This window comes from Streptomyces sp. 71268, from assembly GCF_029392895.1.
Lineage (GTDB): Bacteria > Actinomycetota > Actinomycetes > Streptomycetales > Streptomycetaceae > Streptomyces.
In genome coordinates this window covers 1,103,434-1,218,776 of sequence record NZ_CP114200.1, presented here as the reverse complement: position 1 = coordinate 1,218,776, position 115,343 = coordinate 1,103,434, and the positions used below count along the sequence as shown (strand labels likewise).

Sequence of the window (115,343 nt, the reverse complement as noted above, 5' to 3'; positions counted from 1 at the left end):
TCCTGGTGCTGCTCAACTTCGGTGGCGTGGTCACCGGGCGCCGGATGCTCGGCTGGTGGCGCGGCATGATCATGGGCATCACCGTGTTCGGAGCGCTGGCGACGCCGAGCACTGACCCGGTGGGCATGTTCGCCCTCGCGGGGCCCGTCACACTGCTGTACTTCATCGCGGTGGGCGTCTCGCTCATCAACGACCGGCGCAAGGCCAAGCAGCGGGCCAACGATCCCGACTTCGGCGTCGATGACGACGAAGCGTCGCAGAGCCACGTCCCCGAGGCGGTCGACGACGCGGAGACGGTCTCGGCCGGCGGCCCGACGGGCGACGAGCGCGGCGGCACGGACTCGGGCCGGCGCAGCGGCTACGACGACTTCACCTGAGCCGGTAGATTCCGTGCGTGACCAGCGACATCACTCTCTTCGTCAATCCAACGGCGGGCCGCGGCCGTGGCGCGCGGGCCGCGCAGCCGGCCGCGCGGGTGCTCCGCGACGCGGGGTTCCGCGTGCGGACGGTGCTGGGCGCCGACGCCGCTGACGCGCTGAGCCGGGCCCGCGCGGCGGTCGCGGGCGGCACGGGGGCGCTGGTGGCGGTCGGCGGCGACGGCATGATCTCGCTGGCGCTCCGGGCGGTGGCCGGCACCGGCACCCCGCTGGGCGTGGTGGCGGTGGGGACCGGAAACGACTTCGCGCAGGCCACCGGGTTGCCGGTGCGCGATGCCGGCGCCGCGGCCCGCCTGATCGCGGCCTCGCTCAAGTCCGACGGTGGGCGGCCGGTGGACGTGGGGCTGGTCGGCGAGACGTACTTCGGCACCGTCCTCGCCTCCGGCTTCGACTCCCGGGTCAACGACCGTGGCAACCGGATGCGCTGGCCGAGCGGCCGCTTCCGGTACGACCTGGCGATGGTCGCGGAACTGGCCGGACTGCGGACCTTCCCGTACCGGCTGCGGCTTGACGACGGGCCCGAGCGGGAGATCGAGGCGACGCTGATCGCGGTCGGCAACGGGACCTCGTACGGCGGCGGGATGCGGATATGCGACGGCGCCCGGCTGGACGACGGGCTCTTCGACATCACGGTCGTCGGGCCGTGCACCCGTGGGACGCTGCTGCGGGTCTTCCCGCGGGTCTACCGGGGCACGCATCTCAGCCACCCGACGGTGACCACGTACCGCGCGGCGAAGGTCTCGCTGGCGGCGCCCGGGCTCACCGGCTACGCCGACGGGGAGCCGCTGGGGCCGCTGCCGCTGACGGCCGTGAGCGTGCCGGGCGCCGTGCGGCTGCTGGGCGGCTGACTCCGGCGCCCTCGGGCGGGAGCGGGCCGGAGGGGGCGGCGGCGCTGTGGCCTGGTCGGTCGCGTCCCAGGTGCTGGTAAAGATCGAGTGCGTTGTCAGAGGTGGCCGGTAGGCTCGTACGTACGATGACCGACGAGCTATCTCCCGCCGAGCGATACGCCCAGGCCCGCCTCCGGGCGGCCGACCAGGCCACGGCTCTCGCTCCGTTCCGCGAGATGTACGAATTCGGCCTCGATCCGTTCCAGATCGAGGCGTGCCAGGCACTCGAAGCAGGCAAGGGCGTGCTGGTCGCCGCCCCCACCGGCTCCGGTAAGACGATCGTGGGCGAGTTCGCCGTCCACCTGGCCCTCACCCGGGGCCGCAAGTGTTTCTACACCACGCCCATCAAAGCGCTGTCGAACCAGAAGTACAGCGACCTCGTGGAGCGCTACGGCGCCGAGAAGGTCGGCCTGCTGACCGGCGACAACAGCGTGAACTCCGAGGCGCCGGTGGTCGTGATGACCACCGAGGTGCTGCGCAACATGCTCTACGCGGGCTCCCGCTCCCTCGACGGCCTCGGATACGTCGTGATGGACGAGGTGCACTACCTCTCCGACCGGTTCCGGGGCGCCGTCTGGGAGGAGGTCATCATCCACCTGCCGGAGTCGGTGACGCTGGTCTCGCTCTCCGCGACGGTCTCCAACGCCGAGGAGTTCGGTGACTGGCTGGACACGGTGCGCGGCGACACCGAGGTGATCGTCTCCGAGCACCGGCCGGTCCCGCTGTGGCAGCACGTGCTCGCCGGCCGGCGGATATACGACCTCTTCGAGGAGAAGGACAGCCCCGAGGGCCAGCCCGGCACCGGCCGCCGCGAGGTCAACCCCGACCTGGTGCGGCTGGCCCGGATGGAGAACAGCCGCCCCAGCTTCGGCGGGGACAAGCGGCGCGGCCGCTCGATGCGGGAGGCCGACCGGGAGCGGGAGCGCCGCCAGCGCAGCCGGATCTGGACCCCGAGCAGACCCGAGGTGATCGACCGGCTGGACTCGGAGGGGCTGCTCCCGGCCATCACGTTCATCTTCAGCCGCGCGGGCTGCGAGGCGGCCGTCCAGCAGTGCCTGTTCGCGGGGCTGCGGCTGAACGACGACGCGGCGCGCACCCGGGTGCGGACCATCGTCGAGGAGCGCACCGCGTCGATCCCGGACGAGGACCTACATGTACTGGGCTACTACGAGTGGCTTGAGGGCCTGGAGCGGGGGATCGCCGCCCACCACGCGGGGATGCTGCCGACCTTCAAGGAGGTCGTCGAGGAACTCTTCGTCAAGGGCCTGGTCAAGGCGGTGTTCGCGACCGAGACGCTGGCGCTCGGCATCAACATGCCGGCGCGGTCGGTGGTCCTCGAGAAGCTGGTCAAGTGGAACGGCGAGCAGCACGCCGACATCACCCCGGGCGAGTACACGCAGCTCACCGGCCGCGCGGGGCGGCGCGGCATCGATGTCGAGGGCCACGCGGTGGTGCTGTGGCAGCGCGCGATGGACCCGGCGGCGCTCGCCGGCCTCGCGGGTACCCGCACCTACCCGCTGCGCTCCTCCTTCCGCCCCTCGTACAACATGGCCGTCAACCTGGTCTCTCAGTTCGGGCGGCACCGCTCGCGCGAACTCCTGGAGACCTCGTTCGCGCAGTTCCAGGCGGACAAGGCAGTCGTCGGCATCTCGCGGCAGGTGCAGCGCAACGAGGAGGGCCTGGAGGGCTACCGGGCGTCGATGACCTGCCACCTCGGCGACTTCGAGGAGTACTCGCGGCTGCGGCGCCAGCTGAGCGACCGGGAGACGGAGCTGGCCAAGCAGGGCGCGGCGCAGCGCCGGGCGGCTGCGGCCACGGCGCTGGAGAAGCTCAAGCCGGGCGACGTGATCCAGGTGCCGGCCGGGAAGTACGCCGGGCTCGCCCTGGTGCTCGACCCCGGGCTGCCCGCCGGGCGCGCGGGCGGGCACCGTGGCGGCTTCGAGTACCACGACGGGCCGCGCCCGCTGGTGCTCACCGCGGAGCGGCAGGTCAAGCGGCTGGCGGCGATGGACTTCCCGGTCCCGGTGGAGCCGCTTGAGCGGATGCGCATTCCCAAGTCGTTCAACGCGCGCAGCCCGCAGTCGCGTCGCGATCTGGCCTCCGCGCTGCGTACCAAGGCCGGTCACCACGAGCCGCACCGCCGTCGCAAGGAGCGTTCGGCCGCGGCCGACGACACCGAGATCAGCAGGCTGCGCGCGGAGATCCGGGCCCACCCCTGCCACGGTTGCGCGGAGCGCGAGGACCACGCCCGGTGGGCCGAGCGGTACCACCGGCTGCGGCGGGACACCCGGCAGCTTGAGCGGCGCATCGAGGGGCGTACGAACACCATCGCGCGCACCTTCGACCGGATCTGTGCCCTGCTGGCCGAGCTGGGCTACCTCCAGGGCGACGAGGTCACCGAGGACGGCAAGCGGCTGGCGCGGCTCTACGGCGAGCTGGACCTGCTGGCCAGCGAGTGCCTGCGGGACGGGGTCTGGGAGGGCCTGAAGCCGGCCGAGCTGGCGGCGTGCGCGTCGGCGCTGGTCTACGAGGCGCGGGCGGCGGACGACGCGGTGGCGCCCAAGCTGCCCACCGGGGCGTCGAAGCAGGCGCTCACCGAGATGGTGCGGATCTGGGGGCGGCTCGACGCGCTGGAGGAGGACCACCGGATCAACCAGGCGGAGGGCGTCGGCCAGCGCGAGCCGGACCTCGGCTTCGCCTGGGCGGCCTACCGCTGGGCCTCCGGGCACGGGCTCGACGACGTGCTGCGCGAGGTGGAGATGCCGGCCGGCGACTTCGTGCGCTGGTGCAAGCAGCTCATCGACGTGCTGGGGCAGATCGCCGTGGCCGCCCCGCCGGAGGGCACCGTGGCGCGCAACGCGCGCAGGGCCGTGGACGGCCTGCGGCGCGGGGTCGTGGCCTACTCGTCGGTGGGCTGAGCCGGCGGGCCCGGCGCCCGCCCGGCCCTCCGGCCGCCTGGCCCGGCCGGGCCGGTGTGCCGTCAGCCCCGCCACGTGCGCCCGGCGCGCCGCCCCCCGACGGGGCGCGGCGCGCCGGGCGCTTTCGCGGGCCGTGGCCGGCCGTCTCCCGTACCACCCTGGACGGAGACCGGGTCGTACCGGGCACCGAGGGCGTGGGCTCAGGCGTCGGCCTGCCCGCGCTCCTGCTCCGCCTCCACCTGCTGGTTCCACTCCTGCTTGGCCGCCTGCCAGCCGTCCTCGTTGTGGCCCAGGCGCCAGTAGCCGGAGGTGGACAGTCGCTCGCGCGGGATCTGGTGCTCGACGCGCAGTTGGCGGCGCAGCTCCTTCACGAAGCCCGCCTCGCCGTGCACGAAGGCGTGCGGGTCACCGGGCGGGAAGGCGAGGTCGCGGACCGCCTGGGTCAGCTTGGCGCCGACGCGGGCGCCGTCGCGGTGGAGCCAGTGCACGGTGGCGCCCGGCACCTCGGCCAGCGGCTGGCGCTCGGCCTCGTCCGCCACCTCGATGAACACGTGTGCCGGCGCCGGGTGCTCGCTGGCCGCCAGCCGCTCCAGGGAGGCGGCGATGGCGGGCAGCGCGCTCTCGTCGCCGGCGATCAGGTGCCAGTCGGCGTCGGGGGCCGGGGCGTACGCGCCGCCGGGGCCGAGGAAGGAGATCTCCTCGCCCGCCTTGACGCTGGTGGCCCACGGCCCGGCCACGCCCTCGTCGCCGTGCACCACGAAGTCGATCGCCAGCTCGCGGCTGACCGGGTCCCAGGTGCGCACCGTGTAGGTGCGGGTCACCGGCCACTGGTGGCGCGGCATGTCGGCGCGGATCTGCTGGATGTCGAAGGGCTTGGGGTAGTCCACGCCCTCGATCGGGAACAGCAGCTTGACGTAGTGATCGCTCCACTCGCCCGCGCTGAAGTTCGCCAGCCCCGCGCCGCCGAGCACCACGCGCACCATGTGGGGGGTGAGCCGCTCGGTGCGGATCACCTGTCCCCGGTGGAGCTGCGGCTGCTTGCGGGCCGGACGCTCTGTCACGATGCCTCCTGGGAAAGGGAAGTTAGGTTTACCTAACCTAACAGCTTACCTCGCGAGAATGGCGAGCACCCTGTTCAGCGAGGTGCCCAGGCCCCAGCGCTCGGCCAGCGCGTCCAGCGCGGCGGGGTGGCGCGGTGCGGTGGGCAGCGCCGGGTCGTGGGCCGGCAGCGGCACGTCGGTGGCGACCCGGACCACGCGCGGCGCGACGGCGAGGTAGTCGGCGGCCTCGGTCAGCCGCCTGCGCTGGGTGGGGGTGAGCCTGGACGTCGGGTCGGCCACGGCGGCCGTGATGCTGGCCAGGTCGCCGTAGGTGGCCAGCAGCTTGGCGGCCGTCTTCTCGCCGATGCCGGACACGCCCGGCAGGCCGTCGCTGGGGTCGCCGCGCAGCAGGGCCAGGTCCGCGTAGCCGGAGCCGTCCACGCCGTACTTCCCGCGCAGCCACGCCTCGTCCACGGCCTGGAGCGTGCCCACGCCCTTGAGCGGGTAGAGCACGCGGGCCCGCCGCTCGTCGCTGACGAGCTGGTACAGGTCGCGGTCGCCGGTGACGATGTCCACCGGGCCGCTCGCGCGCGTGGCGAGGGTGCCGATCACGTCGTCCGCCTCGTAGCCGGCCACGCCGACCCGGGCGATGCCGATGGCGTCCAGCACCTCCTCGATCACCGGCACCTGCGGCGCGAGGGTGTCGGGGACCTCTTCCTCGTAGTCGCCCGAGTGCGGCGCGTGCTCGCCCTGCGGGGCGGCCGGCTCGTCGGCGACCCGGTGCGCCTTGTACGAGGGGATGAGGTCGACCCGCCACTGGGGTCGCCAGTCGGCGTCCATGCAGGCGACCAGGTCGTCCGGGCGGTGGTCGTCCACCAGGCGGGCGATGAAGTCGAGGAGGCCGCGCACGGCGTTGACCGGGGTGCCGTCCGGGGCGCGGACCGAGTCAGGTACGCCGAAGTAGGCGCGGAAGTACAGGGAGGCGGTGTCGAGGAGCATCAGACGTCGGGTCACGGCCCGATCATGCCGTACGCGTCCGACGCGCGGCGCTTGTGAGGTGGGACACAAAGAGTTTGCTCGGGGACGTTCGGGGCAGGCGCCGACCCGGAGCGGACCCTGTAGCGCATTCAACTATTGCATTGGGCACGTGGTCAGGCGGGCCGAAACCGCCCGCTCCACGACCTGTCTCTCGCCCCCGGCGGGAAGCCCCCACCGGGGGCTGGGTCGTTTCTTGAGTTCGACCCGAGAGGTGTATGTGTCCAGGCTGCGAGCCGAGCACTTGTACAAGGTCTTCGGTAGGCGACCGAAGGCGGCCGTAACCGCCCTGGAAGGGGGCGCCAGCCGCGACGAGCTGCGCTCCCAGGGGACGACGGCGGCCGTTATCGACGCGTCGTTCGCCGTCGAGGCGGGCCAGATCTTCGTTGTCATGGGGCTGTCCGGATCGGGCAAGTCGACCCTGCTGCGCATGTTGAACGGACTCCTTGAGCCGACCGCGGGGCAGGTGCTCTACGACGGCACGGACCTGACCCGGTTGAGCGCGCGCGAACTGCGCGAGGTGCGCTCGCGGAAGATCAGCATGGTCTTCCAGCACTTCGCGCTCTTCCCGCACCGCAGCGTGCTGGAGAACGCGGCCTACGGGCTCGAGGTGCAGGGCATACCGCGTGCCGACCGCGAGGCCCGCGCCAAGGAGGCCCTGGAGCTGGCCGGCCTCGCCGGCTGGGAGGACTCCTGGCCCGACGAGCTGTCCGGCGGCATGCAGCAGCGCGTGGGCCTGGCCCGCGCGCTGGCCACCGACGCCGACCTGCTCCTGATGGACGAGTCGTTCAGCGCGCTCGACCCGCTGATCCGGCGCGACATGCAGGACCAGCTCCTGGAACTGCAGAAGCGGCTCAAGAAGACCATCGTCTTCATCACCCACGACCTCAACGAGGCCATGCGGCTCGGTGACCAGATCGCCGTGATGCGCGACGGCCGGATCGTCCAGATCGGCAACGCGCAGGACATCCTGGTCACCCCGGCCAACGACTACGTGGCCTCCTTCACCCAGGACGTGGACCGCTCCCGGGTGCTCACCGCGGGCGCCATCATGGCCGATCCCGCCAGCGCGCTCGCCACCACGGACGGCTCCGCGCCGCGCACCGCGCGCGAGGTGCTGGCCGCCGCGCCGGCCACCGTGCTGGCCGACACCCCGATCATCGAGCTGTTCGCGCCCTGCTCGGCCAGCTCCGAGCCGGTCGCCGTGGTGGACGAGGCGGGCGAGCTGATCGGGCTCGTGCCGGCCGCCCGGCTGCTGGCCGTGCTCGGCGAGCCCACCCAGACCGCCGAGCCCACCGCCGCGCCACCGGGCCCACGCCCGGGCGAGGACGCCGCGGGCCAGGACGCCGCGGACAAGAACGACAACGGCGCCAAGAGCGCCAGGAGCGACACGGGCAAGGGTGACGTGAACAAGGACGCCGCGAACGGCTCCACGGGCAACGGCACGGCCGAGGGCAAGGTGACCGCGGGTGCCTAGGCTCGACATCGGCAAGTGGATCGACTCGGGGATCACCTGGCTCAGGGAGAACCTCGACTGGCTCTTCGACTTCATCGCCAAGGTCGTCGACGGCATGTACGAGGGCGTGCACGACGTCCTCTCCGCGCCCGAGCCGCTGCTCTTCGCGGGCATCCTGGCGGTCATCGCCTGGTGGCTGCGCGGACTGGTCGCGGGCGTGGTGGCCTTCGCGGGCTTCGCCCTCATCGACTCGATCCAGCAGTGGGACGAGGCGATGGAGACCCTGTCGCTGGTGCTGGTCGCCGGCTTCATCACCATCGTGATGGCGGTCCCGCTCGGCATCTGGGCCGCGCGCAGCCGCACGGTCAGCACGGTGCTGCGGCCCGTCCTCGACTTCATGCAGACGATGCCCGCCTTCGTCTACCTGATCCCGGGCATCTTCTTCTTCGGCGTGGGCGTGGTTCCCGGAGCCATCGCCACCGTCGTCTTCGCGATGCCGCCCAGCGTGCGGATGACCGAGCTGGGCATCCGACAGGTGGACGAGGAACTGGTCGAGGCCGCCGAGGCGTTCGGCACCAGCCCGCGCCGCACCCTGGTGCGCGTACAGCTCCCGTTGGCGCTGCCCACCATCATGGCCGGCGTCAACCAGGCCATCATGCTGGCCCTGTCCATGGTCGTCATCTCCGGCATGGTCGGCGGCGGCGGGCTCGGCTCCTCGGTCTTCGAGGCGATCAGCTCCGTGGACGTGGCCCTCGGCTTCGAGGGCGGCCTCGCGGTGGTCATCCTCGCGATGTACCTGGACCGCATGACCGGTGCGCTCGGCGAGCGGGTCTCGCCGCTGGGGCGCCGCGCCATCGCCAAGCGCAACGCCGCGGCCACCAGCGGTCTCAAGGTCCTCCAGTGGCGGCCGGCGACCTCGCTCGCCACGGTCGGCGTCGTGGTGCTCGCGCTCGTCGCGGGCGGCATGAACGTCTTCGGCGAGGACGAGAAGGGCCCCGAGGTCACCGCCGACGTCGGCAAGGGCCGCTCGCTGAACATCGGCTACATCAACTGGGACGAGGGCGTCGCCTCCACCTACCTGTGGAAGGAAGTCCTCGAACAGCGCGGCTTCAAGCCCAAGGTGCAGTCGTACGAGGTCGGCGCGCTCTACACCGGCATGGCCGCGGGCGACATCGACGTGCAGACCAACTCCTGGCTGCCGGTCACCCACGAGTCGTACTGGAAGAACTACCGCGACAAGCTGGACGACCTCGGCTCGTGGTACGGGCCGACGTCGCTTGAGGTCGCCGTCCCCTCGTACGTCAAGGGCGTGGAGACCCTTGAGGACCTCAAGGGCAAGGGGAGCACCTTCAAGGGCAAGATCATCGGCATCGAGCCCGGCGCGGGCGAGATGAAGCTGATGAAGGACAAGGTGCTGCCCGGCTACGGGCTGGACAAGGAGTACAAGCTCGTCAGCGGCTCCACCGCCGGCATGCTCTCCCAACTGGAGCGCTCCTACGCCAAGCGGGAGCCGGTCGCGGTCACCCTCTGGTCGCCGCACTGGGCGTACAGCAAGTACGACCTGACCAAGCTGAAGGACACCAAGGGCGCGTTCGGTGCTGGTGACCGCCTGCACATGCTGGCGCGCAAGGGCTTCGCGCAGAAGGAGCCGCGGGTCGCCGAGTGGATGAAGGGCTTCAAGCTCGACGAGAAGCAGCTCACCACGTTGGAGCAGGCGATCCAGGACGCCGGCAAGGGCAACCAGCAGCAGGGCGTGCGCGCCTGGCTGGAGAAGAACCCGGGCATGATCGACAAGATCGCCCCGGTCGCCGGCGCCGAGGCCAAGGGCAAGCAGGCGGGCGCCGCGCCGCGCATCGGCTACTTCCCGTGGGACGAGGACATCGCCACCACCTACCTGTGGAAGAACGTCCTGGAACGCCGCGGCTACAAGCCGTCGATCAAGCAGTACGACGTCGGCTCGATGTTCACGGGAATGGCGGCCGGCCAGATCGACGTCGAATTCGACGGCTGGCTACCGGTGGCCCAGAAGCAGTACTGGGACAAGTACAAGCACAACCTCGTCGATATCGGCGCCTGGTACGACAAGACCTCGCTCGAACTGGCGGTGCCCTCCTACGTCAAGGACGTGAAGTCCCTCGCGGACCTCAAGGGCAAGGGCGACAGGTTCAAGGGCAAGATCGTCGGAATCGAGCCGGGCACCGGCCAGATGAAGCTGCTCAAGGACAAGGTGCTGCCGGCGTACGGCCTGGACGGCGAGTACGAGGTCACCAGCGCCGGATCGCCCGCGATGCTGGCCGAACTGGAGCGCTCGTACAAGAAGCGTGAGCCGATCATCGCCGTGCTGTGGACCCCGCACTGGGCCTACAGCAAGTACGAGCTGACCAAGCTCGCCGACCCGAAGAAGGCGTTCGGCGAGAACAACGAGATCCGTTCGCTCGGGCACAAGTCCTTCCCGAAGAAATATCCGGAGTTCTACGGGTGGTTGAAGGAATGGCACATGACCGAGAAGGAACTCGCCGGCCTTGAGGCGTCCATTCAGGACGCCGGCAAGGGCAAGGTCGAGGAGGGCGTACAGAAATGGATGGACGCCCACCCCGGAATCGTCGACAAGATGGCGCCGGTGAGGTAACCGCCCGCTGACCCGCCCCGCGGCACGGCCGCTCACGAGGCGGCACGAGGCGCCCGCGCATCGCGCGTGGTCGCCCCGTGCCGCAGCCGCGGGGCCTCCGCACGCCGCCGTGGTCCGGAATCCTCCGGGCCACGGCGGCGCCGTACGGTGGGGCACATGCCTGGACCCAGCCGACCCGAAGGCCCCGACCGCACCGACCGTCCCCACCGCCCCACCCGCCGCCCGGCCGTCCGGCGGGTGGTCTCCCTCGTGCCCTCGCTCACCGAGGCGGTGGCGACCACCGCCCCCGGGCTGCTCGTCGGCGCCACCGACTGGTGCAGCCACCCGACCGACCTCGTGGTCGAGCGCGTCGGCGGCACCAAGAACCCGGACACCGCGCGCATCGCGGCCCTCGCCCCCGACCTGGTCATCGCCAACGAGGAGGAGAACCGCGAACCGGACCTGGCCGCCCTGCGCGCCGCCGGGCTCGACGTCTGGGTCACCGAAGTGCGCGACCTGGAGCAGGCGTTCAGCGAACTGCACCGGGTGCTCGTGGACGGCTGCGGGCTGGCCAGGCCCGACTGGCTCGACGCGGCCGAGCGCGCCTGGCGCCAGGTGGCCGCGGACGCCGCTGGCCAGCGGCGCAGTGCCGTGGTGCCGGTGTGGCGCCGGCCCTGGATGGTGCTCGGCCGCGACACCTTCGCCGGTGACCTGCTAGCGCGCCTCGGCGTCCACCAGGTGTACGCCGACCACGCCGAGCGCTACCCCCGCGTCCCGCTGGAGGAGTTGCGGGCCAGCGGCGCCGACCTGGTGGTGCTGCCCGACGAGCCGTACCGCTTCACCGCGGACGACGGGCCCGAGGCGTTCCCCGACCTGCCCGCCGCGCTGGTCAGCGGGCGCCATCTCACCTGGTACGGGCCGTCGTTGGTGGCCGCCCCGACGGTACTGGCCGACGCGCTGCGGCGGGCCCGCTGAACCGCCGGCCGCCCAGCGGGGTCCCGCGCAGGGGCGCGGCGGGGCACGCGGGCGCGGCCGGGTCGCCGGCTCGGCTGATCCCGGCCCTTGAGGCTTGGTACAAGGCTTAGTACGAGACTCAGAGCCGGGCCCGAGCCGGGGACGGGGACAGAGCCGGCGCCACGGGCGGAGTGGCGACCGGGGCTGGGGCCGGGGCCGTGGTCGGCTCGGGCGGCAGCAGGGCGCCGCTGATCACGCCGCGCGCGGTGCGCACCAGCGCCACCGCCCAGGCCGCGACGAGCACCCCGTACAGCCCGACCGCCAGCCACCGCAGCGCCGCCAGCTCCGTGTGCCGGGCCAGCCCGGCGGCGCCGGTCACGCAGGTGCCGACGGGGAAGGTGAACGCCCACCAGGTCATCGCGAACGGCATGCCGCGCCGCGCGGCCCGCACCACCAGCGCCCCGGCCAGCGCCAGCCACCACAGCGCGAAGCCCATCACCGGCACCCCGTACAGCGGCGCGAAGCCGGCCAGCGCGCTCGCGTGATCGGCGCGCAGGGCGGCGGGCGCGGCGTCGGCCAGGTTGGTCACGGCGGTCGTGGACTGGCCCAGCGGCCCGAGCACCAGGAACAGCGTGGGCGTGAGCGCGGGGGTCGGCGGCCCGTACCGCAGCAGGCCGGCGACGATGGCCGGCAGCAGTACCAGCGTGGCCAGCAGGCTCAGCCCGAACTGCGCGGAGCAGACCAGCAGCAGCGCGGCCCGCCACTGGCCGGCGGGCAGGTGCGAGGCGAGCGGCGGGCCGGTGGCGGCGGACACCATCGGCGCGACCACCGGCAGCAGCCACACCGGCGAGGCGTCGCGCGGGCCGATGCGGTGCCGGGTGATCAACAGGTACGGAATGCCCGCCGCGGCCAGCAGGCCGACGGCCGTGCCCACCACCCACAGCGCTCCGGCCACCACGACGGCGGCCCCCGTGCCGACGAGGTCCCGGCCGACCGCGAGGGTGCCCGCGCCGACCGCGAGCAGCGCCATCGCCAGACACCCGTAGAAGGGGGCGACGGCCGGGTCGAGCAGGTGCGCCCGGGCCCGGTCGGCGTGGCGGGCCCAGTGCACGGCGCGCGCGACCAGCAACGCCACCAGGAGCAGCACCGACAGCGCCCACACCGCGCCGCACGCCGCGCGCGCCCCCGGCACGTGGGCCGGCAGGGCGACACCGGCCGTGGCCACGATGGCGGTGCCCATGACGGTGGCGTACCAGTTCGGCCCGAGCGGGCGCACGCTGATCCGGTCGGCGACGAGCGGGCGCGGGCCCGCGGGAGCGAGGGTGACCATGCCCCCACCGTGCCCCGCCCGCACCGCGCTGACCAGGACCCTTGTGGCTATGAGGACATAAGCTGAGATTATGAGCGAGGCGGACGAGAACAGCGTGAGCGGGGGAGCGGACGCCCCGCGGGCGCCGCTCGCCCACCGGGTGCCCGACCTCGGCGCCCTGGAACTACTGCTCGCCGTCGCCCGGCTCGGCAGCCTGGGGCGCGCCGCGCGGGAGACCGGCATCAGCCAGCCCGCGGCCAGCGGCCGGATCAGGGCCATGGAGCGGCAACTCGGGGTCACCCTGGTGGAGCGCTCGCCGCGCGGCTCGCGGCTGACCGACGCCGGGACGCTGGTGACCGAGTGGGCGCGGCGCGTCGTCGAGGCGGCCGAGGCGTTCGACGCGGGCGCGCACGCGCTGCGCGACCGCCGCGACTCGCGGCTGCGGGTCGCGGCGAGCATGACCATCGCCGAGTACCTGCTGCCCGGCTGGCTGATCGCGCTGCGCGCCAGCCGGCCCGGGACCGCGGTGTCGCTGTTCGCGGGCAACTCGGCCGTGGTCGCCCGCCGACTCCAGGACGGCGAGGCCGACCTGGGCTTCGTAGAGGGTACGGGGGCGCCGGCCGGACTGGACGGGGCGGTCATCGGCCGGGACCGGCTCGTGGTCGTCACCGCCCCCGCCCACCCCTGGGCGCGGCGCCGCGCCCCGGTCCCGGCGGCCGAACTCGCGGCCACCCCACTCATCCTGCGCGAACGCGGCTCCGGCACCCGACAGGTGCTGGACGCGGCTCTGCGCGCGCACGGCGGCCTCGCCGACCCGCTGCTCGAACTGGCCTCCACCACCGCGGTCAAGTCCGCCGCCGTCAGCGGCGCCGGCCCCGCCGTCCTGAGCGAACTCGCGGTGGGCGACGAACTGTCGGCGCACCGCCTGGTGGAGATCCCGGTCGACGGAGCACCCCTGCGCCGCGAACTGCGCGCCGTCTGGCCGACCGGCCAACGCCCCGCCGGCCCGGCGCGGGAGTTGCTGGGCCTGACGCGGCGGGGTGGGTAGCGGGGTGGGTGGTGCTGGGGCGGAGTGGTGGTCCGGTGGGCGGTGTGGTCAGCGGCGCGGGTCGGCGATGCTCGTCCAGGTACGCGCCTACGCCAGCCACTTCCTCGGATGGTCGGTGTTTCGCATGGCGGTCACGGTAGCCAGCGGGGTCGGTACACACATGGGGCAGTGTCCCTGCATCTGGCGGGCCGTCGCGGAGCAGCCTCCAGGTTGCCGGCCGACCGGCAGGCGACGGCTACCCCACCCGTGCCGACTCGCCCTCCACCTCCCCACCCGCCGCCCGCACCAACGCCCGCATGAGCCGGTCGTCGTCGCCCGCCTCCGGGTGCCACTGGACGGCCAGGGCGAAGGGGCGCGGTTCGGTGAACTCCAGGGCTTCCACGGTGCCGTCGGGGGCGTGGGCCGAGGGGGTGAGGGCGGGGGCGACGCGGTCCACCGCCTGGTGGTGGTAGGTCGGCACGCTCACGGGGGTGGGCAGCAGGCGGGCGGTGAGGGTGCCCGGGACGGGGGTGACCTCGTGGTGGGCGAAGACTCCGGGTGGGCCGGCGTGGTCCGGGTGGCCGACCACGTCCGGCAGGTGTTGGTGCAGGGTGCCGCCCTGGAGGACGTTGAGCAGTTGCATGCCCCGGCAGATGCCGAGCAGCGGTAGGCCGCGGTCGAGGGCCGCCGCGATCAGGGCCAGTTCCCAGGCGTCGCGGGCCAGCGCGGGCGGGCCCGTCATGGGGTGGGGCTCGGCCCCGTAGCGGGCGGGCCGCACGTCGGGGCCGCCGGCGATCACCAGGCCGTCGAGTCGGGCGACCGCCTCGTCGGCCGCGCCCGGCGTCCCGTCCGGCGGCAGCAGCGCGGCCAGGCCGCCCGCGCGCTGTACGAGTTGGTGGTACCCGACCGGCAGCAGCGCGGCGGGCAGGCGCCACACGCCCCAGCGCGCGTCGTCCTCCAGGTAGCTGCTGATGCCGATGAGCGGTTTGGGCACGTCGTCCTCCCGGGTCAGTCGCGGGCCAGCGCCGCCTCGGCCTCCGCGAGGGCCGCGAACTCCTCCTCGGGCGCCGATGCCACCAGCCGGTGCCTGCTGTAGCACGCGAAGTAGACCAGCGCCACGCCGTACACGCCAAGGGCGATCAGCGCCGCCTCCGGATCGACCAGGAATGTCGCCACCAGCGCCGAGCAGGCCAGGGCCAGCGCGACCGAGGAGGTCACCGCGCCGCCCGGGGTGCGGTACGGGCGGCGCAGCCGAGGCTCACGCCGGCGCAGCACGACGTGGGACAGGGCCATCAGGGCGTACGAGATGGTGGCGCCGAAGACCGCCACGTTCAGCATCCGCGCCCCGTCTCCGGTCGCCGCGGCCAGCGCGAAGCCCAGCGCCCCGGGGACCACGAGGCCGAGGTAGGGGACCTTGCGGCGGTTGGTGAGCGACAGGACGCGGGGCAGGTAGCCGGCCCGGGAGAGGGCGAAGAGCTGCCGCGAGCCGGCGTAGATCAGCGAGAAGAAGGAGGCGACCAGGCCGGCGAGGCCCGCGTAGTTGACGATCCGGCTGGCTGTGGTGGGCTCGCCGTGTGGTTGCAGCGCCCGCACCAGCGGGTCGCCGACGTCGGCGATGGCGGCCGCGCCGCGCGCACCGGTCGCGGTCACGAAGGTGACGAGCGCGAGCAGCAGCAGGATGCCGAGCGACCAGGCCATCGCCCGGGGCAGGGTGCGCGCCGGGTCGCGGGTCTCCTCCGCCGCCAGCGGCACCCCCTCCACGCCGAGGAAGAACCACATGCCGAACGGGAACGCCGCCCAGATGCCGAGGATGCCGAACGGCAGCCAGGAGCCCGCGCCGAAGGCGTCCTGGTCGACGGGGATGTCGTTGAGCGAGCCCGCGGAGAACTCCGTCGCGGCCGCGCACGCGAAGACGACCAGCGCGGCCACGGCGACGGCGGTCACCGCCAGGACGAACCGCAGCGCCTCGCCCACCCCCCACAGGTGGATGCCGACGAACAGGACGAAGCAGGCCAGGTAGACGGGCCAGCCCGACTCCACGCCGAAGAGGCCGAGCGACTCGACGTACTCGCCGATGAACAGCGCGATCGCGGCGGGGGCCAGCACGTACTCGATGAGGATCGCGGTGCCGGTCAGGAACCCGCCCCAGGTGCCGAGCGCGCGGCGGGCGAAGCCGTAGCCGCCGCCCGCCGTGGGGAGCACCGACGCCAACTCGGCCAGCGAGAACACCAGGCAGGTGTACATCAGCCCCATCAGGACGGCGGCGATGGCCAGGCCGCCGAAGCCCCCCTCGGCCAGGCCCGCGTTCCAGCCGGAGAAGTCGCCCGAGACGACGTACGCGACGCCGAGCCCGGTCAGCAGCAGCGGGCCCGCGCTGCCCCGGCGCAGGGAGCGCCGCTCCAGGTACGCCGCGGCGCGCGGGTCCGCGCCCTCGTTCGGGTCCGCCGCGCGGGCCGAGGGCACGGCGGGCGGGAGCGCCGGGCCGTGGCCCCGCTCCGGTCTCTCCGGCTCGTCGCCGCCCGCGGGTGAGGTGGTCAGCTCAGGTTCGTCGGCCATGGGCCGCTCCCGCCTGCCGGAGGAAAGGTGTGACTGCATACCATTGCGGCCCCGCCCGTGGCCGCGCAAGACCCGCGCACGGGTCACGGGCAGGCGCCGGTCGGCCGCGCGCCGAACCCGCGCGCCCCGGCGTACGCGCCGCCCGCCCGCGGCCCACCGAGCCGCCACCCGTGGCTCCGTCGCCACGGTTCCCCGCCAACGGCCCAGCCCCGTACGGCGGTTGCGCGCGGGCGGCCGACGCGGCGGTGACGCGCGCGAGGCTGACGCGGCGGTGACGCGCGAGGGAGCCCGGCGCGGCGGCTAGGACAGGAAGCCGCGCAGCAGCGCGGCCGTGCCCGCGCAGTGCTCGCGCATGATCTCGCGGGCGCCGTCCGCGTCGCCGTCGAGCACCGCCTCGGCGAGCGCGGCGTGTTGGGCCTGCGAGTGCTCCACGTTCCGCACCAGCAGCGGGATGCAGTCGAGCAGGTTGTTGAGGCGGGCCCGCACCGCCGCGTACTCGGCGGCGAGCGAGGGGGAGCCGGTCAGGCCCGCGAGGGCGAGGTGGAAGAGCGTGTCCGCCCTGCGGTAGTCCTGCGGCGCCGCGTCGCGCGTGCCGTCCAGCGCCTCCCGCACCCGCCGCCGCTGCTCCGGGCCCAACTCGTGGGTCGCGCACAGGCCCGCCGAGCCCACGTCCAGCACCTCGCGGAAACGCAGCGTGTCCTCCACGTCCACGTCCGCCCCCCGGCGCCGCAACTCCGCCCGGGGGCCGCCCGTCGCCGGCCTGGCCAGCACGAACGTGCCCCCGTACCGGCCGCGTCTGCTCTCCACCAATCCCTGGTCCTGGAGGACCTTCAACACCTCGCGCAGGGTCACCCGGCTGATCCGCAGCCGCTCGGCCAACTCCCGTTCGGAGGGCAGTCGTTCGCCCTCCGGTACCAGGCCGAGCCGGACGACCTGGAGTATCTGCTCCAGCGCCTCCTCGAAGCCGTTGCCGGCGCGCACCGGCCGCAACACCGGTACCAGGTGGGTCAGTCGCGCGGGCCCGTGCGGTGGCGCGCTCCGCTGTGCGTTCGTCCCGGTGTCCATCGACCCGCCCTCCCGGCCACGGCTACTTCCCAACCAATGGTCTACGGGCCTACCTTATGACCTTCGGACGCACCGACAGGAGGCACGCCCGTGGCAGTTCGCACGCCCCCGCTCCCGGTCGAAGAGTTGCGCCGGCTCGTGGCAGCCGGCGAGATCGACACCGTCGTCCTCGCCTTCACCGACATGCAGGGCCGGCTCCAGGGCAAGCGGTTCGCGGCCCGGTTCTTCCTCGACCAGGTGCTGGAGCACGGCACGGAGGGCTGCACGTACCTGCTCGCCGTCGACGTCGACATGAACACCGTGGACGGCTACGCCATGTCCTCCTGGGACCGTGGCTACGGCGACTTCGCCATGCGGGGCGACCCGGGCACGCTGCGCCGCATCCCCTGGCAGCCGGGCACCGCCATGCTCATCGCCGACCTCGGCTGGCACGACGGCACCCCGGTGCCCGCCTCGCCCCGCCAGGTACTGCGCCAGCAGCTCGACCGGCTCGCCGAGCGCGGCTGGAGCGCCTACGCGGGCACCGAGCTGGAGTTCATGATCTTCCAGGACAGCTACGAGGAGGCGTGGGACGCCGCGTACCGCGGCCTGACCCCGGCCAACCAGTACAACGCCGACTACTCCGTGCTCGGCACCGCCCGGGTGGAGCCGCTGCTGCGCCGCATCCGCCTGGAGATGGACGCGGCCGGCATGACCGTGGAGTCCGCGAAGGGCGAGTGCAACCTCGGCCAGCACGAGATCGCCTTCCGCTACGACGAGGCGCTCACCACCTGCGACCAGCACGCCATCTACAAGACCGGCGCCAAGGAGATCGCGGCCCAGGAGGGCAGCGCGCTCACGTTCATGGCCAAGTACGACGAGCGCGAGGGCAACTCCTGCCACATCCACCTCTCGCTGCGGGACGCGGACGGGTACCCCGTACTCGCCGACGACGGCGCCCCGTACGGCATGTCCGCCACCATGCGGCACTTCCTGGCCGGCCAGCTCGCGGCCATGCGCGAACTGACCCTCCTCTACGCCCCCAACATCAACTCCTACAAGCGGTTCCGGCCCGGGTCCTTCGCGCCCACCGCGGTCGCCTGGGGCCCCGACAACCGCTCCTGCGCGCTGCGCGTCATCGGCCGCGGCCCGGGCCACCGGCTGGAGAACCGGCTCCCCGGCGGCGACGTCAACCCCTACCTCGCCGTCGCCGGCATGATCGCCGCCGGGCTGCACGGCGTCGACCAGGCGCTGGAACTGCCCGAGCCGGTCACGGGCAACGCCTACGCGAGCGACGCCGAGCGCGTGCCGGCGACCCTGCGCGAGGCCGCCGACCTGTGGCGCGGCAGCACCCTCGCGCGCACCGCCTTCGGCGACGAGGTGGTCGAGCACTACCTGCGCATGGCGCACGTCGAGCAGGAGGCGTACGACACCGCCGTCACCGACTGGGAGCGCTTCCGCTCCTTCGAACGCATGTGAGGAGACCACCGTTGGCCAACGCGGAGTTCCCGACCGAGCACCAGGTCGTCAACCCGACGACCGAAGAGGTCATCGCCACCGTCGTCGCCACCACCCCACGGCAGGTCACGGCCGCCGTGGCGCGGGCCGTGGCGGCCCAGCGCACCTGGGCCGCGCTGGCCCCCGGCGAGCGGGCCCGAGCGCTGCGCGCCTTCGCCCAGACCGTCGACCAGCACGTCGAGGAACTCGCCGACATCGAGGTGCGCGAGGCGGGCCACCCCGTCGGCAACGCGCGCTGGGAGGCCGGCAACGCCCGCGACCTGCTCGACTACGCGGCCGGGGGAGTGGAGCGGCTGCTGGGCCAGCAGATTCCCGTCCCCGGCGGCATCAACGTCACCTTCGCCGAACCGCTCGGCGTGGTCGCCGTCATCGCGCCGTGGAACTTCCCGCTGCCGATCGCCGCCTGGGGCCTGGCCCCGGCGCTCGCCGCCGGCAACGCCGTCCTCCTCAAGCCCGCCGAGGCCACCCCGCTCAGCGCGCTGCGGCTGGCCGAACTCGGCCGGGAGGCCGGGCTGCCACCCGACCTGTTCCAGGTGCTGCCGGGCGCGGGGCCGGTGGTGGGCACCGCGCTCGTGGACCACCCCGACGTCGCCAAGGTCGTCTTCACCGGCTCGTCCGCCGTCGGCCGGCAGCTCATGGCCCGCTGCGCGCCCCAGGTCAAGCGGCTCACGCTGGAACTCGGCGGCAAGAGCCCCAACATCGTCTTCGCCGACGCCGACATCGAACGCGCCGCCCGCGCCGCCCCCGCCTCCTTCCTCGACAACAGCGGCCAGGACTGCTGCGCCCGCAGCCGCGTCCTGGTCCAGCGATCCGTCTACGACCGCTTCCTGGAACTCCTCGAACCGGCCGTGCGGGACTTCCGGGTGGGCGACCCGGCCGACCCCGCGACGGAGATGGGCCCGCTGATCTCCGCGGCCCACCGGGAGCGCGTGCGCTCCTTCGTCCCCGAGGACGCCCCCGCCGCCATCCGTGGCCGGGTCCCGGCCGGCAAGGGCTTCTGGTATCCGGCCACCGTCCTGGAGGCCGCGCCCGACAGCCGGGTGGCCACCGAGGAGGTCTTCGGGCCGGTCGCGGTGGTGCTCCCGTTCGAGGACGAGGCCGACGCGGTACGGCTGGCCAACGCCACCGACTACGGCCTGGCCGGCTCGGTGTGGACCCGCGACGTGGGCCGCGCCGTCCGGGTGGCCCGCTCCGTCGCGGCCGGCAACCTCTCCGTCAACTCGCACAGCAGCGTGCGCTACTGGACCCCCTTCGGCGGCTTCAAGCACTCGGGGCTCGGCCGCGAACTCGGCCCCGACGCGCTCGCGGCCTTCACCGAGACCAAGAACGTCTTCATCAGCACCGAGGAGAACTGACGTGAGTGACACCCCGGCCGCGCGGCCATCGGCCGCCGCGAGCGCTCCGCTCTGTCGCCGCCTGGTGGACCGTACGGCCGTGATCACCGGCGCCGGCAGCGGCATCGGCCTGGCCACCGCCCGCCGACTGGCCTCCGAGGGCGCGCGCGTGGTCTGCGCCGACATCGACGAACGGGCCGGCGAGGCCGCGGCCGACGAGGTCGGCGGCCTGTTCGTACGCGTGGACGTCACCGACCAGGACCAGGTGGAGGCCGCGTTCCGGGCCGCGCACGACGCCTTCGGTTCGGTGGACATCGCCTTCAACAACGCCGGCATCTCGCCGCCCGACGACGACTCGATCCTCACCACCGACCTGGCCGCCTGGCAGCGCGTCCAGCAGACCAACCTCACCTCCGTCTACCTGTGCTGCAAGGCGGCCCTGCCCTACATGCGGGCCCAGGGCAGGGGCTCGATCATCAACACCGCCTCCTTCGTGGCCGTCATGGGCGCGGCCACCTCGCAGATCAGCTACACCGCCTCCAAGGGCGGCGTCCTCGCGATGTCGCGCGAGCTGGGCGTGCAGTTCGCCCGCGAGGGCATCCGGGTCAACGCGCTGTGCCCGGGCCCGGTGAACACCCCGCTGCTCAAGGAGCTGTTCGCCAAGGACCCCGAGCGCGCGGCCCGCCGCCTGGTGCACGTGCCCGTCGGCCGGTTCGCCGAGCCGGAGGAGATCGCCGCCGCGGTGGCCTTCCTCGCCAGCGACGACGCGTCGTTCGTCAACGCCGCCGAGTTCCTGGTGGACGGCGGCATCGCCGGGGCGTACGTGACCCCGCTCTAGCCGGGCCGCCCCAGCCGGGCCACGGTGCGAGGCGCCAGCACCCCGCGCGCCGCGCGGAGTTGGCCGCCGCGCCGGTGTCCCGCGCCCCGGGCTGGCCATAGGGTGCGGGGGTGAGCATGACGACACCTCCCGGCTGGTACCCCGACCCCGACCACCAGGGCCACGGGCCCGCCCCCGAGCGCTGGTGGGACGGGGCCGGGTGGACTGAGGGGCGCCGCAGCGCGCCCTCGGTGCACGACGCGCAGACCATGCTGTCGGCACCCGGCGCCTACGCCCCCGCGCCGCCGCCCCCGGGCACGGCTCCGTACGGCACGCCGCAGGGGCATGCCCTCTATGGCCCACCGCCGGGGCAGCCACCGGGCTATCCGGGCGCCCCGCCGCCCGCGGGCCCGCCCACCGGCCGTGGCAGGCGCGGTGCGGTGCTCGCGGGCGTGGCCGTCGTCGTGGTCGCCGCCGTCGTGGCGGGCGCCATCGCTCTGTGGGGCGGCGACGACGGCGACAAGGGCGAGAAGGCCGGGCCGAACCCCTCGCTCGGCGTGCCCGGGCCGAGCGGGGGATCGGGCGACGACGGCGACGGGGCCTCTGGATCGCCGCGGGCGCCGGAGCCCGACGGCCGGATGGCCGTCGACCCGGCGAACGGCATCGCCGTGCCGGTCCTCGACCAGTGGACCGCGTCCCCGCCGGGCGCGGACGGCCTCGGCATCACCACCTCGCCCTATCCGTGCCCGGGCGACGGGGCCTCGCGCTGCGTGCGCGGCGGCGTGTTCACCTTCGGCGCCGCCGGCAAGGGCTACCGGTCCCAGACGCCCGAGGGCATCGCCCGGGAGGACATCGCGCGCAACGCCGAGGAGTCGTACGGCGCCGGCCAGAACAACGGCAAGCCGGCCGCGTACGGCGGGCTCGACGGGCACCAGGAGCTGAAGGCGGAGGAGGTCATGGTCGCCGGCCAACGCGGGTACCTGGTGCGGTGGAAGGCGGAGACCAAGAAGGGCGACGACGGCTACGTGCAGAGCGTCGTCTTCCCCGAGCCCGGCCAGCCGGCGGCCGAGGCGGACCTGGTCGTCGTGCGGCTCGGCTTCGACGTCAGCTCCGCGGCCCCGCCGCTGTCGAGCATGGACGAGATCATCCGCGGCATCGAGCCGGCGACGGGCGACGGCGAGGGCGTGTGAGCCGGGTGGCGGCCCGCACCGCGCGGGCCGCGCCCAGCCCCTACAGGAACGTTTTGCCTTCGCCTCGGTAGGTGGGCACCACGTCCACCACCCGCTCGCCGTCGATCAACTGCACCGCGTCGAAGCGCTCGCACAACTCCCCGGCCTTCGCGTGCCGGAACCACACCTTGTCCCCGATCAGCAGGTCGTCGGCGGCCGGACCGAGCAGCGGGGTCTGCACCTCGCCGGCGCCCTCCAGCGGGTGGTACCGCAGCCCGCGCGGCAGGTACGGCGACGGCAGCCGGTCCGCCCCCACCGCCCCGGAGGCCGGATAGCCGCCGCCGAGCACGGTCACCACGCCGACGCCTGGCCTGCGCACCACCGGCAGCGCGAACAGCGCGGCCGGGTGGCCGCTGAAGGACGTGTAGTGGTCGAAGAGTCGCGGCACGTACAGGCCCGAGCCCGCCGCCAGCTCCGTCACCGCCTCCTCCGCCGCGGTGTGCTGCACGCTGCCCGTGCCGCCCCCGTTCACGAACTCCAGATCGGCGACCTGCCGCACGGCCCGCACCGCCGCCGCCCGCCGCGCGGCCAACTCGCGCCGCGCCGCGCCCTGCAACAGCCGAATCGCCCGGGAACGCACCGGATGCCCGGGCACCGCGTCCCCGACGCCGGCGATGTGCCCCTCGTAGGCCATGAGTCCGACCAGTCGAAAACCCGGCCGGTCCGCGACCGTACGGGCGAGCGCGACCAGTTGGTCCGGCTCGTGCAGAGGCGAGCGCAGCGCCCCCACCCGCAGCGCGCGGCCGAGCCGTAGCGAGGTGTCCAACTCCAGGCAGACCCGCACCTGTTCGGTGCCGCCCCGCGCGGCGTCGATCGCGTCGAGCTGGGCCGGGTCGTCGATGGTCACGGTCACGGCGGCGGCCAGCTCCGGATCGCTGGTGAGCGTGGCGTAACCGGCCCGGTCCGCGGAGGGGTAGGCCAACAGCACGTCCGGGAAACCGGACCTGGCCAGCCACAGCGACTCGGCCAGCGTGAAGCTGAGCACGCCCGCGAACCCGTCCTGCCGCAGCGCGCGCTCCAACAGCGCGCGGCAGCGCACCGACTTGCTCGCGACACGGATCGGCTTGCCCCGCGCCCGCTGCGCCAGGCTGCGCGCGTTGGCGTCGAACGCCCTGAGGTCGACCACCGCGAGCGGGGCGTCAAGGTGGGCCGTCGCCCGGTCGAGACGGGCCCGGTCGGTGCTCGGATACGACATGGAGGCAGCTTGCCAGAGGTCATTACCGCTGGGTAGTCGGGCGCCCGATGCGAACGGTGCCCGACGCCCCGTAGAGTGTCGCGCACGCCGTGACCGGCAGGTCAGCGGCGTGCTGTCCACATACGAACCGGCCTGTCCCGAAAGGCGGTCGGGCGGTTCGACCACAACGGTGTCGAAGGGTGCGAGGGGGTGCAGGTGGGCGCCGACGCGGAGCACGCACGCGCCTCCCGCCCCGCACCACCCGCCCCGCCACGGCCCCAGGCCGCGCCGCACCCCCGGACCACTCCGGACAGGTGCCCGCGCCCCCGCCGCCGCGCTCGGGCGGCCGTACGAACCCCGGCCCGGCCCCCTCGGCGATCGTCGGCCCGCTGGTGGCGCCCCCGCGACCGCCGCTGCCCCCCGGCCGGCCGCCCGCACCGCGCCCGCCGCGGGCCCACCCCGCTGGCGGCCCACCCCCCGCGCCACCGTCCGCCACCCCGACGTCACCGCCCGGGCCGCCCGCACCCCGCGCGTACCCCCCGGCGACCGGCCCCGGCCCCACCCCGCCGGCCCTCCCGTCGCACGTGTCCCCGGGCCCCGCTGCCCCGACGGCCGCCCCGGCTCCGGCTCCCACGGCGGCGCCCCGGCCCGAGGACCCGCCGCCCGCGCCGGACACGCGCGCCCCGGCCCCCGCCGCGCCACCGGCCCCGCCATACCCGGACGACCGCCTCGCATCGCCGACGCTCCCCGCGCCCGTATCCACACCGACCGCGCCACCGAGCGCGCCGGCGCCGGCCCTCGCGCCGGGTCGGTCGCCCACACCCACCGCGAGCTCCGCGCCCGGGGCGCCGACGTCGCCCACCACACCCGAGGCCCCGGCCCCGCCCCGCCCCGCGACGGCGGCCCACGCGATGCCCGACCCCGGCGGGCCCGAGGCGCCCCGCGACCCGCAGCCGCCCGGCGAGCCCGACCACACCCCGGGCCCGCCCGCCACCACGCAGGCCCAGCCCGACCAGTCCCGGCCGGCAACGGCAGCCCCGGGCCCACCCGCGGCGGTCCCACCCGCCCCGCCCGCCCCGGCCACTCGCCCGCCGGGCCGGTCCGACGCCGCCGCGTACCCACCGACTCCGGGCCCGCCCACCGCGGGCCCGCCGTTCCCGCCCCAGCCGTCCGCGCCGCCCACCGCGCAGCGGCCGCCGCGCCCGGTGGGCCGGCCGGCCGATCCGGTCGCCGGCCTCGCGGCCGACCTGCTGGCCCACGGGGCCACCGCCACGTCCACGCCCCGCACCGCCCGGTCCGGGCGCGGGCTCGCCCGCCTGGTGACCGCCGCGCTCTGCGCGGTGCTCGGCGTCGGCCTGCTCGTCGGCGCGGTGTTAGGGAGCCTGCTGCGCGAGGGCGGCGGCCCGGCGCGCTCGACCGACGCCTTCCAGCACGCCCGTACGCTGTGGCGCGGCGTGCCCGTCGACACGCTGTTCCCGCGCACGCTGACCGGTCGGGGCGCGGGCCCCGGCGGCGCCGACCGCACCTGGACGCGGATCGCGGTCGCCCCCGACGACCGCTGCGCCGGCGCCTTCGACCCGCTGCTGGCCACCGCGCTGTCCCCGGTGGGCTGCGCGCGCCTGCTCCGCGCCACGTACGCCGACGCCACCAGCACCAGCGTCACCACGGTCGGCCTGGTCGTCACGCGCGCCGACGCGGCCGGGATGCGGGCCCTGCGGAACCGGTTCGCCACCGAGCGGCTCGACCAACGCGCCGACCTGCTGCCCAAGCCGTACCCGGCCGACGGCACCGCGGCCGAGGGATTCGGCGACGCCCAGCGGGCCAGTTGGCGCGTCAGCGTGCCGGCGGACCTCCCGTTGGTCGTGTACGCGGTGAGCGGCTTCGCCGACGGCCGTGACATCCAACGGCCCGAGCCCGCGGACCGGGCCACCGCGCGCGGGGCGACCACCGACCCGGCCGAGGCGGGCCTCGGGCACGACGCCAAGGGCCTCGCGACCGGCGTGGAGCGAGCCTTCCGCACGGCCCTGAACGCCGCGATGGAGGCCAGGTGACGCTTCGCCGACGCCGGGGCCGAGCCCTTTGGGGGCGCCCCCGCACCGCCACCGACCGCCAGCGCGGCCGGCCCGCCCAACGCCGGGCCCGCTCGCGCCCGCTCGCGGTGCTCGGCGCGCTGGCCTGCCTCACGCTGCTGTCGCCGGCACCCGTGGCCGAGGCCGACGGCATCCAGTCCCAGGAGTGGGCGCTGGACGCCATCCACGCCCGGGACGCCTGGCGGACGACCAAGGGTGAGGGCGTCACGGTGGCCGTGCTGGACACCGGCGTGGACGCCGACCACCCCGACCTGCGGGGACAGGTGCTCCAGGGCAAGGACATGATCGGGTTCGGGGCCCGGCGCGGCGACCCGTCCTGGGCCCGGCACGGCACCGCGATGGCCGGCATCGTCGCCGGCCGTGGCCACGGCACGGAGGGCGGCGACGGGGTCGTCGGCGTCGCGCCCGGCGTCCGCATCCTCCCGGTGCGGGTGATCCTCGAAGAGGGCGACCCGGCCCGCAAGCGCGCCCGCAGCGCGCGCGGCGCGGCCCTCGCCGACGGCATCCGCTGGGCCGCCGACCACGGCGCCGACATCATCAACCTCTCGCTCGGCGACGACAGCGAGTCCGCCCACCCGGAGCGCCGCGAGGACGCGGCGGTGCAGTACGCGCTGCGCAAGGGCGCCGTCGTGGTGGCCTCGGCCGGCAACGGCGGCGGCGAGGGCGACCGGGCCTCGTACCCGGCCGCCTACCCGGGCGTGATCGCCGTGACCGCCGTGGACCGCTACGGCAGCCGCGCGGCCTTCTCCACCCGCCGCTGGTACGCCACGCTCTGCGCGCCCGGCGTGGACGTGGTCATCGCCGACCCCAACCGCCGCTACTACCAGGGCTGGGGCACCAGCGCGGCATCCGCCTTCGTCTCCGGCGTCGCCGCGCTCGTCAGGGCCGCGTACCCGGACCTCAGCCCGGTGCAGGTCAAGCGGCTCCTCACGGAAACCGCCCAGGACCGGCCCGAGGGTGGCCGCAACGACGAGCTGGGCGCGGGCATGGTGGACGCCGCCGCCGCGATCAGGGCCGGTGGCCGGCTGGAGGCCAGGGCCCAGCTCCCGGCCCCCGCCGCCTACCCCGACCGGTACTTCGGCCGTGGGCCACTCCCGGAGCGGGCGGACGGCGCGGACGGCGGGCCCAGCCGGCTCGCGCTCACGGCCGGCTTCGCGGGGGCGGCGCTGGTGCTCACGGCGGTGGTCCTGTGGCGCGACCGCCGCCCGCGCGACCCCGGCCGACCCGGCCCCGGCTGACCGCCCCACGGCCCGGCCCCGTGCCCCCCGCCCGCGACCCGGTCCCGACGCCCGGCCCGTGACCAGGGGCGCACCAGCGCACGGCCGCGTGCCGGGCCCGGGTAGCCTCGACGCGTGGCGCTCAAGAACATCCCAGACCCCGGTTTCTCCGACGACGACGGCTCCGCCGACGAGCGGCTCGCCGCCGCTCTCGCAGCCTGGGCCGACGACCGGGCCGCCGAGCCGCGCGTGCTGGGCGCGCTGGCCGGGGCGCGGCTGCTGGTGCCGGTGGTCGCCGTGCTCGGCGAGGTCGAGGAGGCGCCGACCGCGAACGGCGGGACGCTGCGCCGCGAGAAGACCAGCGACATGGCCGTACCCACGCTCCAGGCGCCCGACGGCCGGCGCGCGCTGCCGGCCTTCACCTCCACCGAGGCGCTGGCCCGCTGGCGCCCCGACGCCAGGCCGGTGGCCGTCCCGCTGCACCAGGCGCTCCAGGCCGCCGCGCACGAGAAGGCCGACACCATCGTGCTCGACCTCGCGGGCCCGGTGACCTTCCCGCTGACCGGCCCCGCGCTGCTGGCCCTCGCCGAGGGCCGCACCAGCACCGACCCGCTGGCCGACCCGGCCGTCGCGCGGGCGCTGCGCACCGTGCTGGCCGCCGAGCCGGGCGTGCTGCGCGCGCACCTCGCCGCGTCGCCCGAGCCGGACGCGGACGGCACCCTGGCGCTGACGCTGGCCGCCGACGCGCCGGCCCGCGAGGTCGCCCAGCGCGTCGCCGAGTCGCTCGCCGGCGACGAGGTGCTCCGCGCCAGGCTGGTACGGGGCCTGCGGCTGGCCCTGCTGCCGGCGCACGCTACGGTCCCGGGCGAACCCCTCTACGTCGCCTAGCCGAACCGCCGCCCCGAACTCTCACGCCGAGCCCCCGCCCGACGCGAGCCCCACGGCCCGCGCCGATCGCGTGGCTCGGCCGTCCTCGCCGTGCCGCCAACGGGCGAAATGTCCCATAAAGCCCCACAATGCAACAGGAGCGATTCACGATCATCCACCCAAGGAGAGCGGCATGGACACGAGGCTGGAGACGCGGACCGTCATCTCGGAGTTCGCCGGGACGCTGCTGCTGGTGTTCTTCGCGGTGGGCTCCGCCGTCCTCGCCGCCGACTACATCGGCACCGTCGGCATCGCGCTCACCTTCGGCTTCACCCTGCTCGCCCTCGCCTACGCGCTCGGGCCGATCTCCGGCTGCCACGTCAACCCGGCCGTGACGCTGGGCATGCTGGTGGCCGGCCGCATCTCGCCGCGCACGGCGATCGAGTACTGGATCGCCCAGTTGCTGGGCGGCATCGCGGGGGCGGCCATCCTGTTCCTGCTGGCCAAGCAGGTGCCGGGGCTCAAGACCAGTGGCCAGTTCGGCAGCAACGGCTACGGCGACCGCTCGGCCGTGCACATCAACACCGGCGGCGCCTTCCTCGCCGAGGTGATGCTCACCTTCCTGCTGGTCTTCGTGGTGCTCGCGGTGACCCACAAGGTGGCCGTGGTCGGCTTCGACGGGCTGCCGATCGGTCTGGCGCTGGGCGTGGTCCACCTGGTGGGCATCCCGCTCACGGGGACCTCGGTGAACCCGGCCCGAAGCTTCGGCCCCGCCATCTTCGCGGGCGCCGACGCGCTGGAACAGTTCTGGCTCTTCCTGATCGCCCCGCTGGTGGGCGCCGCGCTGGCCGCCGTCTGCCACCAGTTCACCCACCCGCGCTCGGGCGACCTGCTGGACCGCGAGCGCGCCGAGCCCTGACCCGCCGCGCGCCGGCCCACCCGCCCCGGGTGGGCCGAGGTGGCCCCGTACCGCCGCGGCGGTACGGGGCCACCTCGCGACAAGGGTGGCTCAGCCCCCGAAGACCGGCCCCGTGAACTTCTCGCCCGGCCCCTGCCCCGGCTCGTCCGGGATGACCGACGCCTCGCGGAAGGCCAGCTGGAGCGACTTGAGACCGTCGCGCAGCGGTGCCGCGTGGTACGAGCCGACCTCGGTCGCGCTCGCGGTGACCAGGCCCGCCAACGCGGTGATCAGCTTGCGCGCCTCGTCCAGGTCCTTGTGCTCGGGCGCGTCCTCGGCGAGCCCGAGGTTGACCGCGGCGGCGCTCATCAGGTGCACCGCGACCGTCGTGATCACCTCGACGGCGGGCACGTCCGCGATGTCGCGGGTCATCGCGTCGAAGTTCGGGCTCGCGCCCTGGTCCTGGTTCGGCTGCTGGGCGTCGGCGTCGCTCATGGTTCTCTCGTCTGTCGGAATCGGTGGTACGTCCGACGCCGTAGGCGTCGACCGGGCGTCGGGCGGGTTCGTACGGCAGGGCGCCGGCGCGCACGCGGGGGATCGCGTACGCGGTCCGTCCCGCGGCGCGCGCCACGGCGGCCGTACGCGCCATGGCCCGGCCAAGTGGTCCGTACGCATCGTACGAGAGGAGCCGGGGCGCCCTTCGCGCCCGCTACGCGGGGCGGCGCCGCCGTGGCGCGGCGGGGGAGCGGGGCGGGTGCCCGCCGGGTCGCGCGCGTGGGGGCGCTGGCCGAAGGCGCTCTTGACGGCGTCCGGAGGCGCCCTGGCGAGACTGGTGTAGCATTGCACGTGACCGGCTGGGCATCAGTGTGCCCGGCCCACAAGTGGAGGCTCCGACTCTCCCACCTTGCTGGCCCTTGAGGCCGGCGGGTCCCGGTCCGGTAGGGCCCGTCGTTCCGTACGGACGACGTGGAGCTGCCTGATGCGCCCCGCGGTGATCCGCAGCGGTGCTCCCGGAATGTGAGGAGCCCCCCTGTGTCCCGTTCGGGGCGTTTTATGCGTCTCGGCACGGTTGTCACACCGAAAACTGACGTTACGCGGCTGTCCGCCAGGCGGCCGTGTGGTGCAACTGAGGAGGCCCCATCAGCGCCGAGCCCCGCATCAACGACCGGATTCGCGTCCCCGAGGTGCGACTCGTCGGTCCCAGCGGCGAGCAAGTTGGCATCGTTCCGCTTGCCAAGGCCCTGGAGCTTGCGCAGGAGTACGACCTGGACCTGGTCGAGGTCGCGGCGAACGCCCGTCCGCCGGTCTGCAAGCTCATGGACTACGGAAAGTTCAAGTACGAGTCGGCCATGAAGGCCCGTGAGGCGCGCAAGAACCAGGCGCACACGGTCATCAAGGAGATGAAGCTCCGGCCGAAGATCGACCCGCACGACTACGACACCAAAAAGGGTCACGTCGTCCGGTTCCTCAAGCAGGGCGACAAGGTCAAGATCACGATCATGTTCCGTGGTCGTGAGCAGTCCCGGCCGGAACTCGGCTACCGACTGCTCCAGCGGCTCGCGGAGGACGTCCAGGACCTCGGCTTCGTCGAGTCGAACCCGAAGCAGGACGGCCGGAACATGATCATGGTTCTCGGTCCGCACAAGAAGAAGACCGAGGCCATGGCCGAAGCCCGCGAGGCGCAGGCGGCCCGCAAGGCGGAGCGCCAGGGCGCCGCCGCGGACGCGCCCGAGCAGTCCGCCGAGGAGCCGGCCGAGGCCTGATCGTGGCGGCCTGAGCCCGAGGCCGCCGCCCCGGGGCACCGCCCCGGAACCCACACCGAACGAGCTGACGCGCCCGTATGCCCGCAACGGCTGCGGGGGCGCCCCGACGAGGAGAGAACGGCGACATGCCGAAGAACAAGACCCACAGTGGTGCCAGCAAGCGCTTCAAGATCACCGGTTCCGGCAAGGTGGTCCGCCAGCGCGCCGGTCGCCGCCACCTTCTCGAGCACAAGTCGTCCACGCTGACGCGCCGCCTCGCGGGAACCGTGGAGCTGGCCCCGGCCGACGCCAAGAAGGTCAAGAAGCTTCTCGGCAAGTGATGTCGGGCCCCGTCGTGACGGGGCTGGCACACAGTTCGGGACCCATTCGTTTCCGGGCCGCGTGAGGTACCCGCGGCCCCGTACAAGGAGTTAATCAAGTGGCACGCGTCAAGCGGGCAGTCAACGCCCACAAGAAGCGCCGGGCGATCCTGGAGCAGGCCAGCGGCTACCGGGGCCAGCGCTCGCGCCTGTACCGCAAGGCGAAGGAGCAGGTCACCCACTCCCTCGTTTACAACTACAACGACCGCAAGAAGCGCAAGGGCGACTTCCGGCAGCTCTGGATCCAGCGCATCAACGCCGCCGCCCGTGCCAACGGCATGACGTACAACCGCTTCATCCAGGGTCTGAAGGCCGCCAACGTCGAGGTGGACCGCAAGATCCTGGCCGAGCTCGCGGTCAACGACGCCAACGCGTTCGCGGCGCTCGTCGAGGTGGCCCAGAAGGCGCTGCCCAGCGACGTCAACGCCCCGAAGGCCGCCTGAGCGGTTTTCGAGGCCCGGGCCTAAGCGCCCGCCCCACATCGGACCCGCAGGCGGCGACCGCCTGCGGGTCCGATGTCTTCGCCCCTCCCGCGCCGGCCCGGCGCCAGCGCGGGACCTCCGCTGGAACCCCCGCACCGGAAGCGAGTACCACCACATGGCGGCCCCCGAGCTGACCTCTCCGCGATCGCCCCGCGTCCTGGCCGCCCGCCGACTGGCCCGCCGCAACGCCCGGGCCAAGGAACGCAGGTTCCTCGCCGAGGGGCCGCAGGCGGTGCGCGAGGCGGTCGTGCGGCACCGCGCCGACGCGGAGGTGGGCCGGGAGGGAACGCTGGTCGAGGTGTTCGCCACCGTCGAGGCCGCCGAGCGGCACGCCGACATCGTCGAGGCCGCCCGCGCCGCGTCCGTGTCGGTGCACACCGCCAGCGACGCCATCGTCGCGGAGATCTCGCAGACGGTCACCCCGCAGGGCCTGGTCGGGGTCTGCCGGTTCCTCGACTCGCCGCTGTCCGACGTGCTGGCCGCGCGGCCCCGGCTGGTCGCCGTGCTCGCCCACGTACGCGACCCGGGCAACGCCGGCACGGTGCTGCGCTGCGCGGACGCCGCGGGCGCCGACGCCGTCGTCCTCACCGACGCTTCCGTCGACCTGTACAACCCGAAGTCGGTCCGCGCGTCGGTCGGTTCGCTCTTCCACCTGCCCGTCACCGTCGGCGTGCCGATCGAGCGCGTGGTCAGCGGCCTGCACGAGGCGGGCGTACGGGTGCTCGCCGCGGACGGGGCGGGCCAGCGGGACCTGGACGCGGAGCTGGACGCCGGGCGCATGAGCGGCCCCACGGCCTGGGTCTTCGGCAACGAGGCGTGGGGACTGCCGGAGGAGACCCGCGCGCTGGCCGACGAGGTCGTACGGGTGCCGATCCACGGCAAGGCCGAGAGTCTGAACCTGGCGACCGCCGCCGCCGTGTGCCTGTACGCCTCCGCGCGCGCCCAGCGCGCCCGCTCGTAGCGACGGAGGGGCTCCGCTGCGTCACCTCGACCTAGTAGGGTTGCGGCCCTGGGGCCCGAGAGGGGGTGCGGGGATGAACGTCAGGGTTTCCGGCGCGACAGCGGCCACCTCGCATGCGCCAGGCCAGTGCCTGCCCGGCGAGCTCGACGCGTGGACGGGTGAGGCGTCCGCCATCGGACTGCACCCCGACGACCTGCCGGACGGCCTCGTGGTCGCCGACGAGCGGGGCCGGGTGACCTGCTTCAACGCCGCGGCGGCCCGCATCACGGCCACGCCCGCCGCCGAGGCCATCGGCCACCAGCTCGAACAGGTGCTGCCCCTGGAGGACCTGGAGGGGCGCCGCTGGTGGGCGCTGACCGATCCGTACGGAGGGCTGACCACCCGCGTCGGCCAGCCGGAGCGCAACCTGCTGCTGCCCGGCGGGCGCGAGGTGCTGGTCGCCGCGCGGTACGTGCGGGTGCGCCCCACCGGTCCGCTGCGCCGCCTCGTGGTCACCCTGCGCGGCACCGAGGCCAGGCGCCGTACCGAGCGCAGCCACGCGGAGCTGATCGCCACCGTCGCCCACGAGCTGCGCTCGCCGCTGACCTCGGTGAAGGGGTTCACGGCCACGCTGCTCGCCAAGTGGGAGAGGTTCACCGACGACCAGAAGCGGCTGATGCTGGAGACGGTGGACGCCGACGCCAACCGGGTCACCCGGCTGATAGCCGAACTGCTGGACATCTCCCGCATCGACTCCGGGCGCCTCGAGGTGCGCCGCCAGTGCGTGGACATGGCCGCCGCCGTGCGCCGTCACGTCCAGGCGCACACCACGGCCGGCCAGCGCCCCGACCTGTTCCTGATCAAGGTCGTGGAGCCGCTGCCGGATCTGTGGGCAGACCCGGACAAGGTCGACCAGGTGCTGGGCAACCTGCTGGAAAACGCCGTGCGGCACGGCGAGGGAACCGTCACCATCGAGGTGACCCCCACCGTCGTCACCGCCCAGCCAGAAGGGTCAGCCGTGGACTCCGCCGCCCAGCCGAGCACCGCCGTCACCATCAGCGACGAGGGCTCCGGCATCCCCGAGGAGTCCATGGGGCGCGTCTTCACCCGCTTCTGGCGCGGCAGCAAGCGCGGCGGCACCGGACTCGGGCTCTACATCGTCAAGGGCATCGTCGAGGCGCACGGCGGGACCATCACGGTCGGCCGCTCCAGCGCCGGCGGCGCGGAGTTCCGATTTACCCTGCCCGTGGGGGCCCCGGCCCATCTGGCCTGACCACCGTCGGGCGGTGGCCCGGCGACCCCTACGGGCTCGGACGAGTACACACGCCCCGTAGACTCGACCTTTGGCACCTTTGGCACCACCATCGTCGGCTGAGCCACACGTGCTCGGCATCCGGACGAGAACAAGGCGCCGAGGCGGGGCGAAGCCAGCAGCCAATCGGAAGCACGGGAAGAGATGTCGGCACCCAACAAGTCCTTTGACCCGGTAGAGGTCGAGGCACTGAAACCGGAAGAGATCGCCCGGATGCGGGACGAGGCACTGGCCGCGTTCGCCGCGGCCGGGGACCTCGCGGCCCTGCATGAGGCGAAGGTCGCGCACACCGGCGACCGCTCGCCGCTGGCCCTGGCCAACCGCGAGATCGGCGCGCTGCCGCCGCAGGCCAAGGCGGACGCGGGCAAGCGCGTCGGCGGGGCCCGTGGCGAGGTGTCGCGGGCGCTCAAGGCGCGGCAGGAGGAGTTGGAGGCGGAGCGCGACGCGCGCGTGCTGGTCGAGGAGGCGGTGGACGTCACGCTGCCCACCGACCGGTTCACGCCCGGCGCCCGGCACCCGCTGACCACCCTCTCCGAGCGCATCGAGGACGTCTTCGTCGCGATGGGCTACGAGGTGGCCGAGGGGCCCGAGGTCGAGGCGGAGTGGTTCAACTTCGACGCGCTCAACTTCACGCCCGACCACCCGGCGCGCGCCATGCAGGACACCTTCTTCGTGCGCGCCACCGACGGTGCGGGAGCCGGCGGGCAGGACGCCGAGCAGGACGCGGAGTCCGGCATCGTGCTGCGTACCCACACCTCGCCGGTCCAGGTGCGCTCGATGCTCGACCGCGAGCCCCCCATCTACGTGGTGTGCCCGGGCCGGGTCTACCGTACGGACGAACTCGACGCCACCCACACCCCCGTCTTCCACCAGGTGGAGCTGCTGGCCATCGACGAGGGTCTGACGATGGCCGACCTCAAGGGCACCCTGGACCACATGGTCGGCGCCCTCTTCGGCGCCGGCGTGCGCACCCGGTTGCGGCCGAACTACTTCCCGTTCACCGAGCCGTCCGCCGAGATGGACATGCAGTGCTACGTGTGCCACGGCGAGTCGGTCGGCAACCCGGACCGGCCCTGCCGCACCTGCTCGTCGGAGGGCTGGATCGAGCTGGGCGGCTGCGGCATGGTCAACCCGCGCGTGCTGGTCGCCTGCGGCATCGACCCGGAGAAGTACAGCGGCTTCGCCTTCGGGTTCGGCATCGAGCGGATGCTGATGTTCCGCCACAACGTCGAGGACATGCGAGACATGGTCGAGGGTGACGTGCGCTTCACCCGGCCGTTCGGGATGGAGATCTGATGCGAATCCCGCTTTCCTGGCTGCGGGAGTACGTGGACCTGCCAGCCGGTGAGACCGGCCGTGACGTGCAGGCCAAGCTCGTCGCCGCCGGTCTTGAGGTGGAGACCGTCGAGCAGCTCGGCGCCGGGCTCACCGGCCCACTCGTCGTCGGCAAGGTGCTCGCCATCGAGGTGCTCGAAGGCTTCAAGAAGCCCATCCGCTACTGCCAGGTCGACGTCGGCCAGGCCAACGGGACGGGCGAGCCGCAGAACATCATCTGCGGTGCCACCAACTTCGCGGTCGGCGACAAGGTCGTCGTCGTGCTGCCCGGGGCCGAACTGCCCGGCGGCTTCAAGATCTCCGCGCGCAAGACGTACGGCCACGTCTCCGAGGGCATGATCTGCTCCGCCAGCGAGCTGGGCATGTCCGACGACCACGACGGCATCATCGTGCTGCCGCCCGAGCACGAGGTGGGCACCGACGCCATCGAACTGCTGGAGCTGCGGGACGAGGTGCTCGACATCGCGGTCACGCCCGACCGTGGCTACTGCCTGTCGCTGCGCGGCGTCGCCCGCGAGACCGCCACCGCCTACGGGCTGCCGCTGCGCGACCCGGCCCTGCTGGACGTGCCGGCGCCCAACGGCTACGGCTACCCGGTGAGCGTCGCGGACCCGGCGGGCTGTGACCGGTTCACCGCGCGTACCGTCGTCGGCCTCTCGCCCGAGGCGCGCTCGCCGATCTGGCTCCAGCGCCGCCTGCAGAAGGCCGGCATGCGGCCCATCTCGCTGACCGTGGACGTCGCCAACTACGTGATGCTCGAACTCGGCCAGCCGCTCCACACCTACGACCGGTCCCGGGTCAGCGGCACCATCGGCGTCCGGCGGGCCACCCCGGGCGAGAAGCTCACCACGCTGGAGGGCGTCAAGCGGGTCCTGGACGCCGAGGACCTGGTGATCACCGACGACAACGGGCCCATCGGCCTCGCCGGGGTCATGGGTGGCGCCAACACCGAGATCGCCGACGTCGCCCAGGACCCGACCTCCGGCGAGAGCGTCGGCACCACCGACGTAGTGATCGAGGCCGCGCACTTCGACGCCGTCTCCATCGCCCGCACCGCCCGCCGTCACAAGATCTCGTCGGAGGCGTCCCGGCGCTTCGAGCGGGGCGTCGACCCGGAGGCGACCTCCGCCGCCGCGCAGCGCGCCGTCGACCTGCTCGTACTGCTCGCCGGCGGCACGGCCGAGGCCGGCGTCACCGAGGTCACCGCGCCCAGCGGTCCGCGCACCATCACGATGTCCGCCGACCACCCCGACCGGGTCGCCGGCGTCGCCTACGGGCGCGAGACCGTCGTCCGGCGCCTCCAGGAGGTCGGCTGCGACGTCTACGGGCAGGACGAGCTGGTGGTCACCGTCCCGAGCTGGCGGCCGGACCTGAGCGCCCCCAACGACCTCGCCGAGGAGGTCATCCGCCTGGAGGGGTACGCCAACCTGCCCGCCACGCTGCCCCAGCCGCCGGCCGGGCGCGGCCTGACCGAGCGTCAGCGGCTGCACCGCCGGGTCGGCCGGGCGCTGGCCGGTGCCGGCTACACCGAGGCACCGAACTACCCGTTCACCAGCGAGGAGATCCTCGACCAGCTCGGGTTGGACTCCGACGACCCGCGGCGCGCGACCGTACGCCTGGCCAACCCGCTCTCGGACACCGAGCCGCTGCTGCGCACCACGCTGCTGCCGGGGCTGCTGGGCGCGCTGCGCCGCAACGACGGCCGAGGCGAGCACGACCTCGCGCTGTTCGAGACCGGCCTGGTCTTCCGCGCGGCGGCGACCCCCGACGAGGTGGCCGTGGCCGCCGTGCGGCTGCCGGTGGACCGTCGGCCCAGCGACGCGGAGATCGCCGCGCTGAACACGGCCCTGCCGCGGCAGCCGCGCCGCGCCGCGGTCGTGCTGGCCGGCACCCGCGAGCGCGCGGGCTGGTGGGGCAAGGGCCGCCCGGCGGACTGGAGCGACGCCATCGAGGCCGGGCGCGCGGTCGCCCGACAGGCGGGCGTCGAGCTGATCGTCCGCCAGGACCAGCAGGCCCCCTGGCACCCCGGCCGCTGCGCCGCGCTGCTGGCCGTCGTGGACGGCCAGGAGGTGCTGGTCGGCAACGCTGGCGAGCTGCACCCGCGGGTGATCAAGACGCTCGGCCTGCCGGAGCGCACCAGCGCCATGGAGATCGAGCTCGACCGCCTGGAGCGGGCGACCCCGGGACCCGTACAGGCGCCGCACGTGTCCACCTTCCCGGTGGCCACCCGCGACGTCGCGCTGATCGTCGACGCCTCGGTGCCGGCCGCCGACGTGGAGGCGGCGCTGCGGGAGGGCGCTGGCGAACTGCTCGAATCGGTGCGGCTGTTCGACCAGTTCACCGGCGAGCAGCTCGGCGCGGGCAAGAAGTCGCTGGCCTACGCGCTGCGGCTGCGGGCGAGCGACCGCACGCTCACCGCTGACGAGGCGTCGGCGGCCCGGGACGCGGCGGTCGCGACCGCCGTCGAGCGCACCGGGGCCGCGCTGCGCGGAGCCTGATCCGCGCCCGGGCGCCGGTGGCGCCCGGAGCCACACACCAGGGGCGTGCCCCGCGCATCACGCGCGGGGCACGCCCTTCGTGCGCCACGGGGGCGCCCGGTCGACGGCTCCGGGGCGCACGGGGGTGGCGAGTGCGCCGTGGCCGCGACCGCGTCGCACCCCTCCGGCGCCCGCGCGGGAGGTGGAGACGTTCGACTCTCGGGCACGCGTGCACACCCGCGATGCGGTGTTCGGGGTGTGCTCACCCGAAGGGGTGAGAAGGGCACCTTAAGTAGTCAACGCCGTGTGGATGGTCGCCACAATCGTCCCGGTCGCGCAGTCCCCGCCACTCGAAGGCCAGGGGCCGCCCGGCCGCCTCAACGGGCTGCTAAGGGGGCCGGTGGATGATCGGAACCAAGGCGGTGGGCGCGACGCGAACGGCGCCGGCGCGAGGCTCTCGGCTGCTCGCGACCGTCCTGCCGGGCCTGTGGGTGCTCGCGGTGCTGGCCCTGGAGCTGACCGTTCCGCCCGGGCTGCGCCTCGAACCGCTGCTGGCCGCCGCCCCCGCGCTGGCCCTCGCCCTGGGCGGCGAGTGCAAGCGGGTGCTGCTTGGCGGCGCGTGCGCACTTCTGGCCCTGGTGCCGATGGCGAAGTTCGGGCCGCGTGACCCGTCGAGCGCGCCCCTGGGCACCTGCTGCTCGATCCTCATCGTGCTCGTTGCCTGCGGACTGGCCAACCGGCGCAGGCAGCGTCTGGTGCACGAGTTGGACCGCACCCGGAGCGTGGCCGTCGCCGCCCAGCGGACCCTGCTGCGTCCGCTGCCTCACCGCATCGACCAACTCGCCCTGGCCGGCGGCCAGTTGTCCGCCAGTCGGGACGCGGTGGTCGGCGGTGACCTGTACGAGGCGGTGGCCACTCCGTACGGGGTGCGGATCGTCATCGGCGACGTACGCGGGCACGGCCTGGCCGCGCTCGACACCGTCGCCGCCGTACTCGGCAGCTTCCGGGAGGCCGCGCACGACGAGGCCGAACTCGCCGGCGTCCTGCGGCGCCTGGAGCGCACCCTGCGGCGGCACCTGCGCGAGCGCGTGGCGGCGTCGGCGTCCGCCGTGGGGCCCGGGCACCCGGTCGCCGAGGAGTTCGTCACCGTGCTGCTGCTTGAGGTGCGGCCATCGGGCGAGGTGATGGCGCTCAACTGCGGCCACCCGTGGCCGTTCCTGCTGGTGGGCCAGGGCCTTGGCGGCCCGGCCGGCCCCCGGCGGCCGGGCCCGTACGGAACCGGGCCGCACGGGACCGGGCGGCGCGTGCTGCCGCACCGGTCGTCGCTGCCCCGGGTGCGGCAACTGGCGCCGGGCGAGAGCATGCCGCCGCTGGGCCTGTTCCCGCTGCCCGAACTGCCGGCGCCCACCCGCTGCGTGCTGCTGCTCCCCGGGGAGGCGCTGGTGCTCTACACCGACGGAGCCGAGGACGCCCGCAACGCCGCCGGCGACTTCTTCCCGCTGGCCTGGGCGCTGACGGAGGCCGCGCGCGGCGGACCGGTGCACCCGCAGGCCGTCGTCGACCGGGTGCGCGGCGCCCTGCTGCGGCACACCGACGGACGGCTCGGTGACGACGCGGCGCTCCTCGTCCTGCGCAACGACCGCAGCCGGGTGCCCGCCCAGTCGCCCGTGCCGGTGCCACTCGCGAGCGACGCACGGCTCTCCTAGCGGCGGCCGAGGGCGTGCCGGACGCGGGACCGGGCACGCTCCGACGTCACCGGACGGCCGGGCCCCGTACCGGCGGCAGCCCGGGCAGCGCCGCAGGTCGGCGCCGGGCGGCCGGGGCGGGGAACGCCGATGGCCCGGGGCCGCGCGGAAAGTTCACACCCCGTGTGCGCGCGACCCCGTTACGCTGAACCGACCGGAGGCATCGGGAGGGCGGCATGGAGCCCAACACACTGCTCGACGCCGTGCTGGACGAGGCGGGCATCTCGCACGCGGCACTGGCGGCACACGTCAACGAGGCGGGCCGGGCGCGCGGCATGGAGCTGCGCTACGAACACACCGCCGTGGCCCGCTGGTTGAAGGGGCAGCGCCCCCGTGGGCAGGTGCCCGACCTGATCTGCGAGGTGCTTGGCGAGCGGCTGCACCGCGCGCTGACCCTCGACTCCATCGGCCTCGGCACCCCCGGCAGCGCGCGCGGGGCCAGCACGCCGCTGTCCGGGTTCGTGGAGCGCGCCACCGCGCTGTGGCGCTCGGACGAGCAGCAGCGCCCCCACATCGTGCGGGCACCCGCCGTCACCGGGACGCCCGCGGTCATCCCCGTGTGGGAGTGGGAGAACCCGCCGGAGGACGCGGACGTCTCGCGGGAGGGCATGACCCGGGTCAGCATGCGCGACATCACCATGCTGCGCTCGGCCCGCGCCCACTACGAGCAGATGTACCGCAAGGCGGGTGGCGTGGCCACCCGCGCCCGCGTCGTGGGCTTCCTGATCTCCGAGGCCGCGCCGCTGCTGCGGGGCAGCTACCCGGACGCGACGGGGCGGCAACTCCACCGCGCCACCGGTGGACTGGTCGCCGTCGCGGGCATCTGCGCGTACGACTCCGACGCGCACGGGCTCGCCCAGCGCTACTTCCACCAGGCCCTGCGGCTCGCCAAGGCCAGCGGCGACCGTGGCCTCGGCGCCTACGTCATCGCGCTGTTGGTCAACCAGTCGCTGCACATGCGCGAACACCGGCAGGCGGTCGCCTTCGCCGAATCGGCGCTGCGCGCCGCCGGCCCCCGTATCACCCCCGCCCTCGCGGCCGATCTGTACGCCATGCAGGCCAAGGCGTACGCCCGGCTCGGCGACGGCGCGGGGGCGCTGTCCTGCATCCGGCGCGCGGAGAGCGCCGCCGAGCGCATCCGCCCCGGACAGGAGCCCGACGAGACCGGCTACGTACAGCCGGGCTTGGTGAACGTGCAGGTCGCCGAGGCGCTGTTGAACCTCGGTGACCTGGACGCGGCCCGCGAACACGCCACGGCCGCCGTGGACACTCCCGCGCACGACCGGGGCCGGGTACACCGGCTGGCGATGCTCACGCATATCGAGTTGCGCCAGGGGGACGCGGACCGGGCGGGGGCGACCGCGGTGGAAATGGCACAGCGGGCGCGCGGAATGGAATCGCAGCGCTTACGGGACCGGCTCCGCGCGGTGCGCGAGCATCTCGTCGAGAGCGGATGCGCCGCGACCTCCGAGGCCGCCGAACTGATCGACGGGGCACTGCGCGTTCCGCTGTGAGGCAGACGGGGCCGCTCCCGCCGAGTCGCTGCCCTCGACCCCGGCGGAAGGTGGCTGACCGTGCGATGGAAGAACCTCAGCGAGCGGACGGTGTACGAGAACCGTTGGTTCAGCGTGAACCTGGCGGACGTCGAACTCCCCGATGGGCACCACCTCGACCACTATCTGATCCGACTGCGGCCCGTCGCCGTGGCCACGGTGGTCAATGAGGCGAACGAGGTGCTGCTGCTGTGGCGGCACCGGTTCATCACGGACAACTGGGGCTGGGAGCTGCCCGCCGGCGTGGTCGAGGACGGCGAGGCCGTCGCCGACGCCGCGGCCCGCGAGATGGAGGAGGAGACCGGCTGGCGGCCCGGCCCGCTGCACCACCTGCTCTCCGTCGAGCCCTCCAACGGCCTGACCGACGCCCGGCACCACATCTACTGGGCCGAGGACGCCGACTACGTGGGCCCGCCCGAGGACGCCTTCGAGTCCGACCGCCGCGAGTGGGTCCCACTCAAGGTCATCCCGGACATCGTGGCCAGGGGCGAGGTGCCGGCCGCCAACATGGCGGCGGCGCTTCTGCTGCTGCACCACATACGCCTGGGCTGAGCCGACCTGTTCTGACTCGTCCTGTCCCGTCCTGAACTGACCTGACCCGGGCGGGGCCGTCGCGCGTTCGCCGCGACGGCCCCGCCCCGGGCCGGTCGGGTCGACGCGACGCGCCGACGCCGGGCGGGCCGATGCCCGGCGTCGGCGCCCGGTCAGCGGCCCGCGGCCTGCCAGACCGCGACGGCCAGCGCCCCCACCCCCGTGAGCGCCGCCAGGGAGGGCAGCGGCCAGCGGCCGTGCTCCAACACCCGTACGCGCTCCGTCACTTTCGTCACGTCCCGGTCGTGTTGCGCGCTGCGCTGGGCCAGCAGTGCGAGTTGCCCGTCGATGCGGGCGACTCCGACGTCGAGGTTGCGACGGATTTCCGCGAGCTCCGCGGCTACCACGGCTTGCTCGGGCTCGGTGGTCACGCCTGATCCCCTTCCACATGTGTGTCCGTGCGGTTACCAACGCACCGAGCGAACCACGGTTGCGGGCCGTGCGGGAGCGTGTGCAGGCGGTGTGCGCGGGTTGCCCGCGCACACCCCGTGCGAATGACGTTCCGTGACCGGTCGGGTCGGCGGTTCGATGGCGACCAGCGGCGCACCGAGGCCGCGCCGTCGGCCAACCCCGGTGACCGCTGCGTACCGTGACCGCGGCGCGCGCGTGCCGGTCACCTCGCGGCGGCCCGTCGCCGGGCCGCGCGGGCGCCGCCGAGCCCACGCGGCGACGGGCCTGACAACGCTGCCTCAGGCGCGGCACCGGGCCCGCGACCGGCTCCGTTTGTCGGCCCCTCGGCCTCCGGGGGCGGTGACCGGCGCGGAATCCGGGGGCGAGTCGGTCCCTCGCGCCGAACCGTCCCGCGCCGGCGGCGCGGCGCCGGGCCGCGCGGGCCGGACGCGGGGTCGCCACGCGCCTCAGCGGCCCGGCGCCCGGCGTCCGCTCAGGACTGGGTCGGCGTTCGCAACCGCCACACGCCCGGGCGCACCTCCACGCCGCTGGGCTGCGCCCAACGCGCCGTCGGAGCGTCCGTGCGCCCCCGCCCTCCGGCGCGCAGGGCGCGCAGTGCGCGGCGGGCGTAGTCCTCCAGGCGCCGATCGCGGAGCGCCTCGGCCAACTCCAGGCACTCGTCCAACGAGCGCCGCGCCGCCCCCGGGTCACCGGTCTCCAGGGCGACCAGGGCCAGCGCGCGCAGCGCCTCGTACCGGCCACGGGTGTCCATCGGCGTGCTGGCCACCGCGAGGGCCGTGGTGAGCAGCCGGGTCGCGTCGGCGACCTGCCCGGTGTCCAGGCTGAGTTCGGCCAACGCGACCAGGGTGCGGCCGTACTCGCGCGAGTCGGCGACCTCCCACGCGGCGAGTTGGGCCTGCTGGTAGTGCTCGCGCGCCAGCGCGAGGCGGCGCCGCTGCCAGTGCAGGTCGCCCAGCGAGCGCAACAGCCGGGCGGCGGCGCGGCGGTCGCCGCAGCGGCGGGCCGCGTCCAGCGCGAGGGCGTGCGTGGTCTGCCAGTCCTCCCAGGCGGCCAGCGCCTCCAGGCCGGCGCTCAGACTGTCGGCCAACCGGATCGTGGGCCGCCACAGCCGGGCCGCGTGTGCCGCGGTGACGACCGCCACCAGCCGGCCCCGCTCGGCCGCGAACCAATCCAGCGGATGGGGGCCCACGGCCTCGGCGTACCAGGAGCGGCCGTCGGCGACCGGCTCGGCCGGGGGCCACGCACGCGGGTCGCCGAGCCCGGCGCGGGGCGCGTCCGCCGTGCTCGGCGGGGTGGCCGGCGCGCGGGTGGCGGGGAGGTGGGCCGGGTACGTGGGGGCACGGCGCGGGCCGGCCGGCCATGGGGCGCCGGTCGCCGGACCGGTGGGGCCGGTCGCACCCCGGCGCGGATCGGTCGCGAGGCCGCACCCGCTCATCGCAAGCCCGCAGTCCACGGTGTCCGCGCGTTCCGGCCCCGCCGGACGTTCCGTGGGCGCGGTCGCGGGCCACGGAGCGCCGGCGCCACCATCGGGCGGCACGCCGCCACGGTGGTACGCGCCGTCGTCACCCCGTCGCCCGGGGGCGAAGAGGGCGTCGGCGTACGAGGCCGCGTCCGCGTACGCCACGCACATCCGCCGCGTCGCCTCCCGCACCGTCAGGGGGGACTCGTCGGCCAGCGACTCGACGGCGAGCAGCCGCCACAGCGCGTGCAGTCGGTACCGGTCGGGCCCGGTGCCGTCGGCCCTGGCGACCTCCACCAGCCGCGCGTCGACCAGCGCCTCCAACATCCGCTGGGCCTCGCGCGAGGTGACGCCGAACACGGCCGCCGCGAGCCACGGCCCGAACGCGCCCGGCGGTAGGAGGCCCAGCAGCCGAAAGGCCCGCCGTTCGGGGGCCGGCGCCTCGCGGTAGGCGGCGCGGAGCGACGCGCGGACATCGACGTCGCCCGCCGTCAGCCCGGACAGCCGGGTGCCCTCGTCGGCCAGTCGGTCGGCGAGCGTGGCGACCGTCCAGTGCGGGCGGGCGACCAACTGCGCGGCGGCGACCCGCACGGCGAGCGGCAGCCCGCCGCACCACTCCACGACGCGCGCCACCGCCTCCGGCTCGTCCACCGGGCGGGCCAGGGTCGCGGCGGCCTCGAACATGGCGGTCGCCTCGGCGTGGTCGGGCGCGGACAGCACCACCGGGCGCATGCCGCTCAGCCCCGCGAGCAGGCGCCGGCTGGTCAGCAACGTCACGCTGCCCGGACCGGTCGGCAGCAGCGGGCGTACCTGCGCCTCGCAGGCGGCGTTGTCCACGACCAGCAGCGTGCGCCGGCCGGCGAACAGCCGCTGCACCAGGTCGGTCAGCTCCTGCGGGTCGGTGGGCAGCGGCCCCGGCACCCCCGCCCGCCGTGCCAGCCGCCCCATCGCCTCGGCGGCGGTAAGCGGGCCCCGGCCCGGCGGGCACAGGTCGAGGAAGATCGGCCCGTCCGCGAAGGCGTCCGCGCTGCGGTGCGCCGCCTCCACGGCCAGCGCGGTCTTGCCGACCCCGGCCGGGCCGGCGATGGCGACGCAGCCGCCGGCCGGCGCGCTCCGCACCAGCCGCTCCACCTCGGCGAGCGCCGCGGCACGGCCGGTGAACGTCGGGTCGGCCGCCGGCAGGCAGGCCGCCAGCCGCCCGGGCGGCGGCGCGCTCGACGGCGCTGCCACGGCGCCGTCGGGGAACATCAGCCCCTGGTCAGCGGCCAGGACGCGGCGGTGCAGTCGCTGCAACGGCGGCCCTGGCTCCGTACCGAGTTCGTCGAGCAGCGTCTCGCGCAGCCGCGCGTACACCCGCAGCGCCTCGCTCTGCCGCTCGGTCCGGAACAGCGCGAGCATCAGGTGGGCGTGCAACTCCTCGCGCAGCGGGTGCTCGGCCACCAAGGTCCGCAGCTCGCCGACCAGTTCGTGGTGGCGGCCCAACTGGAGGTCGGCGCGCACACGTTGCTCGATGGTGGAGACGCGCACCTCGGCCGCCCAGGCCGCGGCCCCGCCCAGCAGCGGGCCGTGCGGGGTGTCCGCGAGCAGCGGGCCGCGCCACAGCGCCAGCGCCCGCCGGTGCAGGTCGGCGGCCGCGGCGTGGTCCCCGCGCTCCAGCGCCCTGCGCCCCCGGTCGTGCAACTCCTCGAAGTCGGCGAGGTCGAGCTGTCCGGGCCCCGGGCGCAGCACGTAACCTGGGCTGCGGGTCACGAGCGCGTCGCGCCCGCCCTCGGGGTCGGCCGCCCGCAGGGTCTTGCGGAGGTGGGAGACGTAGACCTGGATGGTGGCGGTGGGGGTGCGTGGCGGACTGCCGCCCCACAGTTCATCGGCCAGGGCGTCGACGGACACCACCCGGTCAGCCCGCACCAGCAGACTGGCGAGCACGACGCGCGGCTTCGCGGCCCGTGGCGTCAGCACGCGCTCCTCAGGCGGTTCGCCCGTCACTTCCATCGGGCCCAGTATCCGGAACCTCATCCCGCCCCGTGTTTCCGCCCGCCCGGCCGACCGGTTCAGCGGGCCAGCCAGTGACATGGTCAGTCCGGGCAGCGCCCCCGTACCCGGACCGCTTCACCATAGGTCCCGGGCCCGGCCCCGCGTGAGGTGGGCCGCCCCCTAAGCGGCCCTTAAGTCGCCGGACCTAAGTGCTTCTTAAGCCGGTGCGCCGACCATCGGAGCCCATCGGCGCGGCCGGGTTCGGCCGTCGTCCGCCGTGCCCCGTCAGCGGGAGGGACCGCGTTGCCCAAGCCGTCGCGCGTCCCCGAGCGCCGCCACGCGGAGCGGCGAAGAGCCCGCCCCTGACCTCGCGTTGTTCCCGGCCACCGCGAACGGCGGCGTTCCCCCGGGAACGATTTCGGCCCGGCGGTCATCCTTGTCGGCGTATCCGTACGCTGTGGCGACCCGCCCGTCTGCCATCTCACCCTTGGAGGACTGCCATGACGGCCGCCGAGAGCCCGAGACCGGTACCGCCGCTCGGCCCGCCCATAGAGGTCGTCGGCCAGGACACCGGCTGGGACCGGGCGCGCGCCGAACTCCTGTCCTCCGGAGCGGTGTTGCTGCACGCCCGGCAGGCCGACTGGTACCCGGGCGCGGCCTCCGCGGCCGAGCTGCGCACGCTGCTCGGGGACGACTGGTCCTGCTACCTCGCGCTGGCCCACCCCGACCTGCGGATGGAGTACGCGGCCTCGCGCATGCTGCTGCGGTACGCCGCGAAGACGGTCGTGCACGGCGGCGCGAGCAGCAGCGAACTCGGCTACGGGCCCACCGGCCGCCCCTACCTCCGTGGTTGCGACAAGGTCGACATCAGCCTCAGCCACGCGGACGGCGTGATGGTCGTGGGGCTGACCACCCGCGGGCTGATCGGCGTGGACGTCGAGCGCACCGACCGGCAGGTGTACGGCAAGGGCTTCGGCCGGCACATCTGCACCCCCTACGAACTGGTGTCGCTGTCCAACCTGCCGGAGTACGAGCGCAACGGCAGCCTGATCCGGCTGTGGACGCTGAAGGAGGCGTACAGCAAGGCCATGGGGCAGGCGATGAAGTTCCGCTTCACGGAGGTCGGCTTCGCCCCGGACGGCGGGCCGGTGCGGGTGCGGCGACCGGACGGCAGCCTCGGCGGCAACCACGAGTGGGCCTTCAGCTCCGTCGTGCTGGACAGCGGACACCGGGTGAGCGCCGCGGTCTTCGACGCGGCGGCGGCGAAAGAGCTGGGCCGCGCCGAGTTCGGCACCCCCCGCAGCACGGCCGACGGTGACTGCTTCGCGTAGCCCGTCGGGCCGGCGGCGGACGGCCCGACGGGCGGCCCCGGTCAGAAGTCCTGCAGGACCGTCGAGGTGGCCTCCGCGACGCGCCGTCCGTACTGGGTCAGGGTCACCGTGACCGGCACCGACGGCCGCTGCTGCGCGTCGCGGCCCAGCGGCCCGGGAACGGCCGTGCAGGTGAGGGGGAGGCCGGGCTCGGCGCGCGCCCGGAAGAGGACCCGCGAGGTGGCCATGGTCGCGCGCGACGGCGTCAACCCGTAGGTCCGGCCGGCCGCCAGCAGCGCCGTCTGCCGCATCGCCTCAAGCAGCAGCATGCCCGACAGGTGGCCCCCGCCCTCGGTGGCGAACACCCGGTGGTGGGTGCTGGCGAGGAGTTGGGTGACGAAGCGGCCGTACGGCGCGGCCTCGGCCGGCTCGCTCACCACCACGTTCGCCGGGCTGCCGCGACCCACCTCCGACGCCGCGGCGGGGCGCTGGGGAGCTCCGTGCGCGCCGCCGCCCTCGCGCTCCTCGGGGGAGGGGACCGCCGGGCGGGGCGGGGGAGCGTACTGGAGCGGCGGGTCGGGCGGCGAGAAGGCGAGGCTGGCGGTGCCGGTGGCGCACTCGACGTCGTCCAGGCTCAGTTCGCTGCGCAGCTCGACCCCGCGCGGCACGCCGCGCAGCACCTCGGTCGGGCGGGCCCGGACGCGCACCGTCAGGTCGGCCTGCTCGGGGCGCGCCCGCCAGGCCGCGAGGTGGGTGATGCGCAGGTGCAGCCGGGCGAAGACCGCGTGCTGCTCGGCGGGCAGCCCGAAGAACTGGTGCCCGATGAACTCGCCCACCTCGCGGGCCATCTCCGCGGCGCCCTGGATGTCGTGGAAGTGGCCGGGGCCGTCGTTGAAGAGCGGGTGCCCGAGCGGGGTCCGGGAGACGAGGACGAAGTCTTCCTCGCCGGTGCACGGGGCGTCCAGGAGGTAGTGCTCCGACGACCGGGGCCGGTGGATGAGGTGGCTGGTCACGCCCTCGGCGGCGGGCCCGGCCGGGCAGGCGGCGGCGTTGCTACCCATGGCGCCCCCTTGGGCGGGGCACCGGGCCGTACGGGTACGGGCGTGCCCGCGACCGCCGGCCATCGCCCCGGGCGGGCGCCGGCCCCACGGGCGCCGCCCGGGTCCGGACCCACCGGCCCCGGCCCGTACGGCCCGTGCCCCGCGCGGTCACACCGTGTCCTGCGGGTACGAGAGCAGCTTGGACAGCGCGGCGTTGGCACCGGCCTGGAAGCGGCTGGTGGCCTCCAACTCCTCCATGATCTCGGCGATGTGGCGCCGGCAGGTCCGCACCGACATGCCGAGCCGCCTGGCCACCATCTCGTCCTTGTAGCCCTCGGCCATCAGCCGCACGATGGACCGCTTGAGGTCGTCGGTCACCGGGTCGGACTCGACGCTGCCCAGGTGGAAGGGGGTCGCCCCGCGCCACAGGTGCTCGAAGACCGAGCAGAGGAAGGCCACGAGCGTCGGTTCGCGCACGATGGCCGCGCCCGGCTCGCGCCCCGCGGGCTTGTGCTCGGGCAGGAAGACGACCTCGCGGTCGTAAATGATCATCCGGTCGATGACTTCCTCGCTAGTGCGCAGCTCGCCGCCGTGCTCGATCAACTCCCGCACGAACGCCCGGGTCGCCAGGTCGGAGCGCGCGGTGTGCTGGTAGACGGTGCGCATGCGCACCCCTCGGTCGAGTATTCCGAGCGAGACCTTGCGGGCGGCGGTGAGGATGTGGGCCGGGCGGGCGCCGCCCGGCTGCACGGTCAGCACCTCGCTGCGACAGCGCTCGCTGAGTTCGTCGAGGAGCGACTGGACGGTGGTGACGTCCGAGACGACGTCGAACGCCTCCATGCGATTGCGTTCGCGACGGCCGTCGTAGTAGGCGGGGGTGAGCGACAGCATCTGGGCCCGCACCTCGGTGACGGCGTGCTGCAGGTCGCGGATCTGGTTCTCGGCCGACCCCACCAGCTCCACGGCCGCCGCGTCGGGGCTCACCGGGACCAGCAGTTCGGCGTCGCCCGGGGTGGGGTGCAGTAGGCACAGCAGGCTCAGCACCCGCTCGATGCGGGTGGCCTCATCGGTCGATATGCGTAGCTGTTGGGCGATCTCGTGCCGGTTGAAGCGGCCCAACTGCACGGCCAACCGGTATGCCGTCGCGCTCACGTCGTCCAGCTCCGCGAATGGCGGGTCGGAACCGATGGTTGCCGACATCCCCGAGCTTCCCCCCTCTTCCCTGCTCTTGCTGCCTTGCAACTTTAAGACATCGGGTTTTTCTTGGAAATGCTTCGAAGCCTTGCCGGGCGACGTTGCCACCGCTCGGCAAGCGTGTACTGCCCATCACGGTACGTGCCGTACACGCCAGAGCAACGTCAAAGCTTCCTCCCGGAGGGAAAAGGAAACTGTCCCGCGCTAATCTTGTGACAGTCAAGGTCTGTCGGTGGTCGGCGCCTTGCGCCGCACGGTGTATGGCTGGCCCTGGCTCTTGCCCCGGTTCCGAGCGGAGGAATGAACGTGAGTGGCACAACTTCGACCTACCCAACGACTCCGATGATCTTGCAGGCGATCCGCCGCGACCCCATCTGGGCCGGCTGAGCCGAAGTTCAAGCACGTCAGGGCGGTGTCCCTGGCCGAAGAAGGCGACCGTGAAGCGGTCGGATGGCGGGTCCTCGCCTCGGTTGGCGAGGGCCCGCCGGCGTGTGTAGGTGTTACTCGACAGTTGCTCCCTAAGGCTTCACGCAAGGTGACCTGGGGGTGGCGGGCGCGATCGTTACGGGGTGTAATGCCAGGGGGTTTGGTGGAGATGCGACGGAGAACTGATAGAGCTGTGAAAATCAGGGATTCCCTCCCGGCGACCTCCTCGCGAATACGAGACGCGAATCCTTTGGGTCGTGACGATTATTTGTCCACTGTATAGTGAGCGGCGAGTCCCGTTCATTTCTCCCCGGGCGCACCCGGAGTGGTCCGCCGGTGGAAATCGGGCGGGAAAAGGCGTTGATGATCTCTTGAGTCCGGCTAAAGCGGAATTCTCCCCTCAGTGAGTGCGGTCGGCCGCATTCGTGGCCGTGCGGCTGATCGCGAGGGCGGGACTTGGTCGTTTCTTGGTGCGGACTTGGCGGGCGCTTGGGGGAGGGATTTGCTGCCCGCTGCCACGGTCGGCGCCCGGGGCGCGGCGCCGCGCGGCGGGTCGTGTGCCGGCGCCGGGGGCGCTGGCGCGGTGGTGGGCGGGAGCGCCGGGTCGTGTCCGGGGGAGCGCGGGGCGCGCGGTACGGGTCCGGGCGCCGACGGTGCGTGCCGCCGCGGAACGCCCGGGCGCTGGGCGGTAAAAGCGCGGGTAATCCGCGCGGAACGCGCGCCAGAACGAACGCTCGCGGGAGCGTACGCCGCCTCAGCCGCGCGTCGTCGCCGGCGGGCGACGCCGCTGGTGGCGCGGGGTGCGCGCCTGATGTCGGCCCGCCCCGGGGCGTGTTGGGCGCCGCGCGGCCGTCGCGGGGGCGTGCGCGGGGTCGCGGCGCACCCCGGCGGCGACGCCGGGCTCACCGCGCGGGCAAGTGGCCCGTCCTGTCAGGAAGTTGCCAACCGCAAATGTGGGCCGCACTACCGCATTCCGTGGCCATGGACTGGTCGCGGACAAGATCTAGCCGATGTCCCGTGGCCGCTCACGGGGATTCCCGGTAGCCGCGCTGGGGGTCGCACGCGGGGATTCAGGGGGTGACTTCGGTGGACGTCACGTATTCAGGTCGTCATTTGATCGAGACCTGATCGAAATTTGAGGTCCCGATCCGGATTCCCCATAACCCCTACCGCCCGGCCCGCTCCCGAGGCAGGCCGACGCTCTAGGGGAATCGTTGGAGTGGGGCTGGGGGTGGGGTCGTGCGAGTTGATGCGCATACGGCCGGTGCGCGCCCATCAACTGTCCGTGGAATATGCCCCTCCGCTGCGGAGCGTCGCGGCCCGCGGCGCCGTCGTGGTCACTCACGGGCACGGTCCGACCGTCTTCGCGGCGCCCGGGCGGCCCGCGACGCCCGACCGGGCGCGTGGCCCCGGCGCGGCGCCACCGGTGCCGGGGCCGGCCCGCCCGGTCCGCTCGGCCCAGCCGACGGGCGCTCACCCGCCGGCCCGGCACACTCAGGCTGACCAGGGGCGATGCCGTATCGGGCGCCCGGTGCTCCGCTTCGCACCGCCGGGAGACGGCGCGCGGTGGGGGCGGGCGAATCTCGTACGCACCCTCCCCGCGCGCCCATGCAACGATGCGCCCGGCCGCTGCCCGAATGCTGGACCCCGTGGAGCGCCGCCCGCGCCGTGGCCCCCGCCCCGCCGCCGTCTCGGAGCCGTCTCCGCGCCGCCGTCCGCGTCGGCCCGCCGGTACGGGCTAGGGGGCGCACGCCGTGGAGATGAGGGGTCGGGCGGTCTTGGCCGGTCCTTACGCCCGTGCGATCGTGAGAAACGATCGCGCCCCATCCTTCGATGGCGTGGCGCGAGGACGGCGGACGAGCGACCCGCGCGCCGCTCGCGAACGCGGCGGCCCAGGCCCCGGCGCCGCCACGTCGGTCGAGGGTGTGAAGGGAGGGAGCGCGATGCGCGAACCACGGCGGCAGGACCACGCCGCACCGCGCCGTAGCGCCCGCCCCCGGACCCGTGACGGCGCCGGCCCCCAGGGCCGCCGCGACACCCGCCCCCGCGCCCGCCACGGCGGCGCGCCCCCCGAGTCGCCCCGCGCGCTCGCCGGCGCCCCGGCCACCGTGCGCCCGGCCGGGCCGGCCGTCCCCCGAGCGCTCCCGGCCAAGGACTCGCCGGATGGCCACGGCCAGGCCCTCGGCCCCCGCCAGGTCCCCGGCCCCCGCCAGGTCCCCGGCCCCCGCCAGGTCTCCGGCCCCCGCCAGGCCCCTGGCCCCCGCTGGACCCCGGGCACCCGCCGATCACCCGGCGTCCGTCCGCGCTCGTTCCGAGCCCCGGCGGCCCCGGCCCCAGCCCCGGCCGTCCTCCGCCGCCCGGCCGGCGGACACGTCACCACCGCGCCCGGGTCCGCCGCCCGGGCGACCAGGGGTGGCCTTCTCATACGCGCGGCGCGGCCACACCCCGTGGCCCGCGCCGTCCAGCCTCGCGCCGCGGCGGGCCCGCGGCCGTTCGCCGTACGACGGGCCGCCGCCTGCCCGCCGCGGCCGCTTCACAGGCGCGGATGACCACCGTCCGCGACCGCTGAGCGCCACAGCGCGCTCCGGAGTACCACGCGCGTCAGCAGTGGTCTCGCACGTAGTTGTTGCCTTGCAACTTATGGACACCGGGGGGCGCCTTCGCGCTCCGTAGACTGAACCCGTTCGCGGGAACGATTCCCACGCGGCGTGCGGGCGCACCTCCCGGCAGACCTGGTAGCAGGCGCGCAAAAGCTATGAATTCACGGGGACTTGGGGTAACCATGGCTTTGATCGATCGGAGTATGGAACTCAACACGCTGGATAGCGCGATCGCTGGATGCCTGTCCGGAAACTCCAGAATCGTGTTCGTCGAAGGGCCGGCTGGCTGCGGCAAGAGCGAGTTCATCGAGAGCATCGCCGAGCGGGCCGAGGGGCTGGGCGCGACGCTGCTGCGCGCGGTCGGCTCCCCCCAGGAGCGCTCGGTTCCCCTCGGCGCCCTGCGCCAACTCATTGCCAGCGCGCCCGCCGAAACCCTGCCGCAGATGACCCCCGCCGAACCGGCCACCCTGGTACGGGTCGAGGCCATGCAGGAGTTCTGCGCCGCGCTGCACCGGCTCAGCGCCACCACTCCCGTCGTCGTCTGCGTGGACGACCTCCAACACGTCGACGACCCGACCCTCCAGTACCTCCTGTACGCCGCGCGGCGCACCCGCTCCGCGCGGATTCTCCTCGTCCTCGCCGAATCCCTCCACGAGCACGCCAGTGACCCCGTCTTCGGCACCGAGTTGCTGCGCCTGCCGCACTTCGAGCGCGTCCGCCTTGAGCGGCTCGACCGCTCCGGCGTAGCCGAACTCGCCGCCACCTACCAGGGGTTGCCGCAGGACGAGGACTTCGGCGACGCCCTCTACGCGATCAGCGGCGGCAACCCGCTGCTGTTGCGCGCGCTGGTCGAGGAGTACCGGGCCGCCCCCGCCGAGCGCCGCGCCGCGCTGCCCAGCCCCGAGGCCGGTGGCCCGTTCACCCAGGCCGTCCTGACCTGCCTGCACCGGGGCGGACGGGAGACCGTGCGGCTGGCCGAGGCGCTGGCGGTGCTGCGCGACGTGAGTTCGGTGGAGTGCGTCCGGCGGCTGCTCGGCATCAGCGCGGCGGCCGCGTCGCAGACCGTGCACGCGCTCAACGCCGCCGGCATTGCCGACGGTTGCGGCTTCCGGCACCCCTGCGTACCGGCCGCCATCGCGCACGCCATGGAACCGGAGGCGCGCGCCGCGCTGCACCGGGACGCGGCACGGCTGCTGCACAGCATCGGCGCGCCCAGCCCCGCCGTGGCAGGCCACCTGCTGGCGGCCGGGGAAGCGGACGAGCGCTGGGGGGTCGCGGCCCTGCGGGACGCCGCCGAACAGGCCCTGGCCGAAGACGACGTGGCGCAGGCCGTGGCCTGTCTGACCCTCGCCCACCAGGCGTGCGACGACGACCAGCGCACCAGCGCCATCAAGATCAGGCTCGCCGCGGTCACCTGGCGGGTCGACCCGTGCGCGGCCGAGGAGCACACCGCCGAGCCGCTGGCGGCGCTGCGCGCCGGGCGACTGGTCGAGTCCCACATGCCCGCGCTGGCCCGGCTCCTGGTCACCCAGGGCCGGGTGGACGCGGCCGCCGAGGTCCTGGAACGACTGGCGCAGGCGCGCGGCGACGGGAGTCCGCAGGCTTCGGAGGTGATCCGTGGAAACCTGCTGGGCGCGCAGTTCGGCCACCCGACGCCGGCCGGCTCGCGGGCCATGGTCGCGGTGTCCAAGGACGCCGACGGGGCGGCGACGGTCACCCTCACCGACAGCGCGGCGAGCCGCCCCGCGGCCGGCATGTGGGCCGTGCCCACCGCGGCCGAGGGCGAGCCGGCGGCGGCCGCGGCCGAGCGGTTTCTGCAGACCGCCGTGTTGACCGACACCACCATCGAACCCATCGGACAGGCCCTGCGCACCCTGATCCACGGCGACCGGCCGGATCGGGCGCTGCCCTGGTGCCAGTCCTTCGTCGAGGAGGCCGACCGCCGGGGCGCCCCCGGCTGGAAGGCCGCCTTCGCCCAGGCACAGGCCGTGATCATGATCCGGCAGGGCAATCTGCGGGTCGCCGAGGAGTACGCCACGACGGCGCTGGACTGCCTGCCGGAGAAGAACGGCAGCGTCTTCGCCTGCGCCCCCCGCAGCGTCCTCATCTACACGGCCACCGCGCAGGGCCGGCACGGCGCCGCCGCCCGACAGCTCAACCACCCGGTGCCCGACGGCCTGTTCCGTACCGTGTACGCGCTGGGCTACCTGCGGTCCCGAGGCTTCTACCACCTGGCCACCAACTGCTTCCACGCCGCGCTCAGCGACTTCCTCGAGGTCGGCCGGCTCGCCCGGCGGTGGGGCCTGGACCGGGCAGTCGTGGTGCCCTGGCGGATCGACGCGGCCGAGGCGCTGATCCAACTCGGCGACCGGCAGCAGGCGGAGAAACTGGTCACCGAGCAGCTCGCGATGGGCGACGCGCGCAACGCCCGGGTGCGGGGCGTGGCCCTGCGGGTGCGGGCGGCGCTCGCCGAGGTGGGCCAGCGGCCCCGGCTGTTGGCCGAGTCCGTGGACGAACTCCGCAAGTACGGCGACCGGTTCGAGCTGTCCCGGGCACTGTCCGACCTGGGGCAGGCGTTCCAGGCCGTGGGCGAGCCCGCGCGGGCCAGCATGGTCACCCGCCGCGCCTGGCACCTGGCCAAGGAGTGCGGCATCGAGTCCGTGCGCGAGCGCCCGGTCCCGGGCCACCACGCCCGGTCGGTCCCCCCCCAGGAGGACCCGCTGTGGTCGGCCGACCCGGACGTGGACGCCAAGCTCAGCGACTCCGAGAAGCGGGTGGCGGTGCTCGCCGCGTACGGCTACACCAACCGGGAGATCGCGCTGAAGCTCTACGTCACCGTGAGCACGGTCGAGCAGCACCTGACCCGTGTCTACCGCAAGCTCAACATCACCCGCCGCCAGGAGCTGCCCATGAACCTCCAGCTCAGCATGGCCGAGATCGCCTGACGCCGAGCGCCGACGGCCGCCGCGCGACGCGAACTCCCTGCGAGCTCCCCGGCGCGGAAGACGAGAAGCGGCGAGGGGCCGCCCCGTGTGGGGCGGCCCCTCGCCGCGCGCGTGCCCGGCCGACCGCTCGCCGCGGTCGGCGAGCGGTCGGCGCGGGTCAGGAGTAGGTGTAGAAGCCCGAGCCGGTCTTGCGGCCGAGCCGGCCCGCGTCGACCATGCGCTGGAGCAGCGGGGGAGCGGCGTACAGCGCCTCCTTGTACTCCTCGTACATCGAGTCGGCCACCGAGGCGACAGTGTCCAGGCCGATCAGGTCGCTGAGCTTGAGCGGGCCCATCGGGTGGGCGCAGCCCATCTCCATGCCGTCGTCGATGTCCTCGCGGCTGGCGATGCCCGACTCGAACATCCGGATCGCGGACAGTAGGTACGGGATGAGCAGCGCGTTGACCACGAAGCCCGAGCGGTCCTGGGCTCGGATGGCGTGCTTGCCGAGGACGCCCTGCACGACGGCCTCGGCGCGCTTGATGGTCTCCTCGCCGGTGGTCAGCGCGGGGATGACCTCCACCAGTCGCTGCACCGGGGCCGGGTTGAAGAAGTGGATGCCGATGACCTGGTCGGGGCGCGAGGTGGCGACGGCCAGCTTGACCAGGGGGATGGAGGAGGTGTTGGAGGCGAGGATGGCGTCCGGGCGGGTGACCACCTGGTCGAGTACCCGGAAGATTTCCGTCTTGACCTGCTCGTTCTCCACCACGGCCTCGATGACGAGGTCGCGGTCGGCGAACTCCCCGAGGTCGGTGGTGAAGCTGAGCCGGGCGAGTGCCGCGTCCCGCTCGTCGGGCGTGAGCTTGCCGCGTTCGGCGGCCTTGCTCAGCGAGTTGGTCAGCCGCGTACGGCCCAACTCCAGGGCCTCGCCCGTGGTCTCGGCGACCATGACGTCCAGGCCGGAACGAGCACACACCTCCGCGATGCCCGCGCCCATCTGGCCGCAGCCCACCACTCCGACGCGTTCGATGTCGGTCACATCGTGCCTTTCGCTGATCTTCTTCGGCCGGCGGCGGACATCCGCCCCTGGCTTGTGGCACGGAGGGCTTCGCTGACCGCCTAGGCCCCGACGTTACTCCGCGCCCACCTGCGCACGGGGCGCCGGGGCGGGCATGCTGACCACAGAGTGATGTGACGCACGCGACAGTGAGGGGATGGCAGATGGGGCGCTTGGGAAAGATGGGCCGCCGTGGCTTCGCCGTCGGGGCCACGGGCGCGGTGACCGGGCTGCTGACCGGCGGCCCCGCGCTGGCCGCCCGCCGTGGCGCGGGCGACGGTGGTACGACCGGCGCCCGGGAGCCGGGGGCGGACGCCGCCGAGCCCGCGGCCCGCGAAGGCGGCCGACGCCGGGAGCTGCGCGCGACGTGGCTGGCCACGGTGGTCAACCGGGACTGGCCGTCCAAGCCCGGGCTGCCCGTGCGGCAGCAGCGGGCCGAGCTGACCGACCTGCTCGACGCCGCCGTGGAGCGGCGGCTGAACGCGGTGATCTTCCAGGTCAGGCCCACCGCCGACGCGCTGTGGCCCTCGCCGTACGAGCCGTGGAGCGCGTACCTGACCGGCACCCAGGGCCGGGACCCGGGCTGGGACCCGCTGGGGTTCGCGGTACGCGAGGCGCACCGGCGCGGCCTCGAACTGCACGCGTGGTTCAACCCGTACCGCGTTGCCAACCACACGGACCCGGGCCGGCTGGTCGCCACGCACCCGGCGCGGGTGCACCCGGAGTGGGTGGTTCCGTACGGCGGGAAGCTCTACTACAACCCGGGCCTGCCCGAGGTGCGGCGCTTCGTGCAGGACGCGATGTTCGACGCGGTGGCCCGCTACGACGTGGACGGGGTGCACTGGGACGACTACTTCTACCCGTACCCGGTGGCCGGGCAGGTCTTCGACGACGACGCGGCCTTCGAGAAGCACGGGGGCGGCTTCCCGGACCGGGCCGCGTGGCGTCGGAACAACATCGACCTGCTGGTGCGCGAGACGTCCGAGCGGGTGCGCGGCCTGCGGCGCCGGGTGCGCTTCGGGGTCAGCCCGTTCGCCGTCTGGCGCAACCAGGCCACCGACCCGCTGGGCTCGGACACCCGGGCCGGCGTGCAGACCTACGACGACCTGTACGCCGACACCCGGCGCTGGGTCGTCGAGGGCTGGCTCGACTACATCGTCCCGCAGATCTACTGGCACATCGGCTTCGCCGCCGCCGACTACGCGACGCTGGTGCCGTGGTGGGCCCGCACGGTACGCGGCACGGGGGTGCGGCTGTACGTGGGCGAGGCCCTGTACAAGGCGGGCGACCCGGCCCAGCCCGCGCCCTGGCAGGACGTGGCCGAACTCTCCCGGCACCTGACCCTGGCGCGCCGGCACCCGCAGGTGGCGGGGCACGCCTTCTTCTCCGCGAAGGAGGTGGCCGGCGACCCGTTCGGCGCCATGGCCCGTGTGGTCGCCGACCACTACCGCAGCCCGGTGCGGTCCCCGCACTGAGCCGGAGACCGAGCGAGACAGCCTCCGCCGCCGGCCGCCCCGGGCCCGGGTGCGCGCACCGCGCGCGGGCCCGGGGCGCGCCGGCGGGCCGGCCTAGGCGTGGGGGTCGCTCTCGTGCCGGACGACGGTGTCCGGGCCCGGCGACATCAGGGTTTCGTGGCCGTCCTCGAACCGCACGCGGAAGGGAGGCGTGCCGCTCGGGCCGAGTACTTCGACGACTTCCGCGACGCGGTCGTGCTGTCCCACGATCCTGCCGTGGACCAACAACCGGTCACCTACGCTCGCTTGCATCTGCGCTGGCCTCCTGTCCGGGAACCCCGGAGGGATGGATGGTCCGTTTTTGTCAGTGTATGGCCGCGCGTGCTGAACGGCGTGTCGCCCGCCCGCCCGGGGCGGCCCGGCGCGCGCCGGGCCGCTAGGGCCTGTCTGACAAAGGATCTTGGTTGGGTTGGCGGAGCCAGAGGATGAGTGCGGCGAGGTGGATGCCGGCCTTGTAGCGGGTGGCGAGTTTGTCGAAGCGGGTGGCGATCGCGCGGAATTGCTTGAGGCGGTTGAAGCAGCGCTCGACCACGTTGCGGGCCTTGTAAAGCTCGCGATCGAAGGCCGGCGGTCTGCCGCCGGCCTTCCCTCGCCGTAGGCGGTTGGCCTTCTGGTCCGCCCGCTCCGGGATCACTGCCCGGATGCCTCTGCCTCGCAAGGACTGGCGGATCGCCCGGGAGGAGTACGCCTTGTCCGCGATGACGGCATCGGGCCTAAGGCGCGGGCGCCCGGCGCTGGCCCGGGGCACCCTCAGCGCGTCCATGACCGTGTCGAAGACGGTGGAGTCGTTGACGTTGCCGGGCGTGAGGACAACGGCCAAGGGCAGGCCACGGCCGTCGCAGGCGAGGTGGAGCTTGGTGGTCAGCCCGCCGCGGGAGCGGCCCAGCGCCTGGCCAGCCGACGGATATGCCGGATCTTCCAGTTCGTCCCCCGCCGCCGCCCCCTTTTGCGGGCCCCGGCGGCGTGCTGATGCGCCCGGTTGATCGTGGAGTCGACCGACACCACCCACTCCACGGCTCCGATGGAGTCGTCACGGACCTGGACCTGCTCGAGCAGGCGAGCCCAGGTACCGTCCGCCTCCCAGCGAGCGAACCGCTCATAGACCGTCTGCCACGGTCCATAGCGTTCGGGCAGGTCACGCCACGGAGCACCGGTCCGCAACCGCCACAACACCCCGTTGATCACCTGCCGATGATCCCGCCACGGCCGACCACGACCATCAACACCCGGCAGCAGCGGGACTACCCGCTCCCACGCCGCATCCGTCAGCTCTCCACGACCCACCACAAGACCAATTATCAGACAGGCCCTAGCTCCGCGCCCGCTGGGTGACGCCGATGCAGACCAGCACGCCGACCGCGGCCAGCGGGGCGGCCAGCGTGAGGTGCTCGCCCAACAGGAGTACGGACCACACCAGGGTCAGCAGCGGCTGCGCCAACTGGAGCTGGCTGGCCTTGGCCACGCCGATCGCGGCCATGCCCCGGTACCACACGTACATGCCCACGAACTGCGAGCCCATCGACACCCACACCATCCCGGCCACGACCTGTGCTGTCAGGTTCACCGGCTCCACGGCCAGGGCGACGGCGGCGGCCGGCAGCGTCAGCGGCAGGCAGCACACCAGGGCCCAGCCGATCACCTGCCAGCCGGGCAGTTCGCGGGTGAGCGTGGCGCCCTCGGTGTAGCCGGCGGCGCACACCAGGAGCGCGGCGAAGAGGTAGAGGTCGGCGATGGTGGGCTCGCCGCCGCTCTGCTGGAGCGCGAAGGTGATCACCACCGCGGCCCCGACCACCGCCGCGATCCAGAACACCCGCGAGGGCCTGGCCCCGGTGCGTACCGCGCCGAACGCGGCGGTCGTGAGCGGGAGCAGGCCCACGACCACGGCGGCGTGCGCGGTGGAGGAGGTCTCCAGGGCCAGGGTGGTGAACAACGGGAAGCCGATCACGATGCCGCCCACGACGACCGCGAGCCCGGGCCAGTGACGGCGGGCCGGGAACGGGGCCCGTACCGCGAGCAGGCAGCCGCCGGCGACCAGGGCGGCCAGTACGGACCTGATCGCCATCGTGGACCAGGGGCCGAGCCCCTTGAGCGCCCAGGCCGTGGCGGGGAAGGTCAGCGAGAAGGTGGCCACGCCGAGGACGGCGAGCAGCGTCCCGAGCCGGGCCCCGGTCGGCCCGGTACCGCCCGCCGCCCTGACCGGTTCGGCGCCCACCTGCGTGGTGTCCGCCTGCGGGGTGTCCGCCCGTGTCGCGTTGGCCGATGCCGCGTCGGTGGGCCCGGTGGCCGTCTCCAGGCTCGGATCGGGGTACGGCGTGACGGCTGGGACGGGGGGCGCGTCAGCGGGGACGGCCGGGGTCGTGAGCCCGGCGTCCGGGCCGCCACCGGGGGCGGAGACGCCGGGCGTCGCTATGGGTACTGCTATCGCATCGGTACGGGTAGCGCTATCTTTGCCTGTCATGTTTGAGCGTAGCAGCGTGGTGGAACTGGCCGAAGCTCTGCGAGGGGAACTGAATTGCTACTCTCCCGGTGAGAAGCTGCCGTCCAGTCGGGCCCTCATCGAGCAGCACCGGGTCAGTCCGGTGACCGTCTCGCGCGCGCTGGCCCTGCTGGCCGCGGAGGGCCTGGTGGTGACGCGGCCGGGGGCCGGCGCGTTCCGGGCCGGACCGGCCGACCGGGGCCGAGGCCAGCCGCGCGCCGGGGACACCTCCTGGCAGGAGGTGGCGCTCAGCGCGGAGGCCGCGGCCGACGCCGTACCGCGCTCGGTGGACGCCTCGGGCATCCTCGCGACGCTGGCCGCCCCGCCCACCGACGTGATCGAACTCAGCGGCGGCTACCTGCACTCCTCGCTGCAACCGGAACGCGCCCTGGCGGCGGCGCTCGGCCGGGCCGGGCGCCGCCCGGGCGTCTGGGACCGGCCGCCGATCGACGGGCTGCCCAAGCTGCGCGCCTGGTTCGCCCGCGAGATCAGCGGGCCCACCGGCGGCGTCACGGCGGCCGACGTGTTGATCACCTCCGGCGGCCAGAGTTCCCTGACCACCGCGCTGCGCGCGCTCGCGCCGCCCGGAGCGCCGGTACTGGTCGAGTCGCCCACCTACCCGGGCCTGCTGGCCGTCGCCCGCGCCTCCGGGGTCCGCCCGGTGCCGGTCCCGGTCGACGCCCACGGGGTACGCACCGACCTGCTCGCCGACGCGTTCCGGGCCAGCGGCGCGCGGGTCTTCGCCTGCCAGCCCCTGATGCAGAACCCGACCGGCACCGTGCTCAGCGAGGAGCGGCGAGCCGAGGTGATCCGGGTCGCGCGGGCGGCCGGGGCGTTCGTGATCGAGGACGACTTCGCCCGCCGGCTGGCCCACGAGGACGCCCCGGCGCTGCCTCCCACGCTGGCCGCGGACGACCCGGACGGCACCGTCGTGCACGCCTGCTCGCTCACCAAGGCCACCTCGCCCAGCCTGCGGGTCGGCGCGCTGGCGGCCCGGGGGCCGGTACGCGACCGGCTGCGCGCCATCCAGGTCGTCGACAGCTTCTTCGTGCCCTGGCCGCTCCAGGAGGCGACGCTCGAACTCGTCGGCTCGCCCGCCTGGCCGCGCCACCTGCGCGCGGTCGCCGCCGAGCTGCGCCGCCGCCGGGAGGCCCTGGTCGCGGCGCTCGCCGCGGAGCTGCCCGGGCTGCCGCCCGCCCGCGTCCCGCCCGGCGGCTTCCACCTGTGGCTGTCCCTGCCGCCGGGCACCGACGAGGCGGCCGTGGTGCGGGCCGCCCTGCACGCCGGGGTGGCCGTGGCCCCCGGCCGGCCCTCCTACGCGGCCGAGCCGCCCGGGCCCAGGCTGCGACTGTCCTTCGCGGGCGTGGCGAGCCTGGCCGAACTGGCCGAGGGCGTACGGCGGTTGCGGATCGCGCTGGAGGGCGGGTAGTCGCCGCGCACGGGGTTCGCGGGCCTCGTGCGCGGCGGAGGGCCAGCGGCGGACCAGCTCGTCGCCGGTGCTCTGCTCACGCGGTGGCCGGGGCGGTGAGGAAGGCGCTGACCACGGCGTGGAACGCCGCCGGGTCGTCCACCCACGGCCAGTGGCCGCAACCGGGGAGCAGGGCGAGGCGTGCCGCGGGGCAGCAGGCGGCGAGCAGTCGCGCCGGTGCCGTGCCGGCTATCCCGTCCCGGCTGCCGGCGACGGCCAGCACGGGTGCCCGCAGCGCGCCCAGACGCGCCACCCGCGTCGGTTCGTCGGTCACGTCGGCGTAGAACCGGGACCTCAGCCACGGCGGCGGCGTCCCGTAGTCCGCGCCGGCGGCGTGGTGGGCCCGGGCGGCGGCCGACCAGGTGCCGTACGCCCCGGGCGCGGCGCCGGCCGCGACGGCCGCCGCGGCGTCGGCCCGCTGGCCCGACTCCGCCCGTATGGCGCTCAGTTCGGACTCGTCCGGCTCCCTGGCCAGCCGGCCGGCGGGGGTCACGAGCACGAGCCGGCCCGTCCGCGCCGGGTGCCGGAGCGCGAACTCCTGGGCGGTCAGCGTCCCCGCCGAGTGCGCGACCACGTCCACCCGGTCCAGGCCGAACGCGTCCGCGAGCGCCAGCACGTCGCGGGCCTGCGCCGCGAAGCCGCAGTGGGCCCCGTCGGGCGGGACCGCGGAGCGACCGCCGGCGCGGCCGTCGAGCCGCAGCAGGGTGCGCCCCCGCGCCAGCCCGCCCAGGTCGCCGAGGCCGCGCCCGTCCCCGCCCGGGCCGCCGGGCAGGCACACCAGGGGCGGCCCGTCGCCGAGGACGGAGTAGTGCAGGGTGACCCCGTCGTACGAGGCGAAGTTCGGCATATGCCAGAGTCTCGCGGCGCGGACCCGGCCCCGGGACGCGCTTCGCCGTCGGTGAACGCGCGCCCGGCCGGGCCCGTGACGCGGCCACCCCGGAACGCGGCCGCCCCGGCCGGGCGCGAGGCCGGCCGGGGCGGATGTGCGAGCGCGGCGCGTGGCCGCGCGGCGCGGGTGGGGCGTACGGGCTGGGGGAGCCCCCGCCGCACGGGCCCGGGGCACGTGACCGGTTCGGCCACGTCCCGGGCCCGCGACGGGTGTCAGGCGAGCGTCGCCAGCGCCTGGTTGAGGGTCTTCGACGGGCGCATGACGGCCGCGGCCTTGGCCGGGACGGGCTGGTAGTAGCCGCCGATGTCGGCCGGGGAGCCCTGCACCGCGATCAGCTCGTCCACGATCGTCTGCTCCTGCTCGGCCAGCGTCTTGGCGAGCGCGGCGAAGGACTTGGCCAGCTCCGCGTCCTCGGTCTGCCGCGCCAGCTCCTGGGCCCAGTAGAGCGCCAGGTAGAAGTGGCTGCCACGGTTGTCGATGCCACCGAGGCGACGGCTGGGCGACTTGTCCTCGTTGAGGAAGGTCGCCGTCGCCCGGTCCAGGGTGTCGGCGAGCACCTGGGCGCGGGCGTTGCCGGTGGTCTGCGCGAGGTGCTCGAAGCTGACCGCGAGCGCGAGGAACTCGCCCAGGCTGTCCCAGCGCAGGTAGTTCTCCTTGACGAGCTGCTGCACGTGCTTGGGCGCGGAGCCGCCGGCGCCGGTCTCGAACAGGCCGCCACCGTTCATCAGCGGGACCACGGACAGCATCTTGGCGCTGGTGCCCAGCTCGAGGATCGGGAACAGGTCGGTCAGGTAGTCACGCAGCACGTTGCCGGTGACCGAGATCGTGTTCTCGCCCCGACGGATGCGCTCCAGCGAGAACGCGGTCGCCTCGACCGGCGACATGATCTCGATCCGCAGGCCGTCGGTGTCGTGGTCGGCCAGGTACGTCTTGACCTTGGCGATCAGGTTGGCGTCGTGCGCGCGGCCCTCGTCCAGCCAGAACACCGCCGGGTCGCCGGTCGCGCGGGCGCGGGTGACGGCGAGCTTGACCCAGTCGCGGATCGGGGCGTCCTTGGTCTGGCACATGCGGAAGATGTCACCGGCGCTGGCGACCTGCTCCAGGACGACGTTGTCGTTGCCGTCGATGGCCCGCACCGTGCCGGTGGCGGGGATCTCGAAGGTCTTGTCGTGGCTGCCGTACTCCTCGGCCTTCTGCGCCATCAGGCCGACGTTGGGCACCGAGCCCATCGTCGCCGGGTCGAAGGCGCCGTGGGCGCGGCAGTCGTCGATGACGACCTGGTAGACCCCGGCGTAGCTGCTGTCCGGGATGACCGCGAGGGTGTCGGCCTCCTGGCCGTCCGGGCCCCACATGTGGCCGGAGGTGCGGATCATCGCGGGCATCGAGGCGTCCACGATGACGTCGCTGGGCACGTGCAGGTTGGTGATGCCACGGTCCGAGTCGACCATCGCCAGCTCGGGGCCCTCGGCCAGCTCGGCCTCGAAGGACGCCTTGATCGCCGGGCCCTCGGGCAGCGCCTCCAGGCCCTTGAGGATGCCGCCGAGCCCGTCGTTGGGGGTCAGGCCGGCCGCGGCGAGCGTCTGGCCGTGCTCGGCGAACGTCTTCGGGAAGAAGGCGCGCACCACGTGACCGAAGATGATCGGGTCGGAGACCTTCATCATGGTGGCCTTCAGGTGCACGGAGAACAGCACGCCCTCCGCCTTCGCGCGGGCCACCTGGGCACTAAGGAACTCGCGGAGCGCCGCGACGCGCAGCACGGCGGCGTCCACGACCTCGCCGGCGAGCACGGGCACCGACTCGCGCAGCACGGTGGTGCTGCCGTCGTCCCCGGACAGCTCGATGCGCAGCGCGCCGTCCTCGGCGATGACCACCGACTTCTCCGTGGAGCGGAAGTCGTCACCGTCCATGTGCGCGACGTTCGTCTTGGAGTCGGCGCTCCAGGCGCCCATGCGGTGCGGGTGCGCCTTGGCGTAGTTCTTGACCGACGCGGGGGCGCGGCGGTCGGAGTTGCCCTCGCGCAGGACGGGGTTGACCGCGCTGCCCTTGACCTTGTCGTACCGGGCGCGGATGTCGCGCTCCTCGTCGGTCTTCGGGTCGTCCGGGTAGTCCGGCAGCGCGTAGCCCTGCTCCTGCAGCTCCGCGATCGCGGCCTTGAGCTGCGGGATCGAGGCCGAGATGTTCGGCAGCTTGATGATGTTCGCACCCGGCGTCTTGGCCAGCTCGCCCAGCTCGGCCAGGGCGTCGTCGATGCGCTGGCTCTCCTGGAGACGCTCCGGGAAGCTTGCGATGATCCGCCCCGCCAGGGAGATGTCACGGCTCTCGACGTTCACTCCGGCCGTGGAGGCGTACGCCTCGATCACCGGCAGGAAGGAGTACGTCGCCAAGGCCGGGGCCTCGTCGGTGTGCGTGTAGATGATGGTCGAGTCAGTCACCGGGTGCTCCGCTCCACGTCTGCAACATTGCTCGACATCAAGATATCTCGTGATCGACCCTCCCTCGACAGGACCCCGCCCCGTCGCGCACCGGCGATCGCGGACTGACCGGTTCCGCCACGCCCCGCGCCGCCGCCGCGCCCGTCACCGGCCGCCATCGGCCGTCGCGGGTCGCCCGTCGGGTTCAGTGGCTGACGGCCAGGCGCAGGCCGAGGGCGGTGATGACGGTGCCGGTGACGCGGTCCAGGAGCCGCTGCGCCCGCTGGGTGCGCAGCCACTGGTGCAGCAGCCGGGCGCAGCCGATCAGGACGAGGGACCAGAGGAGGCCCAGCACGATGTGCACCAGGGTGAGCAGCAGCCCCATCGCCAACTGGTGGGTGCCCGCCGGGATGAACTGGGGCAGCACCGCCACGTAGAAGGCGCCCACCTTCGGGTTGAGCAGGTTGGTGAGCGCCCCCTGCCGTACCCCGCCGAGCAGCGAGTCCACGCCCTCCGGCGCCGCCGCGTCGGGCACTCGCGACCCGTGGCCACCGCGGAAGGTGTCACGGATCATCCGCAGGCCAAGCCAGACCAGGTAGGCGGCGCCGGCCCAGCGCAGGCACTCGTACGCGAGGTGCGAGGCGGTCAGCAGCGCGGTCACGCCGAGGGAGGTGAAGACCCCCCACAGCAGGATGCCGCCCTGTACGCCGAGGACGACGCCCCAGGCGCGGTGGGCGTGGCCGAGCATCGAGGTGCGCAGGATCAGCGCGGTGTCGAGACCGGGAGTCAGCGTCAACAGCCCTACGACCAAGGCGAAGGACCAGACTGCGGTACTTATGGCCATGGAATAGCAGCCTAGCCACCGCACCGGCGGCGCACGCCCGGGGAGCGCGGCGCGGGGCTCGCGTACGGGTGAGGCTGCCGGTGCCGCCGCGCATGGTGGGCCCTGGGAGCCCAGGGAGCCCTGAGTGACCGGGCACGGGCCGCCGCTTCACCGTCGCTCCGACCGGCGCCCGGCCCGCGTCGGGTGATAGTCAGGAGGCGGGGACCGGGCCGCCCGGCCGGAACGGCTCGACGCCGACGATGTGCCGCACCTTGGTCGGGCGCACGATCACCGCGACCCGCCGCTCTCCCGGCATGATCCACTCGAAGCGCTCGCTGCCCAGGTACTTGCGGGCCAGCCGGTCCATCCGCTCGTGCGCCTCGTCGCCCTCGACGAAGCGGACCACCTCGCCGCTGATCTGCACCCGGTCGAAGGGGTTGGCGGCATCCGCATGGGAGAGGTAAACGCGCGGGTCGTGGCGGAGGTTCTCCTCCTTCACCCGGCCCACCGAGGTGTTGAACGTCAGCTCCCCCTCGCCCTCCAGATCCACCCACATCGGGCTGACCTGCGGCGCTCCGTCGGGGAACACGGTGCCGACGTACCAGATGTTGGGGGCTCGCAGCCGGGCGCGGACGGCTTCGCTGAAGGTCGCGGTCATCCGGCGAGGCTACCAACCATGATCACCGGGGCCGACGGGGGGAACCGCGCGTTCCGGCCGGCGTGCCCGACGAGACGGGAGCCGGTGCCGCGACGGCGCGACTGACGTGCCCCGGCCCCCACGGGTCACGAAACCGGGCTCACGACTCACGTGAAGTCGTACACCGCGAAGTCGGCGACCGGACGGTACCCGATCCGTTGGTAGAGGCCATTGCTGGTGGGGTTGGCCAGGTCCGCGAAGAGCAGGACCTCCGCCGCACCCGCGGCCAGCGCGGCCCGGCTCACCTCGACCGTCACGGCGCTTGCGTAGCCCCGGCCACGCAGGTGGGGAGGGGTGTAGACCGGGGTCACCCGGATCTGTCCGGCGACCAGCGGGGTCCGACCCGCCATGGAGACGGGGGTCTTGTCCGGGGTCTCCCAGAGCGTGACGCGGCCGTGGGCGATGCGTGAGTCCGCCCACGGGCCGTGATCCGCGGCCGGGCTCCCCCCTGTGGCGGTGACGAACTCGCGGTGCCAGCGCATGAGTCGCTGGCGGTCCCGCCCGTCCGCGACGCGGCCCCGCCCGGCCGGCGGCCTGGGTGGCGTGAGCGTACCCAGGCGGTACAGGCGCTCGCGCTGGTACGGCGTCGCTGTCGCGCCCGTGCGGCGCTGCCAGGCCGCGGCGAAGGCGGTGACCGTGCCGTGGTCGGCGTTGACGCCGGGGAGCGGGCGACCGGAGCGGGCCAGCCGGGCGGCGAGGGCGTCGGCCTCCTCGGGGGAGAGGCTGGTGAGGTACAGGCGACGGGGCGGGGTGTGGAAGAAGGCCGCGCGGACCTCCCCCACCCGTCCGAGGCTTCCGAAGAGGGGCGCCTCGTCGCCGTACGGGCCCGGCTCGCCCGCCAGCCGTGCGGTCACCGTCAACGGGACCGTGTGCAGGGCGGGGCGTGAGCGCAGGAACTCGCCGGCTCGGTCGAGGAAGGCGCTGAGGTCGTCGGTGAGGTGCCAGTCATCCGGGCGCATGTCTCACGATCCCGCACGCTGGCGGGCCGCGTCCGCGGGTTTCCGTTCCGGCGCGATGGCCGGGGAGCGCCGTGCCGCGCCGGCTCCACCCGGCCGAACCCCCGGACCGTGGCTCGCGCGCCCCGACACCACGGGCCAGCGAGCGGCCCTCACCCCTTGACGGCCTCCGCGATCCGCAGGGCGGTCTGGGCGGGCGTGAGGTGGGTGGTGTCGATGACCTCGGCCTCGGCGTGCAGCCAGGTGCGGGCCGCCTCGGCATAGGGCTCGACGTACTTGAAGCGGAAGGGGGAGGGGCCGAGGACGGTGTCGTTCTGGATGCGGGCGCGCAGGGTCTCCTGGTCGGCGTGGAGCACGAAGTGCCGTACGGGGATGGCGTACTGGGCCAGGCCCGCGCTGATCTCGCGCCAGTACGGTTCGACCAGGACGGTCATCGGCACCACCAGGGTGCCGCCCGCGTAGTCGAGCACGCGGCGGGCGGTCTCGACCACGAGCGGGCGCCACGGCGGCCAGTGCTGGAAGTTGTCCGTCTCGGGTAGCCCGGGCGTGATGTCCATGAGCGTCTCGCCGACCTTCTCGGCGTCGAACACCCGCGAGTCCGGGAGCAGTTGCTGTACGAGCGCGCTGGTCGTCGTCTTGCCCGCGCCATGGGTGCCGTTGAGCCACACGATCATGCGCCCCACGCTAGCGCCACGCGGGCACCGGCACGGGCGACGGGTGGTCCGCCGCCCCGGAGGCCGGTGGCTCGTACGGGCCCCCGCGCCCCCTGGTGAAGTGTCGATCGCGGTCGCGCTGAGCGCGAGGGCGTCCCGTGAGGCGTGACCACTCATTGCATAAAGCTACCTACCTCCGTATAGTCATGCCATCACGGAGGAGGGGTTCGATGACGGTGCGGGTAGCGGTGGCCGGGGCGAGCGGGTACGCGGGCGGGGAGGTGTTGCGGCTGCTGCTCGGGCACCCCGAGGTGGAGATCGGCGCGCTGACCGGTAACTCCAACGCCGGGCAGTCGCTCGGCGCGCTCCAGCCGCACCTGGGGCCGCTGGCCGAGCGGGTGCTGGAGCCGACCGAGGCCAGCCGCCTGGCCGGGCACGACGTGGTCTTCCTCGCGCTGCCGCACGGGCAGTCCGCCGAGGTCGCCCGCGAGCTGGGGCCCGAGGTGCTGGTGGTCGACTGCGGCGCGGACTTCCGGCTGCGGCAGGCCGCGGACTGGGAGGCGTTCTACGGTTCGCCGCACGCCGGCACCTGGCCCTACGGGCTGCCCGAACTGCCCGGCGCGCGCGACGCGCTGCGCGGCAGCAAGCGCGTGGCGGTGCCCGGCTGTTACCCGACCGCCGTCTCGCTCGCCCTCTTCCCGGCCTACGCCGCCGGCCTGGTCGAGCCGGAGGCGGTGATCGTCGCGGCGTCCGGCACCTCGGGCGCGGGCAAGGCCGCCAAGCCGCACCTGCTCGGCAGCGAGGTCATGGGCTCCATGAGCCCGTACGGCGTTGGCGGCGGCCACCGGCACACCCCCGAGATGACGCAGAACCTCTCGGCCGTCGCGGGGGAGCCGGTCAGCGTCTCGTTCACGCCCACGCTCGCGCCCATGCCGCGCGGCATCCTGGCCACCTGCAGCGCCCGTACCAGGCCCGGCGTGGATGCGGAGACGGCGCGCGCCGCGTACGAGAAGGCGCTGCGCGACGAGCCGTTCGTGCGGCTGCTGCCCGAGGGGCAGTGGCCCGCGACCGCCGCCGTGTACGGGGCCAACACCGCGCTCCTGCAACTCGCCCACGACCCCGCGGCCGGCCGGCTCATCGTCATCGCCGCCATCGACAACCTGACCAAGGGCACCGCGGGCGGCGCCGTGCAGAGCATGAACGTCGCCCTCGGACTGCCCGAGGAGATGGGCCTGCCCGCCACCGGAGTGGCGCCGTGAACCACGCGCCGAGGAGGCCCGCCCCCAGGCGGCACCGGCCCCAGCGGCCGACACACGCGGTAGGCCCGGTACGGCTGGTGCGCCCGGTACGACCGGCACCGGACCCACCCCCGCGCGCGGCGGCGGCCGCAGGCACCCCCTTGCACCTCTTGGAACTCCTGGAAGCGAACGGAGCAGCACGGTGAGCGTTACGGCAGCACAGGGATTCACCGCGGCGGGCGTGGCCGCGGGCCTGAAGGAGAACGGCAACCCGGACCTGGCCCTGGTCGTCAACCAGGGCCCGCGGCTGGCCGCGGCCGGCGTCTTCACCTCCAACCGCGTCAAGGCCGCCCCCGTCCTGTGGTCCGAACAGGTCCTGGCCGGCGGCACGGTCTCCGCCGTCGTCCTCAACTCCGGCGGCGCCAACGCGTGCACCGGACCGCTCGGCTTCCAGGACACCCACGCCACGGCCGAGAAGGTCGCGGACGTGCTCGGGCACAGCGCCGCCGAGGTCGCCGTCGCCTCCACGGGCCTGATCGGGCTGCGGCTGCCGATGGACAAGCTGCTGCCCGGCATCGAGCGGGCCGCCGCCGCGCTCACCCCGGACGGTGGGGAGGGCGCCGCCATCGCGATCAAGACCACCGACACCGTGCACAAGACGGCCGTCTTCCGCAGCGAGGAGGGTTGGACCGTCGGCGGCATGGCCAAGGGCGCGGGCATGCTCGCCCCGGGTCTGGCCACCATGCTCGTCGTGCTCACCACCGACGCCGACCTGGACGCCGGCGACCTGGACAAGGCGCTGCGCGCGGCGACCCGTACGACCTTCGACCGGGTCGACTCCGACGGCTGCATGTCCACCAACGACACGGTGCTGCTGCTGGCCTCCGGGGCCTCGGGCAGCGCGCCCGGGTACGCGGCGTTCGCCGAGGCGGTCCGCGTGGTCTGCGCCGACCTGGCGCAGCAGCTCGTCCGCGACGCCGAGGGCGCGTCCAAGGACATCCGGATCGAGGTCGTCGGCGCGGCCACCGAGGAGGACGCCGTCGAGGTCGGCCGGTCCATCGCCCGCAACAACCTGCTCAAGTGCGCCCTGCACGGCGAGGACCCCAACTGGGGCCGGGTGCTCTCCGCCATCGGCACCACGTCGGCCGCCTTCGAGCCCGACCAGCTGAACGTGGCGATCAACGACGTGTGGGTGTGCAAGAACGGCAGCGTCGGCGAGGACCGGGAGCTGGTGGACATGCGCTACCGCGAGGTGCGCGTCACCGCCGACCTCGCGGCCGGCAGCGAGTCCGCGGTGATCTGGACCAACGACCTGACCGCCGACTACGTCCACGAGAACAGCGCGTACTCCTCATGAGCCACACCGCCCCCGAACCCGCCGCGCCCCGGCCCACCGGCCAGCCCACGCCCCCCGCCCGCCGACGCGCCTGCGCGGCCGGACGTGCCGGTCCAGCCCGACGTGCCGGTCCAGCCCGATGTGTCGGCCCAGCCCGCGCCGGCCGCTCCCGCCCGTCCCGCCCAGACGGCGACCCGTAAACACACCGCGCTGCCCAAGGCCCGCACGCTCATCGAGGCGCTGCCGTGGCTGACCCGGCACCACGGGAAGTGCGTCGTCATCAAGTTCGGCGGCAACGCCATGGTCGACGACGACCTCAAGGCCGCCTTCGCCCAGGACGTCGTCTTCCTGCGCCACGCCGGGCTGCGCCCGGTCGTCGTGCACGGCGGCGGACCGCAGATCAGCGCCCAACTCGACCGGCTGGGCCTGGAGTCCACCTTCGCGGCCGGCCTGCGGGTCACCACCCCCGAGGCGATGGACGTCGTACGGATGGTGCTGGCCGGCCAGGTGCAGCGGGAGCTGGTCGGGCTGCTCAACCAGCACGGTCCGCTGGCCGTCGGCATGACCGGCGAGGACGCGCACACCATGACCGCCACCAAGCGTTACGCCCGGGTGGACGGAGAGCCGGTCGACCTCGGTCGGGTCGGCCACATCACCCACATCGAGGTGGGCGCCATCCAGGCGCTGCTCGACGACGGCCGCATCCCGGTGATCTCCTCGATCGCGCGCAGCGGCGACGCGGCCGACGGCCCGGCCGGCGGCGTCTTCAACGTCAACGCCGACACCGCCGCCGCCGCGCTGGCCGCCGCCCTCGGCGCCGAGACGCTGATGGTGCTCACCGACGTCGAGGGGCTGTACGCGGACTGGCCGCACAGCGACGAGGTGATCAGCCAGCTCACCGCGTCCCAACTGGAGAAGCTGCTGCCCGATCTGGCCAGCGGCATGGTGCCCAAGATGGAGGGCTGCCTGACCGCCGTACGCGGGGGAGTGACCACCGCGCGCGTCATCGACGGCCGGGTGCCGCACTCCATCCTGCTGGAGATCTTCACCGACGAGGGAATCGGCACCATGGTCGTGCCGGACGAGGAGCAGACGTGAACAACTCCGTACTGGCCAAGCGCTGGCAGGCCGCGCTGATGGACAACTACGGCGCTCCGCGCGTGCCGCTGGTGCGCGGTCAGGGCGCCACGGTGTGGGACGCCGACGGCACGCGGTACCTGGACCTCGTCGGCGGCATCGCGGTCAACGCCCTCGGCCACGCCCACCCGGCCGTCGTGCGCGCCGTCTCCGACCAGATCGCCACCCTCGGCCACGTCTCCAACCTCTTCGTCGCCGAACCCCCGGTCGCCCTGGCCGAGCGCCTGCTGCGCCTCTTCGGCTCCGAGCGGGCGGGCCGCGTCTTCTTCGCCAACTCGGGAGCCGAGGCCGTCGAGGCCGCCTTCAAGATCGGCCGGCGCACCGGGCGCACCCACATGGTCGCCACCACCGGCGGCTTCCACGGCCGCACCATGGGCGCCCTGGCCCTGACCGGGCAGCCCGCCAAGCAAGAACCGTTTCTGCCGCTGCCCGGCACGGTCACCCACGTGCCGTACGGGGACGTCGACGCGCTGCGCGCGGCCGTCACCACCGACACCGCGCTGGTCATCGTCGAGCCGGTGCAGGGCGAGATGGGCGTGATCGTGCCGCCGGCCGGCTACCTGGCCGCGGCCCGCGAGATCACCCGGGCCACCGGCACCCTGCTGGTGGTGGACGAGGTGCAGACCGGCATCGGCCGCACCGGGCACTGGTTCGCCAGCCGGGCCCAGGACGTCGAGCCGGACGTCGTCACGCTGGCCAAGGGGCTCGGCGGCGGCCTGCCGATCGGCGCCACCCTCGCCTTCGGCCCGGCGGCCGAACTCCTCACGCCGGGCCAGCACGGCACCACCTTTGGCGGCAACCCCGTGGCCTGCGCCGCGGCCCTGGCCGTACTGGAGACCATCGAGGCCGACGGGGTGCTGGACCACGTGCGGAGCGTGGGGCGGCGGCTGCGCGAGGGAATCGAGGCGCTGGACCACCCGGGCGTCGCCCAGGTCCGTGGCGCGGGCCTGCTGCTGGGTATCGTGCTGCACGAGCCGCTCGCGCAGCGGGTGCAGCAGGCGGCTCAGGACGCCGGGTTCCTGGTGAACGCGGTCGCGCCGGACGTGATCCGGCTCGCGCCGCCGCTCATCGTCACGGCCGAGGAGATCGACACGTTCCTTGGGGCGCTGCCCGCCGTCCTCGACGGGGTACCCGCGCCGCATGGGGCCAGCGCGCCCGATGGGGAACGACGATCCGGAGACTGACAGACGATGACCGAGGCGCAGGACAACGAGGTGAACGGCGGGGAGCACACGCCCACCGGGCCGGCCGTGCCGCAGACCCGTACCGCCCGCCACCGCCGGATCGTGGACATCCTGGGCCGGCACCCGGTCCGCTCGCAGAGCCAGCTCGCCAAGCTGCTCGCCGACGACGGGCTGACCGTCACGCAGGCGACGCTCTCCCGGGACCTGGACGAGCTGGGCGCGGTGAAGATCCGCAACACCGGCGGTGAGCTGATCTACGCGGTGCCCAGCGAGGGCGGCGACCGTACGCCACGGGCCCCGCTCGGCGAGTCGGCGAGCGAGGGGCGGATGGCCCGGCTCGCGGGCGAGCTGCTGATCTCGGCGGAGGCGTCGGCCAACCTCGTGGTGTTGCGCACCCCGCCGGGCGCGGCCCAGTTCCTGGCTTCGGCCATCGACACCGCCGAGGTGCACGACATCATCGGCACCATCGCGGGGGACGACACGCTGCTGCTGATCAGCCGTGACCCGCAGGGCGGCCAGGCTCTGGCCGACCACCTGATGCGGCTGGCCCAGCGCGCCCGCTGACCCGCTCGCACCCCACGCCACCTGCCCATCGCGCGCCGACGACCGGCGCGGTGGGCAGGTGGCGTGGACCCGTTGGTGGTTCTCGACACCCCGGGGGCGCGGCGGTAGCGTGATTCCGCTTCTGTACCGGGTCAGCGCGTCGGCCGCCCCGTGGCCCTACGCGGCGCGCTGTCTTCGCACATGCCTGTCCACACCACCGAGCCCGTTCCCGTGCCACGCGCACGCGCGGAGCACTGGGGGAGACATGCCGGAAGGCGCAGCGCCCGCAGCCCCGTCCCCGCTCGACACGATCCGCACGCTGCACACGCTCGGCCCGGCCGGCACCAACCTGGAGGCCGCCGCCCGGCAGTGGCTGGACCGCCGTGGCCTCGCGGACCGTGGCACCGTCACCCTGCACCCCTCGCTGGAGTCCGCGCTCGACGGCCTCCCGCGCACCGGGGCGCACGCGCTGGTCGCCTGCGCCGTCTACCCGCGGCTCCACACCCTGGTCTTCGGTAACCTGCGCACCTGTCGCATGGTCGACAGCTTCCTCATGCCGACCCACGAGATGGTGCTGGCCGTCTCGGCCGCCGCGCCCGAGAAGCCGCGCACGGTGGCCACCCACCCGGCTCCGGCCGGCCTCGTGCCGCCCTACTGCGAACCGCGCCCGGCGCTGAGCAACGCGCAGGCCGCCATCGACTGCGCCGACGGCCGGGCCGACGCGTGCGTCACCACGGTGGTCGCGGCCCGCGCCCACGGCCTGCGGGTCGTGCACAGCTTCGGCGCCGTGCCGATGGTCTTCACCGTCCACCAGGTGATCGAGGTCGCGCCATGAGCGCCGCGCCGCACCCCGCCGACGCCCAACTTCTCGCGACGGCACGGGGTTTGACCCGCACCCTGATCCCGCGCGTCGACGCCTTCCGCGCGCGCCAGCGGGACGACGGCACCATCGCGGCCCCCGACGAGCGGGACGCGCGGGCGCTGCGGGGGCTGGCCGCGCAGGCGGCAAGCTGGTTCGCCGGGCACGGGCGGGAACACCAGGCCGACGCGCTGCGGGCGGACGTCGCCGACTGGCTGGCCGCGGGGTTGGACACCCCGCCGCACTTCGCCCGCTCCCGGGACGCCGTGGTGGCGCCGGCCGACGGTGACTGGGCGGCCTTCCTGGCCCCGATCCGGACCACGAACAGCGTGCCGCCGGTGGGCCAGCGGATGGAGTTCTTCCTGGTCCGACGCGAGGAGCCGCGCGCCCTGGAAACCGTGGCCGCCCGCTACCCGCACCCGAAGAACACCTCGCAGGCCACCGCGCTGCTCGCCGGCAGCGCCGGCTTCGCCCATGGCAACTGCATCGTCTTCTTCCCCGAGAACGTCGCCACCCACGACCGGGTCAGCGCGCAGGCGTACGCCATCTTCACCTTCAGCAAGTTCCGCAGGATCCACGAGACCTACGCGCTGCCCGCCGCCGAGGCCGTCCTCACCCCCGAGTCGGTGCCGCGCGCCTCCAGCGGCCTGCGCCCCGAGACCTGCTACCAGGCCCGCTCGCTCTGGGGCTACCTGCACGACTACTTCCACCACCAGGGCGCCTGGCCGCTGGACCAGCACCTGGCGGTCAAGATGAACTGGTTCGTGGGCCTCCTTGAGGAACTCAAGGTGGACTGCCAGACCGCGCTGGCCTGCGCCGCGGGCGGCGTGCCGTACGCCGACAAGCAGATCGCCATGATCGTCCTTGAGCGGATGTTCCGTTACCCGCTGGCCGACGACGCCGTACGCAACTTCGACGCCGGCACCGGCGTCCTGCTCTTCTCCTGGCTGCGCGCGAACGGCGCCCTCACCGAACGGGGCGAGCGGCTGCACCTCGACCCGCGCCGGCTGCTGCCGGCACTGGCGGAACTGGCCTCGGCCATCACGCGGTTGGAGGAGGGCGTGGCGACGCCCGCCGCCTACCGGGCCGAGGCCCGCGCGTTCGTACGGCGGTTCCTGCCGGCCGGCGAAGCGGGCGACCGCTACCGTTTCACCGCCGACCAGCAGGTTCTGCGCCGGGCCCACCACCGACTCGCCGCCCTTCCGCCGCTCAGCTTCGCACCGGGAGAGAGATGACTCCTTCGCCCCAGCCGCACCGGGCCACGCTGAGCCGGGACCACATGGAGACGGCCGTGCGGCGGTACTTCGACGCCTGCAACACCGTGGACCGCGAGCTGTTCGGGCGGGTCCTGGCCGAGGACGTCGTGCACTACCTCGCGGTCGGCATGGGCGGACCCATCGTCGGCATCGACCCGGTGGTCGAGCGCTGGGGCGCCGACGTGGCGGCCAACTCCTCCTCCTGGGTCGTGGACGGCGTCTTCGCCGACGAGCGCACCCGCACGGCCGTCTGCGAGTGGACCAGCTTCAAGCCGGGACTCGGCACCGTGCTGCGCGGCGTGGAGGTCTACCGCTTCGACGACGCCGGCCTCATCGACGAGGTCCGCATCTACTACGCGTCCCGCCGCGACGAGGCGGTCCCCGCCAACGAGCTGGAGGGCTACCCGTACGCCGAGCGGGGGTTCGCCACGTGAGCGGGGCCGCACCGGCCGAGCCCACCGCGTCCCCCGAGCCCTTCGACGAGCGCGACGGCGTCATCTGGCTGGACGGCGCGTTCGTCCCCTGGCGGGCCGCGCGGCTGCACGTACTCAGCCACGGCCTGCACTACGCCACCAGCGTCTTCGAGGGCGAACGCGTCTACGACGGCGTGGTGTTCAAGCTCCACGAGCACAGCGAGCGGCTGTGCGCGTCGGCCCGCGAGCTGGGCTTCGAACTGCCCTGGAGCGCCACGGAACTGGACCGCGCCACCCGCGCCCTGGTACGCGCCCAACACCTGCGCGACGCCTACGTGCGGCCACTGGCCTGGTGCGGCACCGAGACGATGAGCGTCTCGCCGCGCGGCGCCCGGGTGCACGTCGCGATCGCGGCCTGGCCCTGGCCGCACGTCTTCGCCCCCGACGCCCGGCTCCGCGGCGTCCGCCTGGCCACCGCCCGCTGGCGCCGCCCACCCCCGGACACTGCCCCGGTACGGGCCAAGGGCGCCGCCACGTACGCCACCGGCGCCCTCGCCCGGCAGGCCGCCGAACGCGCCGGCTACGACGACGCGCTGCTGCTCGACCACCGCGGGCTGCTCGCCGAGGCGACCGGCGTCAACCTCTTCCTCGTCATCGACGGCGACCTGCACACCCCCGTGCCCGACTGCTTCCTGGACGGCATCACCCGCCGCACCGTCATCGCCGCCGCCAGGCGCCTCGGCGTCCGGGTGCACGAGCGCCCCATCGCGCCGGCCGAACTCGACCGCGCCAGCGAGGTGTTCCTCACCGGCACCGCGTATGAGGTACAGCCCGTCCGCGCGATCGACGACCGCGCGTTCCCGGTCGGCGGGCTCGGCGCGGTCCTGCTGCGGGACTACCGGGACACGGTGGCTGCCGCCACGGCGAGCGCGGACCGGTGAGCGCGACCGAGCCCGCGCGGGGCCCGGACCCGCCCGCGCGGGGCGAGGGCCGGCCGCCGCCGCGCCCACCGGCGCCGACGGCGGATCGGCGCGCCGCCTATCGGGCCGGCGCCCGGGCCGCGCTCCCCTTCACCGTGGCCATCTTCGCCTTCGGCATCTCCTTCGGCGTGCTCGCCAAGGGCTCGGGCTTCACCGCGCTGGCCGCGACCACCATGTCCGGGCTGGTGTTCGTGGGCTCCTCCCAGTTCGCCGCCGTGTCCGTGCTGGCGGGCGGCGGTGGCTGGGTGGCCGCCGCCGTCGCCGGCACCCTGCTCAACCTGCGCTACCTCGTCATGGGCTTCGCCATCCTGCCCGCGCTGCGCGGCGGCCGCGCCCGGCGCGCGGTGGAGGCGCAGTTGGTGATCGAGGAGTCCTGGGCCATCGCCAGCGACGCCGACGGCCGCTTCGACCGGGTGCGCCTGCTCTCCTCCGGCGCCGTGCTCTGGCTCGGCTGGGTGGCCGGCACCCTGGCCGGCGCGCTCGGCCCGATCACGGCCGTGGACATCACGCGCTACGGCCTGGACGCCGTGTCCCCGGTCCTGTTCTTCCTGCTCCTCGCCCCGCACCTGGGCACCGACGGCCGCCCGGGGCGGCGCGCCGCGGCCCTCGCGGCGACCGGCAGCGCCCTGGCCCTGACCGCCGTCGGGCTGCCCGACACCGCCATCGCCGCGGCCTGCCTCATCGCGCTGGCCGCCACCTGGAGGGCCCGTTGACCGACCCGACCTGGCTCGTCCTGGCCGCCCTGGTGGCGACGACCTTCCTCCTCAAGGGCGCCGGCGCGCTGGTCATGGGGGACAGGGCGCTGCCCACCTGGTTCCCGCGCTTCGTGGAGTACCTCACGCCGGCCCTGCTCGCCGTGCTGGTCATCACCCAACTCCTGGGCGCCCAGGGCGGCGACGGACTCACCCTCGACGCCCGGGTCACCGGCTTCGCCGCGGCCCTGGTCGCCTGGCGGCTCAGGGCCCCGGTGCCGCTGGTGATCCTCGTCGCGGCGGCGGCCACGGCGGCCGCCCGCGCCCTGACCTAGCGCCGCCGGGCCCGGCGCCGGCCCGTCCGGCGCCCTGGTCCGACACCCGGCCCGGCTCAGCCCGACTCCGCGTGGGCCGCGCCCGCACCGGGCTGGCCGGGCATCTCCATCGTCGCGTACACCTCGGCGGCCTCGCGCTGGTAGCGCTGCGCCGCGCGCGAGTTGCGCCCCTGGAGCAGCTCGCCGGCCAGGTCGAGGGCGCGGGCCAGGCCGGGGCGGCAGCCCGTCTCCCGGTGGATGAGCACGGCGTGCTCCACCGCCTCCCGCGCCTTCGCGTGGTGGCGCAACGCCCCGCGCACGGCGGCCAGCTCCGTCAGCGCCTCGCCCTCCGCCACGCGCAACCCCACCTGCCGGGCCACGGTCAGCGCGGTGTGCGCGTGGGACATCGCCTCGCGGTAGGTGCCCCGGCTCCGATAGGCGGCGGCGAGGCCGGTACGGGCGGCCACCTCGGCGCGGCGGCAGTCGGCCGCGGTCGCCAGGCGCAGCGCCTGCTCGTGCCGGTCGATCGCGCCGGGAATGTCGTCCATGGTCAGCAGCGCCGCGCCGAGGGTGTTGAGCGCGTCGGGTTCGACCAGCCTGCGGTGGGTGCGCTGCGTGGTGTGCAGGGCGTCCGACGCGTGCTTGACGGCCATCCGCGGGTCGCCCGCGTCCCGACACAGCAGCGCCAGGCAGCACAGCACGCCCTCGCCGGCGTACGTGGACGGCAGCCGATCGGCCTCCGCGAGCGCGCTCCGGAGTATCCGGCCGGCCTCCGCGAACCGTCCCAGGCCGTGCAGCGTGGCGCCGAGCCCCCACAGCGGCAGCAGCGCCGCGTGCGGATCGCTGGAGCCCTGGCCCAGGCCGTGCCCCTCGGAGAAGTACGCGTGCGCCCGCGCGTAGTGGCCCCGGTCCAGGCAGGCGAAGCCGAGCAGGGCCAGCGCCCAGATCTCCCCGGCCGGCTCCGCCACCGCGCGGTAGACCTCAAGCGCCCGCAGCCCGTGCTGGTGCGCGGCGTCCAACTCGCCCCGCTCCCGGCTGGAGGCGGCGAGCCCGAGCAGCGCCCCGCCCTTCTCGGCCAGCAGCCCGGCCTCCTCGTACAACCGCTCGGCCTGCGCGCTGTGCCACAGCGCCGCCTCGTGCTGGGCCAGTTCCCAGTGCACGTATCCCAGGCTCCAGTGCATGACTGCCCGCCCGTAGCCGTCCCGGTCGGCGTCGGCGGCGCGCAGCCCGGCGTCGGCGGCCCGCAGCCAGTCCGTGCGCTGTCCATGTGCCATCAGATAGCCGTGCAGGACCAGCGAGATCCGCCAGGCGATCACGTACGGGCCGTGCTCGGCGGTGTGCTCGACGCAGGCCAGCAGGTTGCCCCGCTCGGTCTCCAACCAGGCCAGGGCCGCGTGCTTGTCCGCGAACGACAGCGGCGCCGCCAGCGGGTCGTCGGGCGGGGGCGGTGGCTCGGCGAACCACGAGTAGAACGTCCCGTACAGCCGTTGGGCGGCGCTGTCGGCGGTGGCCAGGTACCAGGTGAACAGCCGCCCGGCGGCGGCCTCGCGCTCCTTGGGGTCGGCGGCGCCGAGCGCCTTCTCGCGGCCGTGCAGCCGCAGCAACTCGTGCAGGTGGAAGCGGCCGGGGCGGAAGGATTCCAGCAGGCTCCTGGCGCACAGCCGGTCCAGCCGCCTGGCGACCTCCCGTTCCGGCAGCCCGGCCAGCACGGCCGCGGCGCGGGTGGAGAACTCGGCGCCCGGCATCAGGCCCAGGAGCCGGAACAGCCGCTGGTCCGCCTCGGGCAGCGCCTGGTACGACAGGTCGAATGGGGCCCGTACCGCCGTCTCCCACTCCTCGCCCGTGGACAGCTCCGCCAGCCGGTCACCCTCGCGCAGGTCGGCGGCTAGGTCGGCGACGCCGCGCCCCCGGCTGCCCAGCAGGTTGGCCGCGGCGATGCGCACGGCCAGCGGCAGGTGGCCGCAGAGCCGGGTCACCTCGGCGGCGGCCTCGGGCTCCTCGCGCACCCGCTCCCAGCCGATGACGCGGGCCAGCAGCGCGAGCGACTCCTCCTCCTGGAAGGCGCCGAGGTCGATGTGGTGCGCGTCGTGGAAGGCGGTCAGGCCGCGCAGGTCGTTGCGGCTGGTGACCACGACGCAGCAGGTGGGGGAGGCGGGCAGCAGCGGCCGTACCTGTTCCAGGGCGGCGGCGTCGTCCAGCAGGACCAGGACCCGCTTCCCGGCCAGCAGCGACCGGTACAGCGCGCCCTTCTCGTCCGCCTGCTCCGGCAGGTGCCCCGGCGGCACCCCCAGGGCGCGCAACAACTGGCCCAGCGCCTCGTCGGGCGCCAGCGGCGCGCCCGGCGCGTAGCCGCGCAGGCTCACGTAGAGCTGTCCATCGGGGAACTGGTCGGCCACCCGGTGCATCCAGTGCACGGCCAGCGCCGTCTTGCCCACGCCGGCCATCCCGGAGACCGAGGAGATCACCAGCGTCTGTTCGGCCGCCTGGGCCCGTACGGCGAGTTGGGCGTCCAGCTCCCGCAGCCGCTCCGCGCGCCCGGTGAAGCCGGCCACGTCGAGGGGGAGTTGGCGCGGTACGGGGGCCGGCGCGACCGGCGCCGCGGGCTCGCCGGCCGGTTCCGCCGCGGGCCCGGGCGTGGGGCCCGCCGGGTCGAGGTCGAGCGCCGGGTCCGCGTTCAGGACCCGCTGGTGCAGTTCGCGCAGCGCCCGGCCCGGCTGGATGCCCAGCTCCACGTCCAGGACCCGCCGCACGTCCCGGTAGGCGGCGAGCGCGTCGGCCTGCCGGCCCGCCCGGTACAGCGCGAGGACGAGTTGGGCGCGCGGACGCTCCCGCAGCGGCTGTTCCTCGACCAGCGTGCCGAGCGCGTCGATGGCCTCCTCGTCGCGGCCGAGCGCGAGCAGCGCGTCCACCCGCTCCTCCCGGGCCACCACCCGCATCTCGGTCAGCCGCTCCGCCTCGGCGAGCGCGAAGCCTCGGTCGCGCACCCCGTCCAGGGGCGGGCCCGACCACAGCGCCAGGGCCGCGTCCCAGTGCGCGACGGCCCGCGCGGCGTCGCCTTCGGCGAACGCGGCCCGCGCCCGCTGCGCCAGGCGCAGGAACCACAGCGCGTCCACGTCCCGCTCGGCCAGGTGCAGCGCGTAGTTGGTGTTGCTCCGGCCACCCGAACTCACCAGGACACGAAAGCCGTCCCTGGCCCGCCGCCCGGGCTCCAGGATGCGCCGCAGGTGCAGGATGTGGGTGCGCAGCGTGGTGATCGCGCCGCCCGGCGCGGCCCCCTCCCACAGCGCGTCCACGATCCGCGAGGTGCTCACCGCCCGCCCGCCCGCGAGCGCGAGCAGGGCGAGCAGCGCGCACTGCTGCGGCCCGAGGCTGACCTCGCGCCCGTCGACGTCGACGCCCACCGGTCCGAGCAGCCGCAGGCGTACCGTCGCGCTCCCCGCCGTGTTCGCTGCTCCCCCCGGAGGGTGGCTCACCCGGCTCCTCTCCCCTGCCCGTAGCCGTGTGTGGGTGGGACGCGGTCAGCGGGCGCCCCGGTTGCCGCGCACGGCCGCCCACTCGGCGCGCGCCGGTCGTCCGGTCGCGCGCCCGGGGCGGCCTTGTCTCAGGCGGGCCCGGCCGCGAAGTGGCTGATCTTCCCGTCGGTGAGGGTGAACGTCCACGCGGAGGAGAGGTCGCCCCAGATGTCGTTGTGGTAGCGGGCCCGCAGCGACAGCCCGTCCGGTGACTCCCACTCGACGTCCATGCTCGGGTGCGAGGTGAAGATCTCCCGCTCGGCCCACTCGACGAGGTTGTGCTCCTTCTCGTCGTCGGTCATGGACGCGTCGGGCGTGAGCGTGGCCCACAGGGCGTCGCGGTCGCAGGCGTTGACGGCCGCCACGAAGGCGCGCACCGCGGGCTGGGACAGCGTGTCGTTGAGGCTCATGGAATCGGGGCCTTTCCTGGTGCTCCTGCTGCCGGTCGGCGCGCCCCGGTGCGGGACACGCGGCAGGTCGACGTAGGGGGTCCGCCCGACCGGCGAACCGCGGGTTGGCGGCCGCCGGGGGCGGTGGGTCGGTGGCTCAGGTTCGTGGGGGCAGGTCGGACGGGTGGGACAGGTGGGACGGATCAGGTCTGCCGGGGCGGCGTTGGGGCGCCAGGCCGTGGCCGCGTCGGGTCGGCTCGTACGCCGGTTACGACGGGGGCCGGTCGACACGTCGACGTGTCGGTACGGCGCGCGCGGCGCGACGACGGCCGGGCCGGGCGCGGGGGAGGGCCGTCAGCCGGCGGGGGCGGTCGCGCCGTCGGCGCCGGGCGGGCCCGTGACCCCGCTGAGCGCCTTGGCCAGGGCGTGCGTGTCCTCGAAGAGGCGATACCCGACGATCTGCCCGTCGCGTACGGTCACATGGGCCGCGAACGGCGTGGCCAGCGTCGCGCCGGTGGCCTTCACGGTGTCCGTGAGGTGGCCGATGATCACGCCGTGGTCGCCCTCGACCACGGTGTGCGTGACGGTGAAGTCCTGCGGCGCCAGGTACTCGTGCAGCAGTCGGAAGAACTCGGCGACCTCGGCGCGCGAGGACCGCCGGCCCGACCAGGGGGCCGCGCCCGAGGCCGGGGCGTCCCAGTCCACGTCCTCGGAGAACAGCGCCACCGCGCCGTCCAGGTCACGGGCTCGGATCTTGGCCAGATAGGCGTCGATGGTGGCGCGGGTGCTCTCTGTGGACATGTGTCAGCTCCTTACGCACGCGCTCGTCGGCGTGCTCCAGGCTCGCACTCTTCCCCCGATACCGCGACACCTTGCCACAACTTGGCGCCCGGCGTGGCCCACACGCGCGGGCCAACTGGCATTCGGCACCCACCCTGTTGGGCGCCTGCCCCACCCTGTCGGGAGCCGGGCCGCGCCGGGCGGGGAGACGGGCGGCGCCCCGCGCCCGGTGGATCGCGCCGACGCGGCGGAGGGGCGAAATCCGTTGTGCCCGGCGGCACTTCGCCTCCTACGCTGCCCGGATGCGCACCTTCGACACCGCCACGCCCGCCCACGCCGACCTCGCCCCGCTCGCCGAACACCCTTGGGCGCGCGGCACGCACCGGGACGCGACGGCCCACCTCGTCCGCCTCGGCTGGACGCCCTGCGGCGTCGGCGACTGGGCGGTGGGCCTGCGTTCGCCGAGCGGCCACCTGGCCGCCCGCGTGTGCCCCTTCGACCCGGCGTACGCGGCCTTCCTCGACCTGTGCCGCCGCTGCGACGGCAACCCCTACCTGCCGCGCGTCGAGCGGGCCGAAGCGCTGGACGGCGGCGGCACGATGACCGTCATGGAGTTCCTGCGACCGGTGGAGGCACCGGTGGCCGACGCGGTGCAGCGCCAGTGGCACGCGCGCCCGACCTCCGTACCGGCCTCCACCCGACACGCGCGGAGCGAACCCGCCGACGACGCCGCGAAGGCACCGACCCCCGGCGCCGACGCGCCCGCGACCGTCGAGACGGCTTCCGCGACGGCCGGCCCCGGCACGGCCGGTCCCGCGACAGGCGATCCCGTGGAAGCGGGTCCCGTAGGAGCGGGCCCCGTGGTGGCGGACGACCCCGACTTCGCCGCCGTGCACCGCGCCGCGTGCGACGTCAACGCCGCCTACCGGGCGTCCATGCCCTGGTGGGACGGCATCGACCTGAACGCGGGGAACGTGCGCCGCGCCCTGGACGGCCGTCTGACGCTGATCGACATCTTCTGCATGGACGGCGCCTCCCTGTACGCCCAGGTGCTCGCCGACTCCCGCGTGGTGCGCGAGCGGATGGGCGAGGAGCACACCCGCCACCTGCTCGACATCCCCTTCATCGCCCGTGAGAGCACGCCGGAGGAGATCGACGCGCTGCGGCGGGCGTGGGAGCGCTGATCGGCGGAGCCGCGTACGTGTACAACACCGGTGGGCAGGACCGTTTCAAGGAGTCACCCCCGGTCGGGAGCAGCTCGCAGGGCGGGCAGTTCGGCCATTGTGCGGAAGGTGCTCAGACGAGGGAAGAGTTGAAGAGCCCACTCGCCAGGGGCGTTGGCGCATCGCAGGCGGATTCCGGCTAGAGGTCGTGGCGTCCACTGCCGAAATCGTTATGCAGTCGCCGAAGATTCCCGTACAACCTTTTGCGGACCTTCGTTTGACCAGGTGCTTAGCGTCCGATTGGCTAGAAGTACTCCAGCGCGATCGAATGCTGGGCTAACGTGCGGCGCGTACCAAGGTCTCGACACGCGATACCCGAAGCGACGTGATTCACAGGTTTCGTCGCCATTTGGCTTGCCCTCTCATCGAAGGAGGGCAACAGATGAAAGGAACAACGTGTCCCCTCGCCCCAGGCGAAGATGGCCACTCCACTCGATGGCCCTTGGAACGGCCCTGCTCATGGCAAGTAGCACGGCTGTGGCGGCAGATTCGGCCGCACGTCATAGCGCACAAGAGACGGCCAGTGAGGTCGCAGCGATCGAACAGGTCCTCCCGGGCGATGCCGGTGAAGTGCCGACTGCCCGATTCCAGGCTCGTCGTGACACCAAGCCGGTGGAACTGGTTTCCCGGCGAACTGAGACCTCTCAGACTTTCGCCAACCCCGATGGTTCGTTCACGACAGAAATGACGTCAGGGCCCGAGCGCATAAAGCAAGAAGGGAAGTGGCGCGAAGTAGACGTAAGGCTCGCAAACCTGGGCGGTGGCGTGGTCGGGCCCAAGGTGCATCCCGAGAGCCTGCACGTGTCGCCGGGTGGCGGTCGCGTGGCGCGGTCGCTGAACGATTCGCGAACGGCCGCGCCACGAGATCTGGTCACTCTCGGTACGGGTAACGATCAGATACACCTGCAATGGAAGGGCGGGCTCCCTGCTCCGGAGCTTTCCGGAACCACGGCCCGCTACAGGAAGGCCCTGCCCGGGGCGGACGTACTCGTGGAGGCGACGCGTAGCGGATTCGCACAGTACGTAGAACTCGCCGAGCGGCCCACCGAGGAGGACTACTCCTACGTTCTGCCCGTCAAGTCCAAGGGCTTGGAGGCCACCGAGCAAGCGGATGGCTCGGTGCACTTTATCGATGTTCGGTCCGGCTCAGTACGCGCCGTGATGCCCGCTCCGATCATGTGGGATGCCACCGTTGACGCGCCCTCAGGCAAGCACAGTCGACGTGCTGCCGTCAGCATGGACGTCGTCAACAAGGGCAGCGGCACCATTGACCTCGTTATCAGGCCGGACCGTAATTTCCTCGCTGATAAGAACACGCGCTACCCAGTCACCATCGACCCCTCCACCTCGGCGCTGTCGAACGTCTTCGACACCTACGTTCAGCGTGGCGACGACCGAGACTGGTCCTCCGACACGGAACTGGACTTCGGTAACCCAGGCACATCGAACCCAGACGGTAGCAACCGTGCGGCTCGCTCCTTTATTCACTGGAACACGGAGCCGATCAAGGATGCCTTGATCGCCAAGGCTGAGTTGCAGCTCTACAACTTCCACTCAGGCAACACCGACTGTAAGGACTACCCGTGGACCGTGTGGGATACCGGCGCGGCTGCTACCACTTCGCGGTGGAGCAACCAGCCTGAATGGCGCCAGGAGTACCACTCATCCACCCAGACGAAGGGAAACCCTGACTGCGGCGCCGACGGGTGGATCGCAGCGGATGCGACCGAGCTAGTCCAGACTTGGGCGTCCGCCAAGGTTTCCACGGGCCACATGGGACTGCGCACCACCAGCGATGACCCCAAGATGTGGAAGCGGGTCAACTCCTCCGACAACGCCGAGAACCCGCCTGAGCTGTCGGTCAACTACAACTACCGCCCTCAAACTGGCGTGCACCACCGAGCCGGCCCTCCTTACGCGTACGGCAACGGGGAGTGGATCGTAAACAGCACTACCCCCGTGCTTCGCGCGAGCTTTGACGACGTCGATGGCGACACGGTCAACGGCACCTTCGAGATCCGCGACCGGGCCACCGGCGCGACCGTGGGAAACTACTTGGTGTCGAACTGGGTTCCGGCCGGCGAACCCGCCTCGGTCACCGTACCTTCAGGGCTGTTGCGAGACGGGGGGCGTTACGAGTTCCGTACCTCAGCCTATGACGGCACACACCACAACACTGGCTGGTCCGCATGGCAGCCATTTCGGGTGGACTCTGCATTCGATGCGGTCACTCTCACTCGCATCGCCGGCACCGATGTCACCGACACTACGGTGAAGATTTCCCAGGCGCGCTGGAAGTCAGTTGGTGCGACCAGTGGCCATTCTGCCGAGGCAGCAGTTATCACGTCGAGTGCCGAGCACCACGACGGGGCCGTAGGCATTCCGTTGGCCAAGGCGAAGAAGGGGCCGCTCCTGACGAACAGCACCGATGCTCTCGATGCCAAGGTGGCACTTGAGCTGACTCGGATACTTCCCTCGGGGAAGACTGTCTATCTCGTTGGTTCTTCCGTGAGTGCGGCGGTGGAAAAATCCGTAAGAGACCGTGGTTACACCACCGTTCGCTTTGCCGGAGTCACTCCGACGGAGACCTCCCTCAAGGTTGCGCGCGATGGCCTCAGCGCTCGCGGTCAGGTGGCGGTGGCGTCAGCAGATAGCTGGAAGGACAGCGTGAGTGCGGCCAGCGCTGTTGCAGCGGTGGACGGTGCTTTGATCCTGAGCGACGGCCCCACGCTCGATGTGGAGGCCAGGAAGTGGCTCGACGGGCTGCCCGACTCCACGAAGGTGACTGCTGTGGGCGGCCCGGCTCGTCGTGCCTATGCGAGTACCGACACCGCCGTAGTTGGCCGAGACGCCATCGAGACCAGTGCGTTCATCGCGGACAAGTTCATGCCCGAGCCGGGTCGTGTGGGCATGACGACAACGAAGGACTACCGCGACGGACTGAGTGCGGGTGCTTACGCAGCCGCTGAGAGCATGCCCCTCCTCCTCAACTCGCCCACTGTGCTTGACCAGGGGTCCAAGTGGTTCGGTGAGGACCACAGCGCGTCCGCCCGCAACGTGACGCTGTTCGGCGGTACGAGTGCGCTGTCGGACCCAGTGGGTTCTGCGGCGAAGAAGGCCGCGACCGAGCAGTTCATCGATGGCGAGATCGTGCCGGCCGGAGAGAGCCCGGGCACTGAGGACAAGGTAAAAGATCTTGTCATCATCCCCGACTGGGCCGATGAGGCGACAACTCGCGGATACGACGGAGGGATGAACGACTCCGAATTCGATTACTGTAAGTGGCCGAGCCGGTGGAGTGTCTGCAAGAAGGCCAAGGACGCCGCGACGCATGCCCAAGCATGGGCGAACGTGGAAGGAAAGCCGGGTGGTGCTTGGCCCGGTAGTGCGGGAAACGGTGGGAAGAAGGACGCTTACCGACACTGCATCTGGAACGGCAAGATGGCCCTGGAGATGGGCTCCAAGACGGCCAAGGGCTTCGCCGACCGGCACGAGAAGGGGCCGAAGCCCCCGAACATGAGCGAGGCCGTAGCACGTAGGCATCACGAGATGGACTACTACAACAATGCATGGGGACGCTTCTACGGGCAGTACGCCCAGGACGCCCAAATCCCCTCCGACCAGGCGTATTCGCAGGTCAAGGGATGGTGCCTGCTTTCCGTGAATGACGGAACGCTGGACTACATGAAGCACTAGCAAGGCAAACCGCTGAGTGTGGACGTCCCACGCCGGGGCGTTCACACTCAGCGACGAGAGGCAACGAGACGATGAGCACCCCGCACCGACTGACGCGGCTCATGATCCAGGCCCTGCTCGTCGCCCAGATGATCGTGGTCTCCGCGTACTGCTTCTGGTTCGTGCCCACCTTCGCGGGCGGCATCGGGCCCGATGACGAGACCACCGGCGGCCCCAGCGACGCCCTGGTGGTCGCCGCCCTGGTCTTCGGCGTGGTCGTCGTGGCGTTGGACGCCGTGGCCTGCCGGGGCATCGCCCGCGCGGGGCGCGGGGCTGGGCCCGTGCGCCGGCCGCTGCTGGTGGCCGGAGCGGCGCAGGCCCTCATCGTGGTCTGTGCCCTGGTCGCCGGCTCGGCCGTGGCGGCGGCCGGCGCCGGCCTCCTGCTCGTGTTGCTGGCCGCCGCGCGCCCGCGAGGCCGGCCGCGCCTTCGGTGATCCGCCCGCCGGCTCAGCCGGGCGAGCGCGGCGCGGGGATGCGGGGCGTCTGCCCGCCCTCGGCGGGGGGTGGCGACGGTGGCAGCGGCAACGGGAGGCCGGGCAGGCCGTCGATGCTCGTGGCGATGTGCTCCTTGCGCTGGAAGTAGGCGTTGAGCGACGCGTCGTCCTCGCGCGCGAAGCGCCGGGCGTGCAGCGCGCGGTCCTCGCGGTAGTCCATCAGGGGGACCGCGTAGCCGCAGGTGTCCCGGACGAGTTCGGCGGTCACCAGGATGACGGCCCGCAGCCCGTGCGGCTCCGGGTCCACGGCGGGGAAGTGCCGCAGGAGATCGACCCAGCGCGGGTCGTCGCGGAAGACGGGCTCGCCCCGCCCGTGCACCCGCACGATGTTCGGCGGCCCGTCGAAGGCACACCACATCAACGTGATGCGGCCGTTTTCCCGCAGATGGGCGATGGTCTCCGCGTTGCTGCCGGCGAAGTCGAGATACGCCACGGTCCGCTCGTCCAGCACCGCGAACGACCCCGCGACGCCCTTGGGCGAGAGGTTGACGGTGCCCTCACCGGACAGCGGCGCGGTGGCGGTGAAGAAGATCTTCTGCTCCTCGATGAAGGCGCGCAACCGTCCCTCGATGCGTTCGTATGTCTTTCCCATGCCTCGCATGATGAGGAGGGGTACTGGACGATGACTGGAGGCGATCATGGCCCGAGCGGTGAAGGTGCGGGTGCGCCGGGTGTACGAGGAGCCGGCGGCCGACGACGGGGCCCGCGTCCTGGTGGACCGGATCTGGCCACGCGGCCTGGCGAAGGACGCGGCGCGCCTGGACGACTGGTGCAAGGACGCGGCACCCTCCACGGAACTGCGCCGCTGGTACGGCCACGACCCGGCCCGCCGCGACGAGTTCGCCCGCCGCTACCAGGCGGAACTGGCGGAACCCACGGCCCGTGAGGCCCTCGACCAGCTCCACGACCGGGCCAGGCACGGCACCCTGACCCTGCTGACGGCGACGAAGGACCTCGACCTCAGCCACGCGGCGATCCTGGCGGACACCGTACGCGAGGGACGCTGAGCCGGGAGCCGGGAGCCGGGAGCCGGGAGCCGGGAGCCGGGAGCCGACGTTACGGCGCCTTCTCGCCGGCCCGGTCGGCGCACCCGGGCCCCTGGCCGGCGGGGGACGGTGCCGGCGGGGAGGGCGTGGCCGGGGTGCCCGTGGTCGGTGCCTGGGGAGCGGGCAGGTCGCGGCGCGTGCGGAGCGGGGAGAGGAAGACCGGGAGGAACGCCGTGGCGAGGATCGCGCCGCCCACCCAGAGCGCGGCGCGCACGCTGGCCACCTCGCCGAGCAGGCCCGCCGCCGCCGCGCCGACGGCGAGCGCGCCTGTGAGGACGAAGCGGAAGGTGGCGTTCATCCGGCCGAGCAGCGCGTCGGCGGTCATGTGCTGGCGCAGGCTGACCCCGAGCACGTTGTCCATGCCCGTCTTGAACATCACCAGCAGCCACCCCGCGCCGGCCACCCACAGCCAGGGCCCGCGGTCGAGGAGCGGTACCAACAAACCAGCGGGCGCCACGCACAGGCCGGCCAGGCCCAGCGTGCGGCCGTAGCCGAGGAGGGACGCGGCGCGGCGGGCGCAGCGCGCGCCGAGCAGGAGGCCGACCCCGCCCGCGGCCCAGAACAGGCCGAGCGCGCCCGCCGGGTAACCGAGGTCCCGGACGAAGAGGACGGGCAGCATGGTGTTGATGAGCTGGCCGCCGAGGTTGATGAGGCCGGCCGTCAGGGCGAGGGCGCGTAGCTCCGGGTTGCCGAACACGTGCCGCAGGCCCTCCGCGATCTGGGCCCGGAGCCGGATGGTGGGCCCGGGGCGCGGGGCCGGGGTGTGGCGGATCGCGATCAGCCGCAGGGCGCTGGCCAGGTAGCTCGCGGCGGTGCAGGCCACGGCGATGGGCGCGGTCAGCAGTTGGACGAGCCCGCCGCCGGCGCCGCGTCCGGCCACGCTGCTGACCGCGCTGAGGCTGACGACCGCGGCGTTCGCCGGCACCAGCGCCGAGCGGCCCACGAGTTGTGGCAGCACGCTCTGCGAACCGATGTCGAAGAAGACCGTGGCGCAGCCGCCCAGCAGCACGACGGCGAACAACTGGCCCATGGTGAGCGCGTCCAGCCACCAGGCCACCGGGACCGAGGCGTACAGCGCCGCCCGCGTCAGGTCGGCGGCGATCAGTACCCGGCGGTGGCGCATCCGGTCCACCCAGGCCCCGGCGGGCAGCCCGATGAGCAGGAAGGCGAGCGTGCTCAGCGTGGCGAGGGCGCCGACCTGGCCGGGGGAGGCGTCGAGCGCGGAGACGGCGATGAGGGGCACGGCGACGTAGCCGACGTGCGTACCGAGCTGGCTGAGGGCCGATGCCGTGAACAGCGTGCGGAAGTCGGCGACGTGCCAGGGGGATGCGGGTCTCATGGTCCGTTCGTCCGCTCGTGTGCCAGGGGTGAGCCGGCCCCGGGGCCGGGGCGATGTCACCCTGCCCGAGCGAACTCCGCAGAACAAGTGAAATGTTCTCCGGGTGTTTATGTAGCGCGACTGCGAGGTCACGGGGGCGGCCGGCGCGTGCGCCGCGCCCACGCCCGGCGCGTTGACGAAACATACGGAGGGATGCATACTTATGCCAGTCAGCGTATGCACCGTAAGGAGAAACCCGTGACCGAGCGCGTCGTACTCGCCTACTCGGGCGGCCTTGACACCTCCGTCTGCATCGGTTGGATCGCCGAGGAGACGGGCGCGGAGGTCATCGCCGTGGCCGTGGACGTCGGACAGGGCGGCGAGGACCTGGACGTCATCCGCAAGCGCGCGCTCGCCTGCGGTGCGGTGGAGGCGGAGGTCGCCGACGCCAAGGACGAGTTCGCCGACGAGTACTGCCTCCCGGCGATCAGGGCCAACGCGCTCTACATGGACCGCTACCCGCTGGTCTCCGCGCTCTCCCGGCCCACCATCGTCAAGCACCTGGTGGCCGCCGCCAAGAAGCACGGCGCGAGCACCGTGGCCCACGGCTGCACCGGCAAGGGCAACGACCAGGTCCGCTTCGAGGCCGGCATCTCCTCGCTCGCGCCCGACCTGAAGTGCATCGCCCCGGTCCGCGACTACGCCATGACCCGGGACAAGGCCATCGCCTTCTGCGAGGAGAAGAACCTCCCGATCGCGACCACCAAGAAGTCCCCGTACTCCATCGACCAGAACGTCTTCGGGCGGGCCGTGGAGACCGGCTTCCTGGAGGACATCTGGAACGCGCCGATCGAGGACGTCTACGACTACACCTCGAACCCGGCCACGCCGCGCGACGCCGACGAGGTGATCATCACCTTCAAGGAGGGCGCGCCGGTCGCCATCGACGGCAAGCCCGTCACCGTCCTGCAGGCCATCCAGCAGCTCAACGAGCGCGCCGGCGCGCAGGGCATCGGCCGCATCGACATCGTCGAGGACCGCCTGGTCGGCATCAAGTCCCGGGAGATCTACGAGGCGCCCGGCGCCATCGCGCTGATCACCGCCCACCAGGAGCTGGAGAACGTCACCGTCGAGCGTGAACTGGCCCGCTACAAGCGGCAGGTCGAGCAGCGCTGGAGCGAGCTGGTCTACGACGGCCTGTGGTTCTCGCCGCTCAAGCGGGCCCTGGACGGCTTCATCGCCGAGGCCAACCAGCAGGTCTCCGGCGACATCCGGATGACCCTGCACGGTGGCCGCGCGGTCGTCACCGGGCGGCGCTCCGAGCAGTCGCTGTACGACTTCAACCTCGCCACCTACGACACCGGCGACACCTTCGACCAGTCGCTGTCCAAGGGCTTCATCGAGATCTTCGGCATGTCCTCGAAGATCGCCGCCAAGCGCGACCTGGCCTGAGCGCCACCCTCGCCAGCGCCCACCGCCTCCTCGCCCCCGTGGCGGGGAGGCGGTCGCACACTGACTTCCCGAGCGTCCTTCCCGAGGAGACAACAGTTGAGCAGCAACAGCGGTGACGTCCGGCTGTGGGGCGGGCGGTTCGCCGACGGTCCCGCCGAGGCCCTGGCCGCCCTCTCGGCCTCCGTCCACTTCGACTGGCGGCTGGCCCCGTACGACATCGCGGGCTCGCGCGCGCACGCCCGCGTGCTGCACACCGCCGGGCTGCTCACCGCCGACGAGCTGACCCGCATGCTGAAGGGGCTGGACCAGCTCGAAGCCGATGTGGCGGCCGGCTCCTTCGTGGGGACCGTCGCCGACGAGGACGTGCACACCGCCCTGGAGCGTGGCCTGCTTGAGCGGCTCGGCCCCGACCTCGGCGGCAAGCTGCGCGCCGGCCGCTCCCGCAACGACCAGATCGCCACCCTCTTCCGGATGTACCTGCGCGACCACGCCCGGATCATCGGCGGGCTGCTCGCCGACCTCCAGGACGCGCTGGTCTCGCTGGCCGAGGCGCACCCGGACGCCGCCATGCCGGGCCGCACCCACCTCCAGCACGCCCAGCCGGTGCTCTTCGCCCACCACGTGCTCGCCCACGTGCAGGCCCTGGGCCGGGACGCGGAGCGGCTGCGCCAGTGGGACCAGCGCACCGCCGTCTCGCCGTACGGCTCCGGCGCGCTCGCCGGCTCCTCGCTCGGCCTCGACCCGGAGGCGGTCGCGGCCGACCTCGGGTTCGAGCGCGGAGCGTCCGGCAACTCCATCGACGGAACCGCCGCCCGTGACTTCGCCGCCGAGTTCGCCTTCATCACGGCGATGATCGGCGTCGACCTGTCGCGGATCGCCGAGGAGGTCATCCTGTGGAACACGAAGGAGTTCTCCTTCGTGACGCTGCACGACGCGTTCTCCACCGGCTCCTCGATCATGCCGCAGAAGAAGAACCCGGACATCGCCGAGCTGGCCCGTGGCAAGTCGGGGCGCCTCATCGGCAACCTGACCGGCCTGCTGGCCACGCTCAAGGCGCTGCCGCTGGCGTACAACCGCGACCTCCAAGAGGACAAGGAGCCGGTCTTCGACTCCTGTGACCAGCTGGAGGTCCTGCTGCCCGCGTTCACCGGCATGATGGCGACCCTCACCGTGCACGAGGAGCGGATGGCCGAGCTGGCCCCCGCCGGCTTCTCGCTCGCCACCGACATCGCCGAGTGGCTGGTCCGGCAGGGCGTGCCGTTCCGGGTCGCGCACGAGGTCGCCGGGGAGTGCGTGAAGGTGTGCGAGGCGGCGGGCATCGAGCTCGACCAGCTCACCGACGAGCAGTTCGCCGCGATCTCGCCGCACCTGACGCCCGAGGTGCGCACCGTGCTGAACGTGCCCGGCGCGCTGGCCGCGCGGGACGGGCGCGGCGGCACCGCGCCGTCGGCCGTCGCGCTCCAGTTGGCCGAGGTGAAGGCCGACCTGGCCGTCCAGCGGGACTGGGCCGAGGCCAAGCGGTAGCGCGCCGCGCGCTCAGCGCCACACGAGGCCGGGCAGGCTCATCGGGAGCCTGCCCGGCCTCGTGCGTGTTCGCCGCCCGGCCGGCGGTGGGGCGGGGTGCGGGCGCGACCACGGTGAGACATCAACGTCTCATGTGGCGTATGGTTGTCTCATGACGGTGGATAAAAGCCACGTGCTACGCACGGCGGCGACCCTGCTCACCCGCAAGGCGACCGCCTCCCTGGACGAGATCGCCAAGGCGGCCGGCATCAGCCGCGCCACGCTGCACCGCCACTTCGCGGGCCGCGACGCGCTCATCAAGGCCTTGGAGGAACTCGGTATCGCGCGCTTCGAGGCGGCGTTGGACGCCGCGGCCATCGAGGAGGGCGACGCCACCGGCGCGCTGCGCCGGCTGATCACCCACATCGAGCCCGAGGCCGCGCTGCTGGCCTTCCTCACCACCGAGAACCAGCTCTTCGAGGGCGAGACGCACGCGGGCTGGGACCGTCTGGACGAGCGGATGAACAGACTGTTCCGACGCGGACAGGAGAGCGGCGAGTTCCGCGTCGACCTGACCGCCGCCTGGTGCACGGAGGCGTTGTACGGCCTCGTCGGGGCCGCGGCCTGGGCCGTGCACGCCGGTCGGATCGCCCCCAGGGACACCGAGAAGATGATCGCCGAGCTGCTGTTGGGCGGCGTGCGACGGAGCATGGAGCAATGAGCAGTCGGATAGTGACGACGGGCCCCGGCGCCCACCCCAGCCCCGAGACCGCGCGCCCCGGGCGCTGGCTGGCGCTGGCCGTGCTGGTGCTGGCGGTGCTGCTGGTCGCGGTGGACGCCACCGTGCTCGGCCTGGCCACCCCCTTCCTCAGCGAGGACCTGCGCCCGTCGGGCACCCAGTTGCTGTGGATCGGCGACGTCTACTCCTTCGTCATCGCCGGCCTGCTCGTCTCCATGGGCAGCCTCGGTGACCGGATTGGCCGTAAGAAGCTGCTGCTGATCGGTTCGGTGGCCTTCGGCGCGATCTCCGTGCTCAACGCGTACGCGACCAGTCCGGAGATGATGATCGTGGCGCGGGCGCTGCTCGGCGTCGCCGGCGCCACGCTGATGCCCGCCACCCTCGCGCTGATCCGCAACCTCTTCCACGACCCCAGGGAGCGCAGCCTGGCCGTCGGCATCTGGGGCGCGACGGCCTCGGCCGGCGCGGCGGTCGGCCCCGTCGTGGGCGGCTTCCTGCTGGAGCACTTCTGGTGGGGCTCGGTCTTCCTGATCAACCTGCCGGTGATGATCGTGCTCGTCCTGGTCGGCATGCGGCTGCTGCCCGAGTCGCGCGACCCCTCGCCCGGCCCCTGGGACCTGCCCAGCGTAGGACTCTCCCTGGTCGGCATCATCGGCGTCGTCTACACCGTCAAGGAGGCGGCGGCGCACGGCGCGGGCTGGGACATCGCCGCCGCCGGCGTGCTCGGGGTCGCGGCCCTGACCTGGTTCGTACGCCGCCAGCTCACCCTGCCGTCGCCGCTGCTGAACATGCGGCTCTTTCACCACCGGGGCTTCTCCGGGGCCGTCCTCGCCGACCTGCTGACCATTCTCGGCCTGTCCGGCCTGGTCTTCTTCCTGTCCCAGTTCCTCCAGCTCGTCCAGGACCGGGAGCCGCTGGAAGCCGGGCTCGCCGAGCTGCCGGCCGCGGTCGGCGCGGTCTCCGCCGGCCTGGTCGCCGGTCTGGTCGCGCGCCGGTTCTCGGTGCGCGTCGTGGTCTCCGGCGGGCTGGCGGCCGTCGGCCTGGCGCTGGCCGCGCTGGCCTGGCTGGAGAGCGACACCGGATACCCGCTGCTCGGCGCCGTGCTGCTGGTCGTCGGCGTCGGGGCCGGGTTCTCTTTCACCGTCACCGCCGACGTGATCCTCTCCAGCGTGCCGGGCGACCAGGCCGGCGCCGCGTCGGCGGTCTCCGAGACCGCGTACGAACTGGGCGCCGCGCTCGGCATCGCGCTGCTCGGCTCCATCGTCACCGGCGTCTACCGCGACTTCGCGACCCCGGGCGACATCCCGGACAAGGCGGCGGCCGAGGCCCACGAGTCGCTCGGCGGCGCGGTCGAGGCCACGCACGGACTGACCCCCGGTCAGGGCGAGGCGCTGCTCACGTCGGCGCGGGAGGCCTTCGTGGACGGGCTGCGGATCGCGGCGTCGGTGGGCGCCGCGGTGCTGCTCGCCACGGCCGTCGCCGCCTGGTTCCTGCTGCGCGGCCAGCGCCTGGCCGACACCGCGGCCGAAGCGGTGGCGCTGGCGGAGGCCGGCCAGAAAACGCCGCGCGGGGGCGAGTCCGGGCCGCCGCGCCCGTAGCGTCGTGTGGCCCGGCCCGCGCCGCTCGCCGCCCCCTGACCGGTACCGGCCCGCGCCAGGGGTGTTGGCGGCGGCGCGCCCGCGTCCCTCGCGGCCTCGACGCCGCCCGGGCGCGCCACACGCCCGCCGCCCGCCAGTGTCACTCGACTGGCGGGCGGCGTCGGGGTCTTGGGCGCGGACGGGCGCGCGGGCGGGAGCCGGGTTACGCGGCCCTGGCCTTCGTCGCGTACATGTCCACGTACTCCTGGCCGGAGAGGCGCATGACCTCGCTCATGACCTCGTCGGTCAGGGCCCGCAGCACGTAGCGGTCGCGCTCCATGCCGTCGTAGCGGGAGAAGTCCAGCGGCTCGCCGAAGCGGACGGTCACCGGCGCGATGTGCAGCCGGCCCTTGCCGCCGGGCTGCACCTTGTCGGTGCCGATCATCGCGAACGGGACCACGGCCGCGCCGGTCATCAGGGCCAGCCGGGCCACGCCGGTGCGCCCGCGGTAGAGGCGGCCGTCGGGGGATCGGGTGCCCTCCGGGTAGATGGCGAACACCTTGCCCTCCTCCAGCACGCGGCGGCCGGTCATCAGCGCCGCGACGCCGCCGTGCCCGCCGTCCCGGTCCACCGGGATCATGCCGCTGGTACGGAAGAACCACGCCATCAGCCGGCCCTTGAGCCCCTTGCCCGTCACGTACTCGTCCTTGCCGATGAAGTACACCGGTCGCTTGACGATCAGGGCGACGAACAGCGAGTCGACGAAGGTGACGTGGTTGCCCGCCAGGATCACCGGACCGTCGCCGGGAATGCGCTCCGCTCCCTCCACCTTCGGGCGGAACAGGACGCGCATGAGCACTCCGAGAATCGCCTTCAGCACGATGCGGGACAACGGACCCTCCGGTCGGTGGTGGTCGGAACGCGGCGCGCGGTGCGCGCCCGGCGGGGGTCGGCTCGCCCAACCGGGCCACCGGCCTCCCCGCGCAGGTGAGGACGATACTCGCGAGTACCCCCTGTGCGCACACCGGGCCCACGACGTGGAAGGGCGGGCCCACGGCTGTTCGTGCGCCGTTGGCACGGATGTCCACGGCCCGCAAACTGGGGACGCCTACGATCGCCCCCTCGAACAGGCAAGACGAGGAGTACGCATGGAGCAGGAGCAGCGGCCCGGACGGCGCACCCTACTGGGCGCCGCCGTCATCGGCGCCGGAGCGATGGTGCTGTCCGGCACCGGCACGGCCACCGCCGCCGGACGGGGCCACGGACACGGCCAGCACGGACGTGACCTGCCGGTGCCCACGGTCGTCGCCCACCGCGGGGCCAGCGGCTACCGCCCCGAGCACACCCTCGGCGCGTACCAGCTCGCCCTCGACATGGGCGCCCACGTCATCGAACAGGACCTGGTGCCGACCAAGGACGGGCACCTGGTGTGCCGTCACGAGAACGACATCACCGGCACCACGGACGTCGCCTCGCACCCGGAGTTCGCCGACCGCAAGGCGACCAAGACGGTGGACGGCACCAAGCTCACCGGCTGGTTCACCGAGGACTTCACGCTCGCCGAGCTGAAGACCCTGCGGGCCACCGAGCGCATCCCCGGCACCCGCCGGCAGAACACGCTCTACGACGGCCGCTGGGAGGTGCCCACCTTCGCCGAGGTCCTGGAGTGGGCCGAGCGCGAGGGCAAGCGGCGCGGGCGCCGCGTCTGGCTGCACATCGAGACCAAGCACCCCACCTACTTCCGCGACATCGGCCTCGCGCTGGAGCCGAGGCTGGCCAAGCTGCTGCGCGCCTACGGGCGGCACCGGCACAACTCGCCCAACTTCGTCCAGTCCTTCGAGCCCACCAGCATCGAGCGACTGAGCAAGCTGGTCTCGTGCCCCGGCGTGGTGCTGCTGTCCTCCGCCTCTTCGCGCCCCTGGGACTTCGTCCAGGCCGGTGACCCGCGCACCGTGGCCGACCTGGTCACGCCGAAGGGCCTGGCGTGGATCGCCCGCTTCGCGCGCGGCATCGGCCCCGACCTGTCGCTGGTCATCCCGCGCGACAAGAGCGGCAAGCTCGGTACGCCCACCACGCTGGTGCGCGACGCCCACGCGAAGAAGCTGCTCGTGCACCCGTACACGATGCGCAACGAGAACAGCTTCCTGCCGCTGGACTTCCGCAAGGGCACCGACCCGGCCGCGTACGGGGACGCCTTCGGCGCCCTCAAGCTCTACTTCGAGCAGGGCATCGACGGCATCTTCTCGGACCACCCCGACACGGCGCTGCTCGCCCGCGCCGACTTCGTCGGGAAGTAGCCGCCCGCGCGCGGGGACAGCCCCTCTCGGGGGGAGGCTGACCCCGCGTCGGAGCGTGGGTCGCCGCGACGGGGGAAGCGGCGGCGGCCGGGCGCGCCCCGGGCCGGTCCAGCCACCGGCCCGGGGCGCGCCGTACGTGAGGCCCCGTCAAGGGCGCGGCCGGGTGTTGCCCGGTCGGGTGACGCCCGCCGGCGACGGCAACCGGTGGCGTGCGGGGCACTGTCTAGCGCGGCATGACCCCCTCCCTCCCCGCGCCCCGCACCCCCGGCACGCGCCCCGACCGGGCGCCCACCTCCGATGGCCCCGCCTCCGCCGCCCCCGCCCACGCCCCGGATGGCGAGGAGTTACTGGCGACGCTCGGCCCGCTGCTGGTGGCGGAGGCGGCGGCCGAGGCGGCCGGCGCCGGCCTCGACCCTGCCGACCTCGAACAGGCGGTGTGGGTACGGCTCCTGGAGCGGGCCGGGACGGGCGCCTCTCCAGCCCGGCCCGCCGGCTGGGTGCCCTGGCTGCGCGCCGCGGTCCGGGCCGAGGCCAGGGGCGCGCGGCGACGGGCCCGGTGGGAGGTGCCGTACGACGGGATCGACGGCGTGCCCGTCCCGCTCGGCGCGTCGGACACCGAGGGGATGACGCTGGCCGCGGAAGAGGTGCGCCGGGTGCGCGCCGCGGTGCGCGAACTGCCCGGCCGGTGCCCGCGGGTGCTGCTGGCGATGATGTCGACCAGAGACGCGACCTACCGTGAAATCGCCGGTGAGTTGGGAATCTCACAGGGGAGTCTGGGGCCGGTACGTTCCCGTTGCCTTGGATGCCTGCGCAGAATGCTGCTGGCGGAGGTTGCCGCTCCTGAACCCTGGGGAATGGAGCGATAGACAATCGGCGCCACGGAGGCGACGCCTACCCCGCGGCGACTCCTGTCAGGGCACCCCACGTCCCGCCGCACCATCTCCCTCACCGCGGCCGGGGCACACACAGAGGAGGCATGCGCACATGGGCATGAGCGTGACCATCTCTCCGGCGAGCGAGCAGGACGCCGAGCAGATCCTCAAGCTCCAGTACCTCTGCTACCAGAGCGAGGCCGAGCTGTACGGCGACTACTCCATCGAGCCGCTGACCCAAACCCTCGACGACCTCCGTGCCGAGCTGGGCAACGGCTGGGTGCTGGTGGCCCGGCTCGGCGAGGAGGTCGTCGGTTCGGTGCGGGGCGCCGTGCACGAGGACGGAACCGCCGCGATCGCGGGGCTGATCGTCCACCCGCGCATGCAGCGGCACGGCCTCGGCGGCCGGTTGTTGGCGGCCATCGAGATGCGGTTGGCGGCGGAGCAGGTCAAGCGGTACCGACTCAGCACCGGGCACCGCAGCGAGGGCAACCTGCGGCTGTACCGCAAGTACGGCTACGCGCAGGTCGGCACCGAGCGGGTCAGCCGCTCGCTGAGCGTCGTCACGCTGGAGAAGCGGGCCGCGGCCGAGGCGTTCGCCGCGAGCGCGTAGGGCCAGCGCCCAACCGGGCGGATGCCTCCACACCCGTCGCCGCGTCACCCGTCGGGCCGGCACCAGCCGGGCCGACGGGTGGCGTGGCGCGTTCGGCAGCGGTAGCACACCTGACGACGAGGGACGCCGGGCTGCCGCGGCACCGCGCGCGACGCGGCCGCCCGGCTGCGTCGTGGCGCTCGCCGGGCGACATCCGGATGAGGGCCACAACGGGGTGCCGCATCCAGCGCGACCTCTCATCTGCCACGGGTCGCTACAGCGCGAGCCGGACGATACGCGACATCGTTGATATAGAGAGGGAGGGGTCGTCATGGCATCTCACGCACCACAGAGCACCCCAGCACAGCTCGCCGACATGCGCCGGGCCGCCGGACTGACCCAGCGGGAACTGGCTCAACTGTCCGGCGTCGCCCAGCCCAACATCGCCGCCTACGAGAACGGCACCCGCCGGCCCTCGCCGAAGATGCTGGCACGCCTCACCGCCGCCACCAAGCCGCGGGCGTCCGTCGCACTGGCCCGGAGCAAGGCCGAGGTGAAGGCGCTCGCCGCCCGCCACAAGGCGCTGAGCGTCAAGGTCTTCGGTTCGGTCGCCCGAGGTGAGGACCGCCCGGGAAGCGACCTGGACCTGCTGGTGAAATTCGCACCCGACGCTTCCCCGTTCGACCAGATCGAGCTCGCCCAGGATCTGGAGGACACCCTCGGAGTCAAGGTCGACGTCATCAGCGAGGGCGGCCTGCGCGGGAGCCACGACACCATCGTGGCCGAGGCCAAGCCCCTGTGAGCACCGTGCGGCCCGAACCGCCCCGTCGGGAGTCCCTGGACGCACGCACCCGTCAAACCCTCCTCGACTTCCTCGACTTCGCCGCCACCGGCGCCCGACTCGTCGCGCGCGGACGTGAGACCTACGACGGCGATGAGATGCTCCGGCTCTCGGCCGAGGCGATCCCGCACCGCATCGGGGAGGCGGTGAACCGCCTCGACGGTGAGTTCACGGCGGCGCACCCCGAGGTCCGATGGCGTGCGATGAAGGGCATGCGCAACCTCGTCGCCCACGACTACGGAGCCGTCGACTACGGCATCCTCTGGAACGCCCTGGCGCACAGCCTCCCCCAGGAAGCCGCCCACGTGCGGAGAATCCTCGACGAGGGGCTATGAACCCCCCGGAACACTCACGCACCGCGCAAGGCCGTCTCCACTGGGCCGGCGGCGCCTGGCGCCGCCACGGCTGAGCCGCGCACCGCGCTCGCCGAGCCCCGGCCGGGGCGGGGCCGCCGGTCAGGCGCGCTGGGCCCGTCGTAGCCAGAGCAGGCCGGTGACCGGGAGGAAGATCGGGATGAAGAGGTAGCCCATGCCGTAGTCCGACCAGACCGTGGCGTCCGGGAAGGCGGACGGTTCCACCAGCGTCCAGGTGCCGACGGTGAGCACGCCGACCAGTTCGGCCGCGCAGCACAGCAGGGCCGCCCGCCGGGCGCCCTCGCCGCCGCGCACCAGCGAGACCGTGATGAACGCGTACACCAGCGCCGAGACGGCCGAGAGCACGTAGGCCAGCGGCGCCTCCTCGTACTGGGCGATGAGCTGGTAGATCGAGCGGGAGGCGGCGGCGACGGTGAAGACGCCGTAGACCAGGACGAGCAGTCGGCCCGGGCCCTCGCCGATCGCCAGGCGGCGGCCGCGCCGCTCCGGCTCGCGGGCGCCGGCCGGCCCGGCGGCCCCGGCCCCGGGCTCGGGGGCCTCGGCCGGGGGCGTCTCGGACTCAGGCATGGCCGCTGCCCTCCCACACGTCCCACAGCCGCACCTCAAGCACCGCGAGCACCACCGCGCCCGCGGCGACCGTCACCGAGCCCCAGCGGGTCCGCTCCGAGAGCGACATGAACCCGACGGCGGGGATCGCGCAGGCGGAGCCGATCAGATAGGCCACGAAGACGGTCGTGCTCTCGTCGGGCTTGTCCCCCTGTGCCAGCCGTACGATCCCGATCACGAGCTGTGCCAGTGCCAGCACCGTCACCACGGCCATGCCGATGAAGTGCCAGTCCTTGGTCGGCTGGTCGAGATAGGCGGCGTGGCCGCACCACGCGGCGAGGGCCAGTGCGGTCAGACTGACCGCCCACGTCAGCGCGTCGAACACCGGCACCTCCGCTCGGGGGTGCGCGCGAGGCGGGGGCGCACACAGGGATTGACAGCCATGCGACGACTCTAATGGCCCCCGCCCCTGCCCCGGCCCGCGACCCCTGGGCGCCGTCAGGCCGTCCCACGGCGGCGCATACGCTGGCCCGCCATGAGAATCTCCGCGGCGGCCCTGCTCTTCGACAACGACGGCACCCTGGTCTCCTCGCTCGCCTCGGTGCGGCGCTGCTGGACCCGCTGGGCGGGGGAGTACGGGGTGAGCGCGGAGGAGTTCGCGCGCGTCGAGCTGCACGGCCGGCCCGCCGTCGAGATCATCGGCGACCTGCTGCCGGCCGAGCGGATACCGGGCGCGCTGGCGCGCATCGACGAGTTGGAGGCGGCGGACGTGGCCGGCGGCGTGACGCTGCTGCCCGGCACCGCCGACCTGCTCGCCGCCCTGCCCGCCGACCGTTGGGCGGTGGTGACCTCGGCCAACCGCCGGGTGGCCACGGCGCGGCTGCCCGAGGTGGGCATCCGGCCAGGTCAGCTCGTCTGCGCCGACGACGTGCCGCGCGGCAAGCCCGACCCGAGGCCCTTCCTGCTGGCCGCGCGGCGCCTGGGCGTGGACCCGGCCCGCTGTGTGGTCTTCGAGGACGCCCCGGCCGGACTCGCGGCGGGCCGGGCCGCGGGCATGAGGACCGTGGCCTTGACCACAACCACGCCCGTGGGCGATCTTCACGCGGACGTCGTCATAAAGGATCTTTCGTACGTATCCGTGCAGGTCGGGGCCGATGGGTTGGAATTGATCATCGACGAACGGTCATGATCACGCGCTGTCCACGCCTTGACCGGGCGAGTCCGCCATTCGGACAGGCTTGATCGAGCCACGAGCGTGTCTGGTTTACTTGCCCGCATGACCACCACGAGCAGCCGCGCCACAGCGACCGAGGCGAACATGACGCCCGGTGCTCGTTGTATGTGTCGAATGTGTGACCGCTGAGGGCCCCTGCCGGAGCCTCGCGCCCCGAAGCGAGACCGTGCGCCGCAGCGTGTCCGTACGCACCGCGTACGAACCCGAGACGCGCCCCGCGCCGCCGGAAGCCGGAGCCGGACAGTGATGACCGCGCTCGCCGGAGAACTCCGTATGCCGTGTTCCGCAATGAATGCCCCGTGCCGGCACTCCATCCGCCGCGCACTCGACAGTGACGGAAACCCCCTGTGATCACCACGACGGGCCTGACAAAGGTCTACCGCTCACGAGGCCGCGAGGTCACCGCGCTCGACGGCGTCGATCTGCACGTCCGCGAGGGCGAGGTGTTCGGCGTCGTCGGCCAGAGCGGCGCCGGCAAGTCCACCCTCATCCGCTGCGTGAACCTCCTGGAGCGCCCCAGCTCCGGCACGGTCACCGTGGCCGGCTCCGACCTGACCGCGCTCGCCGGCAACAGCCACCGCGCCAGCGCCGCGCTGCGCCAGGCCCGCAGCCGCATCGGCATGGTCTTCCAGCACTTCAACCTGCTCTCCTCGCGCACCGTGCAGGGCAATGTCGAGCTCCCGTTGGAGATCCTCGGCATATCCGGCAAGGAGCGCTCCCGCAAGGCGATCGAGCTGCTCGGCCTGGTCGGCCTCGCCGACAAGGCCAGGGCCTACCCGGCGCAGCTCTCCGGCGGGCAGAAGCAGCGCGTGGGCATCGCCCGCGCGCTGGCCGGCGACCCCAAGGTGCTGCTCTCCGACGAGGCGACCTCCGCGCTCGACCCTGAGACCACCCGCTCGATCCTCCAGCTCCTGCGTGACCTGAACCAGCAGCTCGGCCTGACCGTGCTGCTCATCACGCACGAGATGGACGTCGTCAAGACCGTCTGCGACTCGGCCGCGCTGATGAAGGGCGGACGGGTCGTGGAGACCGGCACCGTCTCCGAGCTGCTCGCCACCCCCGGCTCCGAGCTCGCGCGCGAGCTGTTCCCGGTCGGCGGCGACGCGACCGGCGCGGGCCGCACCGTCGTGGACGTGACGTTCCTCGGCGAGGCCACCAGCCAGCCGGTGATCTCGCAGCTCGCCCGTACGTACAACATCGACATCTCGATCCTCGGGGCGGCGATGGACACGATCGGCGGGCGCCAGGTCGGCCGGATGCGTATCGAACTGCCCGGCTCGTTCGAGGAGAATGTGGTGCCGATCGGCTTCCTGCGTGAGCAGGGCCTGCACGTCGAGGTCGTGCCCGGCGGCGCGGCCTCTCCCGCCGCGTCGGCCGCCTCCGCGCAGGCCGTCGCCGCCCCGGCCGAGGAGGGTGCCAAGTGACCTGGTCCGAGATGTGGCCCGCGCTGAACGACGCCAGCCTCGACACCCTGTTCATGGTCTGGTGGTCCACCGTCTACGCCGTCCTGGGCGGCCTGCCGCTCGGCGTGCTCCTGGTCCTCACCGACCGGGGCGGCCAACTCCAGAACGTCGTGGTCAACAAGACCGTCGGCGCCATCGTGAACGTCGGCCGCTCGCTGCCGTTCATCATCCTCATCGTCGCGCTGATCCCCTTCAGCCGCTTCGTCGTCGGCACCTCCATCGGACCCACCGCCGCGGTGGTCGCGCTGGCCATCGGCGCCATCCCGTTCTTCGCCAGGCTGGTGGAGACCGCGATCCGCGAGGTGGACGGCGGGCTCGTGGAGGCCGTGCAGTCGATGGGCGGCGGCACCTGGACCATCGTCTTCAAGGTGCTGCTGCCCCAGGCGCTGCCGTCCCTGATCGCGGGCCTGACCACCACCGTCATCACGCTCATCAGCTACTCGGCGATGGCCGGCGCGGTGGGCGGCGGCGGCCTGGGCAACCTGGCGATCGTCAACGGCTACCAGCGCTCGGACGACCGGCTGATGCTGGTCACCGTCATCCTGCTGGTCGTCGTGGTCACCATCGTGCAGTTCATCGGCGACGTGGTGGTCCGCGTCATCGGCCGCCGCACCGGCACCATCCCCGCCGGCGCGAGCTGGCTGCGGCTGCCCCGGCCGCGCAAGGCCGCCGACGCCACGGCACCGAAGGCCGCCACGCCCGACGTCGCCGACCGCGCCGCGCTCGCCACCGCCACCACCGCCCCCGCGACGGCGGCCGAGGCCACCACCTCGGCCAGCGCGGTCAGCACGGCCGATGAACCGCCCGCCCAGCGGGCGACCCTGACCAAGGCCGAGACCGATGCTGAGCCCGAGGCCGCGCCGGCGCCCGACGCCGGCCGGCCCGACGACGAGCCCACGGCATCCGCCCAGCCCCGGACCGGCTGACCCGCCGGCCCCGCACCACACCCGCCCTCCCCGTCCCCACGCCAGCCCGGACCCTTTGCCGGGCGTACCACTCGCGACAGCCAGTGGTTGGAAACCGTCCAGAAAGAGGCACTCTTCGTGCGCAACACCATCAAGCTCTCCGCCGCCGCCGCGGTAGCCGCCGCGGCCGCCCTCGCCCTCAGCGCGTGCAGCGCGCCCTCCGACTCCAAGGACAGCGGCGACGAGGACTCGGCGCTCATCGTCGCCGCGAGCCCCACGCCGCACGGCGACATCCTGAAGTTCGTCAAGGACAACCTGGCGAAGAAGGAAGACCTGAAGCTGGAGGTGAAGGAGTTCAACGACTACAACCTCCCGAACACCGCCACCGAGAACGGCGAGGTCGGCGCCAACTTCTTCCAGCACCAGCCCTTCCTGGACGAGTTCAACAAGAAGAACGGCACCCACATCGTGCCCATCGTCAACGTCCAGATCGAGCCGCTCGGCCTCTACTCCAACAAGGTCAAGAAGCTCTCCGACCTGGGCTCGGGCGACTCGATCGCGCTGCCCAACGACGTCAGCAACGAGGGCCGCGCGCTCAAGCTGCTCGCCGACAACGGGCTGATCGAGCTGAAGCCGGGCGTCGGAAGCGGCGCCACCCTGAAGGACATCAAGGACAAGAAGGGCCTGAAGCTCACCGAGCTCGAGGCCCCGCAGATCCCGGCCCGCCTCGGCGACGTGGACGCCGCCATCATCAACGGCAACTTCGCCATCGGCGCCAAGCTCAAGCCGGCCACGGACGCGCTCGCCCTGGAGAAGGCCGAGAACAACCCGTACGCCAACTTCCTCGCCGTCAAGAAGGGCAAGGAGGACGACCCGCGGGTCAAGAAGCTGGCCAAGCTCCTGAACTCGCCCGAGGTCAAGAAGTTCATCGAGGACAAGTACGAGGGCGCCGTCATCCCGGCGTTCGGCGCCCCGAAGGGCTGATCCACCCCCTCGACGACCACGGCCCCGCGCACCCCTCGGGAGTGCGCGGGGCCGTCGCGCTTGGCACATGAGCGGCCGCATGCTGCATGCTGGTGCACTCAGACGGCCCCGGGCACATACATCTCTCCGCGTTGGAGCAGCGCATGACACGCACCTTTCCGGACGTATCCATCAGTACGGACCGGCTGGAGCTGCGCCCCTTGGAGCTGGCCGACGTCCTCCCGTTGACCGAGATGATGAACGACGAGCAGATCGTGGCCTGGACCTCGGTCTCCCACCCCTACACCGCTGACCGGGCCCGCGACTGGATCACCCGGCGCGCCCCGATCGAGCGCACGCAGGGGCGCGGCATCGTCTTCGCCGTCTCCGAGTTCCTCACCCAGCGCCTGGTGGGCGTCGTCACCCTCTTCCACACCGACTGGCGCACCCTCTCCACCGAGATCGCCTACATCACCGCCCCCTGGGCCAGGGGCGAGGGATACGCCAGCGAGTCCGTCCTCGCCGTCGCCGACTGGCTCTTCCGCTCCCAACGCTTCGAACGCCTGGAGATGCGCACCGCCGCCGACAACACCGCCGCCCAGCAGGTCGCCCAGAAGATCGGCTGCATCAGCGAGGGCGTGCTGCGCAACGCGTGGATAGCCCGCTCGCGCACCGAGGACGGCGGATGGGCGGACATCCGCACCGACCTGATCGTCTGGAGCCTGCTCCCCGAGGACCTCGACGGCGGCCCCGGACAACACGTCGACGACTCCGGCTACGCCACGCTGCCCAGTTGGCGCTGAGCGGCCCGCGGCACCGGTCTGGACCAGTCGGGGGTACGCTCACCGTGACCCCGCCTGCCACGCCGCCCACGGCTCGGTAGCGCCGGCCCGTACGCGCTCCGCCGCCCGGCCCGCACGACCCCAGTTCCCGCCCTCCCCGCGCGACCGCTCTCCCAGGTCCCCGCGGGGTCCGCGATCACAGCCCAGGAGACTGACACAGATGGCCGACCGCGTCACGGTGATCGGATGGGACGGCTCCCCCCTGACAGACGCGGCCCGCTCCGCCGTCGGCGCCGCCACGCTGGTCGCGGGCGCGGCCCACCACCTGGCCCTGCCCGAGGTCCCGCCCGGCGCCGAACGCATCCGGCTCGGCAGCGTCGACCTGGCCGCCCGCCGCATCGCCGGACACCGGGGCTCGGCCGTGGTCCTCGCCGACGGTGACCCCGGCTTCTTCGGCGTCGTACGGGCGCTGCGCGCCCCCGAGCACGGCCTTGAGGTCGAGGTGGTCCCGGCCGTCTCCGCCGTCGCCGCGGCCTTCGCTCGCGCCGGCATGCCCTGGGACGACGCCCAGGTCGTCAGCGCCCACAGCCGCGACCTGCGCCGGGCGGTCAACGTCTGCCGGGCCCACCCCAAGGTCGCCGTCCTCACCTCGCCCGGCGCGGGCCCGGCCGAACTGGCCCTGCTGCTCGGCCCCGTGCACCGTACGTTCGTCATCTGCGAGGCGCTGGGCACCGAACACGAGCGGATGACCGTGCTCACCTCGGACAAGGTCGCCGACCACACGTGGCGCGATCCGAACGTCGTCATCGTCATCGGCGGCGCGGGCCAGACCACCGCCCCGAGCAGCCCACAGGGCGGCAGTTGGATCGCCGGCCGCGACCCCGGCTACCCGCCGGCCATCCGTGGCTGGGCGCTGCCCAGCTCCGCCTACGGCGCCGCCGCCGACCGGGGCGAGGGCGAGTCCCGCTGGCTGCGCGCCGGCCAACTCGCCCGCCTCGGTCCGCGCGTGGGCGACCTGGTCTGGGACATCGGCGCCGGCAGCGGAGCCGCCGCGGTCGAGGCGGCCCGGTTCGGCGCGGCGGTCATCGCCGTCGACCAGGATGCGGACACCTGTGGCCGGATCGCGGCGGTCGGTCGGCGTTTTCAGGTGCAACTCCACGTGGTGCACGGCACGGCGCCGCAGGTGCTCGAAGACCTGCCGGAGCCGGACGTGGTCCGCATCGGCGGCGGGGGCGCGGCCGTCGCCGCCGCGTGCGCCGCCCGCCGCCCCGAACGCATCGTCACCCACGCCGCCACCCGTGACCAGGCAGAAGCCATCAGCGTGGCGCTCTCGGACGGCGGTTACGGCGTCGAGTGCGTCATGGTCCAGTCGATGGAGATGGACGCGCGGGCCTGGTCGGAGCGCGACCGCGCGGTCGCCTTCCTGATCTGCGGGCACCGGCCCCACCCGTGACCCCCGCCCGGTGGGCCCGGGGTAGGCTGGCGGACCGTTGTACTGCCGTTCGGCTCGGGCCGTGTTCGCGCCCGTGACCTGGGCGCACCGCATCCGGTGGGGCTCGCGGTACGACGGGCGGGGGGACGCGCCACGTGCCGCGCAGCGCGGACGCTCGTTCTTGCTTGAAAGCAGTTGGAAGGAGCACTGAGCGATGGGCGAGGGGTACGCATGACCGACACCGGCGAGATCCCAGGCGAGGGACTGCCGGCGAACGCAGGCGGACAGCCCGGAGCGCCGCGCCCGGCGGATGCTCGTGCTAACGCCGACGTCGCACCAGGCAACCCACCCGGCCAGGCGGGCCGCCAGACGGCCGTGGCCTACTCCTTTGACACCGACGAACACGAGGACCACCCCGACCACATGGACCAGGGCGAGCACGGTGAGGACGATGATCTGCTGCTGATGCCCGGTGCGCAAGGGGCCTGGATGGAACAGCAGCCGCGCTACCACCAGACGCCGCCCCCGGCCGCCCCCGCCGCGGCCCAGCCGGCGCCGGCCGGCACGCACGCGGCGGGCGGTCGGGACACCGGCTCGCTCGCGTACGACGAGGTCCGCGACGCCCAACCCGGCGCGCCCGGCCAGCCGCTGCCGCAGGCCCAGCCCGCCCCGCACGAGCAGCCCGCGCACCGCCCGCCGCACTCGGGCCCGCCGCTCGCGGAGCAGACCGGCGGCGTCGTACGGTCCCTCGCCGACCGTGGCCCGGCCGGCCCGCGCACCCCGGCGCGCCCCCAGGGCGCCCCCACGGGCGGACCCGAGTACCTCGACGGAGCCGGCGGCACCGACGGGTCTGAGCTCCCCGGCACGGCCACCGCCCAGGGCGGGACGCGGCGGGCCGAGTCCTGGCAGGCCCAGCCCCGGCCGCAGTCCCCGGCAGCCGCGTCCGCGGCCCAGCCCGGCGCGGGCGCCCCGGCAGAAACGGTCGGCCACCCGACGGGAGCCCCCGCCACGGGCCCCGGCCCACAGCCGGACCCGGCGCGCCAGGCGAGCGCCACCGGTGCCGAGCGGCAGGGCGCGCCCGCCACGGCGAACCCCGCGCCGCGCCAGGCGGCCGGCCAGACCCCGCCGCGCCCCCGGCAGCCGCGTTACGAGGCGCCGCGCGTCGTCGGCCGCCCCCCGGTCGCCTCCCCGCTGGTGGGTCCCGCCCCGAGCCCCGCGCGGACGGCCTCCGCCACACCGGCCCCCGCCACGCCGGCGTCCGGTGCCGCCCCGACCCCGCCCGTCGAGGGCCCCGCCCGACAGACGCCGGCCGCCGCCGAAGCGCCCGCCGCCACGCCCGCGACGGCTCAGGGCGCGGACGCGACGCACCCCGCGCCGCCCACCGGCACGCCCGCCGACGGCGAGCGGCGAGCCGCCGCGCCGGCACCGGCCAACGCCGAACAGCGGCCCGGACCCACGCACCCGACGCCGGCTCAGCCGGCCCCCGCCCCGCAGCCCGTACGGCCGGGCCAAGGCGAAGCCTGGCAGCAGCCGGCTGGTCAGCCGCGGCCCGGCGCGCCCGCACCGGCGGCGCCGGAGCCCGGGACGCCCGAGCCGGCGCCCGGCGCGGCGATAATCACCGACGCCACGACACCACCAGCAGCAACACCAGCACCGCAGCCCACCGCCCCGAGCGCGCCGGCGCCCGCCGCCGCGCCGCTGCCCGCCGAGGTGCCGGCCGACGCCGCGCCGACGGCCGGTCAGCAGGGCGGTACGGCGCAGCCGGTGGGCCCGCTGGCCGCGCAGCCGCCCGTCGACGCCGAGCCCGCGCCGCAGCGGGACCAGGCCCCCGGGTCGCCCGTGGCAGGCCCCCCGCCGGCGCAGGCCGGTGCCTCCCACGCGACCACGCCGCCCACGGGCGTGCCCGCACAGGCCGCGGCCGGCGGTGCGACCGCGACGGCCACGGACCAGCCGCACGCCGCGCAACAACCCACGGGTGAGCCGGTGGAGGGCGCGCAGCAGGCTTCGCCCCCGGCGAGCGGGTCGAGGGGCGCGCGGCGGCGACCCCGGCGCGCGGCCGCGGTCGAGAACGTGCCCACCCCGGCCGACCCGAGCGCGGTCCCCTCGGGCACGGGGCGCCGGCGCAAGGTCACCAACGCCCCAGCGGAACAGGCCCCCGTGGCCCAGCAGCCCGCCGCGAAGGCCGGCGCGCAACCCGTAGCGCCCCAGGGCGCGGAGCCCGTGGCCCACGCCACGGCCACCCAGCCCGGTGCCACGGTCCGACCCTCCGCCCCCGCCGACGCCGGCCCGAGCGCGGCGGGCGTACCGCTGCCCGTCGACGCCGACGGCCACGCCGACGCGGGTACGGGCGGGATGACGCGCGCCGGAGCGCGACCCGCGCCGGAGGCTCCGAGCGAGCCCGAGCCCGCGCCGGCCGAGGGCGCGCAGCCGGCCGAGGGCGCGCCCGCGCAGCCGACCACCCCGACGGACGCGGCGACTTCCGCCCCGGAGGCGGCAACTCCCGTCCCAGGCGAGGCCCCTGCCGTCCCCGGTGAGGAGTCCGCGCCACTGTCCGCCGACGCCGCTACCGCCACCACCGGCCCGGCGAAGGCCGCGACCGACGCCCCGAGCGCGCCCGCCACCGACGCTCCGACCACTGAGCCCGTCGCGGCCGAGCCCACCGGCGCGAAGTCGCAGCCGGACGCGCAGCCGACGCCGGAGGCGGCCCCCGCTTCCGGTACGGGGCGCGGCCGACGCGGCGCCGCCCACGCGGCCGAGCCGGCCGAAGCCCGGCCCGTCCCCGTGCCGCCGCAGGCGGCGGGGCAACCAGAACATCCCGTACAGCCCGTACGGTCCGCACAGCCCGAACAGGACGCACCACTGCCTGCCGAGACCGCACCCCAGACCACGCCCGGCGCCCCCGTCGGCGCGCAGCCCTCCGCCGCCGGCGCGCCGGCCACCCCCGTGGCCCCGCAACCGACCGGAGCCGCGCAGCCCGCCGGTACGCCCCAGGGCACCCCCGCCACCCCGGCGACCGTCCCGGCCCCGGCACAAGGGGCCCCGGCGCCAGAGGCCGTGGCTCCGGCCGCAGCGTCAGCCACCGCCCAGGCGCCCGCCGTTGACGCGCCGACCGCCCCGGCCGCGCCGGCGCAGGGGGACGCCGCGCCGGCCAAGCCCACGCCGTCGGCCAAGTCGGCGACCAAGGGGCGGGCCACGGCGAAGCCCCGGCGTACGGCGGCGGGCGGCGCGCCCGTTGCCGGCGCCGCCAACGCACCGAAGCCCGGCGCCGGTACGGCCGCCGAGCCCGCGACGGACGAGGCAACAGAGGCAACCACGGCCGAAGCCACCGCGCCCGCCGCCGACCAGCCGGCGCAGCCGGCCGCCACGGCGCCGACGGACCAGCCGCCCGCCGCCGCCGAGGCGGTGGACGCGGGCGCACAGGACGCCCCGGCCGAGGCCGCCCCCGCGCAGAGCGCGGAGCAGGGCAGCCCGGCCGCGCCGCAGGGTCTTGCGGCGGAGCAGGCCAGCACCGCCCACGCCGCCCAGCCGGCCGATGCCCCGGCTGCCGAGGCGTCGGGCAGCGAGGCCGTAGCTGAGGAGTCCGAGGGCCCGCAGGAGGCACCGGCGGCCGCCAAGGACGCCCAGCCGGTTGAGCCCGCGCCCACCCCCGCGCAGGGCGGCACGCCCGCGACCGACGCGGGTCAGCTGGCCGCGCCCGCCGCCGCATCGGCCGTGGACGCGGATGCGGACGCGCAGCAGTCGCAGCCCACCGCCGGGGATGCCGAGCAGTCCGCTGAAGCGGCGCAGGCCACGGGAGCGGCGCAGCCTGCGGACGCGGTGCCGTCCGCCGAGCCGGACGGCCAGCAGAAGCAGCCCGCCACGGCGACCGGGCAGGGCGCGCCCGCCGGCCAGACCCCGCAGCCCGCCGAGCCGCAGCCCGGCACGGCCCCCGCCGACGCCGGCCAAGGCGGCGCCACCCCGGCCGACGGCGTACCGGCTGGCGACGTACCGGCCGATGCCGCGTCAGGCGACGCCGGCCAGGGCGACTCACCCGCCGCCGAGACCGACGCCGCGCCGGACGCCGCGACCCAGGCCGAGCCGGCCCAGGAAGCGACTCCCCAGGCAGCACCCGCCCAGGACGCCTCCACCCCGGGCGCGGCAGCCCAACAGGCTCCCGCCGAGGAGAAGGGCAAGGGCGAGGACAAGGGCGAGGAAAAGCCCGCAGCCGAGGCCGCGTCGCCCGGCGAGCAGCAGCCCGCCGCGACCGCGCCGACGGCCGAGGCGCCCCAGGACGCCAACCCCACCGCCGATGCGACCGACCAGCCGGCCGCCGAGCAGCCCGCGGCGGCGCAGCCGCAGGCCGCTGGGCAGGGCCAGCCGGCGGGCGTGCCGGCCGCGACCCAGGAGTCCGCACCGGCGCAGGAGTCCGCGCCGTCCCGGCCGACCGCCGTCGCGGCAGCCGGTGCCGCCGAGTCGGACGGTGCCGAGCTGGGTGCCGCCGGGCCGAGCACTCCCACGTCGGCCACCGGCGAGCCGGCCGCCGCGCCGGCCGAGCCGGCTGACCGGGCCGAACCGGTTGACGGGGCGCCCGCGCAGGGCGCAGCGCAGAGCGGTGCCGCGCCCGCGGGCTCCGACACACCGGTTGCCACGGACGGAGCCCAGACCATGCAGGAAGCCCAGCCCGCAGGCCCCGAGCCCGCCGCCAACGGGGCCGAGGACAAGGCCCAGGCCCCGGCCGACGGCCGTCCCGCCGAGGCGGACGCACCCGCCCCGGCCGGCGCGCCGGCTCCGGCGACCGTGGCCGCCCAGGCGGCGCCGGCGCCCGAGCAGCCGCGTACGGCCACCGAGCCCGCGCCGCAGGCCGCGCCCCCGGCGACCGGTGGCATCCCCGCCGCGCGGTCCGCCGAACCGAACGCCGCCACCCACGCGCCCGCGTCCGTGGCCGCTGCTGTCCCCGCGCAGGCCCGACCTGCCGCCGACGGCGCGGAGCCAGCCCAGGGCGGGCCGGCCGAGCCGGCGACCGAGACTGAGCAGACGCAGACGCAGACGCAGACGCAGACGCAGACGCAGACGCAGACGCAGACGGATGCGGAGACGCAGACACAGGCGCAGGCAGCGGTCGCGCCGCCGCGTCCAGCGGCCGAGGGGTACGACGAGGCCGAGCGTGCCGCCGTACACCGCGTGATGCGCGAACGCCGGGACATTCGCAACGGGTTCCGCCCGGACCCGATCCCGCACGAGGTGCTGCTGCGCGTCCTGGAGGCCGCGCACACCGCGCCCAGCGTCGGCCACTCCCAGCCGTGGGACTTCGTCGTGATCCGGTCGGCCGAGACCCGGCGCACGATGCACGAGTTGGCCCAACGGCAGCGCGAGGCGTACGCGAAGTCGCTGCCGAAGGCGCGGGCCAAGCAGTTCAAGGAACTCAAGATCGAGGCGATCCTCGACACCCCGGTGAACATCGTCGTCACCGCGGACCCCACCCGTGGCGGGCGGCACACCCTCGGGCGGCACACCCAGCCGCAGATGGCGCCGTACTCCTCCGCGCTGGCGGTGGAGAACCTGTGGCTCGCCGCCCGGGCCGAGGGCCTGGGCGTGGGCTGGGTGAGCTTCTTCGACGAGCGCGAGATGGTGCGCGCCCTCGACCTGCCCGAGCACCTCGAGGTCGTGGCCTACCTGTGCGTCGGCTACGTGGACGAGTTCCCGGCCGAGCCCGAACTGCTGCAGGCGGGCTGGTCGAAGCGGCGCCCGCTGTCGTGGGTGGTGCACGAGGAGACGTACGGCCGGCGCGCGCTCCCCGGCGAGCAGCCGCACGACCTGCTCCAGGAGACGCTGCGGGGCATCCGGCCGCTGGACGCCAAGGCGCTCGGCGAGGCGTGGGAGCGGCAGAAGCGGATGACCAAGCCGTCGGGCGCGCTCGGCATGCTGGAGATCATCTCGGCGCAGTTGTGCGGGCTCTCGCGCAAGTGCCCGCCGCCGATCCCGGAGCCCGCCGCCGTGGCGATCTTCGCGGGGGACCACGGCGTACACGCCCAGGGCGTCACGGCGTGGCCGCAGGAGGTCACGGGCCAGATGGTGGCCAATTTCCTGGCCGGCGGCGCGGTGTGCAACGCGTTCGCCAACCAGGTCGGCGCCGAGGTCTGCGTCGTGGACGTGGGCGTCGCCTCCGAACTGCCCAGCACGCCGGGCCTGTTGCCGCGCAACGTGCTGCCCGGCACGGCCGACTTCACGGCCGGGCCCGCCATGTCCCGCGAGGACGCGCTGCGCGCCATCGAGGTGGGCATCGAGACGGCCCGCGACCTGGTCGCCGCCGGCAACAAGGCGCTGCTCACGGGCGAGATGGGGATCGCCAACACCACCGCGTCCGCCGCGCTGATCGCCGTCTACACCGGGGCCGACCCGGCCGAGATCACCGGCCGTGGCACCGGCATCACCGACGAGACGCTGGCCCGCAAGGTGGACGTGGTCCGCCGCGCCATCGAGCTCCACCAGCCGGACCCCGCCGACCCGATCGGGGTGCTCGCGGCGGTCGGCGGCCTGGAACACGCCGCCCTGGTGGGCTTCCTGCTCGGCGGCGCCTCGCTGCGCACGCCGGTCATCCTCGACGGGGTGAGCGCGGGCGCCGCGGCGCTGGTCGCCCGGGCCATCGCCCCCGAGGCGCTGGCGGCCTGCATCGCCGGGCACCGCAGCGCCGAGCCCGGTCACGTGGCGGCCCTCACCAAGCTGGGCCTGCGCCCGCTGGTCGACCTCGACCTGCGGCTCGGCGAGGGCACCGGCGCGCTGCTGGCCCTGCCGGTGGTGCAGAGCGCCGCGCGGGCCATGCACGAGGTGGCCACGTTCGACGCGGCGGGCGTGACCGAGAAGAACTGACCGCCTGGCCGGGCCGGTGTGAGGGCGGGCGCCCCCGCACCGGCCCGGCCCCCGCCGCCCGGTAGCCGAGTGCCGCCGGTGCCCGGACCGCCCGCCCACGGGCCCGCGACCCGCTCGCCGGGCCCGGCGCCGGCCAACCCGCCGGGCCCCGCACCACCGCCTCCGCCCACGCGGCCCCCTGCCCGCCCCCGTAAGGTGTGCGCAGGGCCCGCGCCCATCCTGACCAGCCGCTCCGGTGCAGTAGCGGCGCCTTACGCCGTACGAGGAGCCGTACCGTCATGTCCGAGAATCCCGCCTACCCCGTAGGGCTGCGCCTGAGCGGACGGCGCGTCGTCGTCATCGGCGGCGGCCAGGTGGCACAGCGCCGGCTGCCGGCGCTCATCGCGGCGGGCGCGGACGTCGTGCTCATCTCGTCGTCGGCCACCCCGTCCGTCGAGGCCATGGCCGACGGCGGCGAGATCCGCTGGGAGCGCCGCCGCTACCGGGACGGCGACCTCGCCGACGCCTGGTACGTGCTGGTCGCCACCAACGACCCCAAGGCCAACGCCGCCGCCTCCGCCGAGGCGGAGGCGCGCCGGGTGTGGTGCGTACGCAGCGACGACGCCGAGGCGGCCACGGCCTGGACCCCGGCCACCGGGCGCAGCGACGGCGTCACCGTGGCCGTCCTCACCGGCCGCGACCCGCGCCGCTCCGCCGCCCTGCGGGACGCGATCGTCGAGGGCCTGCGCGACGGCACCCTGGCCGCCCCGCACCACCGCCTCGCGGCCGACGGCCAGGCGGGTGCGGCGGACGCGACGGAGACCGGGGCGGGTGGGGCGCCGCTGCCCGGGGTTGCGCTGGTGGGCGGCGGTCCCGGCGACCCCGACCTGATCACCGTGCGCGGCCGGCGCCTGCTGGCCGCCGCGGACGTCGTCATCGCCGACCGGCTCGGCCCGCGCGACCTGCTGGACGAGCTGCCTCCGCACGTCGAGGTGATCGACGCGGCGAAGATCCCGTACGGCAGGTTCATGGCCCAGGAGGCCATCAACGCGGCGCTCATCGAGCACGCCAGGGCGGGCAAGGCGGTGGTACGCCTCAAGGGCGGTGACCCGTTCGTGTTCGGCCGTGGCATGGAGGAGGCCGAGGCGCTCGCCGAGGCCGGGATCCCGTGCACGGTGGTGCCCGGCATCTCCAGCTCCATCAGCGTTCCCGGCGCCGCCGGCATACCGGTCACGCACCGTGGCGT

The 115,343-nt window shown here is 74.0% G+C and carries 89 protein-coding genes and 2 pseudogenes (2 of these 91 only partly in view); 61 read left to right on the top strand and 30 right to left on the bottom strand.

The genetic code is table 11. The annotated features are described in order from the left end of the window. The 3 genes from tatC to OYE22_RS04585 all read left to right on the top strand — a co-directional run. Positions 1–377, top strand: partial view of a twin-arginine translocase subunit TatC gene (gene tatC / locus OYE22_RS04595; RefSeq protein WP_277319211.1) — the 3' end only. It extends 595 nt beyond the left edge of the window; 377 of the gene's 972 nt are visible here — the last part of the coding sequence; its start codon lies beyond the left edge, outside the window; the stop codon is at positions 375–377. A gap of 17 nt (positions 378–394) precedes the next feature. Continuing rightward, entirely contained in the window at positions 395–1,285 is an 891-nt protein-coding gene (locus tag OYE22_RS04590) for a diacylglycerol kinase (RefSeq protein WP_277319210.1), read from the top strand. Between the two features lie 125 nt (positions 1,286–1,410). Then, positions 1,411–4,242 carry a DEAD/DEAH box helicase gene (locus OYE22_RS04585; RefSeq protein ID WP_277319209.1) on the top strand — a complete coding sequence of 944 codons (2,832 nt, stop codon included), beginning with the start codon at positions 1,411–1,413 and terminating at the stop codon, positions 4,240–4,242. A gap of 200 nt (positions 4,243–4,442) precedes the next feature. Here the strand turns inward: OYE22_RS04585 and OYE22_RS04580 are convergent, their stop codons facing one another. Both OYE22_RS04580 and OYE22_RS04575 read right to left on the bottom strand, forming a co-directional pair. Beyond that, positions 4,443–5,303 carry a siderophore-interacting protein gene (locus OYE22_RS04580; protein ID WP_277319208.1) on the bottom strand — a complete coding sequence of 287 codons (861 nt, stop codon included), beginning with the start codon at positions 5,301–5,303 and terminating at the stop codon, positions 4,443–4,445. 45 nt (positions 5,304–5,348) lie between these two features. Further along, entirely contained in the window at positions 5,349–6,281 is a 933-nt protein-coding gene (locus OYE22_RS04575) for a 5'-3' exonuclease (protein WP_277323978.1), read from the bottom strand. 256 nt (positions 6,282–6,537) lie between these two features. Between OYE22_RS04575 and OYE22_RS04570 the strand changes: the two genes are divergently transcribed. From OYE22_RS04570 to OYE22_RS04560, 3 genes are all read left to right on the top strand, one after another. Next, positions 6,538–7,794, top strand: coding sequence for a glycine betaine/L-proline ABC transporter ATP-binding protein (locus OYE22_RS04570; RefSeq protein WP_277319207.1), 1,257 nt, complete (start codon positions 6,538–6,540; stop codon positions 7,792–7,794). Continuing rightward, positions 7,787–10,402 (top strand): ABC transporter permease/substrate binding protein, encoded by a 2,616-nt coding sequence (locus OYE22_RS04565; protein WP_277319206.1) that lies wholly within the window; start codon positions 7,787–7,789, stop codon positions 10,400–10,402. Before OYE22_RS04570 ends, OYE22_RS04565 begins: the two co-directional genes overlap by 8 nt. 156 nt (positions 10,403–10,558) lie before the next feature. After that, a complete protein-coding gene (locus OYE22_RS04560) occupies positions 10,559–11,356 on the top strand; it encodes a helical backbone metal receptor (protein ID WP_277319205.1) in 798 nt (265 codons plus the stop codon). A 118-nt stretch (positions 11,357–11,474) separates the two neighbouring features. Here OYE22_RS04560 and OYE22_RS04555 read toward each other — a convergent pair whose 3' ends face one another. Then, complete coding sequence (locus OYE22_RS04555) at positions 11,475–12,665, bottom strand: TDT family transporter (protein ID WP_277319204.1); 1,191 nt, start codon at positions 12,663–12,665, stop codon at positions 11,475–11,477. Between the two features lie 70 nt (positions 12,666–12,735). On the opposite strand from OYE22_RS04555, the gene OYE22_RS04550 reads away from it, so the two are divergent. After that, positions 12,736–13,692: a LysR family transcriptional regulator gene (locus OYE22_RS04550; RefSeq protein ID WP_277319203.1), complete on the top strand. Its 957-nt coding sequence runs from the start codon at positions 12,736–12,738 to the stop codon at positions 13,690–13,692. A 235-nt stretch (positions 13,693–13,927) separates the two neighbouring features. Here OYE22_RS04550 and OYE22_RS04545 read toward each other — a convergent pair whose 3' ends face one another. The 3 genes from OYE22_RS04545 to OYE22_RS04535 all read right to left on the bottom strand — a co-directional run bounded on the left by OYE22_RS04545 (position 13,928) and on the right by OYE22_RS04535 (position 17,292). Then, the gene (locus tag OYE22_RS04545; protein WP_277319202.1) at positions 13,928–14,665 is read right to left on the bottom strand and encodes a gamma-glutamyl-gamma-aminobutyrate hydrolase family protein; all 738 of its coding nucleotides are present in this window, start codon (positions 14,663–14,665) and stop codon (positions 13,928–13,930) included. 14 nt (positions 14,666–14,679) lie between these two features. Further along, positions 14,680–16,227 (bottom strand): ethanolamine permease, encoded by a 1,548-nt coding sequence (eat, locus tag OYE22_RS04540; protein ID WP_277319201.1) that lies wholly within the window; start codon positions 16,225–16,227, stop codon positions 14,680–14,682. 300 nt (positions 16,228–16,527) lie between these two features. Continuing rightward, on the bottom strand, positions 16,528–17,292 hold the full coding sequence (locus tag OYE22_RS04535; protein ID WP_277319200.1) for an FCD domain-containing protein: 765 nt from the start codon (positions 17,290–17,292) through the stop codon (positions 16,528–16,530). Between the two features lie 90 nt (positions 17,293–17,382). Between OYE22_RS04535 and OYE22_RS04530 the strand changes: the two genes are divergently transcribed. From OYE22_RS04530 to OYE22_RS04515, 4 genes are all read left to right on the top strand, one after another. Then, positions 17,383–18,750 carry a glutamine synthetase family protein gene (locus OYE22_RS04530; RefSeq protein WP_277319199.1) on the top strand — a complete coding sequence of 456 codons (1,368 nt, stop codon included), beginning with the start codon at positions 17,383–17,385 and terminating at the stop codon, positions 18,748–18,750. Between the two features lie 11 nt (positions 18,751–18,761). After that, positions 18,762–20,144, top strand: a complete 1,383-nt coding sequence (locus OYE22_RS04525; protein ID WP_277319198.1) for an aldehyde dehydrogenase family protein — start codon at positions 18,762–18,764, stop codon at positions 20,142–20,144. A gap of 1 nt (position 20,145) precedes the next feature. Further along, the gene (locus OYE22_RS04520; protein WP_277319197.1) at positions 20,146–20,961 is read left to right on the top strand and encodes a 3-oxoacyl-ACP reductase; all 816 of its coding nucleotides are present in this window, start codon (positions 20,146–20,148) and stop codon (positions 20,959–20,961) included. Positions 20,962–21,077: 116 nt separating this feature from the next. Further along, the gene (locus tag OYE22_RS04515; protein ID WP_277319196.1) at positions 21,078–22,130 is read left to right on the top strand and encodes a DUF2510 domain-containing protein; all 1,053 of its coding nucleotides are present in this window, start codon (positions 21,078–21,080) and stop codon (positions 22,128–22,130) included. 40 nt (positions 22,131–22,170) lie between these two features. Here OYE22_RS04515 and OYE22_RS04510 read toward each other — a convergent pair whose 3' ends face one another. Next, complete coding sequence (locus OYE22_RS04510) at positions 22,171–23,364, bottom strand: alanine racemase (protein WP_277319195.1); 1,194 nt, start codon at positions 23,362–23,364, stop codon at positions 22,171–22,173. An 890-nt stretch (positions 23,365–24,254) separates the two neighbouring features. On the opposite strand from OYE22_RS04510, the gene OYE22_RS04505 reads away from it, so the two are divergent. The 4 genes from OYE22_RS04505 (at position 24,255) to OYE22_RS04490 (ending at position 28,436) form a co-directional block, all read left to right on the top strand. Beyond that, the gene (locus OYE22_RS04505; RefSeq protein WP_277319194.1) at positions 24,255–25,394 is read left to right on the top strand and encodes a hypothetical protein; all 1,140 of its coding nucleotides are present in this window, start codon (positions 24,255–24,257) and stop codon (positions 25,392–25,394) included. A gap of 107 nt (positions 25,395–25,501) precedes the next feature. Beyond that, a complete protein-coding gene (mycP, locus tag OYE22_RS04500) occupies positions 25,502–26,671 on the top strand; it encodes a type VII secretion-associated serine protease mycosin (protein WP_277323977.1) in 1,170 nt (389 codons plus the stop codon). Positions 26,672–26,785: 114 nt separating this feature from the next. Further along, positions 26,786–27,538 (top strand): SseB family protein, encoded by a 753-nt coding sequence (locus tag OYE22_RS04495; RefSeq protein ID WP_277319193.1) that lies wholly within the window; start codon positions 26,786–26,788, stop codon positions 27,536–27,538. Between the two features lie 172 nt (positions 27,539–27,710). Then, positions 27,711–28,436 carry an MIP family channel protein gene (locus tag OYE22_RS04490; RefSeq protein ID WP_277319192.1) on the top strand — a complete coding sequence of 242 codons (726 nt, stop codon included), beginning with the start codon at positions 27,711–27,713 and terminating at the stop codon, positions 28,434–28,436. Between the two features lie 90 nt (positions 28,437–28,526). Here OYE22_RS04490 and OYE22_RS04485 read toward each other — a convergent pair whose 3' ends face one another. Further along, positions 28,527–28,910, bottom strand: coding sequence for a DUF1844 domain-containing protein (locus OYE22_RS04485; protein ID WP_277319191.1), 384 nt, complete (start codon positions 28,908–28,910; stop codon positions 28,527–28,529). A 644-nt stretch (positions 28,911–29,554) separates the two neighbouring features. On the opposite strand from OYE22_RS04485, the gene infC reads away from it, so the two are divergent. The 10 genes from infC (at position 29,555) to OYE22_RS04435 (ending at position 40,933) form a co-directional block, all read left to right on the top strand. After that, positions 29,555–30,178: a translation initiation factor IF-3 gene (gene infC, locus OYE22_RS04480; RefSeq protein WP_277323976.1), complete on the top strand. Its 624-nt coding sequence runs from the start codon at positions 29,555–29,557 to the stop codon at positions 30,176–30,178. Between the two features lie 125 nt (positions 30,179–30,303). After that, a complete protein-coding gene (gene rpmI, locus OYE22_RS04475; RefSeq protein WP_176164893.1) occupies positions 30,304–30,498 on the top strand; it encodes a 50S ribosomal protein L35 in 195 nt (64 codons plus the stop codon). A gap of 98 nt (positions 30,499–30,596) precedes the next feature. After that, positions 30,597–30,980 carry a 50S ribosomal protein L20 gene (gene rplT / locus OYE22_RS04470; RefSeq protein WP_030381833.1) on the top strand — a complete coding sequence of 128 codons (384 nt, stop codon included), beginning with the start codon at positions 30,597–30,599 and terminating at the stop codon, positions 30,978–30,980. Between the two features lie 154 nt (positions 30,981–31,134). Then, on the top strand, positions 31,135–31,980 hold the full coding sequence (locus OYE22_RS04465; RefSeq protein ID WP_277319190.1) for an RNA methyltransferase: 846 nt from the start codon (positions 31,135–31,137) through the stop codon (positions 31,978–31,980). Between the two features lie 73 nt (positions 31,981–32,053). Continuing rightward, on the top strand, positions 32,054–33,232 hold the full coding sequence (locus tag OYE22_RS04460) for an ATP-binding protein (RefSeq protein ID WP_277319189.1): 1,179 nt from the start codon (positions 32,054–32,056) through the stop codon (positions 33,230–33,232). 183 nt (positions 33,233–33,415) lie between these two features. Further along, entirely contained in the window at positions 33,416–34,567 is a 1,152-nt protein-coding gene (pheS, locus tag OYE22_RS04455) for a phenylalanine--tRNA ligase subunit alpha (RefSeq protein ID WP_277319188.1), read from the top strand. After that, positions 34,567–37,104, top strand: a complete 2,538-nt coding sequence (pheT, locus tag OYE22_RS04450) for a phenylalanine--tRNA ligase subunit beta (RefSeq protein ID WP_277319187.1) — start codon at positions 34,567–34,569, stop codon at positions 37,102–37,104. Before pheS ends, pheT begins: the two co-directional genes overlap by 1 nt. A gap of 383 nt (positions 37,105–37,487) precedes the next feature. Further along, entirely contained in the window at positions 37,488–38,789 is a 1,302-nt protein-coding gene (locus OYE22_RS04445; RefSeq protein WP_277319186.1) for a PP2C family protein-serine/threonine phosphatase, read from the top strand. Between the two features lie 215 nt (positions 38,790–39,004). After that, complete coding sequence (locus tag OYE22_RS04440) at positions 39,005–40,342, top strand: transcriptional regulator (RefSeq protein ID WP_277319185.1); 1,338 nt, start codon at positions 39,005–39,007, stop codon at positions 40,340–40,342. Positions 40,343–40,402: 60 nt separating this feature from the next. Continuing rightward, entirely contained in the window at positions 40,403–40,933 is a 531-nt protein-coding gene (locus OYE22_RS04435; RefSeq protein WP_277319184.1) for an NUDIX hydrolase, read from the top strand. Positions 40,934–41,085: 152 nt separating this feature from the next. On the opposite strand, the gene OYE22_RS04430 is transcribed toward OYE22_RS04435, so the two are convergent. Continuing rightward, on the bottom strand, positions 41,086–41,343 hold the full coding sequence (locus OYE22_RS04430; protein WP_176164901.1) for a hypothetical protein: 258 nt from the start codon (positions 41,341–41,343) through the stop codon (positions 41,086–41,088). Between the two features lie 512 nt (positions 41,344–41,855). Then, positions 41,856–44,831, bottom strand: coding sequence for a BTAD domain-containing putative transcriptional regulator (locus OYE22_RS04425; RefSeq protein ID WP_277319183.1), 2,976 nt, complete (start codon positions 44,829–44,831; stop codon positions 41,856–41,858). A 482-nt stretch (positions 44,832–45,313) separates the two neighbouring features. Between OYE22_RS04425 and OYE22_RS04420 the strand changes: the two genes are divergently transcribed. After that, positions 45,314–46,144: a 4'-phosphopantetheinyl transferase superfamily protein gene (locus OYE22_RS04420; RefSeq protein WP_277319182.1), complete on the top strand. Its 831-nt coding sequence runs from the start codon at positions 45,314–45,316 to the stop codon at positions 46,142–46,144. Positions 46,145–46,185: 41 nt separating this feature from the next. Here the strand turns inward: OYE22_RS04420 and OYE22_RS04415 are convergent, their stop codons facing one another. Together OYE22_RS04415 and OYE22_RS04410 are read right to left on the bottom strand one after the other, a co-directional pair. Then, positions 46,186–47,184, bottom strand: a complete 999-nt coding sequence (locus tag OYE22_RS04415) for an AfsA-related hotdog domain-containing protein (RefSeq protein WP_277319181.1) — start codon at positions 47,182–47,184, stop codon at positions 46,186–46,188. A gap of 147 nt (positions 47,185–47,331) precedes the next feature. Then, positions 47,332–48,363, bottom strand: a complete 1,032-nt coding sequence (locus OYE22_RS04410; protein ID WP_277319180.1) for a helix-turn-helix transcriptional regulator — start codon at positions 48,361–48,363, stop codon at positions 47,332–47,334. A gap of 3,175 nt (positions 48,364–51,538) precedes the next feature. Here OYE22_RS04410 and OYE22_RS04405 point away from each other — a divergent pair. Next, entirely contained in the window at positions 51,539–54,328 is a 2,790-nt protein-coding gene (locus OYE22_RS04405; RefSeq protein ID WP_348652181.1) for an AAA family ATPase, read from the top strand. A gap of 157 nt (positions 54,329–54,485) precedes the next feature. On the opposite strand, the gene OYE22_RS04400 is transcribed toward OYE22_RS04405, so the two are convergent. Continuing rightward, on the bottom strand, positions 54,486–55,346 hold the full coding sequence (locus OYE22_RS04400; RefSeq protein WP_277319178.1) for a 3-hydroxybutyryl-CoA dehydrogenase: 861 nt from the start codon (positions 55,344–55,346) through the stop codon (positions 54,486–54,488). Between the two features lie 182 nt (positions 55,347–55,528). Here OYE22_RS04400 and OYE22_RS04395 point away from each other — a divergent pair, with 182 nt between their 5' ends. Next, positions 55,529–56,839, top strand: a complete 1,311-nt coding sequence (locus OYE22_RS04395; protein ID WP_277319177.1) for a family 10 glycosylhydrolase — start codon at positions 55,529–55,531, stop codon at positions 56,837–56,839. A gap of 93 nt (positions 56,840–56,932) precedes the next feature. Here the strand turns inward: OYE22_RS04395 and OYE22_RS04390 are convergent, their stop codons facing one another. The 3 genes from OYE22_RS04390 to OYE22_RS04380 all read right to left on the bottom strand — a co-directional run bounded on the left by OYE22_RS04390 (position 56,933) and on the right by OYE22_RS04380 (position 59,336). After that, entirely contained in the window at positions 56,933–57,130 is a 198-nt protein-coding gene (locus tag OYE22_RS04390; protein WP_277319176.1) for a DUF1918 domain-containing protein, read from the bottom strand. 124 nt (positions 57,131–57,254) lie between these two features. Beyond that, positions 57,255–58,165, bottom strand: a protein-coding gene (locus tag OYE22_RS04385) for an IS5 family transposase (RefSeq protein ID WP_277319174.1) whose coding sequence is annotated in 2 segments (ribosomal slippage) — positions 57,255–57,826 and positions 57,826–58,165 — 912 coding nt in all. Because the reading frame shifts where the segments join, the coding sequence is not laid out codon by codon here. Positions 58,166–58,187: 22 nt separating this feature from the next. Then, complete coding sequence (locus OYE22_RS04380; protein ID WP_277319173.1) at positions 58,188–59,336, bottom strand: EamA family transporter; 1,149 nt, start codon at positions 59,334–59,336, stop codon at positions 58,188–58,190. Between OYE22_RS04380 and OYE22_RS04375 the strand changes: the two genes are divergently transcribed. Then, the gene (locus tag OYE22_RS04375) at positions 59,335–60,783 is read left to right on the top strand and encodes a PLP-dependent aminotransferase family protein (RefSeq protein ID WP_277319172.1); all 1,449 of its coding nucleotides are present in this window, start codon (positions 59,335–59,337) and stop codon (positions 60,781–60,783) included. The two genes, OYE22_RS04380 and OYE22_RS04375, sit on opposite strands and share 2 nt — an antisense overlap. Positions 60,784–60,859: 76 nt before the next feature. Here OYE22_RS04375 and OYE22_RS04370 read toward each other — a convergent pair whose 3' ends face one another. The 6 genes from OYE22_RS04370 to OYE22_RS04345 all read right to left on the bottom strand — a co-directional run bounded on the left by OYE22_RS04370 (position 60,860) and on the right by OYE22_RS04345 (position 67,272). Continuing rightward, entirely contained in the window at positions 60,860–61,669 is an 810-nt protein-coding gene (locus OYE22_RS04370) for an alpha/beta hydrolase (protein WP_277319171.1), read from the bottom strand. Positions 61,670–61,923: 254 nt separating this feature from the next. Then, positions 61,924–64,143 (bottom strand): NADP-dependent isocitrate dehydrogenase, encoded by a 2,220-nt coding sequence (locus OYE22_RS04365; protein ID WP_277319170.1) that lies wholly within the window; start codon positions 64,141–64,143, stop codon positions 61,924–61,926. Between the two features lie 184 nt (positions 64,144–64,327). Continuing rightward, on the bottom strand, positions 64,328–64,966 hold the full coding sequence (locus OYE22_RS04360; protein ID WP_277319169.1) for a LysE family translocator: 639 nt from the start codon (positions 64,964–64,966) through the stop codon (positions 64,328–64,330). 190 nt (positions 64,967–65,156) lie between these two features. Next, positions 65,157–65,603 (bottom strand): PPOX class F420-dependent oxidoreductase, encoded by a 447-nt coding sequence (locus OYE22_RS04355; RefSeq protein ID WP_277319168.1) that lies wholly within the window; start codon positions 65,601–65,603, stop codon positions 65,157–65,159. 146 nt (positions 65,604–65,749) lie between these two features. Next, positions 65,750–66,601, bottom strand: coding sequence for a GNAT family N-acetyltransferase (locus OYE22_RS04350; protein ID WP_277319167.1), 852 nt, complete (start codon positions 66,599–66,601; stop codon positions 65,750–65,752). A gap of 149 nt (positions 66,602–66,750) precedes the next feature. Next, the gene (locus tag OYE22_RS04345; RefSeq protein ID WP_277319166.1) at positions 66,751–67,272 is read right to left on the bottom strand and encodes an AAA family ATPase; all 522 of its coding nucleotides are present in this window, start codon (positions 67,270–67,272) and stop codon (positions 66,751–66,753) included. Positions 67,273–67,481: 209 nt separating this feature from the next. Between OYE22_RS04345 and argC the strand changes: the two genes are divergently transcribed. The 11 genes from argC to OYE22_RS04290 all read left to right on the top strand — a co-directional run bounded on the left by argC (position 67,482) and on the right by OYE22_RS04290 (position 77,224). Further along, positions 67,482–68,510: an N-acetyl-gamma-glutamyl-phosphate reductase gene (argC, locus tag OYE22_RS04340; protein ID WP_277319165.1), complete on the top strand. Its 1,029-nt coding sequence runs from the start codon at positions 67,482–67,484 to the stop codon at positions 68,508–68,510. A 181-nt stretch (positions 68,511–68,691) separates the two neighbouring features. Beyond that, positions 68,692–69,846, top strand: coding sequence for a bifunctional glutamate N-acetyltransferase/amino-acid acetyltransferase ArgJ (gene argJ, locus OYE22_RS04335; RefSeq protein WP_277319164.1), 1,155 nt, complete (start codon positions 68,692–68,694; stop codon positions 69,844–69,846). A gap of 120 nt (positions 69,847–69,966) precedes the next feature. Beyond that, complete coding sequence (argB, locus tag OYE22_RS04330; protein ID WP_277323975.1) at positions 69,967–70,923, top strand: acetylglutamate kinase; 957 nt, start codon at positions 69,967–69,969, stop codon at positions 70,921–70,923. Next, positions 70,920–72,146, top strand: a complete 1,227-nt coding sequence (locus tag OYE22_RS04325) for an acetylornithine transaminase (protein WP_277319163.1) — start codon at positions 70,920–70,922, stop codon at positions 72,144–72,146. Before argB ends, OYE22_RS04325 begins: the two co-directional genes overlap by 4 nt. Before the next feature lie 6 nt (positions 72,147–72,152). Then, a complete protein-coding gene (locus OYE22_RS04320; RefSeq protein ID WP_277319162.1) occupies positions 72,153–72,710 on the top strand; it encodes an arginine repressor in 558 nt (185 codons plus the stop codon). Between the two features lie 244 nt (positions 72,711–72,954). Further along, positions 72,955–73,524 (top strand): bacilysin biosynthesis protein BacA, encoded by a 570-nt coding sequence (locus tag OYE22_RS04315; protein WP_277319161.1) that lies wholly within the window; start codon positions 72,955–72,957, stop codon positions 73,522–73,524. Then, positions 73,521–74,783: a DUF6421 family protein gene (locus tag OYE22_RS04310; RefSeq protein ID WP_277319160.1), complete on the top strand. Its 1,263-nt coding sequence runs from the start codon at positions 73,521–73,523 to the stop codon at positions 74,781–74,783. The genes OYE22_RS04315 and OYE22_RS04310 overlap by 4 nt, the downstream gene beginning before the upstream one ends. Beyond that, the gene (locus OYE22_RS04305) at positions 74,780–75,238 is read left to right on the top strand and encodes a nuclear transport factor 2 family protein (RefSeq protein ID WP_277319159.1); all 459 of its coding nucleotides are present in this window, start codon (positions 74,780–74,782) and stop codon (positions 75,236–75,238) included. The genes OYE22_RS04310 and OYE22_RS04305 overlap by 4 nt, the downstream gene beginning before the upstream one ends. Beyond that, entirely contained in the window at positions 75,235–76,158 is a 924-nt protein-coding gene (locus tag OYE22_RS04300; RefSeq protein ID WP_277319158.1) for a branched-chain amino acid aminotransferase, read from the top strand. Before OYE22_RS04305 ends, OYE22_RS04300 begins: the two co-directional genes overlap by 4 nt. Continuing rightward, entirely contained in the window at positions 76,155–76,910 is a 756-nt protein-coding gene (locus tag OYE22_RS04295; protein WP_277319157.1) for an AzlC family ABC transporter permease, read from the top strand. Before OYE22_RS04300 ends, OYE22_RS04295 begins: the two co-directional genes overlap by 4 nt. Continuing rightward, positions 76,907–77,224: an AzlD domain-containing protein gene (locus OYE22_RS04290; protein WP_277319156.1), complete on the top strand. Its 318-nt coding sequence runs from the start codon at positions 76,907–76,909 to the stop codon at positions 77,222–77,224. Before OYE22_RS04295 ends, OYE22_RS04290 begins: the two co-directional genes overlap by 4 nt. Positions 77,225–77,280: 56 nt before the next feature. Here OYE22_RS04290 and OYE22_RS04285 read toward each other — a convergent pair whose 3' ends face one another. The 3 genes from OYE22_RS04285 to OYE22_RS04275 form a co-directional block, all read right to left on the bottom strand. Next, positions 77,281–80,676 (bottom strand): BTAD domain-containing putative transcriptional regulator, encoded by a 3,396-nt coding sequence (locus tag OYE22_RS04285; protein ID WP_277319155.1) that lies wholly within the window; start codon positions 80,674–80,676, stop codon positions 77,281–77,283. Between the two features lie 128 nt (positions 80,677–80,804). Beyond that, positions 80,805–81,125, bottom strand: a complete 321-nt coding sequence (locus OYE22_RS04280; protein ID WP_277319154.1) for a nuclear transport factor 2 family protein — start codon at positions 81,123–81,125, stop codon at positions 80,805–80,807. 333 nt (positions 81,126–81,458) lie between these two features. Then, on the bottom strand, positions 81,459–81,905 hold the full coding sequence (locus tag OYE22_RS04275) for a nuclear transport factor 2 family protein (RefSeq protein WP_277319153.1): 447 nt from the start codon (positions 81,903–81,905) through the stop codon (positions 81,459–81,461). Positions 81,906–82,186: 281 nt separating this feature from the next. Here OYE22_RS04275 and OYE22_RS04270 point away from each other — a divergent pair, with 281 nt between their 5' ends. From OYE22_RS04270 to OYE22_RS04260, 3 genes are all read left to right on the top strand, one after another. Continuing rightward, the gene (locus tag OYE22_RS04270) at positions 82,187–83,068 is read left to right on the top strand and encodes a hypothetical protein (RefSeq protein WP_277319152.1); all 882 of its coding nucleotides are present in this window, start codon (positions 82,187–82,189) and stop codon (positions 83,066–83,068) included. 516 nt (positions 83,069–83,584) lie between these two features. Further along, entirely contained in the window at positions 83,585–86,803 is a 3,219-nt protein-coding gene (locus tag OYE22_RS04265; RefSeq protein WP_277319151.1) for a cell wall-binding repeat-containing protein, read from the top strand. A 71-nt stretch (positions 86,804–86,874) separates the two neighbouring features. Further along, positions 86,875–87,276 (top strand): hypothetical protein, encoded by a 402-nt coding sequence (locus OYE22_RS04260; RefSeq protein WP_277319150.1) that lies wholly within the window; start codon positions 86,875–86,877, stop codon positions 87,274–87,276. Positions 87,277–87,289: 13 nt separating this feature from the next. Here OYE22_RS04260 and OYE22_RS04255 read toward each other — a convergent pair whose 3' ends face one another. Continuing rightward, complete coding sequence (locus OYE22_RS04255) at positions 87,290–87,928, bottom strand: pyridoxamine 5'-phosphate oxidase family protein (protein ID WP_277319149.1); 639 nt, start codon at positions 87,926–87,928, stop codon at positions 87,290–87,292. 46 nt (positions 87,929–87,974) lie between these two features. Between OYE22_RS04255 and OYE22_RS04250 the strand changes: the two genes are divergently transcribed. Further along, positions 87,975–88,343 (top strand): DUF488 family protein, encoded by a 369-nt coding sequence (locus OYE22_RS04250; protein WP_277319148.1) that lies wholly within the window; start codon positions 87,975–87,977, stop codon positions 88,341–88,343. Between the two features lie 49 nt (positions 88,344–88,392). On the opposite strand, the gene OYE22_RS04245 is transcribed toward OYE22_RS04250, so the two are convergent. Further along, entirely contained in the window at positions 88,393–89,721 is a 1,329-nt protein-coding gene (locus OYE22_RS04245; RefSeq protein ID WP_277319147.1) for an MFS transporter, read from the bottom strand. Between the two features lie 237 nt (positions 89,722–89,958). Between OYE22_RS04245 and OYE22_RS04240 the strand changes: the two genes are divergently transcribed. From OYE22_RS04240 to OYE22_RS04225, 4 genes are all read left to right on the top strand, one after another. After that, complete coding sequence (locus OYE22_RS04240; protein ID WP_277319146.1) at positions 89,959–91,152, top strand: argininosuccinate synthase; 1,194 nt, start codon at positions 89,959–89,961, stop codon at positions 91,150–91,152. Between the two features lie 96 nt (positions 91,153–91,248). Then, positions 91,249–92,676: an argininosuccinate lyase gene (argH, locus tag OYE22_RS04235; RefSeq protein WP_277319145.1), complete on the top strand. Its 1,428-nt coding sequence runs from the start codon at positions 91,249–91,251 to the stop codon at positions 92,674–92,676. Positions 92,677–92,827: 151 nt separating this feature from the next. Beyond that, positions 92,828–93,376: a TetR/AcrR family transcriptional regulator gene (locus tag OYE22_RS04230; protein WP_277319144.1), complete on the top strand. Its 549-nt coding sequence runs from the start codon at positions 92,828–92,830 to the stop codon at positions 93,374–93,376. Then, positions 93,373–94,992, top strand: a complete 1,620-nt coding sequence (locus OYE22_RS04225) for an MFS transporter (RefSeq protein ID WP_277319143.1) — start codon at positions 93,373–93,375, stop codon at positions 94,990–94,992. The genes OYE22_RS04230 and OYE22_RS04225 overlap by 4 nt, the downstream gene beginning before the upstream one ends. A 202-nt stretch (positions 94,993–95,194) precedes the next feature. Here the strand turns inward: OYE22_RS04225 and OYE22_RS04220 are convergent, their stop codons facing one another. Further along, positions 95,195–95,863 carry a lysophospholipid acyltransferase family protein gene (locus OYE22_RS04220; RefSeq protein ID WP_187063698.1) on the bottom strand — a complete coding sequence of 223 codons (669 nt, stop codon included), beginning with the start codon at positions 95,861–95,863 and terminating at the stop codon, positions 95,195–95,197. Between the two features lie 256 nt (positions 95,864–96,119). On the opposite strand from OYE22_RS04220, the gene OYE22_RS04215 reads away from it, so the two are divergent. From OYE22_RS04215 to OYE22_RS04195, 5 genes are all read left to right on the top strand, one after another. Further along, entirely contained in the window at positions 96,120–97,268 is a 1,149-nt protein-coding gene (locus OYE22_RS04215) for a glycerophosphodiester phosphodiesterase (protein ID WP_277319142.1), read from the top strand. A gap of 233 nt (positions 97,269–97,501) precedes the next feature. Further along, positions 97,502–98,134 carry a sigma-70 family RNA polymerase sigma factor gene (locus OYE22_RS04210; protein ID WP_277319141.1) on the top strand — a complete coding sequence of 211 codons (633 nt, stop codon included), beginning with the start codon at positions 97,502–97,504 and terminating at the stop codon, positions 98,132–98,134. A 118-nt stretch (positions 98,135–98,252) separates the two neighbouring features. Further along, entirely contained in the window at positions 98,253–98,753 is a 501-nt protein-coding gene (locus OYE22_RS04205; protein WP_348652180.1) for a GNAT family N-acetyltransferase, read from the top strand. Positions 98,754–99,063: 310 nt separating this feature from the next. Next, positions 99,064–99,534: a helix-turn-helix domain-containing protein gene (locus OYE22_RS04200; RefSeq protein WP_277319140.1), complete on the top strand. Its 471-nt coding sequence runs from the start codon at positions 99,064–99,066 to the stop codon at positions 99,532–99,534. Further along, positions 99,531–99,908 carry a DUF86 domain-containing protein gene (locus OYE22_RS04195; RefSeq protein WP_277319139.1) on the top strand — a complete coding sequence of 126 codons (378 nt, stop codon included), beginning with the start codon at positions 99,531–99,533 and terminating at the stop codon, positions 99,906–99,908. The genes OYE22_RS04200 and OYE22_RS04195 overlap by 4 nt, the downstream gene beginning before the upstream one ends. 120 nt (positions 99,909–100,028) lie before the next feature. Here the strand turns inward: OYE22_RS04195 and OYE22_RS04190 are convergent, their stop codons facing one another. Continuing rightward, the gene (locus tag OYE22_RS04190) at positions 100,029–100,514 is read right to left on the bottom strand and encodes a hypothetical protein (RefSeq protein ID WP_277319138.1); all 486 of its coding nucleotides are present in this window, start codon (positions 100,512–100,514) and stop codon (positions 100,029–100,031) included. Further along, positions 100,507–100,878, bottom strand: coding sequence for a hypothetical protein (locus OYE22_RS04185; RefSeq protein WP_277319137.1), 372 nt, complete (start codon positions 100,876–100,878; stop codon positions 100,507–100,509). The genes OYE22_RS04190 and OYE22_RS04185 overlap by 8 nt, the downstream gene beginning before the upstream one ends. Before the next feature lie 150 nt (positions 100,879–101,028). Here OYE22_RS04185 and OYE22_RS04180 point away from each other — a divergent pair, with 150 nt between their 5' ends. The 8 genes and pseudogenes from OYE22_RS04180 to cobA form a co-directional block, all read left to right on the top strand. Continuing rightward, positions 101,029–101,682: an HAD-IA family hydrolase gene (locus OYE22_RS04180; protein WP_277319136.1), complete on the top strand. Its 654-nt coding sequence runs from the start codon at positions 101,029–101,031 to the stop codon at positions 101,680–101,682. A 392-nt stretch (positions 101,683–102,074) separates the two neighbouring features. Further along, the gene (locus OYE22_RS04175) at positions 102,075–103,151 is read left to right on the top strand and encodes an ATP-binding cassette domain-containing protein (RefSeq protein ID WP_277319135.1); all 1,077 of its coding nucleotides are present in this window, start codon (positions 102,075–102,077) and stop codon (positions 103,149–103,151) included. Continuing rightward, a pseudogene (locus OYE22_RS04170) lies at positions 103,148–103,801 on the top strand (methionine ABC transporter permease); the annotation flags it as partial. The gene OYE22_RS04175 and the pseudogene OYE22_RS04170, both read left to right, overlap by 4 nt. A 432-nt stretch (positions 103,802–104,233) precedes the next feature. After that, positions 104,234–105,079, top strand: coding sequence for a MetQ/NlpA family ABC transporter substrate-binding protein (locus OYE22_RS04165; protein ID WP_187089446.1), 846 nt, complete (start codon positions 104,234–104,236; stop codon positions 105,077–105,079). Between the two features lie 143 nt (positions 105,080–105,222). Next, entirely contained in the window at positions 105,223–105,861 is a 639-nt protein-coding gene (locus OYE22_RS04160; RefSeq protein WP_277319134.1) for a GNAT family N-acetyltransferase, read from the top strand. A 199-nt stretch (positions 105,862–106,060) separates the two neighbouring features. Beyond that, positions 106,061–107,293 (top strand): precorrin-6y C5,15-methyltransferase (decarboxylating) subunit CbiE, encoded by a 1,233-nt coding sequence (cbiE, locus tag OYE22_RS04155; RefSeq protein WP_277319133.1) that lies wholly within the window; start codon positions 106,061–106,063, stop codon positions 107,291–107,293. Positions 107,294–112,177: 4,884 nt separating this feature from the next. Further along, a pseudogene (gene cobT / locus OYE22_RS04150) lies at positions 112,178–114,118 on the top strand (nicotinate-nucleotide--dimethylbenzimidazole phosphoribosyltransferase); the annotation flags it as partial. A gap of 278 nt (positions 114,119–114,396) precedes the next feature. Then, positions 114,397–115,343 carry the 5' portion of a uroporphyrinogen-III C-methyltransferase gene (gene cobA / locus OYE22_RS04145; RefSeq protein ID WP_277319132.1) on the top strand. The gene runs 331 nt beyond the window's last position, so 947 of the gene's 1,278 nt are visible here — the first part of the coding sequence; it begins with the start codon at positions 114,397–114,399; its stop codon lies beyond the right edge, outside the window.

Bases quoted from the DNA above. Each gene is read 5' to 3' on its own strand.
- OYE22_RS04585 (WP_277319209.1), top strand. From the start codon at position 1,411: ATGACCGACGAGCTATCTCCCGCCGAGCGATACGCCCAGGCCCGCCTC.
- OYE22_RS04575 (WP_277323978.1), bottom strand. From the start codon at position 6,281: ATGCTCCTCGACACCGCCTCCCTGTACTTCCGCGCCTACTTCGGCGTA.
- OYE22_RS04560 (WP_277319205.1), top strand. From the start codon at position 10,559: ATGCCTGGACCCAGCCGACCCGAAGGCCCCGACCGCACCGACCGTCCC.
- OYE22_RS04555 (WP_277319204.1), bottom strand. From the start codon at position 12,665: ATGGTCACCCTCGCTCCCGCGGGCCCGCGCCCGCTCGTCGCCGACCGG.
- OYE22_RS04550 (WP_277319203.1), top strand. From the start codon at position 12,736: ATGAGCGAGGCGGACGAGAACAGCGTGAGCGGGGGAGCGGACGCCCCG.
- eat (WP_277319201.1), bottom strand. From the start codon at position 16,227: ATGGCCGACGAACCTGAGCTGACCACCTCACCCGCGGGCGGCGACGAG.
- OYE22_RS04535 (WP_277319200.1), bottom strand. From the start codon at position 17,292: ATGGACACCGGGACGAACGCACAGCGGAGCGCGCCACCGCACGGGCCC.
- OYE22_RS04515 (WP_277319196.1), top strand. From the start codon at position 21,078: ATGACGACACCTCCCGGCTGGTACCCCGACCCCGACCACCAGGGCCAC.
- OYE22_RS04510 (WP_277319195.1), bottom strand. From the start codon at position 23,364: ATGTCGTATCCGAGCACCGACCGGGCCCGTCTCGACCGGGCGACGGCC.
- OYE22_RS04505 (WP_277319194.1), top strand. From the start codon at position 24,255: ATGCCCGACCCCGGCGGGCCCGAGGCGCCCCGCGACCCGCAGCCGCCC.
- OYE22_RS04490 (WP_277319192.1), top strand. From the start codon at position 27,711: ATGGACACGAGGCTGGAGACGCGGACCGTCATCTCGGAGTTCGCCGGG.
- OYE22_RS04485 (WP_277319191.1), bottom strand. From the start codon at position 28,910: ATGAGCGACGCCGACGCCCAGCAGCCGAACCAGGACCAGGGCGCGAGC.
- rpmI (WP_176164893.1), top strand. From the start codon at position 30,304: ATGCCGAAGAACAAGACCCACAGTGGTGCCAGCAAGCGCTTCAAGATC.
- OYE22_RS04465 (WP_277319190.1), top strand. From the start codon at position 31,135: ATGGCGGCCCCCGAGCTGACCTCTCCGCGATCGCCCCGCGTCCTGGCC.
- OYE22_RS04460 (WP_277319189.1), top strand. From the start codon at position 32,054: ATGAACGTCAGGGTTTCCGGCGCGACAGCGGCCACCTCGCATGCGCCA.
- pheS (WP_277319188.1), top strand. From the start codon at position 33,416: ATGTCGGCACCCAACAAGTCCTTTGACCCGGTAGAGGTCGAGGCACTG.
- pheT (WP_277319187.1), top strand. From the start codon at position 34,567: ATGCGAATCCCGCTTTCCTGGCTGCGGGAGTACGTGGACCTGCCAGCC.
- OYE22_RS04445 (WP_277319186.1), top strand. From the start codon at position 37,488: ATGATCGGAACCAAGGCGGTGGGCGCGACGCGAACGGCGCCGGCGCGA.
- OYE22_RS04440 (WP_277319185.1), top strand. From the start codon at position 39,005: ATGGAGCCCAACACACTGCTCGACGCCGTGCTGGACGAGGCGGGCATC.
- OYE22_RS04425 (WP_277319183.1), bottom strand. From the start codon at position 44,831: ATGGAAGTGACGGGCGAACCGCCTGAGGAGCGCGTGCTGACGCCACGG.
- OYE22_RS04420 (WP_277319182.1), top strand. From the start codon at position 45,314: ATGACGGCCGCCGAGAGCCCGAGACCGGTACCGCCGCTCGGCCCGCCC.
- OYE22_RS04415 (WP_277319181.1), bottom strand. From the start codon at position 47,184: ATGGGTAGCAACGCCGCCGCCTGCCCGGCCGGGCCCGCCGCCGAGGGC.
- OYE22_RS04410 (WP_277319180.1), bottom strand. From the start codon at position 48,363: ATGTCGGCAACCATCGGTTCCGACCCGCCATTCGCGGAGCTGGACGAC.
- OYE22_RS04405 (WP_348652181.1), top strand. From the start codon at position 51,539: ATGAATTCACGGGGACTTGGGGTAACCATGGCTTTGATCGATCGGAGT.
- OYE22_RS04395 (WP_277319177.1), top strand. From the start codon at position 55,529: ATGGGGCGCTTGGGAAAGATGGGCCGCCGTGGCTTCGCCGTCGGGGCC.
- OYE22_RS04390 (WP_277319176.1), bottom strand. From the start codon at position 57,130: ATGCAAGCGAGCGTAGGTGACCGGTTGTTGGTCCACGGCAGGATCGTG.
- OYE22_RS04375 (WP_277319172.1), top strand. From the start codon at position 59,335: ATGTTTGAGCGTAGCAGCGTGGTGGAACTGGCCGAAGCTCTGCGAGGG.
- OYE22_RS04380 (WP_277319173.1), bottom strand. From the start codon at position 59,336: ATGACAGGCAAAGATAGCGCTACCCGTACCGATGCGATAGCAGTACCC.
- OYE22_RS04370 (WP_277319171.1), bottom strand. From the start codon at position 61,669: ATGCCGAACTTCGCCTCGTACGACGGGGTCACCCTGCACTACTCCGTC.
- OYE22_RS04360 (WP_277319169.1), bottom strand. From the start codon at position 64,966: ATGGCCATAAGTACCGCAGTCTGGTCCTTCGCCTTGGTCGTAGGGCTG.
- OYE22_RS04355 (WP_277319168.1), bottom strand. From the start codon at position 65,603: ATGACCGCGACCTTCAGCGAAGCCGTCCGCGCCCGGCTGCGAGCCCCC.
- OYE22_RS04350 (WP_277319167.1), bottom strand. From the start codon at position 66,601: ATGCGCCCGGATGACTGGCACCTCACCGACGACCTCAGCGCCTTCCTC.
- OYE22_RS04345 (WP_277319166.1), bottom strand. From the start codon at position 67,272: ATGATCGTGTGGCTCAACGGCACCCATGGCGCGGGCAAGACGACGACC.
- argC (WP_277319165.1), top strand. From the start codon at position 67,482: ATGACGGTGCGGGTAGCGGTGGCCGGGGCGAGCGGGTACGCGGGCGGG.
- OYE22_RS04320 (WP_277319162.1), top strand. From the start codon at position 72,153: ATGACCGAGGCGCAGGACAACGAGGTGAACGGCGGGGAGCACACGCCC.
- OYE22_RS04315 (WP_277319161.1), top strand. From the start codon at position 72,955: ATGCCGGAAGGCGCAGCGCCCGCAGCCCCGTCCCCGCTCGACACGATC.
- OYE22_RS04310 (WP_277319160.1), top strand. From the start codon at position 73,521: ATGAGCGCCGCGCCGCACCCCGCCGACGCCCAACTTCTCGCGACGGCA.
- OYE22_RS04305 (WP_277319159.1), top strand. From the start codon at position 74,780: ATGACTCCTTCGCCCCAGCCGCACCGGGCCACGCTGAGCCGGGACCAC.
- OYE22_RS04280 (WP_277319154.1), bottom strand. From the start codon at position 81,125: ATGAGCCTCAACGACACGCTGTCCCAGCCCGCGGTGCGCGCCTTCGTG.
- OYE22_RS04275 (WP_277319153.1), bottom strand. From the start codon at position 81,905: ATGTCCACAGAGAGCACCCGCGCCACCATCGACGCCTATCTGGCCAAG.
- OYE22_RS04270 (WP_277319152.1), top strand. From the start codon at position 82,187: ATGCGCACCTTCGACACCGCCACGCCCGCCCACGCCGACCTCGCCCCG.
- OYE22_RS04260 (WP_277319150.1), top strand. From the start codon at position 86,875: ATGAGCACCCCGCACCGACTGACGCGGCTCATGATCCAGGCCCTGCTC.
- OYE22_RS04255 (WP_277319149.1), bottom strand. From the start codon at position 87,928: ATGGGAAAGACATACGAACGCATCGAGGGACGGTTGCGCGCCTTCATC.
- OYE22_RS04250 (WP_277319148.1), top strand. From the start codon at position 87,975: ATGGCCCGAGCGGTGAAGGTGCGGGTGCGCCGGGTGTACGAGGAGCCG.
- OYE22_RS04245 (WP_277319147.1), bottom strand. From the start codon at position 89,721: ATGAGACCCGCATCCCCCTGGCACGTCGCCGACTTCCGCACGCTGTTC.
- OYE22_RS04230 (WP_277319144.1), top strand. From the start codon at position 92,828: ATGACGGTGGATAAAAGCCACGTGCTACGCACGGCGGCGACCCTGCTC.
- OYE22_RS04225 (WP_277319143.1), top strand. From the start codon at position 93,373: ATGAGCAGTCGGATAGTGACGACGGGCCCCGGCGCCCACCCCAGCCCC.
- OYE22_RS04215 (WP_277319142.1), top strand. From the start codon at position 96,120: ATGGAGCAGGAGCAGCGGCCCGGACGGCGCACCCTACTGGGCGCCGCC.
- OYE22_RS04210 (WP_277319141.1), top strand. From the start codon at position 97,502: ATGACCCCCTCCCTCCCCGCGCCCCGCACCCCCGGCACGCGCCCCGAC.
- OYE22_RS04205 (WP_348652180.1), top strand. From the start codon at position 98,253: ATGGGCATGAGCGTGACCATCTCTCCGGCGAGCGAGCAGGACGCCGAG.
- OYE22_RS04200 (WP_277319140.1), top strand. From the start codon at position 99,064: ATGGCATCTCACGCACCACAGAGCACCCCAGCACAGCTCGCCGACATG.
- OYE22_RS04190 (WP_277319138.1), bottom strand. From the start codon at position 100,514: ATGCCTGAGTCCGAGACGCCCCCGGCCGAGGCCCCCGAGCCCGGGGCC.
- OYE22_RS04180 (WP_277319136.1), top strand. From the start codon at position 101,029: ATGAGAATCTCCGCGGCGGCCCTGCTCTTCGACAACGACGGCACCCTG.
- OYE22_RS04160 (WP_277319134.1), top strand. From the start codon at position 105,223: ATGACACGCACCTTTCCGGACGTATCCATCAGTACGGACCGGCTGGAG.
- cbiE (WP_277319133.1), top strand. From the start codon at position 106,061: ATGGCCGACCGCGTCACGGTGATCGGATGGGACGGCTCCCCCCTGACA.